This window comes from Halorussus sp. MSC15.2, from assembly GCF_010747475.1.
GTDB lineage: Archaea > Halobacteriota > Halobacteria > Halobacteriales > Haladaptataceae > Halorussus.
The window spans coordinates 219,954-332,873 of sequence record NZ_VSLZ01000001.1; the positions used below are offsets into that span (position 1 = coordinate 219,954).

108 protein-coding genes and 6 pseudogenes (2 of these 114 running past the window's edge) are annotated in these 112,920 nt (G+C 66.2%); 55 read left to right on the top strand and 59 right to left on the bottom strand.

Features of this window, described 5'->3' with window-relative positions; genetic code table 11:
* On the bottom strand, window positions 1-696 hold the 5' portion of the coding sequence (glnA, locus tag FXF75_RS01170; protein ID WP_163519745.1) for a type I glutamate--ammonia ligase. It extends 675 nt beyond the left edge of the window; the window shows 696 of its 1,371 coding nt (coding positions 1-696); the start codon lies at window positions 694-696; its stop codon lies beyond the left edge, outside the window.
* A 125-nt stretch (window positions 697-821) separates the two neighbouring features.
* On the opposite strand from glnA, the gene lrp reads away from it, so the two are divergent.
* Together lrp and FXF75_RS01180 are read left to right on the top strand one after the other, a co-directional pair.
* On the top strand, window positions 822-1,286 hold the full coding sequence (gene lrp / locus FXF75_RS01175; RefSeq protein ID WP_163519746.1) for an HTH-type transcriptional regulator Lrp: 465 nt from the start codon (window positions 822-824) through the stop codon (window positions 1,284-1,286).
* A gap of 69 nt (window positions 1,287-1,355) precedes the next feature.
* Window positions 1,356-2,009: a helix-turn-helix domain-containing protein gene (locus FXF75_RS01180; protein WP_163519747.1), complete on the top strand. Its 654-nt coding sequence runs from the start codon at window positions 1,356-1,358 to the stop codon at window positions 2,007-2,009.
* A 287-nt stretch (window positions 2,010-2,296) separates the two neighbouring features.
* Here the strand turns inward: FXF75_RS01180 and thsA are convergent, their stop codons facing one another.
* The 6 genes and pseudogenes from thsA to eif1A all read right to left on the bottom strand — a co-directional run bounded on the left by thsA (window position 2,297) and on the right by eif1A (window position 8,458).
* Window positions 2,297-3,976, bottom strand: a complete 1,680-nt coding sequence (gene thsA / locus FXF75_RS01185; protein WP_163521038.1) for a thermosome subunit alpha — start codon at window positions 3,974-3,976, stop codon at window positions 2,297-2,299.
* Between the two features lie 334 nt (window positions 3,977-4,310).
* Window positions 4,311-4,859 (bottom strand): pre-rRNA-processing protein PNO1, encoded by a 549-nt coding sequence (locus tag FXF75_RS01190; protein ID WP_163519748.1) that lies wholly within the window; start codon window positions 4,857-4,859, stop codon window positions 4,311-4,313.
* Between the two features lie 83 nt (window positions 4,860-4,942).
* Window positions 4,943-6,114 (bottom strand): annotated as a pseudogene (locus FXF75_RS01195) (tryptophan--tRNA ligase).
* Between the two features lie 243 nt (window positions 6,115-6,357).
* Complete coding sequence (rio1, locus tag FXF75_RS01200) at window positions 6,358-7,221, bottom strand: serine/threonine-protein kinase Rio1 (RefSeq protein ID WP_163519749.1); 864 nt, start codon at window positions 7,219-7,221, stop codon at window positions 6,358-6,360.
* Window positions 7,222-7,281: 60 nt separating this feature from the next.
* On the bottom strand, window positions 7,282-7,947 hold the full coding sequence (locus tag FXF75_RS01205; RefSeq protein ID WP_163519750.1) for a nitroreductase family protein: 666 nt from the start codon (window positions 7,945-7,947) through the stop codon (window positions 7,282-7,284).
* A gap of 220 nt (window positions 7,948-8,167) precedes the next feature.
* Entirely contained in the window at window positions 8,168-8,458 is a 291-nt protein-coding gene (gene eif1A, locus FXF75_RS01210; RefSeq protein WP_128477100.1) for a translation initiation factor eIF-1A, read from the bottom strand.
* A gap of 99 nt (window positions 8,459-8,557) precedes the next feature.
* On the opposite strand from eif1A, the gene FXF75_RS01215 reads away from it, so the two are divergent.
* Entirely contained in the window at window positions 8,558-8,770 is a 213-nt protein-coding gene (locus FXF75_RS01215) for a hypothetical protein (RefSeq protein ID WP_163519751.1), read from the top strand.
* A 131-nt stretch (window positions 8,771-8,901) separates the two neighbouring features.
* Entirely contained in the window at window positions 8,902-9,654 is a 753-nt protein-coding gene (locus tag FXF75_RS01220) for a hypothetical protein (protein ID WP_163519752.1), read from the top strand.
* A 31-nt stretch (window positions 9,655-9,685) separates the two neighbouring features.
* On the opposite strand, the gene FXF75_RS01225 is transcribed toward FXF75_RS01220, so the two are convergent.
* From FXF75_RS01225 to rnz, 5 genes and pseudogenes are all read right to left on the bottom strand, one after another.
* The gene (locus FXF75_RS01225) at window positions 9,686-10,384 is read right to left on the bottom strand and encodes a CPBP family intramembrane glutamic endopeptidase (protein ID WP_163519753.1); all 699 of its coding nucleotides are present in this window, start codon (window positions 10,382-10,384) and stop codon (window positions 9,686-9,688) included.
* Window positions 10,385-10,598: 214 nt separating this feature from the next.
* Window positions 10,599-11,579, bottom strand: coding sequence for a tyrosine--tRNA ligase (locus FXF75_RS01230; RefSeq protein ID WP_163519754.1), 981 nt, complete (start codon window positions 11,577-11,579; stop codon window positions 10,599-10,601).
* Between the two features lie 114 nt (window positions 11,580-11,693).
* A pseudogene (locus FXF75_RS01235) lies at window positions 11,694-13,699 on the bottom strand (DUF460 domain-containing protein).
* Between the two features lie 151 nt (window positions 13,700-13,850).
* Complete coding sequence (locus FXF75_RS01240) at window positions 13,851-15,875, bottom strand: bifunctional UDP-sugar hydrolase/5'-nucleotidase (protein ID WP_163519755.1); 2,025 nt, start codon at window positions 15,873-15,875, stop codon at window positions 13,851-13,853.
* A gap of 102 nt (window positions 15,876-15,977) precedes the next feature.
* Window positions 15,978-16,903 (bottom strand): annotated as a pseudogene (rnz, locus tag FXF75_RS01245) (ribonuclease Z).
* Between the two features lie 307 nt (window positions 16,904-17,210).
* On the opposite strand from rnz, the gene FXF75_RS01250 reads away from it, so the two are divergent.
* The 6 genes from FXF75_RS01250 (at window position 17,211) to FXF75_RS01275 (ending at window position 22,390) form a co-directional block, all read left to right on the top strand.
* Window positions 17,211-18,731 carry a hypothetical protein gene (locus FXF75_RS01250; RefSeq protein ID WP_163519756.1) on the top strand — a complete coding sequence of 507 codons (1,521 nt, stop codon included), beginning with the start codon at window positions 17,211-17,213 and terminating at the stop codon, window positions 18,729-18,731.
* Window positions 18,732-18,882: 151 nt separating this feature from the next.
* A complete protein-coding gene (locus tag FXF75_RS01255; RefSeq protein WP_205427111.1) occupies window positions 18,883-19,815 on the top strand; it encodes a DUF4382 domain-containing protein in 933 nt (310 codons plus the stop codon).
* 209 nt (window positions 19,816-20,024) lie between these two features.
* A complete protein-coding gene (locus tag FXF75_RS01260; protein WP_163519757.1) occupies window positions 20,025-20,294 on the top strand; it encodes a hypothetical protein in 270 nt (89 codons plus the stop codon).
* A 115-nt stretch (window positions 20,295-20,409) separates the two neighbouring features.
* Window positions 20,410-21,483, top strand: a complete 1,074-nt coding sequence (locus FXF75_RS01265; protein WP_163519758.1) for an AAA family ATPase — start codon at window positions 20,410-20,412, stop codon at window positions 21,481-21,483.
* Between the two features lie 46 nt (window positions 21,484-21,529).
* Window positions 21,530-21,838 carry a hypothetical protein gene (locus FXF75_RS01270; RefSeq protein WP_163519759.1) on the top strand — a complete coding sequence of 103 codons (309 nt, stop codon included), beginning with the start codon at window positions 21,530-21,532 and terminating at the stop codon, window positions 21,836-21,838.
* Window positions 21,839-21,952: 114 nt separating this feature from the next.
* Window positions 21,953-22,390, top strand: a complete 438-nt coding sequence (locus FXF75_RS01275) for an acyl-CoA thioesterase (RefSeq protein WP_163519760.1) — start codon at window positions 21,953-21,955, stop codon at window positions 22,388-22,390.
* 46 nt (window positions 22,391-22,436) lie between these two features.
* Here FXF75_RS01275 and FXF75_RS01280 read toward each other — a convergent pair whose 3' ends face one another.
* Window positions 22,437-23,456 (bottom strand): methyltransferase domain-containing protein, encoded by a 1,020-nt coding sequence (locus tag FXF75_RS01280; RefSeq protein WP_163521042.1) that lies wholly within the window; start codon window positions 23,454-23,456, stop codon window positions 22,437-22,439.
* A 176-nt stretch (window positions 23,457-23,632) separates the two neighbouring features.
* Here FXF75_RS01280 and FXF75_RS01285 point away from each other — a divergent pair, with 176 nt between their 5' ends.
* Both FXF75_RS01285 and FXF75_RS01290 read left to right on the top strand, forming a co-directional pair.
* Window positions 23,633-24,193, top strand: a complete 561-nt coding sequence (locus tag FXF75_RS01285; RefSeq protein ID WP_115797963.1) for a TATA-box-binding protein — start codon at window positions 23,633-23,635, stop codon at window positions 24,191-24,193.
* Between the two features lie 112 nt (window positions 24,194-24,305).
* Window positions 24,306-24,650, top strand: a complete 345-nt coding sequence (locus tag FXF75_RS01290; protein WP_163519761.1) for a hypothetical protein — start codon at window positions 24,306-24,308, stop codon at window positions 24,648-24,650.
* 19 nt (window positions 24,651-24,669) lie between these two features.
* Here FXF75_RS01290 and hisG read toward each other — a convergent pair whose 3' ends face one another.
* Window positions 24,670-25,560, bottom strand: coding sequence for an ATP phosphoribosyltransferase (gene hisG, locus FXF75_RS01295; RefSeq protein WP_163519762.1), 891 nt, complete (start codon window positions 25,558-25,560; stop codon window positions 24,670-24,672).
* Between the two features lie 158 nt (window positions 25,561-25,718).
* On the opposite strand from hisG, the gene FXF75_RS01300 reads away from it, so the two are divergent.
* The 11 genes from FXF75_RS01300 (at window position 25,719) to hjc (ending at window position 36,839) form a co-directional block, all read left to right on the top strand.
* On the top strand, window positions 25,719-26,783 hold the full coding sequence (locus FXF75_RS01300) for a phosphotransferase family protein (protein ID WP_163519763.1): 1,065 nt from the start codon (window positions 25,719-25,721) through the stop codon (window positions 26,781-26,783).
* 57 nt (window positions 26,784-26,840) lie between these two features.
* Window positions 26,841-28,112, top strand: coding sequence for a pyridoxal-phosphate dependent enzyme (locus FXF75_RS01305; RefSeq protein WP_163519764.1), 1,272 nt, complete (start codon window positions 26,841-26,843; stop codon window positions 28,110-28,112).
* Window positions 28,113-28,172: 60 nt separating this feature from the next.
* Window positions 28,173-29,315 (top strand): hypothetical protein, encoded by a 1,143-nt coding sequence (locus FXF75_RS01310; RefSeq protein ID WP_163519765.1) that lies wholly within the window; start codon window positions 28,173-28,175, stop codon window positions 29,313-29,315.
* Between the two features lie 60 nt (window positions 29,316-29,375).
* Entirely contained in the window at window positions 29,376-30,674 is a 1,299-nt protein-coding gene (locus FXF75_RS01315) for an amidohydrolase (RefSeq protein WP_163519766.1), read from the top strand.
* A gap of 261 nt (window positions 30,675-30,935) precedes the next feature.
* Entirely contained in the window at window positions 30,936-31,937 is a 1,002-nt protein-coding gene (locus tag FXF75_RS01320) for a collagen-like protein (protein WP_163519767.1), read from the top strand.
* Between the two features lie 245 nt (window positions 31,938-32,182).
* A complete protein-coding gene (locus FXF75_RS01325) occupies window positions 32,183-33,466 on the top strand; it encodes an adenosylhomocysteinase (protein ID WP_163519768.1) in 1,284 nt (427 codons plus the stop codon).
* Window positions 33,467-33,584: 118 nt separating this feature from the next.
* A complete protein-coding gene (locus tag FXF75_RS01330) occupies window positions 33,585-34,241 on the top strand; it encodes a helix-turn-helix domain-containing protein (protein WP_163519769.1) in 657 nt (218 codons plus the stop codon).
* Window positions 34,242-34,314: 73 nt separating this feature from the next.
* A complete protein-coding gene (locus FXF75_RS01335) occupies window positions 34,315-34,626 on the top strand; it encodes a HalOD1 output domain-containing protein (RefSeq protein ID WP_163519770.1) in 312 nt (103 codons plus the stop codon).
* Between the two features lie 204 nt (window positions 34,627-34,830).
* Window positions 34,831-35,772 (top strand): alpha/beta fold hydrolase, encoded by a 942-nt coding sequence (locus tag FXF75_RS01340; protein WP_163519771.1) that lies wholly within the window; start codon window positions 34,831-34,833, stop codon window positions 35,770-35,772.
* A 54-nt stretch (window positions 35,773-35,826) separates the two neighbouring features.
* Entirely contained in the window at window positions 35,827-36,219 is a 393-nt protein-coding gene (locus FXF75_RS01345) for a RidA family protein (RefSeq protein WP_163521043.1), read from the top strand.
* 125 nt (window positions 36,220-36,344) lie between these two features.
* Complete coding sequence (gene hjc / locus FXF75_RS01350; protein ID WP_163519772.1) at window positions 36,345-36,839, top strand: Holliday junction resolvase Hjc; 495 nt, start codon at window positions 36,345-36,347, stop codon at window positions 36,837-36,839.
* 379 nt (window positions 36,840-37,218) lie between these two features.
* On the opposite strand, the gene FXF75_RS01355 is transcribed toward hjc, so the two are convergent.
* The gene (locus FXF75_RS01355) at window positions 37,219-37,845 is read right to left on the bottom strand and encodes an SWIM zinc finger family protein (RefSeq protein WP_309221734.1); all 627 of its coding nucleotides are present in this window, start codon (window positions 37,843-37,845) and stop codon (window positions 37,219-37,221) included.
* Between the two features lie 450 nt (window positions 37,846-38,295).
* Here FXF75_RS01355 and FXF75_RS01360 point away from each other — a divergent pair, with 450 nt between their 5' ends.
* On the top strand, window positions 38,296-38,499 hold the full coding sequence (locus FXF75_RS01360) for a transporter (RefSeq protein WP_163519774.1): 204 nt from the start codon (window positions 38,296-38,298) through the stop codon (window positions 38,497-38,499).
* Between the two features lie 207 nt (window positions 38,500-38,706).
* Here the strand turns inward: FXF75_RS01360 and FXF75_RS01365 are convergent, their stop codons facing one another.
* The gene (locus tag FXF75_RS01365) at window positions 38,707-39,789 is read right to left on the bottom strand and encodes a DNA primase large subunit PriL (protein ID WP_163519775.1); all 1,083 of its coding nucleotides are present in this window, start codon (window positions 39,787-39,789) and stop codon (window positions 38,707-38,709) included.
* 99 nt (window positions 39,790-39,888) lie between these two features.
* On the opposite strand from FXF75_RS01365, the gene FXF75_RS01370 reads away from it, so the two are divergent.
* The 3 genes from FXF75_RS01370 to FXF75_RS01380 all read left to right on the top strand — a co-directional run bounded on the left by FXF75_RS01370 (window position 39,889) and on the right by FXF75_RS01380 (window position 41,023).
* A complete protein-coding gene (locus FXF75_RS01370) occupies window positions 39,889-40,242 on the top strand; it encodes a nuclear transport factor 2 family protein (RefSeq protein WP_163519776.1) in 354 nt (117 codons plus the stop codon).
* Window positions 40,243-40,339: 97 nt separating this feature from the next.
* Window positions 40,340-40,513, top strand: coding sequence for a hypothetical protein (locus FXF75_RS01375; protein WP_163519777.1), 174 nt, complete (start codon window positions 40,340-40,342; stop codon window positions 40,511-40,513).
* Window positions 40,514-40,609: 96 nt separating this feature from the next.
* The gene (locus FXF75_RS01380; RefSeq protein ID WP_163519778.1) at window positions 40,610-41,023 is read left to right on the top strand and encodes an EamA family transporter; all 414 of its coding nucleotides are present in this window, start codon (window positions 40,610-40,612) and stop codon (window positions 41,021-41,023) included.
* Here the strand turns inward: FXF75_RS01380 and serS are convergent.
* Together serS and FXF75_RS01390 are read right to left on the bottom strand one after the other, a co-directional pair.
* On the bottom strand, window positions 41,020-42,375 hold the full coding sequence (serS, locus tag FXF75_RS01385) for a serine--tRNA ligase (protein WP_163519779.1): 1,356 nt from the start codon (window positions 42,373-42,375) through the stop codon (window positions 41,020-41,022). The genes FXF75_RS01380 and serS overlap by 4 nt on opposite strands.
* A 371-nt stretch (window positions 42,376-42,746) precedes the next feature.
* The gene (locus FXF75_RS01390) at window positions 42,747-43,226 is read right to left on the bottom strand and encodes a hypothetical protein (protein ID WP_163519780.1); all 480 of its coding nucleotides are present in this window, start codon (window positions 43,224-43,226) and stop codon (window positions 42,747-42,749) included.
* Between the two features lie 1,895 nt (window positions 43,227-45,121).
* Here FXF75_RS01390 and FXF75_RS01395 point away from each other — a divergent pair.
* Complete coding sequence (locus tag FXF75_RS01395) at window positions 45,122-46,033, top strand: MBL fold metallo-hydrolase (protein WP_163519781.1); 912 nt, start codon at window positions 45,122-45,124, stop codon at window positions 46,031-46,033.
* Between the two features lie 32 nt (window positions 46,034-46,065).
* Here the strand turns inward: FXF75_RS01395 and FXF75_RS01400 are convergent, their stop codons facing one another.
* Window positions 46,066-46,320 (bottom strand): hypothetical protein, encoded by a 255-nt coding sequence (locus FXF75_RS01400; protein WP_163519782.1) that lies wholly within the window; start codon window positions 46,318-46,320, stop codon window positions 46,066-46,068.
* A 134-nt stretch (window positions 46,321-46,454) separates the two neighbouring features.
* Here FXF75_RS01400 and FXF75_RS01405 point away from each other — a divergent pair, with 134 nt between their 5' ends.
* Both FXF75_RS01405 and FXF75_RS01410 read left to right on the top strand, forming a co-directional pair.
* On the top strand, window positions 46,455-47,693 hold the full coding sequence (locus FXF75_RS01405; RefSeq protein ID WP_163519783.1) for a Gfo/Idh/MocA family protein: 1,239 nt from the start codon (window positions 46,455-46,457) through the stop codon (window positions 47,691-47,693).
* Between the two features lie 63 nt (window positions 47,694-47,756).
* Window positions 47,757-49,742 (top strand): long-chain fatty acid--CoA ligase, encoded by a 1,986-nt coding sequence (locus FXF75_RS01410; RefSeq protein WP_163519784.1) that lies wholly within the window; start codon window positions 47,757-47,759, stop codon window positions 49,740-49,742.
* A gap of 11 nt (window positions 49,743-49,753) precedes the next feature.
* Here FXF75_RS01410 and FXF75_RS23240 read toward each other — a convergent pair whose 3' ends face one another.
* Together FXF75_RS23240 and FXF75_RS01420 are read right to left on the bottom strand one after the other, a co-directional pair.
* On the bottom strand, window positions 49,754-50,968 hold the full coding sequence (locus FXF75_RS23240) for a DUF6498-containing protein (RefSeq protein ID WP_309221735.1): 1,215 nt from the start codon (window positions 50,966-50,968) through the stop codon (window positions 49,754-49,756).
* Between the two features lie 94 nt (window positions 50,969-51,062).
* Complete coding sequence (locus FXF75_RS01420) at window positions 51,063-53,288, bottom strand: N-6 DNA methylase (RefSeq protein ID WP_163519786.1); 2,226 nt, start codon at window positions 53,286-53,288, stop codon at window positions 51,063-51,065.
* A gap of 278 nt (window positions 53,289-53,566) precedes the next feature.
* Here FXF75_RS01420 and FXF75_RS01425 point away from each other — a divergent pair.
* A pseudogene (locus FXF75_RS01425) lies at window positions 53,567-55,434 on the top strand (cation:proton antiporter).
* Between the two features lie 54 nt (window positions 55,435-55,488).
* Window positions 55,489-57,180, top strand: coding sequence for an aldehyde ferredoxin oxidoreductase family protein (locus tag FXF75_RS01430; RefSeq protein ID WP_163519787.1), 1,692 nt, complete (start codon window positions 55,489-55,491; stop codon window positions 57,178-57,180).
* A 39-nt stretch (window positions 57,181-57,219) separates the two neighbouring features.
* Here FXF75_RS01430 and FXF75_RS01435 read toward each other — a convergent pair whose 3' ends face one another.
* The 4 genes from FXF75_RS01435 to FXF75_RS01450 form a co-directional block, all read right to left on the bottom strand.
* Window positions 57,220-59,034 carry a sorbosone dehydrogenase family protein gene (locus tag FXF75_RS01435; RefSeq protein WP_240334475.1) on the bottom strand — a complete coding sequence of 605 codons (1,815 nt, stop codon included), beginning with the start codon at window positions 59,032-59,034 and terminating at the stop codon, window positions 57,220-57,222.
* Window positions 59,035-59,287: 253 nt separating this feature from the next.
* The gene (locus FXF75_RS01440) at window positions 59,288-60,205 is read right to left on the bottom strand and encodes a UbiA family prenyltransferase (protein ID WP_163519788.1); all 918 of its coding nucleotides are present in this window, start codon (window positions 60,203-60,205) and stop codon (window positions 59,288-59,290) included.
* 1 nt (window position 60,206) lies between these two features.
* Entirely contained in the window at window positions 60,207-61,037 is an 831-nt protein-coding gene (locus FXF75_RS01445; RefSeq protein WP_163519789.1) for a sugar phosphate isomerase/epimerase, read from the bottom strand.
* Between the two features lies 1 nt (window position 61,038).
* The gene (locus FXF75_RS01450) at window positions 61,039-61,839 is read right to left on the bottom strand and encodes a TatD family hydrolase (protein WP_163519790.1); all 801 of its coding nucleotides are present in this window, start codon (window positions 61,837-61,839) and stop codon (window positions 61,039-61,041) included.
* Window positions 61,840-62,239: 400 nt separating this feature from the next.
* On the opposite strand from FXF75_RS01450, the gene FXF75_RS01455 reads away from it, so the two are divergent.
* Together FXF75_RS01455 and FXF75_RS01460 are read left to right on the top strand one after the other, a co-directional pair.
* The gene (locus FXF75_RS01455; RefSeq protein ID WP_163519791.1) at window positions 62,240-63,454 is read left to right on the top strand and encodes an inositol-3-phosphate synthase; all 1,215 of its coding nucleotides are present in this window, start codon (window positions 62,240-62,242) and stop codon (window positions 63,452-63,454) included.
* Complete coding sequence (locus FXF75_RS01460) at window positions 63,441-64,817, top strand: alkaline phosphatase family protein (RefSeq protein WP_309221736.1); 1,377 nt, start codon at window positions 63,441-63,443, stop codon at window positions 64,815-64,817. Before FXF75_RS01455 ends, FXF75_RS01460 begins: the two co-directional genes overlap by 14 nt.
* A gap of 23 nt (window positions 64,818-64,840) precedes the next feature.
* Here FXF75_RS01460 and FXF75_RS01465 read toward each other — a convergent pair whose 3' ends face one another.
* From FXF75_RS01465 to FXF75_RS01475, 3 genes are all read right to left on the bottom strand, one after another.
* Complete coding sequence (locus FXF75_RS01465; RefSeq protein WP_163519792.1) at window positions 64,841-64,981, bottom strand: TRASH domain-containing protein; 141 nt, start codon at window positions 64,979-64,981, stop codon at window positions 64,841-64,843.
* Window positions 64,982-65,140: 159 nt separating this feature from the next.
* Window positions 65,141-65,989: a sugar phosphate isomerase/epimerase gene (locus FXF75_RS01470; RefSeq protein ID WP_163519793.1), complete on the bottom strand. Its 849-nt coding sequence runs from the start codon at window positions 65,987-65,989 to the stop codon at window positions 65,141-65,143.
* Window positions 65,990-66,151: 162 nt separating this feature from the next.
* Window positions 66,152-67,294 (bottom strand): thiolase family protein, encoded by a 1,143-nt coding sequence (locus tag FXF75_RS01475; protein ID WP_163519794.1) that lies wholly within the window; start codon window positions 67,292-67,294, stop codon window positions 66,152-66,154.
* Window positions 67,295-67,529: 235 nt separating this feature from the next.
* Here FXF75_RS01475 and FXF75_RS01480 point away from each other — a divergent pair, with 235 nt between their 5' ends.
* The 3 genes from FXF75_RS01480 (at window position 67,530) to FXF75_RS01490 (ending at window position 71,633) form a co-directional block, all read left to right on the top strand.
* Complete coding sequence (locus tag FXF75_RS01480) at window positions 67,530-69,314, top strand: flippase activity-associated protein Agl23 (protein WP_163519795.1); 1,785 nt, start codon at window positions 67,530-67,532, stop codon at window positions 69,312-69,314.
* Between the two features lie 117 nt (window positions 69,315-69,431).
* Window positions 69,432-70,826, top strand: coding sequence for an ATP-binding protein (locus tag FXF75_RS01485; protein WP_163519796.1), 1,395 nt, complete (start codon window positions 69,432-69,434; stop codon window positions 70,824-70,826).
* Between the two features lie 174 nt (window positions 70,827-71,000).
* Entirely contained in the window at window positions 71,001-71,633 is a 633-nt protein-coding gene (locus FXF75_RS01490) for a hypothetical protein (protein ID WP_163519797.1), read from the top strand.
* An 89-nt stretch (window positions 71,634-71,722) separates the two neighbouring features.
* On the opposite strand, the gene FXF75_RS01495 is transcribed toward FXF75_RS01490, so the two are convergent.
* On the bottom strand, window positions 71,723-72,802 hold the full coding sequence (locus FXF75_RS01495; protein WP_163519798.1) for a hypothetical protein: 1,080 nt from the start codon (window positions 72,800-72,802) through the stop codon (window positions 71,723-71,725).
* 156 nt (window positions 72,803-72,958) lie between these two features.
* Between FXF75_RS01495 and FXF75_RS01500 the strand changes: the two genes are divergently transcribed.
* A complete protein-coding gene (locus FXF75_RS01500; protein WP_163519799.1) occupies window positions 72,959-73,783 on the top strand; it encodes an MBL fold metallo-hydrolase in 825 nt (274 codons plus the stop codon).
* An 18-nt stretch (window positions 73,784-73,801) separates the two neighbouring features.
* Here the strand turns inward: FXF75_RS01500 and FXF75_RS01505 are convergent, their stop codons facing one another.
* Window positions 73,802-75,187 (bottom strand): arylsulfotransferase family protein, encoded by a 1,386-nt coding sequence (locus FXF75_RS01505; RefSeq protein WP_163519800.1) that lies wholly within the window; start codon window positions 75,185-75,187, stop codon window positions 73,802-73,804.
* A 364-nt stretch (window positions 75,188-75,551) separates the two neighbouring features.
* On the opposite strand from FXF75_RS01505, the gene FXF75_RS01510 reads away from it, so the two are divergent.
* The 3 genes from FXF75_RS01510 to yqeC all read left to right on the top strand — a co-directional run bounded on the left by FXF75_RS01510 (window position 75,552) and on the right by yqeC (window position 77,596).
* Window positions 75,552-76,313, top strand: a complete 762-nt coding sequence (locus tag FXF75_RS01510; RefSeq protein WP_163519801.1) for a hypothetical protein — start codon at window positions 75,552-75,554, stop codon at window positions 76,311-76,313.
* Between the two features lie 75 nt (window positions 76,314-76,388).
* A complete protein-coding gene (locus FXF75_RS01515) occupies window positions 76,389-76,859 on the top strand; it encodes a DUF6653 family protein (RefSeq protein ID WP_163519802.1) in 471 nt (156 codons plus the stop codon).
* Window positions 76,856-77,596 (top strand): selenium cofactor biosynthesis protein YqeC, encoded by a 741-nt coding sequence (yqeC, locus tag FXF75_RS01520; protein WP_163519803.1) that lies wholly within the window; start codon window positions 76,856-76,858, stop codon window positions 77,594-77,596. Before FXF75_RS01515 ends, yqeC begins: the two co-directional genes overlap by 4 nt.
* Window positions 77,597-77,966: 370 nt before the next feature.
* On the opposite strand, the gene FXF75_RS01525 is transcribed toward yqeC, so the two are convergent.
* On the bottom strand, window positions 77,967-78,629 hold the full coding sequence (locus FXF75_RS01525) for a molybdenum cofactor guanylyltransferase (protein ID WP_163519804.1): 663 nt from the start codon (window positions 78,627-78,629) through the stop codon (window positions 77,967-77,969).
* A 226-nt stretch (window positions 78,630-78,855) separates the two neighbouring features.
* On the opposite strand from FXF75_RS01525, the gene FXF75_RS01530 reads away from it, so the two are divergent.
* A complete protein-coding gene (locus tag FXF75_RS01530; RefSeq protein ID WP_163521048.1) occupies window positions 78,856-80,286 on the top strand; it encodes an ABC transporter substrate-binding protein in 1,431 nt (476 codons plus the stop codon).
* Between the two features lie 195 nt (window positions 80,287-80,481).
* Here FXF75_RS01530 and FXF75_RS01535 read toward each other — a convergent pair whose 3' ends face one another.
* The gene (locus FXF75_RS01535) at window positions 80,482-81,126 is read right to left on the bottom strand and encodes a universal stress protein (protein ID WP_163519805.1); all 645 of its coding nucleotides are present in this window, start codon (window positions 81,124-81,126) and stop codon (window positions 80,482-80,484) included.
* Between the two features lie 86 nt (window positions 81,127-81,212).
* On the opposite strand from FXF75_RS01535, the pseudogene FXF75_RS01540 reads away from it, so the two are divergent.
* Window positions 81,213-83,023: pseudogene (locus FXF75_RS01540) on the top strand (aldehyde ferredoxin oxidoreductase family protein).
* Window positions 83,024-83,041: 18 nt separating this feature from the next.
* Here FXF75_RS01540 and FXF75_RS01545 read toward each other — a convergent pair.
* From FXF75_RS01545 to FXF75_RS01555, 3 genes are all read right to left on the bottom strand, one after another.
* The gene (locus FXF75_RS01545) at window positions 83,042-84,004 is read right to left on the bottom strand and encodes a DUF5787 family protein (protein WP_163519806.1); all 963 of its coding nucleotides are present in this window, start codon (window positions 84,002-84,004) and stop codon (window positions 83,042-83,044) included.
* Between the two features lie 136 nt (window positions 84,005-84,140).
* A complete protein-coding gene (locus tag FXF75_RS01550) occupies window positions 84,141-84,470 on the bottom strand; it encodes a hypothetical protein (protein ID WP_163519807.1) in 330 nt (109 codons plus the stop codon).
* 125 nt (window positions 84,471-84,595) lie between these two features.
* Complete coding sequence (locus tag FXF75_RS01555; protein ID WP_163519808.1) at window positions 84,596-84,877, bottom strand: hypothetical protein; 282 nt, start codon at window positions 84,875-84,877, stop codon at window positions 84,596-84,598.
* A gap of 264 nt (window positions 84,878-85,141) precedes the next feature.
* On the opposite strand from FXF75_RS01555, the gene FXF75_RS01560 reads away from it, so the two are divergent.
* Window positions 85,142-85,387 (top strand): hypothetical protein, encoded by a 246-nt coding sequence (locus FXF75_RS01560; protein ID WP_163519809.1) that lies wholly within the window; start codon window positions 85,142-85,144, stop codon window positions 85,385-85,387.
* Here the strand turns inward: FXF75_RS01560 and FXF75_RS01565 are convergent.
* The 7 genes from FXF75_RS01565 to FXF75_RS01590 form a co-directional block, all read right to left on the bottom strand.
* Window positions 85,384-85,863, bottom strand: a complete 480-nt coding sequence (locus tag FXF75_RS01565; protein WP_163519810.1) for a hypothetical protein — start codon at window positions 85,861-85,863, stop codon at window positions 85,384-85,386. The two genes, FXF75_RS01560 and FXF75_RS01565, sit on opposite strands and share 4 nt — an antisense overlap.
* Window positions 85,856-85,984: a hypothetical protein gene (locus tag FXF75_RS22990; RefSeq protein WP_275897372.1), complete on the bottom strand. Its 129-nt coding sequence runs from the start codon at window positions 85,982-85,984 to the stop codon at window positions 85,856-85,858. Before FXF75_RS22990 ends, FXF75_RS01565 begins: the two co-directional genes overlap by 8 nt.
* A gap of 79 nt (window positions 85,985-86,063) precedes the next feature.
* Entirely contained in the window at window positions 86,064-86,504 is a 441-nt protein-coding gene (locus FXF75_RS01570; protein ID WP_163519811.1) for a GNAT family N-acetyltransferase, read from the bottom strand.
* Between the two features lie 86 nt (window positions 86,505-86,590).
* Window positions 86,591-88,393, bottom strand: coding sequence for an LEA type 2 family protein (locus FXF75_RS01575; RefSeq protein WP_163519812.1), 1,803 nt, complete (start codon window positions 88,391-88,393; stop codon window positions 86,591-86,593).
* A 220-nt stretch (window positions 88,394-88,613) separates the two neighbouring features.
* The gene (locus tag FXF75_RS01580; RefSeq protein ID WP_163519813.1) at window positions 88,614-89,594 is read right to left on the bottom strand and encodes an ABC transporter ATP-binding protein; all 981 of its coding nucleotides are present in this window, start codon (window positions 89,592-89,594) and stop codon (window positions 88,614-88,616) included.
* Window positions 89,595-89,679: 85 nt separating this feature from the next.
* Window positions 89,680-90,714 carry an ABC transporter permease gene (locus FXF75_RS01585; RefSeq protein WP_163519814.1) on the bottom strand — a complete coding sequence of 345 codons (1,035 nt, stop codon included), beginning with the start codon at window positions 90,712-90,714 and terminating at the stop codon, window positions 89,680-89,682.
* Window positions 90,715-90,718: 4 nt separating this feature from the next.
* Window positions 90,719-91,816, bottom strand: a complete 1,098-nt coding sequence (locus FXF75_RS01590; protein WP_163519815.1) for an extracellular solute-binding protein — start codon at window positions 91,814-91,816, stop codon at window positions 90,719-90,721.
* Window positions 91,817-91,881: 65 nt separating this feature from the next.
* On the opposite strand from FXF75_RS01590, the gene FXF75_RS01595 reads away from it, so the two are divergent.
* Together FXF75_RS01595 and FXF75_RS01600 are read left to right on the top strand one after the other, a co-directional pair.
* A complete protein-coding gene (locus FXF75_RS01595) occupies window positions 91,882-92,565 on the top strand; it encodes a TOBE domain-containing protein (RefSeq protein ID WP_163519816.1) in 684 nt (227 codons plus the stop codon).
* Between the two features lie 126 nt (window positions 92,566-92,691).
* The gene (locus FXF75_RS01600; protein ID WP_163519817.1) at window positions 92,692-93,891 is read left to right on the top strand and encodes a carboxylate--amine ligase; all 1,200 of its coding nucleotides are present in this window, start codon (window positions 92,692-92,694) and stop codon (window positions 93,889-93,891) included.
* A 53-nt stretch (window positions 93,892-93,944) separates the two neighbouring features.
* On the opposite strand, the gene FXF75_RS01605 is transcribed toward FXF75_RS01600, so the two are convergent.
* The 3 genes from FXF75_RS01605 to FXF75_RS01615 form a co-directional block, all read right to left on the bottom strand.
* A complete protein-coding gene (locus FXF75_RS01605; RefSeq protein ID WP_163519818.1) occupies window positions 93,945-94,811 on the bottom strand; it encodes a dihydrodipicolinate synthase family protein in 867 nt (288 codons plus the stop codon).
* Between the two features lie 758 nt (window positions 94,812-95,569).
* Entirely contained in the window at window positions 95,570-96,244 is a 675-nt protein-coding gene (locus tag FXF75_RS01610) for a TrkA family potassium uptake protein (protein WP_163519819.1), read from the bottom strand.
* Between the two features lie 131 nt (window positions 96,245-96,375).
* Window positions 96,376-96,753 (bottom strand): response regulator transcription factor, encoded by a 378-nt coding sequence (locus FXF75_RS01615; RefSeq protein WP_163519820.1) that lies wholly within the window; start codon window positions 96,751-96,753, stop codon window positions 96,376-96,378.
* Window positions 96,754-96,900: 147 nt separating this feature from the next.
* Here FXF75_RS01615 and FXF75_RS01620 point away from each other — a divergent pair, with 147 nt between their 5' ends.
* Complete coding sequence (locus FXF75_RS01620; RefSeq protein WP_163519821.1) at window positions 96,901-97,278, top strand: helix-turn-helix domain-containing protein; 378 nt, start codon at window positions 96,901-96,903, stop codon at window positions 97,276-97,278.
* 1 nt (window position 97,279) lies between these two features.
* Entirely contained in the window at window positions 97,280-97,555 is a 276-nt protein-coding gene (locus tag FXF75_RS01625) for a hypothetical protein (protein WP_163519822.1), read from the top strand.
* Between the two features lie 24 nt (window positions 97,556-97,579).
* Here FXF75_RS01625 and FXF75_RS01630 read toward each other — a convergent pair whose 3' ends face one another.
* From FXF75_RS01630 to FXF75_RS01640, 3 genes are all read right to left on the bottom strand, one after another.
* The gene (locus tag FXF75_RS01630; protein ID WP_163519823.1) at window positions 97,580-98,359 is read right to left on the bottom strand and encodes a creatininase family protein; all 780 of its coding nucleotides are present in this window, start codon (window positions 98,357-98,359) and stop codon (window positions 97,580-97,582) included.
* A gap of 144 nt (window positions 98,360-98,503) precedes the next feature.
* Entirely contained in the window at window positions 98,504-99,076 is a 573-nt protein-coding gene (locus FXF75_RS01635; protein ID WP_163519824.1) for a DoxX family protein, read from the bottom strand.
* A 109-nt stretch (window positions 99,077-99,185) separates the two neighbouring features.
* Entirely contained in the window at window positions 99,186-99,659 is a 474-nt protein-coding gene (locus FXF75_RS01640) for a universal stress protein (RefSeq protein ID WP_163519825.1), read from the bottom strand.
* A 175-nt stretch (window positions 99,660-99,834) separates the two neighbouring features.
* Here FXF75_RS01640 and FXF75_RS01645 point away from each other — a divergent pair, with 175 nt between their 5' ends.
* Both FXF75_RS01645 and FXF75_RS01650 read left to right on the top strand, forming a co-directional pair.
* Window positions 99,835-100,302, top strand: coding sequence for a universal stress protein (locus FXF75_RS01645; RefSeq protein ID WP_163519826.1), 468 nt, complete (start codon window positions 99,835-99,837; stop codon window positions 100,300-100,302).
* A 57-nt stretch (window positions 100,303-100,359) separates the two neighbouring features.
* Window positions 100,360-100,578, top strand: a complete 219-nt coding sequence (locus tag FXF75_RS01650; RefSeq protein ID WP_163519529.1) for a hypothetical protein — start codon at window positions 100,360-100,362, stop codon at window positions 100,576-100,578.
* A gap of 67 nt (window positions 100,579-100,645) precedes the next feature.
* Here the strand turns inward: FXF75_RS01650 and FXF75_RS01655 are convergent, their stop codons facing one another.
* Window positions 100,646-100,909, bottom strand: a complete 264-nt coding sequence (locus FXF75_RS01655; protein ID WP_163519827.1) for a DUF2249 domain-containing protein — start codon at window positions 100,907-100,909, stop codon at window positions 100,646-100,648.
* A 135-nt stretch (window positions 100,910-101,044) separates the two neighbouring features.
* Here FXF75_RS01655 and FXF75_RS01660 point away from each other — a divergent pair, with 135 nt between their 5' ends.
* Entirely contained in the window at window positions 101,045-101,668 is a 624-nt protein-coding gene (locus FXF75_RS01660; RefSeq protein WP_163519828.1) for a helix-turn-helix domain-containing protein, read from the top strand.
* A gap of 13 nt (window positions 101,669-101,681) precedes the next feature.
* On the opposite strand, the gene FXF75_RS01665 is transcribed toward FXF75_RS01660, so the two are convergent.
* Genes FXF75_RS01665 through FXF75_RS22345 form a run of 3 tightly spaced genes read right to left on the bottom strand, consistent with a single transcriptional unit; the run spans window position 101,682 to window position 103,879 of the window.
* Window positions 101,682-102,206, bottom strand: a complete 525-nt coding sequence (locus FXF75_RS01665) for an HNH endonuclease (protein ID WP_163519829.1) — start codon at window positions 102,204-102,206, stop codon at window positions 101,682-101,684.
* Window positions 102,207-102,241: 35 nt separating this feature from the next.
* Window positions 102,242-103,513, bottom strand: coding sequence for a protoporphyrinogen oxidase (gene hemG / locus FXF75_RS01670; RefSeq protein WP_163519830.1), 1,272 nt, complete (start codon window positions 103,511-103,513; stop codon window positions 102,242-102,244).
* Window positions 103,514-103,564: 51 nt separating this feature from the next.
* Entirely contained in the window at window positions 103,565-103,879 is a 315-nt protein-coding gene (locus FXF75_RS22345; protein ID WP_163519831.1) for a hypothetical protein, read from the bottom strand.
* A gap of 88 nt (window positions 103,880-103,967) precedes the next feature.
* Here FXF75_RS22345 and FXF75_RS01680 point away from each other — a divergent pair, with 88 nt between their 5' ends.
* Both FXF75_RS01680 and FXF75_RS22350 read left to right on the top strand, forming a co-directional pair.
* Entirely contained in the window at window positions 103,968-104,693 is a 726-nt protein-coding gene (locus FXF75_RS01680) for a molybdenum cofactor guanylyltransferase (protein ID WP_163519832.1), read from the top strand.
* A pseudogene (locus tag FXF75_RS22350) lies at window positions 104,690-105,118 on the top strand (adenylyltransferase/cytidyltransferase family protein); the annotation flags it as partial. The gene FXF75_RS01680 and the pseudogene FXF75_RS22350, both read left to right, overlap by 4 nt.
* A gap of 78 nt (window positions 105,119-105,196) precedes the next feature.
* Here the strand turns inward: FXF75_RS22350 and FXF75_RS23420 are convergent.
* The 3 genes from FXF75_RS23420 to FXF75_RS01695 are packed head-to-tail and all read right to left on the bottom strand — an operon-like array spanning window position 105,197 to window position 107,334.
* Window positions 105,197-105,676 (bottom strand): molybdopterin-dependent oxidoreductase, encoded by a 480-nt coding sequence (locus FXF75_RS23420; protein ID WP_375335523.1) that lies wholly within the window; start codon window positions 105,674-105,676, stop codon window positions 105,197-105,199.
* Window positions 105,677-105,683: 7 nt separating this feature from the next.
* A complete protein-coding gene (locus FXF75_RS01690) occupies window positions 105,684-106,814 on the bottom strand; it encodes a radical SAM protein (RefSeq protein WP_163519833.1) in 1,131 nt (376 codons plus the stop codon).
* Window positions 106,815-106,818: 4 nt separating this feature from the next.
* Window positions 106,819-107,334, bottom strand: a complete 516-nt coding sequence (locus tag FXF75_RS01695) for a halocyanin domain-containing protein (protein ID WP_163519834.1) — start codon at window positions 107,332-107,334, stop codon at window positions 106,819-106,821.
* Between the two features lie 119 nt (window positions 107,335-107,453).
* Between FXF75_RS01695 and FXF75_RS01700 the strand changes: the two genes are divergently transcribed.
* Together FXF75_RS01700 and FXF75_RS01705 are read left to right on the top strand one after the other, a co-directional pair.
* Window positions 107,454-108,116 carry a hypothetical protein gene (locus FXF75_RS01700; RefSeq protein WP_240334478.1) on the top strand — a complete coding sequence of 221 codons (663 nt, stop codon included), beginning with the start codon at window positions 107,454-107,456 and terminating at the stop codon, window positions 108,114-108,116.
* Between the two features lies 1 nt (window position 108,117).
* Complete coding sequence (locus FXF75_RS01705) at window positions 108,118-109,320, top strand: hypothetical protein (protein WP_163519835.1); 1,203 nt, start codon at window positions 108,118-108,120, stop codon at window positions 109,318-109,320.
* Between the two features lie 136 nt (window positions 109,321-109,456).
* Here FXF75_RS01705 and FXF75_RS01710 read toward each other — a convergent pair whose 3' ends face one another.
* The 4 genes from FXF75_RS01710 to FXF75_RS01725 all read right to left on the bottom strand — a co-directional run.
* Window positions 109,457-110,767: a P-loop NTPase gene (locus tag FXF75_RS01710; RefSeq protein ID WP_163519836.1), complete on the bottom strand. Its 1,311-nt coding sequence runs from the start codon at window positions 110,765-110,767 to the stop codon at window positions 109,457-109,459.
* A 63-nt stretch (window positions 110,768-110,830) separates the two neighbouring features.
* Window positions 110,831-111,349 carry an aldehyde dehydrogenase gene (locus FXF75_RS01715; protein ID WP_163519837.1) on the bottom strand — a complete coding sequence of 173 codons (519 nt, stop codon included), beginning with the start codon at window positions 111,347-111,349 and terminating at the stop codon, window positions 110,831-110,833.
* A gap of 27 nt (window positions 111,350-111,376) precedes the next feature.
* Complete coding sequence (locus FXF75_RS01720) at window positions 111,377-112,312, bottom strand: HEAT repeat domain-containing protein (RefSeq protein WP_163519838.1); 936 nt, start codon at window positions 112,310-112,312, stop codon at window positions 111,377-111,379.
* Window positions 112,309-112,920, bottom strand: the 3' portion of a protein-coding gene (locus FXF75_RS01725; protein WP_163519839.1) for an ethylbenzene dehydrogenase-related protein. 393 nt of this gene lie beyond the right edge of the window; the window shows 612 of its 1,005 coding nt (coding positions 394-1,005); its start codon lies off the right edge, out of view; the stop codon is at window positions 112,309-112,311. The genes FXF75_RS01720 and FXF75_RS01725 overlap by 4 nt, the downstream gene beginning before the upstream one ends.

A 112,920-nucleotide genomic window follows, 5' to 3' on the forward strand; every position in this document is an offset into this window, starting at 1 on the left:
GGCGCGGACGACCGCGCGGAAGGTCGCGATGTTGTCCGCGGCCGACAGCGCGTCGTCGTACTTGAAGTTAATCTCGTGCTGGCCGTCGGCCACCTCGTGGTGGCTGGCCTCGACCTCGAAGCCCATCTGCTCCAGCGTGAAGATGATTTCGCGGCGCACGTCGCTCGCGAGGTCCTTCGGCGCGAGGTCGAAGTAGCCGCCCGAGTCGTGGGGAACGGTCGTCGCCCGGCCGTCCTCGTCCTTCTGGAACAGGAAGAACTCGGGTTCCGGACCGATGCTGACCGAGTAGCCCATCTCCTCGGCCTCCGCGAGGACGCTCTTGAGTACCTGACGCGGGCCGCCCTCGAAGGGCGTTCCGTCGGTGTTCACCACGTCGCAGATGAGTCGAGCGCTCGCGGTGTCACCGTCCGAACGCCATGGCAGGACGGCGAACGTCTCGGGGTCCGGTTCGAGACGCATGTCGCTCTCCTGAATTCGGACGAACCCCTCGATGGAGGAGCCGTCGAACCAGATTCCCTCCTCGAAGGCCTTCTCGACCTGCGAGGCCGGGACGCTGACGTTCTTGACCGTCCCCGTGATGTCCGTGAACTGGAGGCGAACGAAGTCGACGTTCTCCTCCTCGATTTGTTCGAGTACGTCTTGCTCGGCGTCCGTCAACCCCGCCTCTTTGCTGGCCGCAACTTGTCCATCCGTCATTTTTGTTGGCATTCTACACCACTACGTGTACTATTAAAACCTTACCGATTGGCTCAATTCTGACTTTCCGGCCTAGAATTGGATATTCGTAAAATTCTAAAGGACGGGTCCCGTTTGGAAGCGTAATGACGTACGAAAATCTCGACGCGAAGTTGGTGAACGCGCTATTGGGCGACGGTCGGGCCAGTCTCCGGAGTCTGGCAGAGGACCTCGACGTGTCGGTGACGACCGTCTCGAACCACCTACAGGACCTCGAAGACGAGGGCGTCATCGACGGCTACACGCCCAAAGTGGACTACGACGCCCTCGGGTACGACGTGACCGCCATCCTCCAACTCAAGGTCGAGGGGAACGCGCTGGAAGACGTGACAGAGAGCCTCCAGAATCACGACCAGATGATTAGCGTCTACGAGGTGACGGGCGACTACGACATCATCGCGGTCGGGAAGTTCACCGACACTGACGGGATGAATCGCGGTATCAAGACCCTGCTGAACGACCCCGATATCAAGGAGAGCAACACCAGCGTCGTCCTCAACGCCGCCAGCGAGCACGAGCAGTTCGACCTAGATATCGACGGAAGTGACTAGGCCACGAGACATTATTTGCTTGATTTAGGACCGATAGGCTTTCAAGCAATCGAGAGTAGGTAGTTCCTAATGAGTCTCATCGCGGAGTTCTCCCTCAGGTCTTCGGAACTCGCGTTGGCCGACGCTCTCGACGAAGCCACTAACGTGACCGTCGAACTCGAACACCAGATGGCGACCGAGTTCGACGCGCCCGTGATGATATTCTGGGCGTTCGGTGGCGACCTCGAGCGGTTGGAGGCGGGACTCGAACGCGACGAGACGGTTCTCGAAAGTGCGGTCATCGAGGAACTGGCCGGTCGGAAACTCTATCGCGTGCGACTCGACTACGACCACGTCTGTGCTATCTATCCCGTCTACCACGACCTCGGTGCGTCGCCGATAGCCGCCACGGCGTCGGCCGACGGCTGGCAACGGCGAGTTCGATTCCCCGACCGCGATTCGGTGGTGGAGATGCGCAACACCTGTGCCGACAAGGCCGTGGACTTCCGACTCCACCGGCTCTACACGCCGGGCGAGTCGGAACTCGAAGACGAGTTCGGTCTGAGTTCCGAACAGCGAGACGCGCTGATAACGGCCGAGCGCGTGGGTTACTTCGAGGTTCCCCGCGAGACGGCACTGGAGGAACTGGGCGACGAACTCGACATTAGCGGCCAGTCTGCCTCCGAGCGCCTCCGCCGGGGCATCTCGAAACTCGTCTCGAACACGCTCCTGAGCGACTTCTGAGCGCTACGCTCCGACGTCTCGGGTCACGAGAAACGGCGACCGTGAGCGATACAGCCGTCGTCGTCACGGAAATCGCCGTTGCTACTCGAAGCAGTCACGCCTCTCGACTCGAAGCCGTTGAACGCTCGTCGAACGCAGGACTCACGATTTACGCGCGAAACCGCGAGAAAAACGGAGAATACCGGACGTCGTGGCACAGTGTCGAACGACACCGCGCGATTCGAACGGGAGTGGGCCGATGCGGCCGGGCAGTCGAACGGGCAGTGAAGGTAGGGTCGTGGCCTACGTCACATTGCGCCGCCCATACCGCCCATGCCGCCCATGCCGCCCATGCCGCCGCCCATGCCGCCGGCACCGCCGGGCGCGCCGCCGTCGCCGCCGTCGTCGCCGTCGACCTGACCGCCTTTCAGGTCGCCCGCGGCGATGACGTCGTCGATGCGGAGGAGCATGACGGCCGCCTCGGTGGCGGACTCGATGGCCTGGGTCTTGACGCGGAGCGGCTCGACCACGCCGTCTTCCTCCATGTTCACGATGTCGCCGGTGTAGGCGTCGAGACCGGAGGCGAAGTTACCGGCGTCGTGCTGACTGCGGAGGTCAACGAGGCTGTCGATGGGGTCGAGACCCGCGTTCTCGGCGAGGGTGCGCGGGATGACTTCGAGCGTGTCCGCGAACGCCTCGACCGCGAGCTGCTCGCGGCCGCCGACGGAGTCGGCGTAGTTGCGGAGTTCGAGCGCGAGTTCGGTCTCGGGCGCGCCGCCGCCGGGGACGACCTTGCCGTCCTCCAGGGTGACGCGGACCACGCCGAGGCTGTCCTCGATGGCGCGCTCGACCTCGTCCACGACGTGTTCGGTGCCGCCGCGGAGGATGAGGCTCACGGACTTGGCCTCTTCGACGTCCTCGACGAAGATGCGCTGGTCGCCGCCGACGTCCTTCTGAGCGACGCTACCGGCGAAGCCGAGGTCCGACTCCTCGATGTCGTCGACGTTGCTGACGACGCTCGCGCCGGTCGCGCGGGCGAGCTTGTCCATGTCGTCGGACTTGGCGCGGCGGACCGCGATGATGCCCGCTTCCGCGAGGAAGTGCTGGGCCATGTCGTCGATGCCGCCGTCCACGAAGACGACGTCGGCGCCGACGGCTTCGAGCTTGTCGACCATCTCGCGAAGCTGCTCCTCTTCTTGGTCGAGGAACTGCTGGAGCTGGTCGGGGTCCGTGACGTTGACTTCGGCGTCGATTTCGGTCTCCTGAATCTCGAGGGCGGTGTCGAGCAGGGCGACGTTGGCGTCCTCGACGAAGTAGGGCATGTTCTCGTGGACGCGCTCCTTGTCCACGATGACGCCCTCGACGAGTTCGGACTGGTCGATGGAACCGCCGACGACGGTCTCGACTTTGACGTTGTCGGTGTCGATGCCGTCCTCGTCGGCGACGCTCTGGACGGCGCGCACGACGAGTTCCGAGAGCAGGCCCTTGGCGTTCTCCGCGCCTTTGCCGGTCATCGCGGTGGACGCTATCTTCTCGAGCGTCTCGGTGTCGTCGGCGTCCACGTCGATGGCCTTCTCGGTGAGGAGTTCCTTGGCCTTCTCGGAGGCCTGTCGGTACCCCTGCGCGAGCGTGGTCGCGTGGATGTCCTGTTCGAGGAGGTCCTCGGCCTTCTCGAGAAGTTCACCGGCGACGACGACCGCGCTGGTCGTGCCGTCGCCGACCTCGTTCTCCTGCGTCTCGGAGACTTCCACGACCATGTTGGCCGCGGGGTGCTCGATGTCCATCTCCTTGAGGATGGTGACGCCGTCGTTCGTGACGACGACCTCGCCCGTGGAGTCCACGAGCATCTTGTCCATGCCTTTCGGACCGAGTGTCGTCCGAACGGCCTCGGCGACGGCGGTCCCTGCGGTGATGTTCATCGACTGCGCGTCCTTTCCGGAGGTGCGCTGGCTGTCCTCGGAAAGTACAATCATCGGCTGGTTGCCCATTCGTTGTGCCATGTTCGTTGCAATGATTGATTGCCATTCTACATAAAGCTTTCCCTAGGTGCTGTTAGAACGCCAGCACAGAACCCTGAACTTGATATGTGAATCCTTATCACAGGTAGTTTTATAAGATGGCGTGGGGACCGGCCACGCTGCGGGCACGACGCCAAATTACGATGGCGTTCGGCAACGTCCTAACTGCGACTCCGGTAATATCATCCGCCGGAACTGCTCGGTAACAGGACCGACAGAACGGAAGTAGACGGACCTTTCTAAAACGGGGTACTCCGGAGACGAGGTGTCACGGTAACTACGTCGAGAAAAGCGTGCGTCGATTCTACCCCGGGAACTGGTGGAACTCCATCCCCTCGCGCTTCATCTCGTTGCGCTTGCGCTCGAGGAACGAGTACACCGACCCGTGGGGCGCGCCGTCGAGAATCATCTCGGCCGCGCTCCGGACCACGTCGACCTGTTGGGGACTGCCGATGACACCCATCGTGGTGCCGTAGATGACGACGCTCGCTCCGGTCAACTCCTCCATGAGTTCGCGAGTCCGGCCGTTCTCGCCGATGAGTCGGCCCTTCTGCCGTTCGAGGTCGTTCTGGTTCCGAGCGGCGGCGTCGATGTCGATGATGTCTAACATCATCATGTCGTCCTCCAGTAGGGTGAGGGCTTCGTCGGGGGCGAATCCGCGCCCGATGGCCTTCACTATCTCCGGTCCTTTCAGACCGAGGATGGGGTCGCCGGTCTTCTCGACGTCTACCTTCCCGTTCTCGGAGTCGATGTCGAGTCGCACCTCCGCGCGACTCTCGATTTCGCGCATCGTCTCACCTCCTTCGCCGATGAGAACACCGATTCGGTCCTGCGGAATCTTCACGTGTTGCATGGCGTATGGTAGTCGCTCCGGGTGTTTTAAGGCTTCGTCCGCGTGCGAGTAGTATCGGAATCTGCATCGGCAACCGGTAGCGGTCAGTCGAAGAGACCGACCCCGTCCGGGAGCGCGCGCTCGCGTTCGTCGTCGGTGAGACGGTACCGCTCGAACTCGGCTTCGAGGTCGTCGATGCGCTCGCGGCGCTCCTGATGTGCGTCGAGGAAGTCGGCTATCTTCTCGGCGGCGTGGGCCTTGAGTTCCCCGCTGAGCAGGTCGCCGGCGCGGTACTCCTCGGCGAGGCGTTCGAGGGTCGCGTCGTCTTCCTCGAAGAAGAACGCGAGCAGTTGGTAGGCGACGTCCACCTCCGGGTCACCCCCGTGTTCGCGGTGGGCGTCGAGGCTCGACTCGCCGCCGGAGTAGGCGTGCGTCTGAATCTTCTCCTCGACCGTCTCGCGGTCGTCGGTGAGGTAGATGGCGGGCGCGCTATCCGAACTGCTCATCTTCCCCGGCCCGTCCAGCGTCGGCAGGAACTTGCTCAGGAGCGCTCCGGGCTTGTCCACGTCGAAGGTCTCTTTCGCGGCGACGTCGCGCGCGAGTCGGACGTGCGGGTCTTGGTCCACCGCGATGGGAACCACACTGGCGTGTCGCCCGTGGACCAGTTGGGGCAGCAGCAAGTGAGCTATCTGGACCGCGGGGTAGAACGACATCCCCACGTTGTCCGGTCGCCCGTACGTCGCCTCCATCGTGGACTGGGTGACGTGCTTGGCGAACTGGACCGCGACGGGGTAGATTACGTCGGCGTCGGCGGTGTCCACGACGATGCGCGTTCGCTCGGGGTCGAACCCCACCGCGAGCAGGTCCCGGAGGTTCTCTCTGGCGTACTCCGCTATCTCATCGAGCGAGAGGTCCTTGGTGAAGTGCTTCTCGTCGTCCGAGAGCGGGACGTAGACGTGCGCGCCGGTCTGTTCCTGTAGGTGCTTCGCGAAGTAGAACTGCGGGACGTGTCCGAGGTGCATCGGTCCGGACGGGCCGATGCCGGTCACGAGCGAGACGGTCTGTCCCTCCTCGGCCGCCGCGAGGAACCGGTCCACGTCCGGCCCGCGTAGTACGCCCGCCGCCGGACCATCGGGTGGGACCCGGGGAAGCGAGCTATCTGGTCGTCGGTCAGTTCGTCCGCGCCGAACCGGTCGAGGAGTTCGCGGTAGTCTATCTCTCCTTCGACCGCGTAGGGCGTGACGGTGAAGTCGTCTGAACTATCGTTTGCTGGCATGGTGTCGTGACGTTTCGCTGTCGCTCGGAAGTCGATGCGCGAAGAAAGCGAGTGAGCGCCGTCACCGCCGACGCCCGGTGAAGCCGAGCGCCGCGAGTTACGACACTGTCCGCTCTCCGTGCGTCTGCCAGCGCCAAGTCGGGAGAGCGGACCTCATCGTGTCCGAGTAGTCGGGTTCGACATTTGAACGTTTCGCCGGTTCAGTTCTCGAGGCGTGCGGTCGAGGTCACTTGCTGGGGTTGGTCACTTGCTGGGGTCGGCGTTGTCCCGAATCCACGCCTCCAGTTCGTCGCCGCGAACGTCCATCCCCTGTCGCTGGAAGAACGAGGCGACGTTGGCGCAGTCGCGCGTCAGGAACTCGCCGCTGTTGGGGTGGTGAATCGTCACGGCCTGTCCGAGGTCGATGATGACGAGTTCGCCGTCGTGGACGATGATGTTGTACTCGCTCAGGTCGCCGTGGACCAGTCCGGCGTCGTAGAGTCGCCGCATGTACTCCCGGACCACCTCGAAGGTGGTCTCGGGATTCTCGAGGCGGGCGTCGTCGAGGGTGGGCGCGCGCTCGCCGTCGGACCCCAGAAACTCCATGACGAGGACGTTCCGCTGGACCGCGATGGGTTCGGGGACGCGCACACCGGCCTTGCGGGCGCGCTTGAGGTTGGCGAACTCCTTGCGGGTCCACGCCAGCACGACCCGCTTCTTGTTGCCGCCCAGCTCCTCGAATCGGGGGTCGCCGACGAGGTACTCACGCATGTCGCGGAAGTCCGAGGCGTTGATGCGATAGACCTTGACCGCGACTTCGCCCCGCTCCTCGCTCCCGAGCGCGGAGTAGACGTTCGCCTCCTTCCCCGAGGAGAGCGGCCCGCCGAACGCCTGCACGTAGCCGTCTTGGACCAGTTTGTAGAGCGCCGCCAGCGTCGCGTCGTCGAACACCGACTGCTCGACTTTGAACTGCTCGGTGTTCTTCAGGCGCTCGCGGAACTTGTTGAACTCCCGGTCGCGCTGGCGCTGGACTTTGTCGGCCTCGGTGTCGGATACGTCTATCTCCTCCCACTCGTCCCCGACGCCCTCGACGTTATCGGGTTCGAGCAGGCTGTGCTCCTCCGTCATCTGTGCCGACCTAGCGCGTCCAGCGATAAAAGGGTGGGCTTCGGTACGAGAGAGTAGACCTCAGTAGGTTTCGCGGTGAAGAATCTCCTCGACGTCGCGTCGGGGGAGTCGCTCGGGTTCCTCGCCGCCGGTCGGCCCGACCGCGATTAGCATCACGGGTATCTTGTCTTCGGGGAGGTCGAGGAACTCGGCCATCCCTTCGAAGTCGAAACCGGTCATCGGCGTGGCGGTAAGTCCGCGTGCGTGGGCGGACAGCAGCAGGTTCTGGGCCGCGAGACTGGCGTTGCGGATGCCGTAGTCGCGTCCGGCCTGCTCGCTCTGGTAGCCGGCGACGGTCTGCTCTTTGACCTGCTGGCCGGTCTCCTCGTCGAAGCGACCCGCCTCGACCCACTCGTCGAAGACGCGGTCGGCCGTCTCGGGTTCGGTGTGGCCGACGACCAGAATCGCGGTCCCGGCCTCCTCGACGTGCTCCTGTCCGTACGCGAGTTCGACGACCTCGTCCAGTCGGTCGTCGTCCTGCACGGCGACGAACTCCCACGGCTGGAGGTTGTACGACGAGGGCGCGATAGCGGCGTCTCGAATCAGTTCTTCGAGCGTCTCGTCGTCCAGTTCGGCGTCGGGGTCGAAGTTGTGTCCCGACCGCCGGGTCCGAATCGCCCGAATCGCTTCCGGAATTTCCTCGTCGTGCGCTGCGTCGGTTTCGAACTTGGTGTCGCCAGTGCTCATCGGAGAGATGTAGGAGCGTATCACTTAAGGTCCGGACGCAAGCCCGCGTTCTTGCCGATTGGGGTCTGGTGTCCTGACGCAGGTGTAACCACCCGACATCGGTGTAACTACCGGCATTCGAAACTACAACTACTTCTATCGAGTCGAAGCGGCGAACCTACCGAACGGCGCGGTCGAGCGCCAAACACCAACGGCGAACGAACGCCCCGAGTAACAGGCTCTACTGGATGTGACCTTCGTCGCGGAGTTGGTCGGCTTCCTGCTTGTCGTAGCGCCACTTGATGTCGGCCTTCTCGTCCTGCCAGTCCCACGGTTCGACCAGCACGACGTCGTCCTCCCGAATCCAGATGCGCTTCTGCATCTTGCCGGGGATGCGGGCCGTGCGCTCCGTCCCGTCGGCGCATCGTACTTTCACGCGATTCGCACCGAGCATGTTAGTGACTGTGGCGAATACCTCGTCGTCGTCGGGCATACGGAGGTTCTTTCGCCGTCCGCCGTCGTTGTCACTCATAGTTTCCACTTGGTGGCGAGGAGGTTTAAATATACTGTCGTTCGTCCGTCCCGCCCCGGAGCAAGGGTGTTTAAGTCACACCCGGACACACCCCGACGTATGCTCGGTAAACTCGGAGCGAAAGGCATCGTCGGGGTGTTGCTCCTGATAGGGGGTCTCGGCGTCGTCGCGTGGCAACAGCCGATAGTCGCGGCCGGAATCGGACTCGTCGTCGTCGGGTTCGTGTTGATAGCGTGGGGTCTCATCTCCGGTCTCATGTCCAGTTTCGGTCTCGGCGGGATGATGGGCGGCGGCGGTGGCGGCTTCGAGTAACTCGTCCGTAACGTCGTTTCGAGCACGCAAGGCTCGGAACTACGCGCGGTGTCGGTGTATTCCGACGTACCCGGCTTCGATTCGCTCGACGATACTTGGTTATTAAGGCTTCGTGCGGACACACTCCAGCTATGGATGACAGGATGGCGTCACTTCTCACCAAGACCCAGCGCCGACGGGTTCGGAACGATTTCGCGGACTTGGACGAACAGAAGCGCCGCCGAGACGAACGACAGATTAGGAAGCGACTCGCGGCCGGACTGCTCGACACCCGAGTGCTCGCCGGCTACCCGGACGCGCAACTCGGCCTCGCCGTCGAGGACCTCTCGGAGGACGAACTCCGCGAGGCCCTCGCGGACGCGACGTTGGTCCTCGAACGAGTTCGGGAAATGGAGGGAGTGGACCGGAAGACCGTCCTGTCGCGCGCTCGCTGTCGGGCCGACGAGTTGGCCGAACAGTCTGGGGACCTACGGAGTCTTGACGACCTCGACCTGCAGACCGCGGCCGAGATACGCCGCGAGACGAAGGTCTCCGTCCGCGAGCAGTTCGAGGAGAACCGCTGGGACAGTCGTGCGGACGGCCTGCTGAAACTAACTGCGAGCGCGACCGTCCCGCTGTTCGTGACGTTGCTCGTCGATTCGACGACGTCGAGAGACCTTCTCGGTACGAGTGCCGGTGCCACCGTCCTCGTGTACCTCTGTTCGCTCGTGGTCGTCGTGGCGCTCTCGGGGGTCTTCCTCATCAAGGCCGCACAGACACTCAAACACGACGTTCTCCCGGCTGTCTTGACCTTCCGCCGAGACCCTGCAAGCGCAGTGGCGAGCGCCCTCGACTTGCTCCGCCGTCCCGGAGAGCGTCTGCGGAAAATATGGGACGAACTGTAGTTTTCCGCTCACAGCTTGCACCTCGTGCGGGTCACAGGACAGTGGCAACTATCCGTTCGACGGTGTGGGCGAGTTCGAGCCACGTCAATCCGTGAAAGATGGCGACGGTCGTGAGGTTGTCAGTCACCTCGTAGAGCGCGCCGAACACGATGCCCGCGCCGAGCAACTCGATGAAGGTCGCCGCGAGCGCAGCACCACTCGCGCCACTGAGCGCTGCGAACGACGCGTGGGACAGGGCGAAACAGGCACCGGCCAGAACGACGACGACGGCTGTGGCAGAGAACGCGTCACGTAGACGCGTCTGGACAAGTCCGCGATAGAACAGCTCTTCGGCTGGCGTTGCAAACGCGAACCACGCCAAGAACGCGAGGGGCCACAAGCGCGGCTGTGCGTGAAGCGTAAGACTGTGTTCGCTGGTTCCCGTGGTGACCTCGTGGGGCAAGCCGAATAGCCCGACGAGCGCGTTTACGACGTACCCGACCGCGAGGAGCGCGAGAAACGCGCCGAGAACGGCACCGACGTCTCGTAGACCCGGTCGTCGAAAGCGTGCATACCGGTCCCAACTACCCGTATAGGACAGATAACCGAGCGCGAACACGCCGAACCCGAACTGGACGCCGCGACTGCTCACGATGTAGACCGCGTCGGAAGTCGTCGCCGCCACGAACCCGGCCATTCCGGGGATAGTAGCCGCCAACAGCCCCGCGAGCGAACCGATACCTGTGAACACCAGTGCGGCGAGGACCGTCTCCGATTTCGAACGTATCGAAACACGCTGTCGTTTTGTCGTCATCTCCGGGCGGACAATGAGCTACTGTCGCCATAAGAGAATATGACGATTCACGCTATTTCAGGGCGTGTACGACAGTATACCGGTTTTATCGCATCTTCGAGCGACCGGGTATACGCACGTACAGCGGCTGGGAACGAGCGGGTCGTGTCGATTACCCCTCAATCTCTCGCAACTTCTCGCGGCCCGGCGCAATCAACTCGTCGAGGTAGTTCGCCAACGCGCCCTTCGCGTCGGCGGGGTGGAGTTCGCCGCTCTCCAAGTCGTCGGCCAGCGACTCGTAGTCGTCGTACTCCAGATTACCGCCGTACTCCTCGGGGCGTTCGACCACGACGGTCTCGAACCGCGGGAAGACGTGGTACCGGAAGATTTCGAGGACCGGATTTTCGAGGTCGTCTTCGGGGTCGCGGGTCGGCGGGCAGAACGCCGAGTTGACCTTCTCCTCGATGTCCTCGGTGCTGTCCTCCATCGAGATGGTGACGCCCGAACTGCTCGACATTTTGCCCTCGCCTGTGCCGAGGTCGGCGATGATGGGTGTGTGGAGCACCGGCCGGGAGTCGTAGCCGACTTCGGGCAACTCCTCGCGCATCAGCATGTGGACCTTGCGCTGGTCCATCCCGCCCACCGCCAAGTCGAGGTCGAGATATTCGATGTCGAGCGCCTGCATCAGGGGGTAGACGACGTGGCTGACCTTCGCAGTCTCGCCGCCCTGAATCTCGGCCATCGCGCGCTGGGCGCGGTTGAGGGTGGTGTCCAACTCCAGTTTGTGGAGGTCGAGCGCGTAGTCGTCGTCCAACTGGAACTCCGACCCGTAGACGAACTCGGTCTGCTCCTCGTCGAGACCGTAGGCGAGGAACTGCTTGCGCATCTTCTCGGCGGTCTGCTCTATCTCCTCGAAGGTCCCCTTGTCGTTGAGGTAGGCGTGGACGTCGGCCAGCAGGACGACGACCTCCATGCCCGCCTCCTGCAGGTCGATGAGTTTGTTCGCGGCGAGCATGTGCCCGATGTGGAGTACCCCGGACGGTTCGTACCCGACGTAGACGCGCTTGCCTTCCGGGTCCTCGGCGAGTTCGCGTACCTCCTCCTCTGTCACTGTCTCCTCGACGTTCCGCGTAATCAACTCGTAGGTGTCCATACGCGGTCTGTGTCCCGCGCGGTGCTTTAGCGTTCCGGGACCGTGCCAACGGTTCGGACGTGTACGTCGGCGTCCCTCGCGCTATTTATATGAGAAACAAAGGATGAAATATAGTCAGGGACTCTGGCCGCTAGCCTCGGACCCCGAGTCGTAACTCCGGTCGGCCCGGTGTTCGCTGATGAGACGGTCCAACTGCTCGGCCTTCTGCTCTTTCCGACGTTCCTCCGCGCGGTCCTCCCAGTCCTCGACGACGGCTTCGACCTCTCGCTCGCGGGTCACCGCCAGTTCGTCCACCTCCTGTATCGTCACGTCGTCGGCGGGACCGACCGGAATCTCGTTCTCGAAGAGGACGCGGTCGGCGGCGTCCGAGAGACCGCCGTCGCCGATTAGCACGACCTTCGGGTCCACCTCCGCGAGTCGCTCGGCGGTCGAGCGTCCCGCGCCGGAGGCGTCCCGGAGGTACACCACGTCGTCGGTGGCGAGACCGAAACTCTCGTGAGCAGACTCGATGGCTCCCTTGGTGAACTTCTCGACGGGTTTGACCGGCGTGAGTCCGGCCTTCTTCTCGGAGACGTCGCTGAAGTTCGAGTGGTCGAGTTTCCAGAGTTCCTTGAGACGTGCGAGTTTGCCTTCCAGTTCGTCGATGCGCTCGTCCCGCTGGTCGAGTTCGCGCTCCAGTCGGTCGTTCTCGCGTTCGAGTCGCGTGACCTCCCGGCGCTCGCGCACGTCCTTTCGCTCCTCGCTCTTGGCCGCTTCGAGGTCGCCCTTCAGTTGCCCAATACGGCCCTCCTTCTGTTCGATGGTGTCGTTCAGGTCCTCGACGTGGTCTTCGAGGCGTTCGACCTGCGACTCCAACTGCTTGATGCGCTTCTCGTCCTCGGTCAACTCGCGGGGCGTGTGTTCGGTCTCCTCCTCCTCGGTCTCCTCGTCGTCCGAGAGGGCGACCAGCGCGGTCTCGACCGAGTCCTCGCCCGCGACCACGCGCGCGGTGACCTCGCCGCGGTCCATCCGCGGGGGCACCTTCTCCGCGATGCGCTCGAACTGGTCCTCGTGGTCGTCGTAGGCGTGGAGCGCCGCGGCCATCGCGTCGCGTTCGTGGTCGTTGTCGTAGTCGTGGTCGCGGTCCGGTGTTGCTTCTCGTCCACCGGCAGGTCCGAGTTGGGAATCCACCCCTCGGCGTCGAAACTCCGGCGAATCTTCTCGACGGTCTCGGGCATCGGTTCCACGTCGGCGGCGACCACGACCGGCCGCCCGCGTTCGATTATCCACTCGATGACCTCGGCGGTGTCCGCGGTCCGCGTGCTGAGTACGTCGAGGACGTTCCCGTCGAGGTCGGTGACCGCGACCGCTGTGGTCGTGCCGGGGTCGATGCCGACCAGTACGTGGTCCCGGCGCTTGGCGAGGGGTTCGAACTCGATGCCGTCGCGTCGCTGGCGCTCGACTTCGACGCGGACGTCGCCCGAGCGCTCGTTCGAGACGGGGATGTCCTCGGGCCGACCCTCGACCTCGAAGACCGCGTTCGAGTACCCGCCGTACTTCTCGGTCACGTCGCGCTCGTAGTCGAGTCCCGCGCCGTCGAGTTCGCTCTCGATTTCGCGGCTTCGCTTCCGGACCGCACCGTGAATCCGGCGGGTGTACCGGTCCTCGCTCCACCCGCCCTTTCCGGTCGAGCGACCGCGCGAGACCTTGATTTCGGTGGTGTTCGTGAAAGCGGAGACCTCGTAGCCGACGTTCCCGGCCGCGAGGCGCGCGGCCGCCTCGGCCTCCTTCATGGGCTTCTTGCCGTAGGGGACGCCGTGGCGCGAGGCGACCCGAGAGAGGGGTTCCGGTCGCTCGGCCCCGGTGACCTGCACGAGACGAGTCCCGTCCGGGAGGTCGCGCAGGAAGTGGACGAGCGCGTCCTTGTCGGACGCTAACTCGTACATGTTGTCGGTCGCCACTAACGCCGGTTGCTCGCGCTCGATGAGCCGTCGGAGTTTGCGGTGAGAGACGACGTCGCGGTCGATGTTCTCGCCATCGAACGCGACGAGCGCGTAGGAGGGTGCGTCGCCGCGGACGTCCCCGCTCTGGACGTCCACGCCGAAGACGAGCGTGTCGAGCGCACTCGTGCGGGCGTTCACGCTCCGGGGTAGGGTGTCGGCGGATATAAATCCGACGCGCAACCTCGGTTCCGGAGTGCGTTTCTCCCGTTCCGACACCACGGTATCGAGAGGCTACCGAGTTCGCGCGGTGCGCCGAAAAAGAAGCGGTCGGGAGTCGTTCGGAGTGCGATTACGCGGCGGTAATCGGCGTCGCCGAAGCCTGCGTGATGGGTGCGAGGCTGTCGTGACCGTTCTTCTGGTGACCCTTCTTCTTCCCACCTTTCTTCTTCCCGTCCTTCTGGTGGCCCTTCTTCTGGCCCGAGTCGCTGGCCTCGAAGTCGGCGTTCAGGACCGAGTGCTCGAAGTAGACGCGCTCGTAGGCCGAGGTGTCGTACTCGCCGTAAATCTGGAGTTGACCGCCCTCACCCGCGAGCTTTCGGTACTCGGAGTTCTCGAAGCGGACTTTCACTCGGCCGTCTTCGAGCGAGACCGAATCGGCTTCGAGGTGCTCGCCGGAGTCGCCCCGGACCGCGTAGAAGCTACCGGTGACGACGTCAGTCGTGCCGTTCGGCGCGTCGAGGCTGACCGTGGCGGTGCCCTTCCGGACCGAGACCGACTGCACCTCGGTCACGGCGTCCACGCGCCGGATGCGGTCGGTGTCCTCGGGCGCGACGGGCGAGTTCTGCTGGATGTACTTCAGCAGGGCCGTCCCGTACAGCATGTGGCTCTCGCTGACGCGCGGCGCGTCTTCGAGGACCGACCCGTCCCAACCGGCCATGTAGGAGTTGACCGTCACGTTGTAGGTCTCGTCCTCGTCGAGGGGTTCGCCGTTGACCCACACGTCGCGGACGTAGCTCTCGTTCTCGTGGCCGACCCACTCGTAGGTCACGCCGCTGACCTGCAACTGGGACTCCACGCCGTAGTTCTGGCCGGTCTCGCTCTCGAGCGTGACGACCTGACTGGCGAGCAGTTGCTCCAGTTCCGCGCCGGTCAGTTCCACCGTGACCAGCGTGTTGCTGAACGGCAGGATGTTGTACACGTCGCCGACCGTGACGTTACCGGGGCCGTAGACCTCGTTCGACCGAATACCGCCCGCGTTCGTGACGGCGACCTCCGCGCCGGTCTGGGAACGGAACGAGTCGGTAATCATGTTGCCCAGTGCGGTCTCGTCGTGGTAGTTCGAGGCGAACCGCGAGTCGAGTGCGACTTCGGTGCGCCCGGCTACGTCGTTGAGTCTCTCCTGCCGGGCCTCGGTGATGATGTTCGAGACCGTCTCGTTCTTGGACACGTTCTCGGTCACGTCGAGGAGGCGACCGTTCCACGCCGTCACCTCGCCGTTCTCGACCGTGAGGTTGAGTTCCGCGACGTGTTCGGCGCGGGCCTCCGCCTCCATGATGACCGCACCGCCGGTCTCCTGTGGCGGATACTCGATTTCGTCGTCGCCGACCACGATGGCGTCCACGTTCTCGGTGGTGTTGGCGAGGGTCTTCGCCACGGGGACGCCGAGGTGGGCCGAGACGACCACGACGTCCACGTTCTTCTCCTGCTTGAGCATCGTGGCGTACTCGCTGGCGGTCTCCGAGTAGTTCCGGAGTTCGTAACCCTGCTGGTCGAAGTCCACGGCGGTTTTGGACTGTATCTTCTCGTCGGCGACGCCGACGATACCGACCTTCACGCCCTCGCGCTCGACGACGGTGTAGGGTTTCGTGCCGGGAATCGGCTCACCGGTCTCGGAGTCCACGATATTGGCCATCAGCCACGGGAACTCCGACTGCTGGCTGAAGTTCGCCACGGCGTCGAAGCCGTAGTCGAGGTCGTGATTCCCGATGACCTCGGCGGCCGGGTCGAGGACGTTCAGCGCCTTCACGGGCAGTCGCCACTGACTGAGCGGCGAGAGCGAGTGGGGGCTGACTTGGTCGCCGCCGCCGACCACCACGGTCGGGTTCTCGTGGGCGGCGCGACGCTGGTTTATCAGGTGGACCATCCGCGGGAACGTCCCGTCTTGGGCGGCCGCGGTCTGGATGTCGTTGTACGACAGGAGGGTCAGCGTCGTGCCCTCGCTCGTCGTGTTGTTCGTCGGAGCCTGCGCCGCGCTCGGGGCGGGCGTGGTACTCTCGGTTGCACTGTGCGACTCGGTAGCACCCGCCGCGACAGGTGGTACGGCACCTGCGACGACGAGACAGAGAACCAGTAACAGCGATGCGGACTGACGCATGCAGCAGTAAAACGGTAGATGATGGAGATAAAACTAGCTATTTACCTACCATTAGTCAATAGAGTTCAGGGAAATCATTTGGCCGGAAAATGTAGAATGGAATTACTCGTCGGAGAACGGAACGTCGAGCGTCTCGCCGTCGTCCGGAACGAACGCGTTCCCGTCGAACGCTCGCGGGCCTCCGCGAGGTGGTCGGACACGTCCCCGGCGTAGCGCGAAGAGATGTGAGTCAGCGCGAGGCGTTCGGCGTCGGCCCGCCTCGCGATTTCCGCGGCCTGCCGCGCCGTCGAGTGGCCGGTGGTGGCGGCGCGGTCGGCGCGGTCCTCGGCGAAGGTGGCGTCGTGAATCAGCAGGTCCGCGTCCGCGGCGACTTCGGCGACCGTTGAACTCGGTCTGGTGTCGCCGGTGTAGACGACCGTCCGACCGGGTCGAGCGTCGCCGACCACCTGCTCGGGTTCCACGACGGTGCCGTCGTCGAGTTCGACCGGGTTCCCCTCGTGGAGTTGCGAGAACTTCGGGCCGACCGGAACTCCCAACTCCTCGGCCTTCTCGCGGTCGAACCGACCCTTGCGGTCGTCCTCGACGAGGGCGTAGCCCAGCGAGTTGGTGTCGTGGTCGGTCCGGTACGTCCGGACCTCGTAGTCGTCGCGTCGGACTGCGGCCTCGTCGGGTCCGACGCCGTAGACGTGGACCGGGAACGAGGGCTGGTTGTCGGCGGCGTGGACGAGCGCGTCGATGTCCTCCTCGGTTCCGGCGGGCGCGTAGATGGACAGCGCCTCGTCCCGGTCGTTGAAATCGAGCGTCTGAACCAGACCCGGCAGTCCGAGTACGTGGTCGCCGTGGAGGTGCGTGACGAAGATATCCGAGATGGTGAACCCGGTGCCGAAGCGCATCATCTGGCGCTGGGTCCCCTCGCCCGCGTCGAACAACAGTCGGTCCCCGTCCCGGTTGACCAGCACCGAACTCGGGTTCCGCTCTGTAGTCGGCACTGCCCCGCCGGTTCCGAGAAAGGTAACGCGCATCGACATCCTCGGGAGTACCTCGGAGAGCGCGTGGGAAAGCGCCTTCGAAATCCGAGGGGGTACGCCAAGTTACCTCGGGGGAAACAGCGTGTTTCGACCGACGCCGCGCGACCGAAATCGAAGGATAGTCCCGGCCTAATGCGCCGTATCTGGCTGTTACGCGCGTGAACAGTCGCGTCCGTTTATTCTCGGACTCGTCGTCCGGTACTTTGCGGAATGGGGGTTACACATGACACGTAATAGCAGGACGTTTAGTGCCGTCTTCATGGCGGTGCTGTTGATTTTAGCGAGTGGTACAGCCGTATCGCTCGCAGTGACGAGTAATTCGGCATCGGACGCCGGGACGAACGCGGCGTCGGTGCAGGAGACGACTACGAGGGCGGCGGACGAACCGGCGGAGCAGCAGCAGGCGAACGTCACGATAAACGAGCAACAGACCGAAGGCGAGCAGGTCGTCATCGAGTCGGCGACCCTACCGGAGGGCGGCTTCATCGCCATCCACGATAGCTCGTACCAAGACGCTCCGCTGTCGAGCGTCCTCGGGAACTCGGTCTACCTCGAAGCCGGGACCCACGAGAACGTGACCGTCACGCTCGCGCGGCCCATCAGCGAGACCCAGACGCTCGTCGCCATGCCGCATCTGGACACCAACAACAACCAGGTGTACGACTTCGTCCTCTCGACCGGCGAAATCGATGGCCCGTACACCGTTGACGGGCAGGCAGTGGTCGACGAAGCGAACGTGAGCGTCGCACAGGAGACGACGACCACGACCGAGGAGGCTGACGGTGAGACGACCACGACGACCGAGGTCGAGGACGAAGATGAGGCTACGACCGAAGTCGAGGACGAAGATGAGGCTACGACCGAAGTCGAGGACGAAGACCAGCCAGCCGAGACGGAGCGCTTCGTCTTCCAGATAGAGCGGATGCACATCGACCGGTGGTCGTTCGTCATCGGTGACGAGGAAACGCCCGACCGGACCGAGACCGTCAGCAACATCAGTATCACCGACCGTCGGGTCACCATCAACCTGAGCGAGATTCTGCGTCAGAGCGCGGCCAACCAGCAGGAGGTCGGCCAGATGACGACGCAGAGTCCCGAACAGGTCGAGCAGATGATAGAGGAGAACATCTCCAAGGACATCCCGACCGTCCGGTTCGTCATCACCGACGTCACTATCGAGAACGTCACGTTCGTCGTCACGGCTCCGGAGGACATCGAACTTCCGCAGCCGCCGATGATGACCACGACGACGACTGAGGAGACGACCACGACGACCGAAGAGGAGACGACCACGACCACGACGACCGAAGAGGAGACGACCACGACCACAACGACCGAAACGGAGACGCCGACTGAGGAGACGACCACGACCACAACGACCGAGACAGAGACGCCGACTGAGGAGACCACCACGACTACGACCGAGACAGAGACGACCACGACGACTACGGAGGCCCAAGTCGACTCCTTCAGGGTCTCTGGACTGGACGCGCCCGAGAGCGTGACGGCTGGCGAGACCATCGACGTGACGGCTACCATCTCGAATCCTAACGACCAGCAGGTCACCCAATCCGTCGCGTTCCGACTCGAAGGAACCGTCGTCGGCCGTCAGACGGTCACGCTCGACGCGGGCGAGCAGACGACCGTGACCTTCGAAGTCAGTACGGAGGGCATTCCTCCGGGACAGTACGTCCACGGGGTGTACACCCAGAACTTCGGTGAACTCGGTATCATCGTAATCGAGGAAGCGGCCGCGCAGACGACCACCCCCGCGGAAACCGAGACGCCCGCCGGTAACGAGACGACGACCACGACGACCGAAGCGTAGTTCCGGTCTGACGGGTCGCCCCTCGGAAGCGACACATATTTTACCATTTTCGGAGTTCAATACCGTTAAATCGCACGACGGAAGCGCCATCAGAACGGATACGAACGGCGGTGTGCTTTTATTAACCGCTGCTGAGTGCAGACGAACCGTCATGGAACGATACGCTGCCGTTGGCATCGCAGTCATGTTGCTGCTCGCCGGATGTGTCGGCGGGCAGGGAGGAACGACCGCGTCGCCCACGACGGGTGACGCCGCGACGACAGTCGGCGAAACGACCGCTTCGAGCGACGATACGGCGTCGGGCGACGACGCGGCGTCGAGCGACGGCGGGAGCGCGGTGAACTTCTACGTGAGCGACGAGAAGAACGCGATGAGCGACTTCGCGCACCTGAACGTCACCATCTCGAAGGTCGGTCTCAAGGAGTCCGGCGGAAACTGGACGACCCACGACGTGAACGACCGCACGGTGGACCTGACCGAGTTGACGGGCGCGAACGCGACCCGACTCGGCACCTTCCCGGTCGAGAACCGGACCTACGAGACGGTCTTCGTCCACGTCAGCGAGGTGAACGGGACCCTGACCGGGGGCGAGCAGGTCCGGGTCAAACTGCCGAGCGAGAAACTCCAGATTCACCAGACGTTCTCGGTCGGCCCGAACCAGTCGGTCGATTACGTCTTCGACATCTCCGTGTTCAAGGCGGGCAAGAGCGGTAAGTACATCCTCAAGCCGGTCATCAGCGAGTCGGGGACCGACAAGGAAATCGAAGACGTGGACGAGAAGGAAGACGACGAGAAGGAAGACAACGAGACGGTGACGGACGCCGAGGAACTGAACGCGACCTTCGTCGGTAACGTCACTCGCGGAGAGAACGCCACCGTCTCGGTGACGCGCAACGGAACCGCCGTGGCGAACGCGACGGTCTCGGTGAACGGCGAAATCGCAGGCGAGACCGCCGAAGACGGAACGCTGACCGTCGTAGTTCCCGACCGGAAGGAACTCGAAGTCGAAATCGAGACCGAGGACGAGTCGGTGGAACTGAAGCGGACGTTCGGCGAGCAGAGCGGTCAAGGCAACGGTAACTGAACGCGACAACGCGGAACCGACAGCGGTCGGTGAACGGCACTTCGTTTTCAGCGGTGTAGCGGAGTCAGAGTACAGTAGATATCGCGTGCTGACTTACTGCGATACGCCTCGCTCACTAACTGTCAGTCGTGGGTGGAGTACGGGGTGGCTAATTTCCGCAGAGGCGATAGGTCTTTGTGTGTCAATCTCATGGTGTCGAGTGAATCGACATGCAACCGTGCCAAAACTGTCAGGCGGTCATCGACGAGTACATCTTGGACAAACAACTCGAACCCCTGCGCGACCTCACGGTCGACGACTTCAACCTCTGCGTCGACTGCGCGACCATCGTCGACGATGCGTGCGTGGAGTGCGGCGGCGCGGTCTACGTTCCCGACAGCGTGACTTCCACCCCCGATTACTGCCCGGCGTGCCGGTCCGACCATATCGAACGCACCGGTCGGGACCCCGGTTGGAATCTCGACGCTCCGTCCTCCTGAACGGGCGTCTGCCGTTCAGGCCCGATACTTCGGTTCCCTTTTGCTTGCGGTCGCAGGTCTCGCGCCCCGGACCGGACCGACCGATTCTTACCCGCCGACCCCCTAGCCTGCACTAATGGACGCGCCGCTGTGGACGGAACGGTACGCCCCTGACCTCGCCGACCTCCCGCAACCGGAGGTTCGGGAGTACCTCCAGAAGGCCGTGAACGACCCGATAAACCTCGTTCTCCACGGCCCGCCCGGAGCGGGTAAGACCGCGGCAGTGCGGGCGCTGGCCCGGGAGGCACACGAGGACCCGGAGAACGACCTGACGATACTCAACGTCGCGGACTTCTTCGACCGCACGAAGAAGGAGATTCGCAACGACCCGCGCTTCGAGCAGTTCCTGCAGGGAGAGACGGAGTTCTCCAAGCAGTTCAAGCGCGGGTCCGACCAGCGAAAGCAGTACAAGCGCCAGTGGTCGAAGCGCGACATGATAAACCACATCCTCAAGGAGTACGCGGGGTACGCGCCCTCTTCGGGCGAGTACCGGACGCTCGTCCTCGACAACGCCGAGGACATCCGCGAGGACTTCCAGCAGTCGCTTCGCCGGACGATGGAGCAGTTCCACGAGACGACCCAGTTCGTCATCACGACCCGACAACCGACGAAACTCATCCCGCCCATCAAGTCGCGGTGCTTCCCGGTCGCGGTTCGCGCGCCGACGAACGACGAGATTGTCGAGGTGCTGAAGCGCATCGCGGACGCCGAAGGCGTCGAGTACGACGAGATGGGTCTCCACATCGTGGCCGGATACGCCGAAGGTAACCTCCGCGAGGCCATCCTGAGCGCCCAGACGCTCCACGAGAAGGAGGGCGAAATCACGAGAGAGACGGTCCAGACCGTCCGGGAAATCGGAATTCGGAACCGAATCGAGGAGATGCTCGACGCCGCGGAGGCGGGCGAGTTCAGCGACGCCCGCAAGACGCTGGACGACCTGCTCGTGGACGAGGGGTACAACGGGCAGGAGGTCCTCCAGAAGGTGCTGACGGTCGCGCGCAACTCGAATCGGTACACGGGCCGCGAGGAGGAACTCGCGGAACTGACCCGACTCGCGGGCGAAATCGACGCGGACCTCGCCGAGGGGTCCAGCGACCGGGTCCACCTCGGGCACATGCTCGCGGAACTCGGTGCGAAGGGCGAGGCGTAGCGACTCGGACCGAACGGTTTTCTGTCGGGACTTCGACACCCAGACGATGGCCCTCCCGGACACCCTCGAACGAATCGGCGTCGTCGTCGTCGGAAGCGCGTTTCTGCTATCGCTCCCGACGAGCACACTCAGTTTCCTCGTGTACGGAATTGCCGATGCGCCGCGATTTCCCCTCTCTCTGTGGTTCCTCCCCGGACTCGTCGTCGGCCTCCTCGTGGCCGGCGACCGCCTCGCGGTCACGTACCACCAAATCTGGAAGTTCTCGTTCACGAGTTACTTCCTCGCCTCGCTCTTCTGGCTTGTCGGTACCTCCGAGTCGGCCGGGACGAACCGGACGCTCGCGGTCGGGTTGTGACTGGCCGCGGTCGGCCTCGGCGTCGTCGTGGCCAGACTTCGAATTCGCGACCTGCTCTCGACGGCGACCGATTCGTCCCCCTGACTCTTGACCCTCCCCTGCGAAACACGTTCTATGTCCAGACTCTCCGACACGCACATCCGGAATCGCTACCGCGTCCAACCGAACGACGCCAACAACTACGAGACGCTCCACGGCGGCGAACTGATGAAGTGGATGGACGAAATCGGTGCCATGTCCGCGATGCGCTTCGCCGGCGAGACGTGTGTAACCGCGGGCGTGGACGACCTCTCGTTCCACCGCCCGGTCCCGGTCGGCGACATCGCCCTGATAGAAGCGTACGCCTACAGGGCGGGCAGGACCAGCGTCACGGTCCGCGTCCGGGCGTGGCGCGAAGACCCCAGAAGCGGTGACACCGAGCGCACCACCGAGTCGTCGTTCACCTTCGTCGCCATCGGCGAGGACGGGAAACCGGTCCCCGTCCCGGAACTGACGGTCGAGACCGACGAAGAGCGCGAACTGCGCGAAGAGGCGCTCGAAGCGGAACCGTAGCCGTCCAGAGCGGGCGTCCGCGTCTCCGAACGCGCCCGAACAGGAATCAGTCGAGACCGACCGAATCCGCGTCCGCGTCGTCCAGCACCGTGATGTGGCGGACGAGCGACCGGTGAACTCGGCGCTCGAACTCCGCCTCGACGGTCCAGCCCTCCGCTCGGGCCTCGGCCGCCAGCGAGCGGTCGCCGACGACGACGGCCCTGCCGGCGACGCGCCGGGCCTCCGCGAGCGCGCCCGAGACGAGGTCGTCGAGGTCGAGGTTGGCGATTTTCGACTGCCTGCCGTAGGGCGCGTCGAACACCACGGCGTCGATGGAATCCTCGGAGAAGGGCAAGTGGGTCGCGTCGCCTTGCAGGGTGGCCCAGTCGGCGTCCGCGGGGAGGTAGTGGGCGAGATTCTCGGCCGCGCCGCGGGCCATCTTGCGCTGGGCGTCCGCGCCCAGCGGAGTCGCGCCGACCAGTCCGGCCTCAATGAGAACGCCGCCGGTCCCGCACATCGGGTCGAGCAGGGTCGCGCCGGGCCGAGCGCCCGCGAGGTTCACCAGCGCGCGGGCCAGCAGAGGGTCCATCCCGCCGGGTTGGAAGAACGGCCGGTCGGTCGGCTTTCGGGTGCCGTAGTCGCGGACACTCTCGGTTTCGAGCCATCCGAGCAAGCAGGTGTCCGCCGAGAACAGGGCGCGAAGTTCGCGGTCGGGGTCGTCGAGGTCCACCGCGAAGCCCCGGTCCACGAGCGTCTGCCCGAGGACGCGTTCGGCGCGTTGAGTATCGACTCCGGCGGTCTCTCGTACGTCACGGGCGCGCACCGCCACCGTCTCCTTGCGGTTCGCGTCGGTCGCCTCGCGGTCGTGTTCGCCCGCTTCGAGCAGCACGCGGGCCGACTCGACGCTGGCGTCGGTCTTCCCGACCAACTCGCTCGCGCGGCGAGTGTACGCCAGAGTCCGCACGCGGTCGGTGACGGCGTTCGCGGTGGCGAGTCCGGGCGCGACGACTTCGACGCCGGTCGCGGCGCTCGCCGCCTCCGCGGCCGCGAACTCGTCGTCCTCTCCGGCTAGTTCGAGCGCGTACACGGTGTATCGGACTCGGCGGTGGCTCTTGGGGGTTTCGTCTGCGCCGCGCTCGTCCGACGCACCGCCGTCCGAGAACGCCCTCACGGCGGGCGAATCCGATATTAAAACCCGCGAGACCATCTGTCAGGATGGAGTACCAACCTTTATAAACCTTAAATACGACATTTAAGTCGCACATGACCGACCCAAAGGAGACCATCAACATTGAAAACGTGGTCGCCTCCACCGGAATCGGGCAGGAACTCGACCTGCAGAGCGTGGCCATGGACCTCGAAGGGGCCGACTACGACCCGGAGCAGTTCCCCGGTCTCGTCTACCGCACCCAGAACCCGAAGTCCGCGGCGCTCATCTTCCGGTCCGGCAAAATCGTCTGTACCGGCGCGAAGAGTACGGCCGACGTACACGAGAGTCTCGAAATCGTCTTCGACAAACTCCGTGAACTCCAAATCGACGTGAACGAGGACCCCGAAATCGTCGTTCAGAACATCGTCACCTCCGCGGACCTCGGGCGTAATCTCAACCTCAACGCCATCGCTATCGGTCTCGGACTGGAGAACATCGAGTACGAACCCGAGCAGTTCCCCGGTCTCGTCTACCGACTCGACGAACCCGAAGTCGTGGCGCTGCTGTTCGGTTCCGGCAAACTCGTCATCACCGGCGGGAAGAAGCCCGAAGACGCCGAACAGGCGGTCGACAAAATCGTCTCGCGACTCGAAGAACTCGGTCTGCTGGAGTAACGCGGCCGAACCACAGGGCGGTACTTCGTTTTTCGGTGGAGTGCGACCGGCACTCGGCCTCGCGTCGCGCCGAACCGCTACTTCCTTGGCCCGCGCCTCCCGAGTGGCCCACATGGCGGTCCCCATCGTCGCGCTGGTCGGCACGTTCCTGCTCGCCGTACTGTTCTACGGCGTCACGGCCCACATCGCCGCGCGGTACGTCCTCGGCGACGTGCCGGTACCGCGGGCGCTCGCGGTCGGCGTCGTCCCCGCGATAATCGCGTTCGCGCTGCAGGCCTACCATCCCGGAGTCATCATCCTCGTCAGCGCGACCGCCGACTTCTTCGCTATCCGGGCGGTGTACCGATTGAAGTACAAGACGGCGGGCGTCGTGGCGGCGGCCCACTACACCGTGAGCGTCATCGCCGCGATTACGATATTCAATCTGGTTCGCCTGCTCGGAACCGCGCCGACGTGACTATTCGCCAGTCACGTGACTACTCCACCAGTCGCTCGATTTCGGTCACGAGAATCCCGCTCGCGCCGACCGACTTCAACTCGTTGATGGTCTCGAACACGTCGCGCTCGTCCACGACGGCGTGGACCGCGACCATCGCGTCGTCCTCGCTCGCGGCGTCACCGTCCGCTCCGTCCTCGCGCTCGCTCTCGACGTTCATCACCGTCGGGCCGCCGAGACCCGGAATCACGTCCCGAACCTCCTCCAGTCGCGCCTCGGGCGCGTTCATCATCAGGTAGCGCTTCCCGTCGGCCGAGAGGACCGACTGGAGCGCCATCACGACCTGCTGGACCTTCTCGTCGTCCGCGACGTCGTCGCGGGCGAACAGGTGGACCGAACTCGACAGCACCTCGTCCACGATGGCGAGGCGGTTGACCTTCAGCGTGGTTCCGGTGCTGGTGATGTCGATGATGGCGTCGGCCATCTCGACGTGGGGCGTGAGTTCCGTCGCGCCGCTGACCTCCACCACGTCTACGTCCACGTCTCGCTCCTCGAAGTACTGTCTCGCGATGTTGGGGAACTCGGTGGCCACGGTCTTGCCCGCCACGTCGGCGACGCTCCGGATGTCGCCGTCCTCGGGGGCCGCGAGGACGAGTCGGCACTGGCCGAACCCGAGGTCCAGCAGCGACTCGATGTTGCCGGTGTCGGCCTCTCGCGCTTGGTCGAGTCCGGTGATACCCGCGTCCGCCGCGCCGTCGCTGACGTACTCCGGGATGTCGGCGGCGCGAGCGAACAATAGCGTGACCTCGGGGTCCACCGTGTCGGCGTACAGTTTCCGGTCGGCACCGTCCACGGCGTGAAGGCCGGCGCTTTCGAGTAGTTCCATCGCCGGGTCGTGGAGTCGGCCCTTGTTCGGGACGGCGATTCTCATGTATCGGTCCGCCTGTTCGCGTTCGCGGCGGAACTACCTTTCGTCCTCCCGCAAGGTTCGCCGTTACTCGCCGTCGTCGGTCGGACCTCGACAGTGTAGGACGTTACTCTGTGACACACCACCGAAACGATTCTGACGGGTGAGGCGGTAGCCGGAGCATGGACGAGATTCCGGAGGCGCGCGAGATTCCGGACGCGACGCTCCGAGAGATACTTCGGTCGGCCGAACCGACTCTGGAACTCGAAGAAGCAGTCCCGACCGAGCGCGGATTCTGTTCGGTCTACCGACTCGCGGTGTCCGACGACGAGACCACCCGCGAGCTGTACCTCAAGGCCTCGCCGGACGAGCGAACGTGGGGTATTCCGACCGAGGCCCGACTGCAGGCGGTCCTCAGCGCCCGCACGTCGATTCCCGTTCCGGAGGTGTTGGCCGCCACCGACGACCACGAGGAGCGCCCGACGCCGTACTACCTCATGCGCGCACTCCCCGGCGAGGAGGTGGCCTACGAGCGCGTAGCCCGACTCGGAGACGATGCGCTCCGGCGACTCGCCCGAGAGACCGGCACGTACTTGGCGCAACTCCACTCGGTGCCAGCGGTCGAACGCTTCGGACACGTCCGGCACGACGGCCCGTCCCTGACTGACGAACCGCCAGAGGGCGACCCGGCGGACCTGACCGTCGGCGACCCCGCCGAGGAGTGGCCGACGTCCCTGCGCGACTACGCCACCCGCGAACTCGACCGCCACGCCGACTCCCGGTTCGCGGACCTGACGCCCGAACTGGAACGCTGGGTCGAGGCGGGCATCGACGAGTTGGACGGCCCGTTCGACCCCGTCTTGGGCCGCAACGACCACGGCCTCCACAACCTCCGCCTCGACCCGCAGACTGGCGAGATTACGGCGATGCTCGACTGGGGGTACACGCTCGCCGTTCCGGCCGCCTTCGACTTCGAGTTCGCCGTCTACCTCTACGGCGGGGCCTTCCTCGCGGGTCTCCCCGACGCGTCGGACCGCCGTGACCTCGTCCGCGAGGCGATGCTGTCGGGGTACCGGGCGACGGACCCGGACCACGCCGAGGCGGTCTCGACCCCCGAACCGCTCTACGAGGTACTGGCAATGGTCCGAATCATGAACGACTTCCGTCATCTGGACCTGCCCGACGGCACCGAACCCGCCGTGATGGAGCGAATCGAGACCGACGCGCGGGACCTCATCGACCGCTGACGGCCCGTCAGGCCGGTTCCCGAATCACTAACCGTCTACCGGGCCAACACGACGACCATGACCTACGCCTTCGAGTGCCTGTCGTGCGGCGCGACCACCGACCCCGACGACCGGCCCGCGGGATGCCCCGAGTGCGGCGGCCGCCTCGAAGTCGCTCACGAGGACTTGCCCGACACGCTTCCCGACTCCGACCGGACGGACCTCTGGCGGTACGCCGACTGGCTCCCGACCGAGGGACTCGGACTCGCCGCCGCAGGCGACCCTGCGCCCTCGACGGAGGCACCCCCGTCCTCGATGGGCGAAGGCTGGACCCCGCTCTCAGACGCACCTCTCGCCGCCGAGGCGGCGGCCGCCGACTTCGACGCGGCGGGTCCGGAACTCTACCTGAAGAACGAGACGACCAACCCGACGTGGTCGTGGAAGGACCGCCTCGCGTCGGTCGTCGTCCCGCACGCGGTCGCCGATGGCGCCTCCCGAATCGCCGCCGCCTCGACGGGCAACCACGCGAGCGCGGTGGCGGCCTACGCCTCGCGGGCCGGGGTCGAGCGGACGCTCGCGTTCCTCTCGCCGTCCAGCGAACCGCCCCACCACCGCCAGATTCGGGCCTACGGTGCCGAGTCGATTCGGCTCTCGGACTACGGCGAGCGCAAGCGACTCCTCGGCGAACTGGCCGACAGCGGGTGGTTCGTCGCCTACAATCTCGCCGGGCGCTACACCGGCCAGCCCTACGTCTACGAGGGCTACAAGACCATCGCCTACGAACTGGTCGAGCAGTTAGGCGAAGTCCCCGACGCGGTGGTCGTCCCGGTCGGCGCGGGCGACGGCTTCTACGGTATCTGGAAGGGGTTCCGGGAACTCGCGGCCCGCGGCGTCGTCGCCGACACGCCCCGGATGGTCAGCGCCGAGAGCGCGGAACGCCACCCCCTCGCGGCCGCCTACGAGACCGACGCCGAGTCGGTCGGGCGCGACGACGGACCCGAACCCCTCAGTACGTCCACCATGGGCACCACCTCGGGCGACCACGCGCTGGCGGCGGTTCGCGCCTCCGCCGGTGCGGCCTACGCGGCCGACCGCGAGGCGGTCGAGGGGGCCATCCGAGCGGTGGGTCGCGACGGCGTCTTCCTCGAACCCGCCTCCGCGCTCGCGCCCGCCGTGGTCTCGCAAGCCTTCGCGGACGGCGTGGTCGGCACGGACGACACGGTGGTCGCGGTCGGAACCGGCGCGGGGGTCGCGTGGCCCGAGAAGACCGCGAGCGCGGTCGGGGAGTCTCCGACGGTCGAACCGTCGCTGGACGCGATAGCCGACGCCGTCCCCTTCCCGCTCGATTGACGGTCGCCGCGATTCGGCCGAGTAGAAACGAATTTGTCTCTGGGTTGAACAGTCGGGGATATGGCGCTCTCCGCCCTCACTGCTCCGATTCTCGCGGTCGCGGTCGTCGCGCTCGTCTCGTTCGCGTCGATTCGGCTCTACGCGTGGCGCGCGGCGAAGGACCCGCCCAAGACCGCCATGCGCCGAATCAGAACGGCGCTCGCGGTCGGACTGTCGCTGACCGGACTGGTCGCGCTGTTCGCGCTCGTCCTCGCGGACGCACTCGACCTGACCGAGTCCGCGCTCGGCGCGCTGAGTCCCGCGCTGGCCGACTCCGCGGTCGGGGCCGTGCTGACGTGGGTTCCGACGTTTCTCGGCGTCACGGTCGCGGTCGTCGCGGGCTACCTCGGCGCGTACCCGTACGTCCGCGAGATTCGCGGCTTGGACGTGTCGGCCGCGAGCGCCGCCGGGAGCGTGGCGAAACTCCTCGGCGCCGCGTTCGCGCTGCTCGTCGTCGTCGTGGGGACGCTGAACCTGCTCCCCGCCGGGGCGCTCGATACGGCACTCCCGGTCGTGGGCGTTCTCGCCGCGCTCGGGGTCGTCCTCTCCGCCCTGCAACCGCGCATCCTCGGACTGCTAAACGACGTCCGCGAACCGACCGACGAGGAGCGCGACCGAATCGTGGGACTCTGCGAGACCGCGGGCGTCTCGCCCCATCGCGTGGGCGTTCTCCGACTCGACGCGAACAGCGTGGCCACCGTCGTCTTCGCGGGCCTTCCCGGCCGCCGCCACCTGCTCGTCACCGAGGACCTGCTCGCCGACCTCGACGACGACGCGGCCGCGGCCGTGCTGGCCAGCAAGGCCGGCCGAGCGAAGTACTACTATCGAGAGACCAAGTTCGGGGTCGTGATGGCGGTCTCCGCTCTGATAATCGCAGTACTGACGGGCGAACTCCAGCGCGCGACGCACCTCGGGTCCGGTCCGCTCGCCCTCGCAATCCTCGTCCTCGCCGTCGCGCTCCCGTGGTTCGGCAGGCGTCTCGTCTTCGCGGCCGACGACTACGCGGTCGAGCGCGTCGGGGCCGAGACGTACGTCGAGACCCTCGAAACCCTCGCCGACGAGTATCAGGTCTCCTACGAGTCGGGGCGACTCCGCACCCTCGTCCTGATGCGGCCCTCGCTCGGCCGGCGACTCGACCGACTCTGGGGTCGAACCGACGAGTGAGTCGCGGCGTCGGCGACCGAACCCGATGGATTGACACGCCGTGCCCGAGAACGCTCCTCCATGACGAGACTGCGAATCGCGGGCGGGCGGGTCCTCCGTCCCGACGCGACCGTCGAGCGCGCCGACGTACTGGTCGATTCCGAGTCCGGCGACATCGTCGCGGTCGGCGACCCCGAGGACGTGCCCGAGGGCGACGAGACGTTAGACGCCGAGGACGGACTGGTAATGCCGGGACTGGTCAACGCCCACACCCACGTCGCCATGACGCTCCTGCGGGGGTACGCCGACGACAAGGAACTCGACGCGTGGCTTCGGGAGGACATCTGGCCGGTCGAGGGCGAACTGACTCCCGAGGACGTGCGGGCCGGAACCGAACTCGGCCTGCTGGAGATGATTCGGTCCGGAACCACCGCGTTCGCGGACATGTACTTCCACGAGGAGGAGGTCGTGGATGCCGTCGAGGATGCCGGTCTGCGCGCCCGCCTCGGCTACGGCGTCGTCACCCTCGGCAAGGACGAGGACGGCGCGCGCGAGGACTGCGAACAGAGCCTCGCCACCGCCCGGGAGTTCGACGGCGCTGCCGACGGCCGGGTCAAGACGGCGTTCATGCCCCATAGCTTGACGACCGTCGGCGAAGAGTACCTCCGGGAGTACGTCCCAGAGGCCCGCGAAGAGGACATTCCACTCCACTACCACGCCAACGAGACCACCGACGAGGTCGAACCCATCGTCGAGGAGGAGGGCCAGCGTCCCCTCGAATACGCCCGCGACCTCGACATGACCGACGAGTCGGACTTCGTGGCCCACGGCGTCCACCTCGACGCGGCCGAAATCGACCTGCTCGCGGAGACCGGGGCGAGCGTCGTCCACTGCCCGGCGTCGAACATGAAACTCGCAAGCGGGATGGCCCCGGTGCAGGACCTCCTCGACGCGGGCGTGACGGTCGGTCTCGGCACCGACGGCGCGGCGTCGAACAACGACCTCGACGTGTTCGACGAGATGCGGGACGCCGCCATGGTCGGCAAACTCGCGGCGAACGACGCCAGTGCCGTCCCCGCCGAGAGCGTCGTCCAGATGGCGACGGAAGGGAGCGCGTCCGCGCTCGGCTTCGACAGCGGTCGCATCGAGGCGGGCGCGAACGCCGACATCGCCGTCGTGGACCTCGACGCCGCGCACCTGACTCCCCGACACGACCTCGTGAGCCACCTCGTCTACGCGGCCCGCGGGTCCGACGTGCGCCACACCGTCTGCGACGGCGCGGTGCTGATGCGCGACGGCGAGGTGCTGACCCTAGACGCCGAGGCGGTCCGCCAGCGCGCCGAAGAGCGCGCCGCGGCCGCCGTCGAACGTGCGGAGTGACGCCGTAGCCCGATTCCGACCGGTCGCGTTCCGGTGACCCTCTCTCCGAGTCCCGCTCGATAGTGTCTCCGGTTAGACAGTCCGGTTTCGCCCTCCGATTCGGGCGTCGAAACGCGAGGTTGAAGATTTCAGTTGAACGGTTAAAGCAGCTTTTGAACCGTCTAACGAGATATGGGTCTTTAATTCTGGTAAATTGAACCACGAAAACCAAATGGACGGCAGACGGGGTTTAATCTCTCATTTCCTCTATCACCGAGTGGAATGACCTCGAAAAAACGAACCCTGTCGGTCGTCCTCGCGGGAGTCCTGCTCCTGTCGGGCGTGGCGACCGCGGGTATGGGAAGTGCAGCGGCCGAAGTGACAGCGAACGATTCGCTCTCGGTCACGGTAGACCAGGCCGACGACTATAGCGCGACCGTCACGGTGACGCACAACGGTTCGGCAGTCACGAACGCCTCCGTGAACGTCAGCGTCACTGACGACAACGTCACGTACGCGGGCGCTGGCGAGTACGTGACCGACGAGAACGGGACCGTCGAACTGTCGGCACCCGCAGAGAACGTGACCGTCGAGGTCGCCGCGGAGAAGAACGGCGCGACCGGCGCGACCTCCGCGACGCTGGTCGCCGACGCCACCGAGGAACCGCTCGAAGGTTCGCTCGGCGTCAGCGTCTCGGAGACTGACGACGGCGCGACGGTGTCTGTGACGCACAACGGTTCGGCAGTCGAAGGCGCGTCCGTGACCGTCGGCGTTACCGACGATAACACTACGTACGCGGGCGCTGGCGACTACACCACCGACGCGAGCGGTACCGTCTCGCTCCCGGCACCGTCGGAGAACGTGACCGTGGAGGTCACCGCGACGAAGGACAACGCGACCGGAACGACAACGGCCACGCTCACCGCGAGCGAGGGCGAGCAGTCCTTCGGTAACCTCGTGTCGTCGTTCGTCCACGAGATGCTGAACGCGGGCGACGACGGCGGTCCCATCGGACAGGCCGTCTCGGAGTTCGTGACCGAGAACAACCCGGGCAACGCCTCCGAGAAGAAACCCGACGACGCGGGCAAGCCCGACCACGCCGGTCCGTCTGACAACACCACCGCGGAGAACGAGACTGACGAAGGCAGTTCGCAGGGTCCGCCCGAGAACGCCGGTAACGACGAGGACGGCGACGACCAGAAAGGCAACGGTAGCGGCGATGCCGGAAACGATGGTGGTAGTAACGGCAACGGTAACGGGAAGGCCAAAGGCAACGGTCGATAAGTAGTTCCGTTCTGCCGAAGTCGCCCCTTCGGTTCCCGATTCTGGCTGACTATCCGTTCTTTCTTTGGCACGTCGCTCGGCGAGCAGACGCTCACAGGTTCGTCTACAGGCAGGTCGTCCGCGTGCCCCAGCAACAGCGCCGCGGCCGTCTCCTCGATGCGATGCGCCGAGGAACGACCGACTGTCTCCGACCAGTGGCGTCAGCCTTCGGTAGCGTTTTGGGCGCGGTTCCCCTTTGCTCGGGTATGGCAGACTATCCATCCATTAGCGAGCAGGTGGACGACCTCGAATCTGCTCGCACCGACGGCCATCGCAAGATGGACTGGGCGCGAGAGCACATGCCGATTCTGACCGCGATGCAGGCCGACTTCGAGGCGAACCAGCCCTTCGAGGGCCACCGAATCGGGATGGCGATGCACGTCGAAGCCAAGACCGCCGTGCTGGTCGAGACCCTCGCCGAAGGCGGCGCGGACGTCGCTATCACCGGCTGTAACCCCCTCTCGACCCACGACGACGTGAGCGCCGCGCTCGACGAACACCCCAACATCACCTCCTACGCGAAGCGCGAGGTGGACGACGAGGAGTACTACGAGGCCATCGAGGCGGTCATCTCCCACGAACCGACCATCACCGTGGACGACGGGATGGACCTCGTCGCGGCCATCCACGAGGACTACCCCGAACTCATCGACTCCATCGTCGGCGGGTGCGAGGAGACAACCACGGGCGTCCACCGCCTGCGCGCGATGGACGCCGACGGCGAACTCAAGTACCCCGTCTTCGCCGTGAACGACACGCCGATGAAGCGCCTGTTCGACAACGTCCACGGCACGGGCGAGTCCTCGCTGGCGAACATCGCCATGACCACGAACCTCTCGTGGGCGGGCAAGAACGTCGTCGTCGCGGGCTACGGCGACTGCGGCCGCGGCGTCGCCAAGAAGGCGTCCGGACAGAACGCCAACGTCATCGTGACCGAGGTCGAACCCCGGCGCGCGCTCGAAGCCCACATGGAGGGCTACGACGTGATGCCGATGGCCGAGGCCGCCGAAATCGGCGACGTGTTCCTCACCACCACGGGCAACCGCGACGTGATTACGCGAGACCACTTCGAGAAGATGGACGACGGCGTCCTGCTGGCCAACGCGGGCCACTTCGACGTGGAGGTCAACCTCGACGACCTCTCGGACCTCGCCGTGAACCAGCGCGAGGCCCGCGACGGCGTCCGCGAGTACGAGATGGACGACGGTCGCCGCCTCAACGTCCTCGCGGAGGGTCGCCTCGTCAACCTCGCCAGTCCCATCGCGCTGGGCCACCCGGTCGAGGTCATGGACCAGAGCTTCGGCGTGCAGGCCGCGTCGGTCCGCGAACTGGTCGAGAACGGCGACCAGTACGACGCCGGTGTCCACGAAGTCCCCGACGAACTGGACCGGGAGATTGCGGAAATCAAACTGGACGCCGAGGGCGTCGAGTACGACGACCTGACGCCCGAGCAAGAGGAGTACATGGGTAGCTGGCAGCACGGGACGTAGCGCCTCGGAGCGGGGTCGCCCCGGTTGCTAAAATCGGTCACTTTCCGCGAGGTCACCGCCGGTCGTCGTTTGCAATCCGGTAGCAAGGTCGAAGGTCGCTCGGACCGAACCGTCCGCCATGAGCGTCATCGCCGAATACGAGATTGAGTCTCCCATCTTCCGCGACGCGCTGTCGGCGGTGTCGGACGTGACTCTCTACGTCGAGGACGTATACGTCTCGCCGGACGGGTCGAGTCAGTACCTGTTCTGGACGGACGTGGACTCCGTCGAGGCGTTCGAGACGGCGCTGACCGCCGACCCGACGATAGCCGAGGTGGAGGCGCTCACCGAACAGGGAAGCCGGTGTCTGTACCGGGTGACTCTCTCGGAAACCGGTGAGGAGGCGGCGACGTTCGAGACGGCCAGACGACTCGACTTCGCGGTGTTCGACGTGCGAGTGACCGACGACGGGTTCTCCCTGCGGTCGCGGGTACCGAGTCGGGAGGCGTTGGTCACCTACCGCGACGAGTGTAGCGAACGGGGCGTCGACTTCCGACTGAAGAACCTCTACAGCGAATCGGACCTCGCCGGCGACGGGGGCGTGGACGGCCGCTACGGTCTCACCGACGCCCAGCGGACCGCGCTCCAGAAGTCACTGGAGATGGGGTACTTCGCCGTTCCTCGCGAGACGACTCTGGAAGAGGTCGCGGACGAACTGGGGATATCTGTGCAGGCCCTGTCGACCCGACTCCGGCGGGGTCAAGAGAACCTCCTGCGCAACACCATCGAACGCTGACCACTGATAAAGCATTGAGTGGCTAAAGACGCGGAGATTCAACCCTACGTCACCAACGTTTCGTTGATTATTGATGGCGAAAGTGGACCAGACGTCCGGTTCGGCCGACCCGACAGTGTACAGGAGCCAGATACCACAGACCGAGTCCGTCAGCAGCGCAGTCGTCGACGCCGTCGCCACCGCGTCCGGGCGAAGCGTCGTGCGAGACGCCGCCGCTGACGACCCGCTCGACCCGCTGTACGAAACCCTCGACCCTGAGGCCCTCGACTCGCTTCTCACTCCGTCAGCGGGTGAAAGCGGCGGAATCGAGTCCGTCACGTTCGAGTACTGTGGTTTCCGGGTCACGGTCACGGGTGCTCGTCGCCTGACCGTCACAGAGCACTGACGGGGCGGGTCTGGACACCGTGACCGCATCGGCAGTCTCGGAGACGTCCTCCGACGCCGGCGTCCCTGTCGTGGCAACCCGCCTGTTCGGCGTATCCGCCAATTCACGGCCCCGAAAAAGCGGTGAACTCCCGTAGCGGACGCCGTCTGGGGTCTCTACGGACGCAGGACAAACTCTTTCCGCCGACCTGTCTAATCCCGGAACATGTCTCTCCACCACGCCGCCGACCCGAGCGATGAGGCGAAACCCTACGTCGAAGCGCTCGCGGATGTCTGCGACCACTACGACGTGGACGTCGAATCTCAGTACGCCACGCTTTCCGACCCCGCCAGTAAAGTCCACTACCTGACCGCGGGCGAGGGGCCGCCCCTGCTCCTCCTCCACGGACTCAGCACTAACGGGGCCACGTGGGTTCCGATGTTCGACGCCCTGACGGACCACTTCACCGTCTACGCACCCGACCGACCGGGTCGCGGTCTCTCGACCGCGGTGGACTACCGCGAGACCGGTTTCCGGCAATTCGGCGTCGAGTACCTCGCCGACCTGCTCGACGCGCTCGGAATCGAGGAGACGGCGGTGGTGGGCAACTCGCTCGGCGGGTTCCAGTCGCTCGCGCTGGCCGTAGATTACCCCGAGCGCGTGCGCCGCCTCTGTCTCGTCGGCGCGCCCGCCGGACTCTCGCGGTCGATTCCGCCCCTGTTCCGAGTCCTCGACCTTCCCTTGGTCGGTGACTGGCTGTTCGACTTCATCGAGGCGGAGTCGGTCGCGGACGCTCGGGACGCCTACCGTCGGATAAACGTCGAGGACGATTCCGCGCTCCCCGACGCCTACTTCGAACCCGGACTCGTCGCCGAGGACCTGCCGGGCCAGCGCGAGAGTCTGCGCTCGCTGATGGAGACCCTCGGGACGATGCGGGGGATGCGACCCCAGTTCGACCTGCGCGAAGCGGTCTCGGGAATCGAGACGCCGACGCGGTTCGTCTGGGGGACCGAGGACTACTTCTGGTCGCCGTCGGTCGGTCGCCCGGTTGCCAGCACGATGGCGAACGCCGACTTCGTGACGCTGAACGACCACGGCCACATGCCGTGGCTCGAACCGGACGACGACGCGACCGAAGCGGTGGTCGAGTTCCTCTCCGAGGCGTAGTATCGAAGAGCCGACGACGGGGATTTGAAGGCGTCTCCTGTTCTCACCCCGGACGTGGACCGACAGAACGTCGCAAGCGGAACCGAGTGGGAATCGGCGGTCGGCTACTCTCGGGCGGTTCGCGTCGGGCGGGTCGTCGAGGTGTCCGGAACCACTGCGACCGACGACGACGGGAATATCGTCGGCGAGACAGACCCCTACGCCCAGACGAAGCAGGCACTCTCGAACGTCGAGATGGCGCTGGAAGCGGCCGGAGCGAGCGTCGAAGACGTGGTGAGAACCCGGCTGTTCGTCACCGACATCGACGATTGGGAGGCTATCGGCCGAGCGCACGGTGAGGTGTTCGGCGACGTTCGCCCCGCCACCAGTATGGTACAGGTCGAGCGCCTCATCGACCCCGAGATGGTGGTCGAAGTCGAGGCTGTCGCCCGTCTCGCCGAAGAGTGACCGTCCTCGACGCCACCCGTTTCAGTTCCGCCGCGCTTGCGGGGGACTTAACACGGGGAAGAGACGACTTCCGGATATGACCGACGTACGGGGTCTACCGGAACCGGACTCGTGGGGTGGCCGCGATGTCGAACGCTAAGGGCGACCGCCGCGAGCGCGAACTCGTCAACCGACTCGACGAGGCCGGGTTCGCGGTCATGCGCGCGCCCGCCAGCGGGAGCGCCACCGAACGCGAACTCCCGGACGTGCTCGCGGGCGACGGCGACGTCTTCTACGCCGTCGAAGCCAAGTCGAGTTCGGGCGACCCCATCTATCTCACCGGCGAGGAGGTCGAAGCCCTCGTCTACTTCAGCCAGAACTTCGGCGCGAAACCCAAAATCGGCGTGCGGTTCGACCGCGAGGACTGGTACTTCTTCCACCCGGCGGACGTCTACCAGACAGACGGCGGCAACTACCGCGTGAAGAAGGAGACCGCCCTCGAAGACGGCGACCCGATGGACGCGCTCAGAGCGACCGACGCGGACGACGAAGACGACGACGGTCACGACATCAGGGACGTGCTACACGCAGTGGAACAGGGCGTGCTGTCGCCCGACGAAGCGGCGTCGATGCTCGAATAAAGCTCTCCCGTCTCCTTCCTTCACTCCCTCCTTTCCCTTCGGCCTCTCGACCTGTCTACGACTCGTCCTTTCGACTCTCCCTTCGACTCGTTTCCTACTCCGACTTCTGTCCGTAGCGAGAAAACATATGGAAAAATATATTTGTTGTTGTGACTATTTTGACGATGTCGGTGACAGTGACTCGCGACTGACCGAATCGGTGTCCCGGTTCGTAGCGTCGCGTCGCTCGCGGGCTACGTCACCGGCGCACAGCGACCGGACTACGCGGTCTGACATTCGGCGATTCCGAGCGCCTCGACTCACCGGCGGCGGGCCGCGACGGGACAGGACCGACGGAGGGCCGGACCCGCCGCTCTTTACCATCAAAATACGGGGTCGGTCACTCGTCCGTCTCGAAGTCTGCGAGTTCCGACTGGTCGTCGTCCGTGACTTCCCCTCGGCGGGCGAGTCGGCCTCGCGGGAACGAGTACCGACGCAGGTGGTGGGGTTTCATGTCGTCGGAGCCGAGTCCCGCTGGTACCGGGTACATCGCCTCGACCACCACGTCGTCTGTGCGGTACGCCTCGTTGTTGTGGTAGTCCGCGACCGTGCAGTCGCGGTCGGTAATCCTGACTTGGTCGGCCCGGCGGGCGGTCGTCCGGACCACGACGAGCAGGTCGCCCGTCTCGCGGTCCACCACGGTCTCGCCGGGTTCGAGTTCGCACTCCTCGCAGAAGTGCGGTCCGTCGCTGGTCTCGTCCACGAAGGTCTCATCGCCGCAACTGGCGCACGTCACGGCCTTCTGGCCGGGCGGTGCGACGAGACCCTCGTTGACCTCCATGGCGACTCGCCGGAGGTGCTTGCACCGGACGCCCCGGAAGTTGTGGTCCGGGCAGGTACACCGTCCGCCGGGCAGGTCCACGGAGTACGTGTTCCCGCTCTGGCTCTCGACTTCGTAGACGCCGCCGCCGAGCGGCGTGACTGCCATCCGCTCCATGCGAGCGCGCTGTGACCGGATGTCGGTCACGCGGCTCGCCGGAGGGAGCGATGCGCGCGTTCGTTCGGAAGCTGTTGTGTTTGCCATAGGCTTCCCCTGTGTGTTGCGGTGACCGGCAGTCTACGGTATCGGCGTCTCCACCCCCAATCGTCGTGCCTGCGGTCGATTCCGCGTACGAATAGGTAGGGGCTGGACACCCCTAAGTCTTGCATCTGTCGGAATAGCTAGAAGCGCGTCTCGCGGGCGGTAATGGCCCGATAACAGATACGTTCGATGGATAGGGGCGCGAATAAATGGCGGTGTCGAGTCTCCGCTTCGACCATCGTTGTCGCGGGTCGAAAACCCGGTCTTCGGTGGAAGTCGGAACCCCCGTATCTGACCTCGCGCGACCGCGGTCTGACGCGCCCCGCTCGCGGTGGAACATACCAGACTGGGGGCCGTTCCGAAGCCCTTTTGCCGGTACCCTCGGAAGCCCTCGGCATGGAAATCGACCAAGAGACGCGCCGCGAGATACTCGTCGGCGTGGTGTCCGTCGGCCTGTTCGTCGGGTCGCTGATGTGGGTCGGCACGACGTACGGGGACGGCAGTCTCACGCAAACGGGTGCGTTGGCGGTCGTCGGCGTCATCGTCGTCTTCGTACTGCTGATGACCGGCGTCGGCTACTGGATGGCACAGCAGTACTGACCGCCGTGCTCTCGGGCGCATCTCCCCCGACCGCACGCCGGTCGTCTCGTCTTCGGCGGGTCTCTCTGATACGTTACGAGCGACGCACGCTAACTACTCCGCGGCCGACCCGACCTCTCCAGCATCGCGCCAACGCGTCGCTGTTTCTGGAATCGTTTCGCGGGGAGACGGACCGCTATTCGGGACGAGAGCGGTTCCTGACTCCGATTACTCGCTAACACTCTCTGCGTCGGCCAGCGCGTCCTCGTAGTAGCTCAGCGGGTGAGAAATCGAGTCGCATCGGGCGTCCGCGGTCGGGTCCTCCTCGTCGACGACCGGGCACTCCTCGTAGGCCTGCATCGTCTCGCAGGACGGCGGCGCGTACTGCGCGCCCGACTCGTCGCCGACGCGGTCGGCCCGGTAGCGGACCGCCGTCGCCGCCGTGTCGCTGTCCACGCCGCAGAGCGCCAGCAGTTCGTCGGTGTCGGCGTTGGCGCTCGTCAGGAACGACACCAGCGCGAACTCCGCGTGGTCCGAGAGGTTCTCGCCCGCCTGCGCTCGCTCCATCAGCGACGCGACGCACGGCGGGAAGCACTCGGGGGCGAGAACGTCGATGTCGGGGGAGATATCGACCTCCGAGAAGGTGTCCTCCAGTCGGGCTACCTCGTCGGTCAGTCCCTCCCGAATCTCGTCGGGGACGGCGGTCGGCAGGCCCGCCGCGACCCGTTGGCGGACCGCCTCCCGGAGGAGTTCGTGGAGTTCCGTCTCCGTGATTTTGACCGTCCCGTCGGCCAACTGCCGGGCGGCGAGCGTCCACGACTCACCGTCGAGATTCGACGACAGCGTGAGGTACTTGCCGACCGCGATTCGGTAGCCGTCGCCCTCCGGCGTCTCCGCCACGTCGCCCGAGAGGTCGAACTCCGCGAGGAGCGCGTCGAGCGAAATCGCCTTGTCGGCCGTACTCTTCAGGCCGTCGTCGGGGTTCCGGAAGTCGTCGGTGAACCGCTCGTAGGCCGTGCCGGCCTCGGCGCTGGCGTACTTCTCGACCGCGCCCGGCGCGTCCACGAGCGACACCAGCACGCGCGCCACGGGGTACGAGAGCAGTTCCGCCCGCGGGTTCCATCGCCGCCCGTCCTCGGCGTCGGGTCTGACCGTCCCGTCGATGAGCGCACGGCGCACCCGCTCGACGCCGCGCTCGACCGCGGGGTGGCGCTCGTCGCCGGTCACGATGGCGACGAGACCGATGTCGGCCTCCCGCACGCTCTCGCGGGCCGCCGCGAGAAACGGGTACCGGGCGTGAAGCGGGTCCATACTCCCCCCATTTCGGCCGACCCCGATAAACGCGACGAATCCGATGGAAACGCGCGAAATCCGATGGGATTGATACGTCCGACCGCCGTCGGTGGTCCCATGACCGAGGCGACCGAAACCGCACGGGCCTACTACGACGCCATCGACGCGGGCGACTACGACCGCTTCGCCGACCTCCTCGCGCCCGACGTGGTCCACGAGCGACCCGACCGGACCATCGAGGGTCGCGAGACGCTCGTGGCGTTCATGCGAGAGGGGCGTCCGAACGAGGAGACCGCTCACGAGGTCGAAGCGGTGTACGTCGAGGCGGACGGCGGGGACGTCGCGGTCCGGGGCCGCCTGCGCGACGCCGACGGCGCTCCGATGTTCGCGTTCGTGGACGTCTTCGAGGTCGAAGCCGCAGAGGAGGACCGGACTCCCCGAATCTCCCGCATCCGGACCTACACCCAGTAGTCGCCGGTTCTCCTCCCACTCGGGACGGTCCTCTGCCCCGTTCCCCGTTCGCTCCGCTACCAAGACTTATGCCGCTGTTCTCCCACGTATACACACGATGGGTCTCTTCAGAGACCTCGGCAACAAAGTCGAGGAGTTCAAGCAGGCGTCGGAGGCCGCGGCCGACGAGGAAGCGAGCCACGAGTGTCGAGACTGCGGCGAACGGTTCTTCGCCGACACCGAGACGTGTCCGGAGTGCGGGAGTAGCGACGTCGTATCGCTCGCGGAGTGACGGCGGCCGTCGGTCCGTCGCTGTCGCTTACGCATCGCCGGACGTGAGGCGCTCCGGAATCCCAACCGATACGTGTGGCAGTTCCCAATGGCTGCCATGAACTACGTCGCGTGGGCGGTCGTCGCGCTCGTCGGTTACTCCGTCTTCACACCGCTGGCGAGTCTGGCGACCAACCAGATTCCGAGTACGGTCGTCGCGCTGGTGGCCAACAGCATGCTCGCGGTGTCGGCGGCCGTCGTCATCGCCTACCGGAACGAGTCGGTCGTCCCGTACCTCGCGGGCGAGAACGCGATTTACATGTACGCGGCAGGGATATTCCTGAGCGTCGGCATCATCGCGTACTATCAGGCCCTGGGAGCAGGACCGGTCAGCACCGTCGTCCCCATCTTCGGGATGTTCCTCGTCGGCAGTTCGCTACTCGGCGTCGTGTTTCTGAACGACCCGCTGACCGCGAGGAAGGCCGCCGGAATCGTGCTGGCGGCCGTCGGCGTGTACCTGACGACGAGTTAGTCCTTCTCGCCCGCACCGAGCGCGCTCTCGCCGACCGGTTCGTGGCCCTCGATGACCTCTTTGTCGCCCATGTACGGCCGGAGGGCCTCGGGAACCGTCACGGTGCCGTCGTCGTTCTGGTAGTATTCGAGGACGGCGACCATCACGCGCGGCAGGGCGAGACCCGAGGCGTTGAGCGTGTGGAGGTACTCGGTCGATTCGTGGCGCTCGGGCCGGTAGCGCAGACCGGCGCGTCGGGCCTGAAAGGCCTCGAAGTTCGATGCCGTCGAGACCTCCAGCCAGCGGCCGCCCCGTTCGGGACCGTCCTCCATGTCGTCGCCGGGTGCCCAGACTTCGAGGTCTATCTGCTTGGCGGCCTTGAAGCCGAGGTCGCCCGTGCAGAGTTCGAGGACCCGGTACGGCAGGCCGAGGCGTCGGAGGACCTCCTCGGCCTCGTCCAGCAGCTCGTGGAGTCGGTCGTAGCTCTCGTCGGGTTCCACGAAGTTGACCATCTCGACCTTGTTGAACTGGTGGACGCGGACGATACCGCGGGTCTCGGTGCCGTGTTCGCCCGCCTCGCGCCGGAAGTTGGGCGTGTAGGCCTGATGCTTCAGCGGGAGGTCGTCCTTCAGGAGGATGTCGTCGGCGTACATGTTCGTGACCGGAACCTCCGCGGTCGGGCAGAGCCAGAGGTCCTCGTCCTCGATTTTGTAGGCGTCCTCGTCGAACTTCGGGAGCTGGCCCGTCCCGGTCATCGACTCGCTGTTCACCGGGATGGGCGGGAAGACGTCTTGATACCCCTGCTCGCGGTGGACGTCCATCATGAACTGCATCAGGGCGTGTTCGAGTTGGCTCCCCTCTCCTTTGAGGAAGTAGTAGCCGCTGCCGGTCGTCTTGGCGGCCCGCGCCTCGTCGATGATGTCCAACTCCTCGCCGAGGTCGTAGTGGGGCGTCACCTCGTCGGGCAGGTCCCGGAGGTCGTCGAAGCCCTCGCGGCGCGTCTCGACGTTGTCGTCCTCGTCGTCGCCCTCGGGGACGCTCTCGTGGGGGACCTGCGGGACGCGCAGGAGCGCCTCCTCTAGCTCTTCCTCCAGTTCGGCGGCGCGCTCTTCGACTTCCTCGATTTCGGCCTTGAGTTCTTGGCTCCGCTCTATGGCCTCGTCGGCCTCGTCGTGCTTCCCGGCCTGTTTCAACTCGCCGATTTCGTCGCTGACCTGATTGCGCTCGTGGCGCAGGTCGTCGCCGCGGGCCTTCAGGTCGCGCCACTCCTCGTCTTTCTCCAGTATCGCGTCGAGGTCCTCGTCGGCCCCGCGAACGCGGAGTCCCTCGCGGACCTCCTCGGGGTTGTCCCGAATGTAGTTCCGGTCTAGCATTCCTACTCTCCAAATCCCGCTCCCGGCAAAAAACCGTATCGTTCGTGGGGCAGTGGTTGGCAGGGCGTGGACGGGGTCAGGCAACGCCTGTCCTCGGTCAAGCAAGATAAAGTGATACGCGACCGAGAAAATATTGGGATAACTAGAAGAACCTTACAACTCGTATTTCGGAAGATTGCTACGAAACGGTAGCGGCATCAGGGGATACAGTCTGACCGCTTGACTGCCTACAGTACATCGCGGAGTCACCCCACTTTCCGCGCAGGAGTGTTTGACGACTGGCTATCCCCGAAACCGTGCTGGCACTCTCTCGGAGGATGCGAGCGACGCGTATCTTTACAAAAGAGAACGGCTGGAAGCAGTGGGGTTTCCTACGTCCGCTGTCTCGTGATTCTTAGTGAACCCCAGACCAGACGAATGTTGAGCCTCTCGTTTTCTCTCATTCTCCCGGTTGGGTTAGTGAACTCGTACGACTCCGTGCGTCCGTCGTCGGTCTCCACGTTGACCTCGAAGATACCCGGTGTGGACATCTTAATCGGCGTGTCGTCCACGAGTATGTTCGAAGCAGAATCCTTGTTCACCTTCCCGTTTTGGCCGTCGATTACGTACTTGAACTCATCGACCACCGGATTCTGCTTACCCGGAGTGACCCGATTTATCGTAACCGTGACCTCTCGGGTGTTCTGGCTGTTATTCACTAGATGGATGTTGCCCGGCAACGTATGCTGTCCTGGCGTCTTCCTGAAGTCGTCGCTTGTGGTCTTTGCGGAGGTCGATTGCGCCAGTAGAGACGGAGCGACGATGCTCGAACCGGTATACTTCAGGATGTCGCGTCGCGATTTTTCGGTCATGAATTTCACCTATCACTACAACTTTCTATATGGTTTGCTGTGCAGTCCGAGTACGTTGGCTGCCAGTAGATTTCAGTCCCAGTTCCGTACGGGTTCTCTACCAAGTCGGCACAACACTCGTTAACTGAGCCGTTATCGTTGTCCCACGACACCATCGGTGTACATCGGGCAGGGCCACTACTCGTTTCATACCAGCTGCGTGCCATCTGCTCTTCGGCTAAGGGGGACGAACCGCAGCTAGCGGACAAATGTTCGTTGATGGCAGCGTGACCAAGCTCGTGGATGACGCTCGCGTACATCTGTGCGTAACGGGTTTCGCTTCCTTCCGCGGTCGTAGATTCGTCTGCTAGGTCACCGCACCGATGGGCTTCGGCAACACATAGGTGACTTCTCGAATCTGAACAGTTGCCTGTCGTCACCCCGTAATCGCTGTCGTAGTTCGTTACGAGGAGATTCGCGTCATTGTGGGTGTAATCGGCCTTACAGTAGTGCCAATCGTTCCACCACTCGTCGAGGGAACTGTACGTCACCGTTGCATAATGCCCGTCGCACTTCATCGTATCATCGGCAGGCCACCCGTCACCGACGATGTTCTCGTTTGGCGGACTCGGGTTGGCTGTGTGGATGTCTAGATTGACAGAGTGTCCTGCATCATTGAACGCATTCGTGATGAACTTGTCTAGCGCGCTACTCGGATTTCCTGGACCAAAGTTGTACAGGTCCGCTGTTAACCAAACGCCAATGTCGAATGTACTCATATTACGACAGTAATTAATAACTACGATAGAAGAATAAAATTTTCTCAATCCAGATTATATGATTATATATTTGTTAGTGGAATATGTGATTATCCTATTGTTGGATTTAGTCGCTCGTCAGATTAGAACGGTCAGTCAACCGTTGCCGAGTACAAACCCATCGAAAAAGGGTTCCTCAAAATCTGCATCAACTACGTTCACGACTTTTGACGTTCAGTCCGGCAAGCGTCCGCGAGTGAGGTAGAAGGAAATTACCAACAGTGGAGTACACCCTTAAGGTCCCCGATTCCGTCCACGCGGGCGATTAAATCGGGAGTAACGCGATATTCAGCTACTCGAATGGGGGCGTCGTGGTGAACCACCGTCGATTTCTGCGTCGTCCGCTCGGTTCTGTTTTCACTACTTGTCGTTACGCGTTCGCCATTCCGCTTGCTGACGGTGTACCGTGCTACTCCGACGAATTTCACTCGAAACGTTCTGGGAGAGGTCTCCTTGATGTTCGCACGTCGAAGAGAGTACTGTTTTAGTTCTGCCTCTCGGGGGACGTTCGGAAGTAATTCTGGCGTAATCGTGAGCGTATCTTCGTACGCCTTCTCGATACGAGCAACGGGAGTCTCGACTGTCTCAGTAGTAAGTTCTGCTGGCTTCGATGGAGCAGGCACCGCAAAGTCGGCATCTACGGGAGTACACGAAGTAGTAACATGCGTCGTGGTCGTCTCGGAAGGCTTTCGTCTTTCCGAGACCTTTCTCTCACTACATCCTGCAACAAAAGAACTGACTATGGCTATAGACTGTCCAAGGACAAGTCGCCGAGATACTTTCATGAGTCTGGATGTATATTATAAAGGTAAATATCTTGTTCCCCCCTTCTCCGATTAGCGTGCTGATTATCTGGCCATAATGCGCTTGTCCCCGAGTAGAGCGGCTATATCGCCAGATGTTCGTTTCACTGCAACACGGGATTTCGACATTATTCGTAATCATCTTTGTGTGGCTGTCGAAAGTTCTGACCTCTCTCACGTTGATTAACCCAGATTCCCGTGAGTCAGTATCAGGGACCGTGCGACTGGCGAAGACCGTCCCGACTAACTTTCCGAGGGCGAACACCTTTTACCGCGCCGCGACCACCCAACGACCATGACGCAGGGCGACCTCCGGGAAGTCACGGTCGGCGACTGCTCGGACCTCTACTACCTCGACACCGGGATGTACGATACCGACGAGTACGGCGCGGTCTACGTTTACGACGCCGCCCGGCCCGCCATCGTGGACACGGGCATCGGCACCCACCACGAACTGATTCTGGACGCGCTGGACGAGTTGGACATCGCCCGCGAGGACGTGGCGGTCATCGCGCCGACGCACGTTCACCTCGACCACGCGGGCGGCGCGGGGTTCCTCGCGGAGGCGTGCCCGAACGCCGAGGTGATGGTCCACGAAATCGGCGCGCCCCACCTCGTGGACCCCGCCCGCCTCGTGAAGGGCACGAAGGCGGCGGTCGGCGACCAGTGGGAGTTCTACGTCGAACCGGAACCCGTGCCCGAGGACCGCATCGTCGAACTCAACGGCGGCGACACCATCAATCTCGGCGACCACCACCTCGACGTCTACCACGCGCCGGGCCACGCGCCCCATCAGGTCGTCTTCCACGACCGGGACGACGACTCGGTGTTCACCGCCGACGCGGCGGGCATCTGGGTCCCCGCCACCGAGGAGATTCGCGAGACCTCGCCGCCCTCGAACTTCGACCTCGAACAGTGCATCGCTGACCTCGAAACTATCCGGGACCTCGACCCTGAGACGCTGCTCTACCCGCACTTCGGCCCGCGCGAGTACGATGGCGGCGTCACGGACGAGTACGCCGAGGTCCTCCGCGAGTGGGTCGAGACTGTCGAGGCGAAGTACGAGGAACTGGGCGACCCCGAAGCGGTCGAGGACTACTTCGCCGAACACGCGGAGATGACCGACGTGTGGGGCGAGCGCAAGGCCAGCGAGGAGGCGCGACTCAACACCCGCGGCGTCGTGGGGTATCTGGATAGTCGCGAGTAGTAGTCGGGCGTGACGCTACCGACGAGTTCTGTCTACTCCTCGCCGTCTGCCACGTCGATGCTCGACAATTCGAACGAGTCGGTGAAGTCCGCGACGTAAATCTCGCCCACCGGAATTTTGTCGTAGTTCCTCCAGATTTGTCCGGCGATAGCCGCGGCGGCGGTTGGCGAGTCGGCGTCGACGAACCCGTACTCCTTCGTCACGTCACCCGCGGAGCTCTCACACTTCGCGGCGACCAGATACTGGTGCTCCTCCGGTTCGGTTTCGAGTTCGATTGGAGCGTCCATGTCTCCTCCTAGCCGACGGCGATAGAAGACCGTTCCGTCGGTCGAAAGCGGCCAGCGAGCGGCCGAACGCGGCGTCTCGGCCGGGACAGCCATCAGCGGTTTACGTCCCCATGTCGTCCGACTTGCTGATTCTGATGGGAGTGCAACTCACCGAACCAATCCGAATCGGTATCGTCGGGGCGGGCAACCGCGGCCGGAACCACGCGGCGCGCTACGACTCGATTCCGGGCGCGGAAGTCGTCGCCGTCGCCGACGTGGACGAAGCGAAGGCGCGGGCGCTCGCCGAGCAGTGCGGTGCCGAAAGCTACCCCGACCACGAGTCGATGCTCGATGCGGCCGACCTCGACGCCGCGAACGTCTGTGTTCACACCACGCTCCACGCGGACATCGCGGTGGACGCTCTCGAAGCGGGCGCGCACGTCTTCTGCGAGAAGCCGATGGCGGGAAGCTACGCCGACGCTCACCGGATGAGCGAGGCGGCCGACCGGACCGGACAGCGTCTCGCGGTCCAGAACCAGTTACTCTACACCGCCGAGACGCGGGCCGCGAAGGCGTTGGCCGACGCGGGCGAACTCGGTCGAATCTACCACGGCATCGCGGCCCGGTCGCCGGGGTTCGCGTTCGGCGGCGACGGCGACCCCGAGGAAGTCCCGCTGGGCGCGCGCCGCCGCGGGACGCCCTACGTCGACGGGTACGGCTCCCCGCCCTTCGTCCGGGAAGAGACGGCGGGCGGCGGCGTCGTCCTCGACCTCGGGAGCTACACCGTCGGCCAACTCCTCTACCTGATGGGGTCGCCCGACGGGGACCCGCCCGCCGTCGAGCGCGTACGCGGCGAGACGTTCCAGACCGTGCCCGAGCGATTCGACGCCGAGGGCGGAACTGGGGAGTCGTCCGAGTACGCCCGGCGCATCGAGGAGAGCGGCTACGACGTGGAAGACGTGAGCGCGGCGTTCGTCACCTTCGAGGACGGGTCGGTCCTCTCGGTCCGGGCCAGTTGGTCGCGTTACATGGAGGACGAATCGAGCGCCGTGGTCGGCACCGAGGGCGGCGTTCGCCTCGACTCCTTCGAGTACTTCTCGACGGTCGCCGACGTGGAGATGCGCGCCAGCGCCGACCTCGAAGAGTACCTGTTTCGCAAGCAGTTCCTCGACGGCGAGCGCGGCCGAGCGGCCTACGAGTCGGGTATCTGGGCCGACCCGCTCTACCACTGGGTCGAGTCGCTCCGCGGCCGGGCCGACCCCCTGCCGACCGACGACCTCGCGCTGGAGTCGATGGTCGTCACCGACGGCATCTATCGCTCGGCGGAACTGGGCCGGGAGGTCACCCGCGAGGAGGTCGTCGAGGGCGCTGACGGGAACAGTGGGGCCGAGTAAACGCGATTGAACCCCCCGGAAGTTCGGGAGTACCTTAATGTCGCGCGCTTCTGACTGAATGGTATGGAGTGGCGTGACGCCGAACGGGAGTACGACGACGAAGTAGTCGGCCAGTCCACGATGGCGCGACTGTTCGAGGAGAGCGCGGCCCGGCACGAGAACCGCCCGGCCCAGCAGTACAAGGGGGCCGTCTACGACCGGTCGCTCGCCGGTACCGCCTTCCCCGCGGCGGCCGCCGGGGAGTTCCGGTCGCTCTCGTACGCCGAGATGCGCGACGTGGTCCGGTCGCTCGCGGCCGGGTTCCGCGACTTGGGCGTCAAAGCCGACGACCGCGTGGGCATCTTCGCCGACACCCGGATGGAGTGGGCGCAGGCCGACTTCGGCCTGCTCGCGGCGGGCGCGGTTGTAACGACCGTCTACCGCGGGTCTTCGCCCAATCAGGTCCAGTACCTGCTCGGCGACCCCGACGCCGACGGCGTCGTCGTGGAGAACGCCGAACTGCTCGACCGCGTGGTCTCGGTGCAGGACTCGCTCGACCTCGAATTCGCGGTCGTGATGGACGAACTGGGCGACCGCGGGGCGTCGGTGGCCGACGAGGCGGCCTTCGAGGTACTGACGCTCGGCGACCTGTACGAGCGCGGGAGCGAGGCCTTCGACCGCGAGAGCTACGAGTCGTGGGTGGACGCCCGCGACCCCGAGGACCTCGCCACGCTCATCTACACCTCCGGAACGACGGGCAAGCCGAAGGGCGTGAAACTGACCCACCGCAACTTCCGGTCGAACGTCAACCAGTGCTACAAGCGGTTCGGTCCCCGGCCGGACAAGACCGACGTCCCCGCCATCGACGAGAACGCCCGGACCGTCTCGTTCCTCCCGCTGGCGCACGTCCTCGAACGACTCGCGGGCCACTTCCTGATGTTCGCCGCCGGTGCGACCGTGGCCTACGCCGAGAGTCCCGAGACCATACAGGAGGACTTTCAGGCGGTCGAACCCACGACCGGAACCAGCGTCCCGCGGGTGTACGAGCGCATGTACGACGCCGTCCGTGCGAAGGCCGAGTCCTCGGCGGTCGGCGAGCGCCTGTTCGAGTGGGCCTCCGAGGTGGGCCGGGAGTACTTCGAGACCGAGAACCCGGGAGCGGTCCTCCGGGCCAAGCGCGCCGTCGCCGACGCCCTCGTCTTCCGGAAGGTCCGGAACGCGCTCGGGGGCAACATCGACTTCCTCATCAGCGGCGGCGGGAGTCTCTCGGCCGACCTCTGCGCGCTCTATCACGGGATGGGTCTGCCGATTCTCGAAGGCTACGGCCTGACCGAGACCTCGCCCGTCGTGGCGGTCAACCCGCCCGAGGCGCCGAAAGTCGGCACCATCGGGCCGCCGGTGGTGGACGCCGAAGTTCGAGTCGATAGCTCGGTGGTGTCCGAGGAGACCTTCGGCGGCACCGACGGCGAGGTCGGCGAACTCCTCGTGAAGGGACCGAACGTCACCGAGGGCTACTGGGAGATGCCGGACGCGACGGAGCGGGCGTTCACGGAGGACGACTCGGGCGAGCGGTGGTTCCGTACCGGCGACATCGTGGAACTCCGCCACGACGACTACGTCGAGTTCCGCGAACGAGCCAAGGAACTGCTGGTCCTCTCGACCGGCAAGAACGTCGCGCCGGGACCCATCGAGGACGCCTTCGCGGCCAGCGACGTGGTCGAACAGGCGGTCGTCATCGGCGACGGCCACAAGTTCGTCTCCGCGCTCGTGGTCCCGAACTTCGAGGGCGTCCGCAAGCGCGCCGAGAGCGAGGGCATCGACCTGCCTGACGACGACCGAGACCTCACCCGTCACGACCGCGTCCGGGCGTGGATGGACGAGGAGGTCGAGCGCGTCAACCGGCAGTTCGAGTCCCACGAGCAGATAAAGCAGTTCCGCGTGGTCGGCGAGGAGTTCACCGAGGAGAACGGCCTGCTGACCCCGACGATGAAGAAGAAGCGCCGGAACATCCTGAAGCGGTTCGCCGACGAGATAGACGAGATTTACGAGCGCGAGTACGAGGAAGCCTGAGGGCGACTATCTCATCGGACTCTCGTATCGACTCTCTCCGAGACCCGTTTCGCGTCCGGGAGGTGGGCCAGCGTAATCACTCGACCGTCGGAGGTTCGAATCCGAACCGTACCGGTCCCCGATAATCGCCCGGACAGGCCTCTCGTGACGGTAACCGTCTCGATTTCGTCGTACGCCACTCGCCATTGCGGTGTCGCCAGACAGCGGTCGTATCCCGCGACGCTCCGCTCGGAAAGCCCGTACTCCATAGACCCGTACTGGACGTACTGCTCGATTCCCTTTCCGGCGGTAATAGCCGCGACTATCCCCACGACGATACTCGTCGCAACGGGTACGCCGGTCGCTCCCTGAAGCAGGAACCACAGCGGAAACAGGACAAAAATCCCGTGTACGGACAGTGCGTATCCAAGTCCGATTAGGAGTCCGCCGAGACGGACCGCTCGCCCGTTGGGGAAGAAACGAGCGGTCGGTTCTTCGTCCGGCGTCTCGATAGTCGTCCGTGCCGACTCCTCGTCGGTGCCGAGACGGTTGGCGACGATGTCGGAGACGCGACTCGCGGTCGGTCCCGTCCGGTACCGATACAGGTCGTATCCGAGTTTGACACCGACGACCCCGACGAACGCGACCACGTCGCTGGTCTCGGTGCTGACGAGGGCTTCGACGACCGACGCGAACGCCCACATCGTGAGCAAGTAGGTAGCCGGGCCCGCCGCTACTGCTTGCGCCGACACCTCTCGGTACTCCTCGTCGCCGAGATACTCGGACCGGAACGTGACGCCGCGAGCGACGAACGCGCCGACGGCACCCACTAGTACCGTTCCTACGACCAGTTCGCTGGGGGTCCACGCCAGTAATTCCTGCCCCTGTAAGACGAACAGTGAGTATCCGGAGAACGCCCAGACCCCGCCGAGGATAGCGAGCAGGCCGACCGTGTGGGGGACGTTTCTGGGGTACACCCGCGGACCACCTCTCCAGAGGCGGACACCGCCGCGTTTCTCGAACAGGCCGTCGAGGGGGACTCGCGTGCTGTGGATAGTAGAGCGTCGTTCGGCGAACAGGGCTTCGACGCCGGACCAACAGAGTACGATTCCTATCTCGACCCAGTACAGCAGTAGTAGCGCGACGACGTCCCAACCGAGAGCGAGTACGCCGACTAATGGAAACAAGTTCGTTCCGACTATCCCGACGACCGGGAGTCGTTCGTCGCGTGTTCGGCCGGGTCGCACTTCTTATCGTCTCCGTAGCATCCATAAATATGATTCCGTTGCGTCGTTCCATCCAACAACATCCGCTGAAGGAAACGATGCTCGAATCCCCGTCTCAGAAGGTCGAGAGCGTACTCTGACCGGAGTCCGAGAACAGCGTCCCGTCGGTCAGCATCTCCTCGACGGTGCGGTCGATTTCGGCCTGCACGGCCGCCAGTTCCGGTATCGTCCGCTCGTTGTAGGCGCGCTTGGAGGTGTCGGTGTGTTCGGGGACGATTTCGTGGGCGCGCATCGAGAGGTCGGCCAGTCGCCGACTCGCCTCGGTCTCGCGATACTCCGGCAGTTCGAGCTTCGAGACGACCGTCTTCGAGAGGCTGGCTTTGCCTTCGGAGGCGACGTTCTTCAGCGACCGCTGGTATATCGCCGAGTTGAGCAGGGCACAGAGGAAGTGGGCCTCGCGCTCGCTCCCGGCCGCGACGAACATGTAGTGGTCGCCCGGGACGACCAGTTTCTCGCCGAGGTCGTCGTCCTCGACGGTCGAGACGACCGCGAAGTGGGGTTTGAACCCGAGCCTGCACCACACCACCTTGTACTCGCTCCACGTGTAGTCGCCCAGTCCGAAGACGTTGTAGAACGGTCCCTTCTGGAGCCACGAGGAGGCCCGGTCTTCCAGCGCCTCGCGGTGGCTCCGCAGGTAGTCGTAGGTCTTCGGATACCGGTTCTTCAGTTCTCCCTCGTTGTCCTCGTTGGCCTTCCGCATCGGGACCAGTCGGAGTTCGTGACCGAACAGGCCGTACTTGACGACGTGCTTCGATTTGATGTACGGGTAGACGAACGCCGACTCCATCTCGGCCAGTTCCTCGCGGTTTATGGAGAACACGTCCTGCGCGTCGTCCTTGACGCCGTGACGGATGTCGTGTGCGCACTCGCCGAGCGCGCCGCGTTCGGCGTCCTCGCGTATCCACGCCGAGGTGGTGTCCTCGTCGTCCACCGGAACGACGCCGGTCCGGGCGGCGGCAAGCGTCTCCCGAATCGCCTCGGCCGTGGCGAAGTCGGGCCGCGCGTCGCCCGCCGTCCACGAGGTGGCGTCGACGGGGAACGAGTGGTCGGCGTCGGCCCGGAACGCGTATATCGCCGCGTTCGCGCCGACCTGCTCGCCGAACGGTCGGAGTCGGTTGAAGTCGTGGATTCGGTCGAGCGCGAGCGGTCGGTCGCCCACGGTGAGCGTCCGGAGGAGTTTGCCCGCCGGTCCCGTCATGATGTCGCGCTTCATGACGAAGCTCGCACCGCCGCCCTCGGTCAGGTACCGATGGATGCAGACCCAGACGTAGGGAATCGACACGTCGTCGTTGGCGTAGCCCAACCGCGAGGCGGCCCCGTCGTGGGGGAGGAGGTCGAGGTCGGCGTCGGTCGCGCGCCAGCGGTCCTTCACGTCCTCGGAGAGTCGGCCCCACGGAATCCACGGCGGGTTGCCGACGAGGTAGTCGGCGGTCGGGTCGATGGTCTCGCCCGCGAACGAGAGGTCGCCGTCGTGGCTCAGTCCGAGCGCGTCGGTCAGGAACACCGGGAGTTCGACCGCGTCCACGTCGGCGTCTTCGAGGACGGGCAGCAACGAGAGCAGATAGTTCAGTTTCGTACTCTTGACCGCGACCGGGTTCAGGTCGATGCCGACGACCGAATCGGTGACGTTCTCGACGATTTCTGTCGGAGTGCGGTCCCCGCGCATCGCCGCAATCTTCCGGTCGATGCAGACGGCGGGGAACACGCCAGACCCGCACCCGGGGTCGAGGAACGTCGCGGTCTCGAAGTCGTCCGCGTCGAGGGCGTCCACCGCGAGTTCGGCGACGCCGCGCGGGGTGTAGTACTCGCCCAGCGCGAGCCGGATTTCCCGGGAGACGACGCCCTCGTAGAGCGTGCGCAGGAAGTCGGTATCGGCGCTCCGGAGGTCCTCTTTCGTGAGCGCGTCGCTCGGCGCGGCGGTCGTCCCGTCGGCCTCAGCGACGCGGCGGTGCAACTCCCGAAAGCCGAACGACAGCGCGTCGGTGTTCGCGCTGGGTTCCGGATTGACGAGGGTGAACCCGAACTCGCGTTCGGCGAACTCGACGAACTGGTCCACGACGAAGTCGTAGTAGAGCGCGTCCACGAACAGTTCGTCTCTCGGATTCGCCGCGTCCACGTCCCCGAACACGTCGCCGTGGCTCGTCGTGACGAACTCCTCCCACTCCGCTCGGGCCGCCCGAACCCGCTCGTCGGTCTCCAACAGGTCGAGGGCCACGCTCGTGAACGCGTCGTAGGGCGTGCTCTCGCGCCCCCACCGCTCCAAGATTCCTCGGTCACTCATCGTTTCCGTGGTTACTACGGGAGGAGGTCTCGTTAACTAACTACTGTTTCGCCTCGCCAGTTCGGGACCAGCCAACGTCCCTCGACCGATGAACTCCCTCCTCGGCGCGCTGTGTCGGCGCACTCATCTCCGACGAAAATCGCCAGACGGAAGAACTATCTACGAGGCGTCCGGTCGGTTCCTCGTACATAAACGCACGCAATCACCGGCTCCTGACCTCTTCCGACCGTTTTAAACCTCATTACCCCATTTCACTCCCACACGGAGGTTCTACAAAAGTGGCAGCCGGAAGTGGCGCAAATCTCGTCCCTATCGTGGCCGCGATAATCGGTCTCGGCGTCGGAGCGCAGGTGTTAGCCGACCGATTTCAGGTGCCCAGCGTGCTGTTTCTCATCCTCGCGGGCATCGTCATCGGACCCGAGGGACTGCGAATAGTTACGCCGGAGGCGTTCGGTGGCGCGCTGTCCGCCATCGTGGGTCTCTCGGTTGCCATCATCGTCTTCGAGGGGGCGTTCCACCTCACCACCGACAAACTTCGCGAGGCACCCTCGGCGACCCTCAAACTCGTGACCATCGGTGCCGTCATCGCGCTCGTCGGGACCGCCGTGGTGGTCCGGTTCGCGCTCAACGTCGGATGGGACGTGGCGATGCTCGTCGGGTCGCTGCTGGTCGCCACCGGTCCGACCGTCATCACGCCCATCCTCGAAGTGGTTCCCGCCCGCGACCGCGTCGAAATCGCGCTCGAAACCGAGGGCGTCGTCAACGACGTGACCGCCGCGATTCTGGCGGTCGTGACGTTCGAGGTGGTCGTTCTCGAGGACCCGACCGCCAACGAGGTCATCGTCGACTTCGCCCAGCGACTCGGCATCGGCGTCCTCGCGGGTCTCGTCGTGGCCGGAATCGTCATCTACTTCCTGCGCCACGTGGACCTCTCTCCGGCCAACGCCCCGCAGAACGCTCGGCTCATCACCCTCGCGGGCGCGCTGGTCGCCTTCGGGAGCGCGAACACCTTGGCCGCGGAGGCCGGCATCGCGGCGGTCGCGACAGCGGGTATCGTCCTCGGCAACGCCGACCTCCCCTACGAGGAGGACATCGCGGCGTTCAAGGGTGACATCACGCTGTTGGTCCTCTCGTTCGTGTTCATCGCGCTGGCGGCGTTGCTCAAATTCGAGAACCTGCTGGCGCTCGGGTGGGAGGGATTCGTGGTCGTTCTGGCCGTGGCGCTGGTGGTCCGACCGCTCGGCGTCTTCCTCTCGACGACCGGCGACCGATACACCCTCAACGAGCGGGTGTTCATGAGCGTCGTCGACCGCGGGGAATCATCCCGGCGTCGGTCGCCACCCTGTTCGCGGTCCAACTGCAGAATCAGGGACTCGACCAGACTGCGAACGTCCTCGTCGGGACCGTCTTCCTCGTCATCTTGGCGACGGTCGTGTTCGAGGGCGGATTCGCTCGACACATCGCGGAATACTTGGACGTGATACCTATGCGTGTAATAATCGTCGGAGGCGGGAAGGTGGGCCGTTCGCTCGCCGAACGCCTCGAAGACCGTGGCGAGAACGTGGTCATCATCGAGAAAGACCAAGAGATGGTAGAGCTAGCCCGCGGCGAGGACTTCACCGTCCATCACGGAGACGGGACGGACACGGAAGTCCTCCGGAGCGCGGGCGGAGACAACGCGAAAATCGTCGTGGCGGCGACCGGCGACGACGACGCGAACCTGCTCGTCGCCCAGTTGTCGAACTCGAAGTTCGACGCCGAAACCGTCATCGCGCGGGTCAACAACCCCGACAACGTGGACGCCTTCGAGGACCTCGGCGTGCGGACAATCGACGCCTCGTCGGCCACCGCGTGGGCCATCGACAACGTCATCGAGCGTCCGGCGCTCTCGAACTGGATGACCGAACTCGGCCGGTCGGGCGACGTGCAGGAGATAGAGGTCACCGCCGACGACCTCGTGGGCAAGACCATCGCGGAACTCGACGACGAACTCCCGAACGGCGTCCTCATCGCGCTCGTGGGACGGGGCGGCAACAGCGAGGTTCCCGAGGAGGACTTCACCCTCCAGCACGGCGACCACATCACCTTCCTCGGCCGTAAGGACGCGGTCTGGGAAGCCATCGACCGCTGTCACCCGCCCGCGTAACGCGCACCCGCGGAACCTCCCCGTTTTATTATTCACATTCCCCAACTAGCGGCTATGAAACACGCCGAAGGTCCGCTCCTCACCATCGACGTGAGCGACCGCACGACTCGGACCGAGGACGTGGACGACGTTCTCGAATCGTTCGTCGGCGGCCGGGGCGCCGCCACGAAACTGGCCCACGACCGGATTCCGTTCGACGCCGACCCGTTCGGCCCGGAGAACAGTCTGTTCTTCTCGACCGGTCCGCTTCAGATGTCTCGGATGAGTTTCACCGGCCGGATGAACTGCACCGGTCTCTCGCCGCTGACCGACGGCCTGCTCTCCTCGAACGCGGGCGGGTTCCTCTCGCGGAACTTCACCGGCGCGGGCAACGCCGTGGTCGAGATTACAGGCCGGAGCGACGAGTTGCTCGCGATTCACGTCACGGACGACGGCGTGACGTTCGAGGCGGTCCCCGAACTCGAAGGCGCGACGGTCTCGGAGACCGGCGACGTCATGGCCGAGCGCCACGGTCTGGGCGACGACCAACTCGCGGTTGCCGGTCCGGCGGGCGAGAACGAGGTCCGGTTCGCGGCCATCATGACCACCGAACACCGGGCGTTCGGCCGCGGGGGTCTGGGCGCGGTCCTCGGGTCGAAGGGCGTCAAGTGCGTCTCGTTCGACGGCGACGCCGCGCCCGAGGTCGACATCGACCCGGTCTCGATGGACGTCCACCGGGAGGCCGCGACCGACGACGACAACCCGATGAAGGCGGCCGGGACGACCAGCGTCACCGAGTACGCCAACCACGTCGGCGCGCTCCCGACGCGCTACTTCTCGGAACTGGAGTTCGAGGGCGCGGCCGACATCGGCGGCGACGCCGTCGGCGACAAGAAGTACGAGAAGGGAACCTGCTCGCAGTGCGCGTTCGCGTGCAAACTCCCGACCAGAGACGAGGAGACGGGACTCGAAACCGAGGGGCCGGAGTACGAGACGGTGATGTCGTTCGGGTCGAACGCGGGCGTGGACGACGTGGTGTCAGTGATGAAGTCCAACGACCTCTGCGACGAACTGGGGATGGACACCATCTCCTGCGGCGACGCGGTGTCGGCGTACCTCGCGGCCGAAGACGAGTTCGGGAACTCCGACCTGATTCACGAACTGGTCGAGAAGATAGCCTACCGCGAGGAGGAGGGCGACCTACTCGCGGAGGGCGTCGCCCGCGCCCACGACGAACTGGGCGTCGAGGACTGGACCGTGAAGGGGTTGGAGTTCGCGGCCCACGACGGCCGCCACCTCAACGGGCAGGGTCTCGCGTTCGCCACCTCGAACCGCGGCGCGGACCACATGTACGCCGAGTTCTACTCGAAGGAGTACCCCCTCGTCGGCAAGGACGAGGCCGTGGACCCCGAGGGACTCGACGGCAAACCGCCGCTCGTGGCCGAGAAGGAGAACCACAACGCGATTCTCGACTCCGGCGTCGTCTGCAAGTTCTCGCGGGACTTCCTGACCGAGGAACGCCTCGAGAAACTGTTGGACGCCGACTACGACGACCTGCAGGCAATCGGTGCCCGCGTCGTGGAACTCGAACGCCACTTCAACAACCGGCGCGGGTTCGACCGGGCCGACGACGAACTGCCCTACGACCTGCCGAACTTCGAGTCGGCGCTCGACGAGTACTACGAGGTCCGGGACTGGAACGACGACGGGACTGTCCCTGAGAGCCGGATTTCAGGCGGTTCGGGCGCGGCGAGCGCGGACGACTGATTCGGACCGTCCGCTCTCGACGCGTCGCGCCGAGCGACGCTACCTGTCCTGTGCGGCGGTCGTGGTCTCGTCGGTGTCCGCGGTGGTCTGCTGGCCGCCCTCGGTGGTCTGCTGGCCGTCGCCCTGTCCGGACGGCACGAGTCGCAGCACCGCGCCGGTGTCGCCCTCCGGAACGCCGCGCTTGTTGACGAGAACGAGAATCTCGCCGTCCGCGTCCCGGCCGAACTGGCGGACGAACCAGTTGAACTCGCCGTCGAAGACGAGTTCGCGCATCGTCCAGAGTTGGTCGCGCGGGACGACGCCCGGTCCTTGGGGCGGGATGTCCTCCTCGCCGGTGGGTGTCGTCGTCACGTCGCCCGGCGTCCCCTCTTCGGCGGGTGCCTTCTCGACGTTCTCGGTCTCGGCCGGTTCTACCGTCGTCTGGTTGGTAGTCGTCGTCTCGTCTTGTAGCGCGCCTTCCTGAGTGGTCGTCTGGTTACCCGCCGCCTCGGTCTGGTTGGCCGTCGTCTGCGTCTGGCCGCCCTGACCGAAATTCTGAGGCGGTTCCGCGGTCAATACCCGTCCGTCCGGGGCCTCCCGGGTCGGGTCCGCGGTCCACGCGCCGTAGACGTACTTGCCTTGGAGTTGCGGGATGGTGGACTGCTCGTAACGGTGGCCGCCGATAACCGTGATACCGACCCAATCGCCGTTGTACTCGTGCGGGAACTCGACGATGGGGTCCTGAAGCGGTGCCCCGCCGTAGGGCTGGTCGGGCGCGTTCGACGGACAGTCCGTGATGGCGCTCGGGTCGCTGGGTCGCTCCGTGCTGAAGCAGTGGGTCCCCTCCTTGACGTTCCACCCGTAGTTCCCGCCTTTCTCGACGAGGTCTACCTCCTCCCAGAGGTTCTGCCCGGCGTCGGCCACGAACATGTTGCCGTCGCTGTCGAACGAGATGCCGAACGGGTTGCGGAACCCGTAGGCGTATATCTCGTCACGTCCCGGTGCCTCGCCCGCGAACGGGTTGTCGTCCGGGATGCCGTAGGGGAGTTCTTCGCCCTGCGTGTCCACATCGATGCGGAGGACGTCGCCCATTAGATTGTGGACGATGTCCTGTCCGTTACCGCCGATGTTGTTCTCGTACCAGTCGGGGACGTGGCCGTACATGTAGTCGTTCGCGCCGCCGCCGTCGCCCATCGGGACGTAGAGGTAGCCGTCTGGACCGAACGCCATCGGTCCGGAGTCGTGGTTGTACTGGGGCGACGGAATCCGCAGCAGCTGGCGTTCGGAGTCCGGATTGCCGGACCCGAAGTCCTCGGTCGCTTGGAACTCCGAGACGACCTCGATGTGGTCCCAGTTGATAGTTCGCAGTTCGTCCGTCGGCGGCGCGCTGTAGTGGAGGTAGAACTTCCGGTTCTCCGCGAAGTTCGGGTGGAAGTCGATGCCGAGCAGGCCGCGCTCGTCGTAGTTCTGCTGGGCGTCGGCGTAGAGGCCGTAGAACGTACCCAGTTCGACCATCCGGTCGGTGATGTCCATGAACGGTTCGTCGCTGAGACCGTTCTCCGTGATGGCGTAGACCTGCCCGGTCTGGTCGGTGACGAACTCGCGGTTGTTCGGGCCTTCAGCGACCGCGTAGTCGGTCGGCGCGGTCAGTTGACCGTTCGCTACCATCTCGGTGCCGACCTGCGTCCCCTCTTGGAAGAAGCCCTGTCGCTGTCCGTCCTGTTGGGTCGTCGTCTGCTGTGCCCCCGCTAACCCTACGAATCCGGCCGCAGTCCCCGCGGCGACGCCTTGGAGGACGTTGCGTCGCGAGGGAGTCATTCCGTCCGTCTGTTCGTCTGTCTGTTCGTCGGTGGTGTCACTTTTCTCGTCACTCATCGCAACGTGGCTCTCGGCGACTCGCCAGATAAGCCCGCAACTTCGTTTTGGAGCCTCCGGTATCGTTTCGATATCGAAGGGCGGGTTTCGACGCCGACACCTCCATTACGACCGCGTCGGAGCGCGGGAATTGCGGCTGTCAGGCCGATAGGTTGCACCTATTGTCGGACAACGGTCTGATTCGGGCTCCCCGTGTGCCCCGTTCTCTCGGTCCACTACACGTCCGCTCTCGACGCGCTATCCGTACGCCGCGTTACGTTACGCTGAACCACCGTTCGAGTCCGACCGCGGGGACGAGAAACAGGAGTATCACGAGCGACCACGCCGCGTCCACCGTGGCCGCGAACGCCGCGTCGAGGACCACCAGCGCCAGCACGCACGTTCCGACCGCCGGGCCGATAGTCTCCGGAACCGGGTTCCGGTAAGCCCGGCCTAGCGCCCGGCCGGTCCAAGCGAGGAATCCGACGCCGAGGACGAGCGACGCCGCGCCGTCGAGCGGACGCGGACGCGCGACCGCCAACCGGACGAGGAGGACCGCTCCGGCGGCGACGGCCCCCGAACCGGCGACGAGGACGCTCCGCCGACCGCCGGACTCGGTCTCTCCCGACGCCATGAACGTCACGGCGGCGATGTACGCGGCGACCGCGAGAGCGACGCCCGCGGCGGCCAGCGACGGCGTCGGCGACTCGCCCGCCGTCGTCCCCAGCAGGACGTTCAGCCCTCGAACCGCGCCCATCGCGGCGAACCCGGCGACCCCGCCCTTGAGAACGCCGTCGTACAGCACGATTCCCCCAGCGACCGAGACGGCGACGATTCCGCCGACGACTCCGGCGGCGACGCCCGCCACGGCGACGCCGGCGACCAGCAACGCCGCGCCCAGCGCGTACCCCGTCCGGCGGGACACTCGCCCGGAGGGTATCGGTCGTTCCGGACGCTCTACGGCGTCCACGTCGGCGTCGAACGCGTCGTTCAGCGTCGTCCCGGCGGCGTACAACAACATCGACGCGAACGCGAGTCCGGCGACGCCGCCGAGGGTGACGCCGGTTCCGGTCGCGGCGGCGAGCGCGGCCCCCAACAGCACGTCCGGGGGCGCGGTGAAGAGGTTCGGAACCCGGACGAGTTCGGCGTACACCCCGACTGAGCGGGCGAACCGCGACCGCGCGTCGCCCACCTCACGTCCACCCGTGTTCCGCCAAGAACGACATCGCGTCGCGGGCCGTCTCCTCGGCGGTCTCCTGATACGGGTAGAGTTCCACGGTGACGAACCCGTCGTAGCCCGACGCCTCCACGGCTTCGAGGAACGCGTCGATGTCCATCGCGCCCGCCCCGAGTTGGGTGTGTTCGTGCGAGCGGTCGGCCGGGATGTCCTCGACGTGGTAGTGGTCGGCGTACTCGCCCAGCGTCTCGACCGCCGCCGCGGGGTCCTCGCCGACGCAGAACAGGTGACCCGCGTCGAAGTTGCACCCGACGGCGGACGAATCGACCATATCGACGAACTCGAGGAACTGGTCGGTCGTCTCTATCAGCAGGTCGGGTTCGGGTTCGACCAGCAGGTCCACCCCGAGTTCCTCGGCGGTCGGAATCACCTCGTTCAGGCTCTGGACGAACGTCTCCATCGCCCACTCGCGGGACTTCCCGTCGGGAATCGGACCGCCGGGTTCGATGGAGATGTACTCGGCGTCGAACGCGTCCGCGAGGTGGAGCGCCTCGCGGGTGTAGTCGATGCGCTTCTGGCGGTACTCGGCGTCGGGTTCGACGTACGAGGGGTGGTGGAACCCCTCGATGGCAGTCAGCATGAAGGCGTTGCAGTTGCTGATTGCGAGGTCGTCATCGTCGAGCGCGCGCCGCAGTTCGGCCACGTCCTCCTCGTCCGTCTCGGGCGGGTAGAGGTGGGGTTGGTCGAACAGCAACTCGACGCCGTCGTACCCCGCGTCCGCGAGTATCTCGACCGTCTCGACCGGCCCGTAGTCGCGGAACGCGTTGGCTGAGAATCCGAAGTCCATGTTACCGCTCGTGGTCGAAGTTCGGCGACTGGTCGAAGAACTCGTAGGGGTTGTCGAAGACGACCTTCCGGACCTCCTCGCGGTCCCACCCTCGGTCGAGCATCTTGTCGCGGGCCTTGGGCACCGCCAGCGGGTCCGAGGGGTCCCAGTCGGCGGCGCTGTTGAGTATCATCTTGTCGGTGCCGTACTCCTCCAGCAGGTCGATGGCCTTCTCGTCCGCTATCTTCCCGGGATAGAGCGTGAATCCGACGTAGCAGTCGGTCTCCAGACTGGTGTCGATGGTGTTCTCGGTGTTGTGGTCGATGATGATGCGCTCCTCGGTCACGTCCTCGTCCTGAATCATGTCCACGATGGTCCGGGTCCCCTCGGGCTTGTCGGTGTGAGGCGTGTGGACGATGACCGGGAGTTCGCGCTCCTCGGCCATCCGAATCTGTCGGCGGAACGCCTCGCGCTCGTCCTCGGTGTCTTGGTCGAGTCCGATTTCGCCGACGCCGACGACGGGGTCGCGGTCGAGGTACTCGGGGATGCGCTCCAGCACCTCCTCGGCCATCTCGGGGTAGTTCGCCTCCTTGGGTTCGAGACCGATGGTCACGTAGTGGTCGATGCCCGCGACTCGCTCGGCGCGGTCGGTCTCGTGTTCGATTATCTGCTCGAAGTAGTCGAAGAACGACCCGGCGTGTCGCTTGTCCTGCCCGCTCCAGAACGCCGGTTCGATACAGCACTCGATTCCCGCCTGCCGCGCCCGCTGGTAGTCGTCGGTCGAGCGCGACACCATGTGCATGTGCGGGTCGATAATGCGCATACCCCCGAGAAGGACGGGTAGACCCTTTGTTATTCGTCAGTTTCCCGCAGGCGCGGCCGAGCGACGGCCCGAACCGGTCGCTCGGTCCCGTCATCGCTCTCGAACGGCCGAAATAGCTGATTGTCCGACCCAAAATAACGGGCTTAACGCGAGTATGTGGCCGTTTTAGGGCGGTGCTTCGACTGCCGGTCGTCGTCAGGCGGTGGGAATCGCATCGTCTTCGGGGAAACTACTGGATAACTAACCGACTCCACGTCGTAGTCCCGCCGGTAATGGACGGAACTGCGATTCGCTGGCTCCGACGTGGAGTACCTACGGTGAGACGCCTCGCCGAGTCCACGAGAGCGCACTCGGAGCGTCGTTCACCGCGACCGAGGCGCGCCGGACCGCGAGGGTCACGATGACGGGGACGGGAATCTGGGTAATCGGCGCGCGGGGCAACGTCGCTACTACGGCGGCGGTCGGTGCGCGCGCTATCGCTCGCGGCGCGACCGACGAGACCGGACTGGTCACGGCCCGGCGGCCGACGGCGGACCTCGACCTACCCGATGTCGCCGACCTGACGTTCGCAGGCCACGAGGTCCGGGAGGGGAGTCTCGTCGAATCCGCGAGAGCGCTGTCCGAGGACGGAACGCCCGCGCCCGAGACCGTCGAGACGGTCGCCGACGACCTCCGCGCCATCGACGACCGCATCAGGACGGGCACCGCGGTCAACGCGGGCGAGGCCATCGCGGACATCGCCGACGACACCGCCGACGCCGAGCGGTCGCTCGCCGAGACCGTCTCGCGCATCCGCGACGACTACGAGTCGTTCCGGGCGAGCGAGGACCTCGACCGGGTCGTCGTCGTCAACCTCGCATCGACGGAGCCGCCGACTGCCGACCCGGAGCAGTACGACACGCTGTCGGCGTTCGAGGACGCCGTGGCCGACGACGACCCGGACCTGCCCGCGAGTTCGCTGTACGCCTACGCCGCGCTGAAGGGCGGCCACCCCTACGTCAACTTCACGCCGAGCACCGGGAGCGCGCTCGGCGGACTGCGCGAACTCGCGGCCGAGAACGACGTGCCCCACATGGGACGCGACGCCAAGACGGGCGAGACGCTGGTCAAGTCGGCGCTCGCGCCGATGTTCGCGGGGCGCAACCTCCGGGTCATGTCGTGGGAGGGCCACAACATCCTCGGGAACACCGACGGCGCGGTCCTCGAAGACGAGCGCAACGAGGCGGGCAAGTTGGAGAGCAAGGGCGACATCCTCGACGCCATCTTGCCGGACGTGGGGCACAATCGGGTCCGAATCGACTACACGCCGTCGCTGGGCGACTGGAAGACCGCGTGGGACTACATTCACTTCGAGGGCTTTCTCGACACCGAGATGACGATGCAGTTCACGTGGGAGGGGTCGGACTCGGCGCTGGCCGCGCCCCTCGTCCTCGACCTCGTCCGACTCGTGGCGTACGCCGACCGGCGGGGCGAGGGCGGACTCCAGCGCCACCTCGCGTCGTTCTTCAAGGCCCCGCTCGGCGTGGAGGAACACGACCTCTCCCGGCAGTTCGAGATGCTCGACGAGTACGCCCGCGAGCGACGCTCGGAGGTGAGCGCCGGTGGCGAGCGGTGAGGACGCCGACGCCGGGCGAGTGATAGTCCTCGACGTGGTCGGTCTCCGCCCGGACCACGTCGAGACGGGTCTCGCCGAGCGAATCGGCGACGCGCTGGACGGCGGTTCGACCGCCGCGCTCCGCCCGCCGTTCCCCGCGGTCACGGTGCCGGTCCAGACGACGCTCGGCGAGGGTCGGTCGCCCGCGAGTCACGGCGACGTCTCCAGCGGCGAGTACGACCGCGACCGCGAGACCGTGGCCTTCTGGGAGCGCGACCGGGACGACCGGGACCGCATCTGGGAGACCGCGAGCGACGCCGGTCTCACCACCGGCGCGCTGTTCTTCCAGCACCTCATCGGGACCGACGCCGACGTGGCGGTGACGCCCTCGCCCATCGAGGACGAGAACAACGACCTCGTCGAGATGAACTGCTGGACCAACCCCGACGGCTTCTACGACGACCTCGAAGCCGAGTACGGCCACTTCCCGCTCCACCGGTACTGGGGTCCCGGCGCGAGTCGCGAGAGCAGCGAGTGGATTCTGAACGCGGCCCGCGAGGCGGTCGAACGCTACGACCCGGACCTGCTGTGGGTGTACGTTCCCCACCTCGACTACGACGCCCAGCGCCACGGTCCCGACGCCCCCGAGGTCGAGTCGGCGGTCGAGACGGTGGACGACCTCGTCGGCGAGTTCGTCGCCGACCTCCGGGACGACGCGCGATGGGACGAGACCGTCGTGAACGTCCTCAGCGAGTACGGATTCCACGAGGTCGAGACCCCCGTCTTCCCGAACCGCGCGCTCCGAGAGGCCGGACTGCTGTCGGTCCGGAACGACGGCGAGGGCGGCGAGGAAGTGGATATCCCGGCGTCGGACGCGTTCGCCATGGTAGACCATCAAGTCGCGCACGTTTACACGGACTCTCCGTCGGACGCCCGCGACGCGCTCGCCGACCTCGACGGCGTGGCCGAGGTGCTGGACGACCGGGGGAAGGCCGAGCGAGACGTGGACCACCCGAACGCGGGCGACCTCGTTCTCGTCGCCGACCCGGACGCGTGGTTCCAGTACTACTGGTGGGACGACGACGAGGACGCCCCCGCCTACGCGACGGAGATGGACATCCACGCGAAACCGGGGTTCGACCCGTGCGAACTGTTCTTCGGCGATTCGGGGCCGGTCTCGCTCGACGCGACGAAGGTGAGCGGGTCCCACGGCCGGGTGGACGAGGGGACGCTGGCGTTCTACGGTCTCAGCGGCCCGGCGGCCCCGGACCTCGGACTCGACGGGCCGGTGGACGCGCGCGCCGTCGCGCCGACCGTCGCGGACCTCCTCGGTATCGAGGACGAACTCGACGCGGCGTTCGAGGCGTCGTCGCTGTTGGAGTAGTTCGAAAGTTTCCTCGCTTCGGACTAACTCAGGAACGCTCCCGGCGTGCGCTCGAACTCCTCTCTGTGTTCGTCACAGCAGAAGTAGTACGACTCACCCGACCGAGTGGTCGTTATCTCCTCGTACTCGTGGACCCGTCCCCCGCAGACGAAACACTCCGCCATGTCCGATTCGTGGGCTGGCGAGCGCAAAAGGACTCTGGCCGCAGGTCGCTCATAGGGTCGGTTGTAACTATTTTCGGTAGTGGTCCGTGACCGCCGGTATCTCGGGCGTGAAACAACCTGACGACGAATACGGGCTGGAACGAATTACAACCGACCCTATCAGACGTACTGGGCCAACGCCTCGAACGCCTCCGCGGCCGCCCGGTCGGGTTCGGCCGGGTACGTGTACAGTTCCAGCGTGGCGAACCCGTCGTAGCCGACATCGTCGAGGGCGTCGAAGACGGTCCCGAAGTCGAGGTCCCCTTCGCCCGGAATCCGGTGGTAATGTTTCCCCCGGCGTCCGCCGACGATGTCCTCCAGATGGACACCGGTGATGTGACCCGCCGACCGACGTATCGTCTCCCCGAGGTCCTCGCCGTAGACCGCAGCGTGGCCCACGTCGAGGTTGATGCCCAGCGAGTCGCGGCCGGTCGCCTCGACGAGTTCGAGTACCTCGTCGGTACACTCGACGAGCAGTTCCGGTTCGAACTCGATGCCGACCTCGACCCCCTTCGACTCGGCGTGGTCGAGTATCGCGTCGAGCGACTGGTCGAGGTACTCGCGGGCCTGCTCGGGCGGGTTCCCCGGCAACGGACGGCCGGTCGCCACGCAGACCGCCGGAGCGCCGACCGCCTCGGCGAGGTCGATGGCGCGCTTCGTGTACTCGACCCGCCACTCGCGCAGTTCGTCGTCGGCGTTGACGATGCTCGGTTCGAAGAACGCGGATGGCGGCGCGTCGTCGTAGTACCCCATCGCGGTGTTGGCGTTCACGTTCGACACGTCGAGACCGGTCTCGTCCAGCGCCTCGCGGAGCGACCGGGTCTCCTCGTCGCCGAACGAGGGGAAGTAGGCGTGGGGGTCGTCGCCGAGTATCTCGACGCCGGCGTAGTCGTGGTCCGCGATTCGACGTACCGCTTCCGGGAGCGAGTGGCGGGTGTAGGCGTTCGTGGAGAAGGCCAGTTCGACCATGGCGTCGGTACGACAGCATCGCTCAAACCGCTTGTTGCAGGGCGAACGAATCGCTCGCGCTCACGTCATACTCGGATTTCCGAGATGCTTCCCGCCGCTCGGTCGCTCACGACGTTCGCTCCCTCACTCGCAAAACGTTGATGAAAAGAACCGCAGTCCGCGTTATTTCCGCTCGAACGTGATGGCCGCGCCCTGTCCGAACCCGACGCAGAGCGTCGCGAGTCCCTTGTCGGCGTCGCGCTTCTCCATCTCGTGGACCAGCGTCACGGGCAGGCGCGCGCCGGAGGCCCCGAGCGGGTGGCCGAGCGCGATTGCGCCGCCGTTGACGTTGAACTTCTCGTTGTCCACGCCGAGTTCGTCGCGGGAGTAGACCGACTGGCTGGCGAACGCCTCGTTGAGTTCCACGAGGTCGAACTCCTCGATGGACTCGCCGGTGCGCTCCAGCAGGCCGCGGGTCGCCGGGACCGGGCCGATGCCCATCACGGTGGGGTCCACGCCCGCCACGTTGTTGTCGCCGACGTGGGCCATGATTTCGAGACCGTGTTCCTCGGCGAACGCCTCGCTCGTGACGAGCGTCGCGGACGCGCCGTCCGAAATCTGGGAGGCGTTACCCGGCGTGACCGTCCCGTCGGACTTGAACACCGTCGGGAGTTGCGAGAGGGTCTCCAAGTCGGTGTCGGGGCGGATGCCCTCGTCGGTCTCCACCAGACCGTCCTCGGTCTCGATGGGGACGATTTCGTCGTCGAACCGGCCCGACTCGGAGGCCTCGGCGGCCCGCTGCTGGCTCTGGAGCGCGTACTCGTCCTGCATCTCGCGGGTGATGCCGTACTCCTCGGCGACCTTCTCGGCGGTCATCCCCATCGAGAGTTCGCCGACGTTGTACATCTCGCCGAGTCGGGGGTGGACGTTCCCGTAGCTCTGGCTCATCGGTACGCGACTCATGTTCTCGACGCCGCCCGCGATGATGGCCCGTCGCTGGCCCGCGCGGATGGCGTCGCTCGCGCTGATGATGGCCTGCATCGAGGAGGCGCACCAGCGGTTGATGGTCGTGGCGGGCACGCCCTCGCCCAACTCCGAGAGGAGCGCGATGACCCGCGCCACGTTGTTGTCCTGTTCCTCGCGCTGCTGGGCACAGCCCCACATCAGGTCGTCGATGTGTTCGCCTTCGAGTCCCGTCTCGTCGAGGATAGTGTCCACGAGCGGCACCGAGAGGTCTTCGCTCCGGGTGTCCGCGTAGACGCCGTCTTCCTTACCCTGCGGCGTTCGGACTGCCTTGGCGATGACTGGAGTGGTGTCGTCTCCCATACTACCGTATGCGGTCTCGATTGTCTTAAAAGACAGCAGAACTCGGCCCCCGTGGTGCGGAGTTTCCCGACGGTTCGCGTCCGTCGGGTCTCGACACCGCCCGGTGGCGCTCCCGCAGTCCGCGCGGACGCGTCGGTCCAGAAACTATTTGTCCGAACCCGCAGCTATAACTGTTCAATGACCCGCTCGGCCCGCGTCGTCCGCAGACCGACCTGCTCCCCTCCCTCGCCGACACATGGCATCGAAAACTGAAACCTCCGCCTCGGCCGCGAGCGCCCGCGAAACGCTCACCGGGTACGCCTCCCGGACCCAACTCGTCGTGGTCGGGATTACGGCGGCCGCCCTGCTCGCGCGCTTCGTGAGCCTCGGCACCCGAGTCGCCCATCAGGACGAGGCTCGGGTCGCGTACTGGGCGTATCGCTTCATGGAGACCGGCGTCTACGAGTACCGACCTATCGTTCACGGCCCGTTCCTGACCATCGTGGACGGCCACCTGTTCGGTCTGTTCGGCGCGTCGGACTTCACGATGCGACTCGTAGTCGCGCTGATAGGCGGCCTGCTCCCGCTGTCGGCGCTGCTGTTCCGCGAGCGCCTCCGCGACTCCGAGACGGTAGCGATGGCGCTCCTGCTCGCGTTCAACCCAATCCTGCTCTACTACTCGCGGTTCTACCGCAACGACGTGCTGCTGGCGGGACTCATGCTGGTCGCGTTCGGCTTCTTCGTCCGGGCGTACGACCACCGGCGACCGGCATACCTCTACGCCGGGGTCGCCGCCTTCGCGCTGGCGTTCACCACCAAGGAGAACGCGCTGGTCTACCCCGTCACGTGGGCGGGCGCGGCGGTCCTGCTCTGGGACCACCGTCTGTTCGTCGAGCGGGCGGGCGACCGCGGCCTGCTCACGGCCGTCTGGGCGCGCGTCCGCCAGACCGCGGTCGGCGTGCTGAACTGGTGGCCCCACTTCACGCTGGTCGTCTTCGAGTTCTTCGCCATCGTCGTGTTCTTCTACGCGCCGCGCGGGACCGACCGACTCTCGGGGACCGACGTGCCCGGACTCTACGAGGCGCTCGCGAATCCGACCTTGCTCCCGGCGGTCGTCGAACACGCCACGCTCGGGTCGTGGAACGACTTCGTCGGCCAGTGGGGCGGCGGCAACGAGGGGTCGTACCTCTCTGCGCTCAAACCCCTGCTGTCGGTCCTCGAAGCGGGCGCAATCGTGCTGCTCGCGCTCGCCGTCCTCGGCTTCGTCGTGGACCGGTACGTCGGCGAACGACCCAGCGACGCGGTGTCGTTCACGGCCTACTGGGGCTTCGCCAGCGTGCTCGGCTACCCGGTCATCGTGGACAACCCGTTCCCGTGGGAGACGATTCACATGATAGTGCCGCTGGTCGTCCCGGCCGCGGTCGGTCTCGCGCTGATAGCCCGCCTCGGGTTCGAGAGCGTGGCCGACGGCGACGCGCTCTCCGCGACGGCGGCCGCACTGATTCTACTGCTGGTCGTCGGACAGGTCGGTGCGACCGCGGTCAGCACGTCCTACCTCGACTCCCAGAGTCCCGACAACGAACTCGTCCAGTACGCCCAGTCGTCCAGCGAGATGAAACCGGTACTTCAGGAGGTGCGCGACGTCGCCCGGTCGAACGACGGCATCGACGTGATGTACTACGGCGACGACCCGAACTTCGACGGCGACAACTTCTACGCGCCCGACCCGTCCTCCCACGCGGTGCCGCCGGCGGGCGACGGCTGGTTCGCCCGCCTGCCGTTCGCGTGGTACATGGAACTGTACGGCGCGGAGACCGACAGCGTGAGAGAACCCGAACTACTGCAGGGCGACGACAAGCCGCCGGTCGTCATCGCGCTCGGCGACGCGAACTCCTGCTCGAAGACGTACGACAACGCGGAGGACATCGACGAGTACATGGACGGCTACCGCCGCTACGAGGTCCAGCGCTACCTCCACGACAGCGGATGCGTCATCAGCAGCACGGTCATCTACGTGGACGAGAACGCGACGCGGGAGTGACCGGCCTCGTCTCGAATTCGGAGTTTTTGGCGGCAGTATCTGCAATCCATCGCGAACCGTCCCGTCGTCACGGGGCTTCGACGCGCTTAAGCACCTTTAGCGTCAAACCTCCGGGGAATGAGCGACGCGGCACTGGACGTCGTCGAATTCCTGCTCACCGCGAGCCTCTACAACGACAACCGAGAGCTAGACGAGAACGACCTTCCCCCGCGCTACCGGCAGGTCTTCTGGCCCGACGGCGCGCCAGAATCGACCGACCGTGACAGACCCGGAAGTGACAACTCCCCGCTCGGCATCGAGCGCCCGATTCGGCCCACCATCGAGACCGCACGTCGGGCGACCGGGGTCGAGAACCCGTGGAGCGCGATTTCGGGCCTGATGTTCAGCGACCGCGACGAGTTCTCCGGGTCGCTCGAACTCACGCAACCCGACATGGCCGAGGAGTGGTTCCTCGACCGGGGCGAAGAACGCATCCTCCACAATCCGGTACTGGCCTACGCCTTCGAGGGCGAGGTAGACGGGGCGGACTACGAGGCGGCCCGCGACGCCAACCGGCCGGTGCAGGCCGACCGCGCGTGGATAGACGGTCTCCTCTCGCAGTACTTCGCCGACGAGGAGGAAGAGGAGATGCTGGACCTCGTGGACATCCGAGCGCCCGAGGAGATAGAGACCACGCTGGACGACCTCGTGCTGACCGAGGACCAAGAGTCCGAGATTCACAAGATAGTGAAGGCCATCGAACACCGCGAGTACCTCGCGCAGATTGGCCTACGCGAAATCGGGAAACTCCTGTTCGTCGGGCCGCCCGGAACCGGGAAGACCTCGACCGCGCGGGCGCTGGCCTACGACCTCGACCTCCCGTTCGTGGAGGTCAAACTGTCGATGATAACGAGCCAGTACCTCGGTGAGACCGCCAAGAACGTCGAGAAGGTGTTCGAGGTGGCCAAGCGCCTCTCGCCCTGTATCCTCTTCATGGACGAGTTCGACTTCGTGGCCAAGACCCGCGCGAGCGACGAGCACGCCGCCATCAAGCGCGCGGTCAACACCCTGCTGAAGTCCATCGACAACATCAGTCTGATTCAGGACGACGTGCTGCTCATCGGCGCGACCAACCACCCCGACCAACTCGACGCCGCGGCGTGGCGTCGCTTCGACGAGATTGTCAACTTCCCCAAACCCGACGCGGGGATGCGCTCGGACATCCTCCGACTCATCACTCGGCCGATGGACATCGTGGACTTCGACCCCGACGAACTCGCCGAGGAGACCGAGGGCCTGACCGGCAGCGACCTCCGGATGGTGCTCCGCGAGGCGGTGCTGGACGCCCTGACCGAGGAGCGGACCGCGCTCACGCAGGAGGACTTCGTGGACGCCATCAAGGACTTCGAGGAGCGGGACAACCTCAAGGACCTCGACATGATAGAGGGCGACCACGACGCGCTGGTGGCCGGTGGCGACATCTCCGGGTCCGGCGGCGCGAGCGCGGACGGCGGGCACAGCCACGACCACTAAGTCGATAACTTTCACTTAGCTCCACGACCGGCGTCGAGTTAGAGTCCCTACTCTCACGGAGTCTTCTACGTCGGAACTGTCGAAACCGAAGATTCCGACAGCATCCGTCTCGCTTCGACCCAACACCTATATTGCGTCACAAAAGATATGTGGATAGAAGGCCAACAAACCAGCATGAACCGCCGTCAGTTACTTGGAGCAGTTGGTGGGGGTGCTTCCATCTCGGTATGCGGATTTCTCAAAACTATGTCCTCAAACGACGAAGAAGTAGCGTATCCCAAGGTTTCCGTTCACGGAGATACCACAGACCCTGAGCGTAACGTAGCACTATCGGTAGAGGTGATTCAGCAATTCAGTCGAGAGAGTCCTGCCGAGATTCAGGTGGCGTTTACGAACACCGCCGAGTCAGCGCGCGAGTTCTACTTCGGGAGCACTCCTCCGTTTTCGGAGTATCTCTCTACGGAACGGAACGATGGGACTCAACTCGTCGCTATCCCGAGGAACCGCTCTCACATTTCCTTAGGTGACGTGAACGACGCGACAGGTGAATCAAGCGAAAATCAGGAAATCGTACCAGAACGTCCATTAGACGGCTGTTGGCGGCTCCATGGAGACTTGGCAGTTTGGGGATTCGCAAATCAAAAAACAGTCAAACCGGGTGAGACCTTACAGGAAAAGTTCACCGTTCTAGATTATTCAGATAACACGACCTGTCTCCCCGGCGGTGAGTACCGATTCGTCTCTCCAAACTACTTTGGACAAAACAATCCGTGGGGATTCACCGTCGAACTGACGTACAGCGAATAGAGCCTCGTCTGGGTTGATTTCAAGACGATACGGTTGACGATTCGTATTCGAGAAATTTCGATGGCCGGATACTGTCCCGGCAGTCCTGTCTATTGGTTTCCGAAACTGTATCCTTGGTACTCGTGAATGGCGTATGCGGCCGCGCCACTGCTGTGATTATCGACCAAGTCACCGGAGTGGAGATTAACCACGTACGCCTTGCCTTTGTCACTGACGAAGTAGATGATTCCTCCTGAGTCGCCACCCTCCGTGTAATCTCCATCCAACTCGACGAGTTCGGTCAGGAGAGCGTTGTTAGAACAAGAGTACGTGTTGTCGTACGAGTCAATCTGGGCAGTTGCCGTACAAGACGCTGCAAACCGGCCTTTAACGGTCGTTCCATCGGACGAGAACGAATCCAATCCAGACTGAGTGACCCATCCTTCGATGGACGCACTCTCGTTCACGATGTCGTCGGAAACGCCTTCGTCGGACGCGGGTGTGACGAACACGGAGTCGTGTTCTAGGTACTCGTCGCTGACGTCGCCGAAGTAATCCTCGACTTGGTACATCGGTTCGCCATTCGTGTCTGTGTTGTCACAGCCGTTACCAGAACTGAGGAACACGTGGCGTGCACTCATCATGTATCGGTTGCCGTTTTTGTACGCGGCACAACAAGCACTACCGCCACCGTAATCCGAGTTGATTGCAACTCCGCCCTTTGCAGGGTCGTAGTTGTTGAGGTAACATGCCTCCCAGTCCATCGAAACGTCGTTTTCGACAACGATGGAGACTCCGTCAACCTCTTCAGGAATGTTAACGTCCGTACTCGGTCCTCGCGTCCCCACTCGAACTTGTTTCATTAGCTTGCCACCGATTGAACGTTCACCGACTGTCAACCCAACTAGAACGACGTCGTTCTCGTCCTCGTAACGCTTTTCGAGACCGTCCCGGACTTTGCGTGCTGTCTGGACCTGTTCCCACCACTTCGTTGAAACCTTCTCTGTTTCGACGGGTCCATCGCTATCACGGAGAGTGACGATTTCGGTCGTGTCCTTGGAGGAAGCGCTACCTTGGGCGGCGTAGCCAGCCATCCCAACACCAGTGATACCTATTCCTTTCAGATACTTCCGGCGACTGCTTTTGATTCCTTTTTCCGAGTCGGAGCGGGGATTCGTTTTCTCTGTCATATTTGCGGCGATTAAATATACAAAAAGAAAACGCTTTTAATTTTCTAAGATTATAATATATAACAATCTTTGAGGGTGAGTATTTTTCGAACGTAGAACCCGTTCAGGCCGATACGTCCCCGAAACCTTTGTACCCCAAGCGACTACCTCCGGCAAATGCAGGTCACCCTCCTCGGCACCGGCGACACGACCGGCACGCCCACGCCGGACTGCGACTGCGACACCTGCGAGGAAGCACGCAGTCGCGGCGTCGAGCGCTCGCGGTTCTCGGTGCACGTCCGCAACGAACGCACCGGCGAGGCCCTGCTGATAGACCTCAGCCCCGACTTTCGCCACCAGTTCCTGACTCACGACGTGGGCCTGCCCGACGAAGCCGTCGTCACCCACATTCACTTCGACCACCTCGACGGACTCGGCAACGCCTACCGACTGCTGGACGCCCTGCCGGTCTACGCCGCGGACGAGGTGGACCCCGTCACCGACGAGAGCGTCGCCGACACGATTCGGCGCAAGTACGACTACCTCGACAGGGTGACGGTCCGGGACCGGACGCCGCTCGAACCCTTCGAGACCTGCGGGTTCGAGGTGACGTTGGTCCCGGTCGAACACCCGCCGATGCTCTGCTACGGCGTCGTCGTCGTTGACCCCGAGACCGGCGCGAAACTCGCGTTGACCGGCGACACCAACTACGCGGTTCCAGACGAGAGTCGCGCGGTGCTGGCCGACGCCGACCTCCTGCTGGCCGACGCAATCGTCCCCGCGCACCTCTGCGAACACCATCCGATGGGCGGCGACCACCACGGCCCGGACGGCGTCCCCCGGACGTTCGGCACCAAGCACATGACCCGAGAGGGGGCGCTGGCGCTGGCCGAGGAACTCGACGCCGCGGAGACGCGGTTAGTCCACCTCGCTCACTACTATCCCGCCGAGGAGGCCTTCGAGGAACCGCTGGCTATCGACGGCGAACAGTACCACCTCTGAGACGGTTCGGCGGTCGGCCTACCGACGCCGCGCGACGCCGAGTCCGACCAACAGCGTCCCGAGCGCCCCGACCGCCGCGAGGGGGCCGAAGCCGGGAACGCCGGTCTTGGCACTCGCCGGTTCGCGGTCTTCGGTTTCGCCGCCGCTGGCGGTCGTCTCCCCGTCGTCCATCGCGCCCTCGGAAGTCCGGCCCTCAGTCGCTTGCCCGTCCGTCGTTTCTCCCGTCGGACCCTGACCGTTGGCCAGACCGCTGATGTTCTGGAGCACGTCGTGGCACCGACTCAGCGCCGTCGCGTTCGCGTGGCGTCCGGAGTCGCCGTGGAGTCGGGCGGTCCCGGTGGCGTTCAGGTCGGTCGCGGTCGGACCGCCGTGTTCTCCGGCGGGGAGTCGGACGGCGTCGTACACCAGCCACGGGGCGTAGAACTCCCAGACGACCTCGCCTTCGGGCGTCACCTCGACCACCCGGTGGTTCGCCGAATCGGTGACGAGGGTGTTGCCGCTCGGCAGGCGGTCGGCGTCTCGGGGCCACGAGAGATTCCCGGTGAGCGTCCACGTCCGGTTCCAGCCCTCACCGTTCGTCAGATTGCCGTCCGGATTCGCGTACTCCACGATGCGGTCGTTCTCGCTGTCGCCGACCAGCAGCGTCGGCGTCCCGTTCTCGCTCTCGAGATAGTCGGGATTGTGCTGTTCTGACAGAATGTTCTTCTTCCCGTCCTCGCCGAGTTTCATCACGATTTCGTTCGTGGAGCGGTTCACCACGATGGCTTGGTCGAAGTTCCGCGGCGAGGCGAGGTAGAGACCCTCGCCGACCTTGTCCACGTCGTTGACGTGGGTCCAGTCGTCGGTGTAGTTCTCTTCGAGGGTCTCGGGGTCGTAGTGGTCGTCGAAGCGCCACTCCCACGTTATCTCCTCGGTCGTGCGGTTGTAGACGAAGATGCGGTCGTCGTTCCGCTGGGCCGACGCGTTGTAGTTGCGCATGTTCGCCAGCAGAATCTCGCTACCGTTGTTGATGAGGTCGGCGTCGTGGGTGTCGGCGATGTCGAAGGTCTTCGACCAGACGCGCTCCTGCGTCCGGGGGTCGAACTCGTAGACGAGCGTCCGGTGGCCCTTCACCGTGGCGGTGACGAAGAGGTTCCCGTTGTCCATCCGGTCCACGTCGTATCCCCACGCCACGTCGTACTTCTCGGCGCTCTGGTGGACCCACTCGATTTCGCCGTTCGGCCCGACTCCGACGAGTTTCGCCGGGCGCTTGCCGCCGTTCTTCCCGAACCGGAACCCCTGAACGCTGATGACCGTGGTCCCGTTCGTGGGGGCGTCGATGGTTCCCGCGCAGGGATTGGGGGACGCCTGCGACGCGACCGAGCGCGCGTCGGTGTTCGGGGTAGCGACGACCGGTGCTACCATCGAGAGACAACACAACAGGGTTAACGCGACGGCGAGCGACCGCCGAGAGGTCGTTGGCATGAATCTCCGTATCGACGTTGGTCGGTTTTTAGCTACTGGTTAGGGTGCGATTACTCGCCCGGAACTGTCTGCGCTCCGACGTGAATACTTTGTGTTTTCCCGGAGTACTCCGGGCCACGTTCAGCGTTCTCCGCCGACGCCGACTTCGGGGTCGCCACACGACCCCGAGAGCGGGGAGTCCGATAGCGCGACCGAGGAGCGTCGTACTGCGATTCACACTGTAAAAGTCAGCCTCCTCTCATGTCTTTCTTCCGGGGGAATTGGTATCAACGGGTTTAAAAATACTGTCTCCTCATGTGAGTTTATGGATAGGAATACTCCGTCCAGACGACAGTTCCTCACCGCCAGCGCATCTGCACTCTCGCTCGCACTCGCCGGTTGTTCCGGCGGCGAGACGTCCGAGGGAAGCGACACGACGACCGGCGACGGTGGCGGGGACACGGAGACGACCTCCGACGACGCCAGCGAGACGACGACCTCGACTGCACAGTCGAGCGGTTCGAGTTCCTTCGCGGTCAAGGTCGTCTACGACGGCGAGTGGCAAGGCTCGATTTCGGCAGGCGGCAGCGCGAAGTCGATTCAGGGGAGCGGGACCAAGACCGTCGATATCTCGGGCGAACCGAACATCGTCTCCGCGAACGCCCAGAAGAAGGACGGCGGCGGCGATGCGAAGCTGACGATTCAGATTCTGAAGGACGGCGAAGTGGTCAAAAAGAGCAGTACGACCGCCGAGTACGGGATGGCCCAGACGACGTACTCGCCGTTCGGTTCGGCGACCACGTCCGGCAGTTCGTCGGGCGGGTCGAAGCTCTCGGTCAAAGTCGTCTACGAGGGCAAGTGGCAGGGTTCGATTTCGGCAGGCGGTAGCGCGCGCTCGGTCCAAGGGTCGGGGACGAAGACCCTCGACGTGAAGGGGAGTCCGTCGATTCTCTCCGCGAACGCCCAGAAGAAGGACGGGGGCGCGGGGAAGAAGTTGACCATCAAAATTCTGCAGGACGGCGAAGTGTTGAAGAAGAGTTCCACGACAGCCGAGTACGGCATGGCGCAGGTCACGGCCACGCTGTAGCGCATCCGACACACCGTCTCTGGCGTCTCGTTTTCGAGGTTAGGATTCATGAGTCCGACCGTCGTATCCTCGGACATGAACATCTCACTCAGGGAACGCCTCGCGGACGCCGACTTCTGGGACCGCCACGCCAACCCCGCCAGCGGGTGGTCCCGCGTGCCGACCGGTCCGCTGCTGGTCTACGCCATCTACGCCCGGAACTGGAGGCTCCTCGCCGCGACGGTGGCGTTCGTCGCCGTCAACCCCGTCCTCTTCCCGGAACCCGACCCCGACGCCGACGAGGGCTGGATGACGAAGGGCGTCCGGGGCGAGCGGTTGTGGATGCGGGGCGCGGACGCGGGCCGAGCGAACTTGCTGAACGTCGCCAACGCGCCGGTGTTCCTCTACGCGCTCCACTCGGCGGTCCGGCGACGCCCCGGCCGGACCGCGCTGTTCACGGCGCTGACGATGGCGCTGAAACTGGCGTTCGTGGACCGGATGGCGAAACTCTACGAGCGCGAGAACGGGCGAGACGAAGGCCGAGAGTCCGCCGGGGAGGGAGCGTGACCCTTCCAGAGGCGCTCGACGCCGAGACCGGACTGACCTGCGTGGTCGGCGCGGGCGGGAAGAAGACGACGCTCTACGCGCTGGCCGACCGCCTCGACCGCGCCGTCGTGACCGCGACGGTCCGCATCCCCATCTTCGACGCGGCGGTGGCCGAGATGGTCGTGACCGACGACCCCGTGGCCGCGCTCGACGCGACCGACGCCCCTGTCCGCTTCCCGCTGGGACTCGTGCCAGAGCGCGAGCGCGAGGACCGCTACCGCGGCTACGACCCCGAGACCGTGAGCGCCCTCGCCGGCGCCCACGACGGACCGGTCCTCGCGAAGGCCGACGGCGCGCGGACGCGCTGGCTGAAGGCCCCTAACCAGCGCGAACCCCGGATTCCCGCGGCGGCCGACACGGTGGTTCCAATCGCCAGCGCCCGCGTCGTCGGCGAGACGCTCTCGGACGACCGTGTCCACCGGCCCGGGCGCGTGGCCGCCGTCGCGGACCGCGAGGTCGGCGACGAAATTCGCCCCGAGGACGTGGCGGCGGTCCTCGCCAGCGACGAGGGCGGCCTGAAGGGCGTCCCGAAGGGCGCGACCGCGGTTCCCGTCGTCAACATGGTCGATTCGCCGGAACTGGAGCGAACCGGCCGCGAAATCGCCGAGGGGGTCCTCGACCGCACGCCCGACGGGGTTTCCCGCGTCGTCCTGACCCGGATGGTCGCCGACGACCCCGTGGTCGCCGTGGTGGAGTGAGTGAGGCGGTACTGGTGGAGTGAGTGAATCGTTTGGTGGAATAAGTGAGGCGGTACTGATAGCGTAAAGCGGTACTGGTAGAATTAGTGAGGCGGAGCTAGCTTCAGGCTTGAACGACGGAGTCACCGCAACCGCACGGCACCGCGTCGGCCTCACACCTCCCCAACCTCCTCACTCTCTCGCTACGCTCGGTCGTTCGTCCCTCGCGCATCGGCGCAACACGAGGTTGCGCCAGCGCGCCGAGAGGAAGGTTGAACGGTCGAGAGACGCGTCCTTCACTCCACCAGTACCGCTTCACCGACCGGTAACGTCGCGTCCGTCGAGCGACGACTTCGGTTCTCTACTCGCCCACTCCTCCGACCCCGACCACTCACTCCCGCAGACGTTCCTCGGCGGCCTCGAACTCCTCGTGGGTGTTGACGTTCTCGAAACTGTCGGCGTCGAACTCCGACAGTTCCTCGCCCTCCACCACCGCGTAGTCCAACTCGAACAGCGGTTCGATTATCCTGCTCTCGCCCGCCACCAGCGCGGCGTCGCAGGCGTCGGCCATCGGTCTCGCCCGGTAGACGGCGTGGGTGGTCTCGAACCAGTCGGTGGGACGCGGGACGGCGGCGTCGCGGGACTGCCTCGGGTCGCTCGGGGACTCTCGCTCGTCGGCGTCCCGTCCGCGAGCGCGCTCGAAGAGATACGCCACGAGGTCCGGGTCCAGAAACGGCATGTCGCAGGCCGCGACGAAGGCGTATCGCGAGTCGGTCTCCTCGACCTCCCGGAGACCCGTCCGAATCCCGGCCATCGGTCCCTCGTCGGGGTCGGGGTCGATGGCGAACCGGACCGGGCGGTCGTAGCCGTCCAGCGCCGCGGCGATGGTCTCGCGCTGGTCGGCCCTGCAGTTGACGACGAGCACGTCCACGACGGGCACGAGGCGGTCGGCGACTCGGCGAATCATGGGGACGCCGGCGAGGTCGCCGACCGCCTTGTCCCCCTCGCCGAACCGGGTCGAGCGACCCCCCGCGAGGACGACTCCGGCGGGCATACCCCGCGGTTCGTCCGCCAGCGTGAAATAGGCCGCGGCGTCGCCCGGGTCGCGCAGGTCGAGACACGCCCACCGACAGCGGGCGGTACTCCCCCGATTCGAGGCCGGAACCCCCGTACGGAGCGCGATACGCCGACGCTTTACTAAGAAGATTTCAGCTCCGTCGGGGAATAAACCGCAAGTGCCGTAACGGTTGACCCCCAAGGACGTTGGGGGTAGATACCAAATGACAAGGAGGGCGGACGGCACCGACAGTAGACCAGTCAATCGGAGGGACTTCCTGAAAGCCGCCGGGGCGGGTACTGCGGCAACCAGTTTATCCGGGTACGTCGGGTTCCAAGGCAAACCGACGCTCGAGATATGGCTGTCGTACTACACCGAGGGCGAGACGAAACGGGCGTACACCGACAAGATAGTCAACCAGTTCGAGAGCCAGACCGGCATCGGAATCAACATCACGGGGGTTCCGTACACGGACATCGTCACCAAGTTCCGGTCGGCGCGGGCCGCCGGTAACGTTCCGCACCTCGTCGAGGTGATGACTCGGCCCGGCATCCTCGCTGGCGACGCGGGGCTTATCGTCAACGACCTCTGGCAGAGTTCCGAACTCGCCGACAAGACCGCCGAGAAGATTATGAAGGGTCACAAGGTGTGGGGTGCCCAATCGACGGGAAAGAAGGGTAACTTGGTGACCTTCCCGCTCGGGTTCAGGCCGTTCTTCAGCGCGTGGCGGAAGGACTGGCTCGACCAGGCGGACATCGACCCGAGCGAGGTCAACTACAAGGCCGGAAGCCTCCACTGGCAGGACGACATCAAACCGATTTACGAGCGCCTCAACCAGACGCAGTTGGGTCAGCAGCAGGGATTCTTCCCGGATACGACCGGGATGAAACAGAGCGACGAGGAGTACATGTCGTTGTACATCCCCCAGCACGGCGGGTCGCTCTCCGGCGTCGTCAACGTGAAAGGCACCGAAGCCACCATCGACAGTCAGGCGGCCCGGAACGCCATCAAGATGCAGTTCGAGTTCATCGACGAGGGGCTGTTCCACGAGAACTCCATCAACCACGGCGACGAGGAGTCCACGACGCTTCACTGGTCGGGGAAAATCGCCGTCAACCACATTCAGGACTCGACCGACCTGTGGGGCGACTACCTCGAAGAACAACCCAAGGCCATGAAGGAGGGCGATTACACGTGGGGGCTGCCGATGAACGCCGGTACCAAGGCGGCGCTGGCGTGGCTGCCGTCGCTCGGATTCATCGCGGACGGGTTCAGCAACCAGCAGGAGAAAGACGCCGCGGTCAGGTTCCTCGAGTGGTGGATTGGTGACGACCAACGGGCGGTCCAGAACTCGAAGAAGTTGGGGTTCGTCCCGGTCACACCCCAGACGATTCAGGAGGAGGACTTCTTCGGGCAGACCCAGACCCACACGGAGTTCTGGCGCGGTGCGTGTCTCGGGACGCTCAAGGAGTTCCGGCCCGCGGTGATTCCGGCGGTACCGGGCGCGAGTGCGGTCACCTACGACATTCCGCGCAAGATGCACCAGCGCATCTCGCAGATGCTGCGACGCGGCACGGGACTGGACGAGGCCGTCAACGAAGCGACGACGCAGGCCGCGAAGGAAATCAACCAAGTCCTACAGGAGAACCGGTAGAAAAACCGCAGTCCGCTAACTGTCGCCATCCGACACCGACATATTTCGGCCTTCCATCGTTCGTTGGGACCACTGCCGGAGCCACTGGCTTTGGACCGAGCCGAACGTTCCAGAACGTCGCGTAGACCCCCGGCAGACCGACGAGAACGCACGGCGGAACGTATCGCCGACCTGCTCGGGGCGCTCTCCACCCGCTCACTCGCTCCGAATTTGCGCGACCCGCGACTCGCCGGAGGCGGCGTCGATGTGGACGTTGAACGTGTCGCCGTCCGCGGTGACGGCACGGACGAGCCACGTGTTGCTCTCGCGGTAGGGTTGCTCGGGTACCTCGAGGACCTCGTGTCCCTCGTCGGCGAGGACGTCCTTCGCGCGCTCGGTCGCGGTCTCGGCGTCCCGGACCGCTCGGTCTTGGCGCGTGAGGTTAACCGTCAGCACCGGCACCTCGCTGGTCCGGACGACCTGTTCGGTGACGCTCCCGAGGACGTACCGGTCCACGCCCGAACGCCCGTGCGTGCCCATCACGACCATCTCGGCGTCCTGCTCGTCGGCGTACTCCACGATGGTCTGGGCCGGGGTTCCCTCTTCGATGGCGGTGACGACTTCGACGCCGCGGTCCTCGGCGGCCGCCTCGATGCTGGCGAGGGCCGCCTCGCCCTCGGACTCGCGGGCCGCCCGCGTCTCCTCGCGGCCCGCCTCCGAGGGCTGGTAGTCCAGCGCCTTCTCGTCCACGACGTAGAGCGCGTGGACGGTCGCGTCGCAGAGTTCGGCCACGTTCAGCGCGTGCGTGGCGACCGGCGACTGCTCGCTCCCGTCGGTCGGGACCAGAATGCGGTCGTACATACGCGACGCTACGGCGGTGTGACTGAAAAACGCTCACGGTCTCTGACCCGAACTGTTACCACGGAGCAGGGCGTACCCCTGTCGAGATGGGTGGGGGTTACGAATTGCGGGGTCGCCTCCTTCGGGCGGACCTGACCGCCGGTAGCGTCGAGAGCGAACCGGTCCCCGAGTCGTGGCTGCGGCGGTACCTCGGCGGCAAGGGACTGGCGGCCCGGTTCCTGTACGACGAACTCGACCCCGGTACCGACCCGCTCGGACCGGAGAACGTCCTGCTGTTCGCGCTCGGCCCGCTCTCGGGACTGACGCCCGGGGAGCAGCGATACGCCGCGGTCACCAAGTCACCGCTGACGGGCGGCTTCCTCGACTCCTACGCGGGCGGGGCGTTCCCCGCGGCGCTGGCGGGAGGCTTGGGCGACTGCATCGCACTCCTCGTGGAGGGCGCGGCCGACGAACCGACCGTCCTCCGAATCCGTGACGGCGGGGGAACGCTCGAACCGGCGGGCGACCTGTGGGGCGAGGACGCCGCCGCGACCTGCGACGCCTTCGACGCCCCGGTCGCCTGCGTCGGTCCGGCGGGCGAACGCGGGGTCCGGTACGCCACCGTCGCCTCCGACGGCGGCGACCATCAGGCGGGCCGGGGCGGTGCCGGGGCCGTGATGGGTTCGAAGAACCTGAAGGCGGTCGTCGCCGACAGCGACCCGCTCGACCCGCCGGACGCGCTCGCGGCCCTCCGGGCCGACTACGAGTCCCGGTTCGCGGCCGACGAGACCGGCCGCTGGCAGGCCGCGAGCGAGACGGTCGAGACCGTGGACTTCGCCGACGAGGTCGGCGTCCTCCCCACCAGAGGCTGGCAGGACGGCGCGTTCGAGGGCGCGGACGCGGTCGGCATCGAGGCGGTCCGCCGGGCCGCGGTCGCCCGGGAGCGCGAGGGGGCGATTCCCGGCGGCTTCCGCGTGGAGACCGAGACCGACACGGGGCCGGAGGTGAGTGTGAGCGACGACGGCGAGACCCGCGGGTCCGTCCCCCGCGGCGCGACTGCCATCTCGCTCGGGTCGGGACTCGCCATCGACGACTTCGACGCGGTGGCCGCGCTCGGCGGAACCTGCGACCGCCTCGGTATCGACGTCATCAGTGCGGGCAACGCCGTCGCGTGGGCCATCCGGGCGAGCGAGGAGGGCATCGTCGACCGGGACCCCTCGTTCGGCGACGAGGCGGCGGCCCGCGACCTCCTCGGGGAAATCGCCCACCGCGATACGGAACTTGGCGACCTGCTGGCGCGGGGCGTGGACGCCGCGGCCGAGCGCTACGGCGGCGGTGACCTCGTGCCGACGGTGAAGGCGATGGAACTGCCGACCTACGACCCCCGCGGGTCCGCGTCGATGGCGCTGGCCTACGCCACCAGCGACCGGGGTGCCTGCCACCGCCGCGCCCGGCCGGTGGTCGAGGAGGTGTTCGCCACCGAGTCGTGGAGTCGCGAGCGTCGGGCCGAGACGGTCGCGGCCGAGCAGGACGCCCGGTCGTCCTCTGGAGTCTCGTCGTGGACGACTTCGCGGGCGAGACCTTCGAGGACCTCGGCGCGGAGTGGCTCTCGGCGGTCGGACTCGACTACTCGACTGACGAACTCCGCACCGCTGGCGAGCGAATCTGGACGCTGACGCGACTGTTCAACGTCCGGGAGGGGTTCGACCGGGCCGACGACGAACTGCCCGAGAAGCTGACCGAACCGTTGGCGGGCGGGCCGCGGGCGGGCGAGGCCCTCGACAGGGAGGCGTTCGAGGACCTGCTGTCGGCCTACTACGACCGACGGCAGTGGGACGAGCGCGGCCGACCGACCCGCGACCTGCTGGCGCGACTCGACCTGCTGGACGCGGTGGACGACGAGACGCCGGTCGGGTGAGCCGTCAGCCGAGACCGACTACCCGAACCTGTCGAGTCCCGACTGCCGCCGGGCCTTCCGCTCCGGTTCCGCGACCCACGGCGTCCGGTCGTCGCGCGCCGCCGCCGCGTCCACCTCGGGCGGGTCCGCGGGGTCGTGGCCCGGACAGTCGGGACCGCACGTCGCGGGGTTGACGACCCGCTCCTTCCAGCGACAGTAGGGCAGGCCGGGGCTTCCCTCGCGCTCGGCGACTTCGACCTCGGCGCAGGCCGGGAACTCGTCCGGACGCCACCCCTTGCCGTAGGCGCGCTCGGCCGTCCGCCTGCGCCGCCGGGCCTTCTCGTCGGGCGATATCATCGCCACGTCGGTCCGGAGCGGGCGTTCGTCGAGGAGTTCGACGCCCCAGTCGTCGGCGGGGAGCGGGTCGGTCTTCCGGACCACCTCCCGGTCGCCCGTCTCGGGGTCGAACCGCCAGACGCCGACCGAATCGGGAATCCGATTGAGGTGCGCGCCGGTGACGTAGCTCTCGGTGGCGAGGACGACCTCGTCCACGAGCGCGAGGGCGGCGTCCTTCCGGAGCTGGAGTCGCAGGTCGCCGGGGTCGCCGAGGTCCGGCTTGTTCTCGACGGCGACCAGCCGCCCGAACCAGTCGTCGGGGTAGCGCGCGACCTGTCGGACGCCCCCGTCGACGGCGCGCTCGAAGAAGCCGATTTCGACCGCCCGCTCCGCGATGCGGCGGGCGCGCTCGGGCGGCGCGTCGATGGCGTCCACGGGGTCGCGTGCCCGCCCGACGCCCACGTCGCTCTCGATGGCCGCGCGGGGGACGGTCTCCGGCGTCAGATTCGCCCGGTCCTCGAACCCCGGACCGGGTTCGACGCAGACCACGTCGAGGACGCGGTTGCCGGGTTCGCGGACGCCGCCGCCGAGTTGGCGGGCGACGACGGCCTCCTCGCGGGCTTCGAGGTGGGCACACAGCGCCAACTCGAAGGGGTACTCTCGCACGACTCCCACTCGGTCCGCCGGAACGAAAAGCCTCCCTATCGTGACCCAGTGTGACCTCTGAGACTCGTCTCCGACGCTCCCGAATTCCCTTCCGAGATATCCGCAAAACCGACCTCGAACTCGAAAAAAGCCGTCGCTAGTCGTCCGCGGGAATCGGCTCTTCCTCGCGCTCGCTCTCCTCGGCCTCCGATTCCTCGCTGTCAGAAACGCCGCTCTCGGGCGCTTCCGTGGTCGGCGCCTCCGGTTCGGTGTCTGCGGCCGGGCGTTCGGTTTCGACCGCTGGACGTTCGGTTTCGACCGCTGGACGCTCCGGTCGGTCGGCGGCGTCGCCCTCGTCGGTCGCGAGGAACGCGGCGAGTCGTTCCTTGGCGCGCACGGTCCACGCGGTCCTCTCGCGTTCGCGCTCCTCCTCGGATTCGCTGACTCTACTGGACGTTCGTGACCAGTCGCCGCGCCTATGACACATGGTACTACCCCGCACGGAAAAGCGGTCGCGAACGAGTTAACGATTTTCGACGCGCGGCGATACGTCGGCGGCGAAAGAAGACGCGGTACGGTGGTTCTACCGCTCGGTGCCGTGGTCTCTCGTCCCTACTGGAACCGTTCGAGCAGGGCGACCACCCCGCGGACGACGACCAGCGGGAGCGCGAACGTCAGGCCGATGGCGGCGACCCAACCGCCGAGCAGCAGCGGGACCGGCATCGGCAGGAGGGCCGCGACGGTGGCGAACGTCACCCCGGTCAGCAGCGCCGACGCGACCAGCGCCAGCAGGGTGGCGACGGGGAGCGCGAAGCGAGTGACTCCCGAGGCGATGCGCCCGCGTCGAGTCCGGGACGCGGGTCCGGTCCGTCGGATTCGAGTGTTTAGTTTCATCGGTCTTTCCTCACGTGTAGATAGGCGCCCCGACCCCAAAAGTGTAATCTGAATAATATTTCTGTAGTCGGCGTTACTGGAATGCGGTTCTGTAGGGATATTGTCACTTCTATGGTCCGATTCCTCGATTCCGGAGTAACTGAGAGTCGGAGAAAGCGTTCGAGAGCCTGCCTCGGGTCGGTAGGTGGACACCACTCTCGGAGACACCTCTGAGAGTGTCACGAGAGCGAAAGAACGACAATCGTCGCTCGGGCACGATTCGGCATGGACGACACGGTGTCTTCGAACCGGGGACTCGACCCGCTCCTCGGTTCGTTCGCGTTCGCTATCGGAACCCTCCTCGCGCTCTACGGCGGTACCGCGTTCGCGGCCCACGTCTACCGCCACGCCGTCGCATTCGACCGTCTCGCGTTCGCCGACGCGTTCGTTCCCGCACTCGTGTTCGTCGTGGGCGTCTCCGTCGCGTTCGGTGCGTTCGTCGGGGTTCTCCTGCACGTACTGCAGACTTAGGCCCGCGGGTCCCGGTCCGGTCCCGGATACTCGCCGCCCTCCACCGCTTCGTACAGCGACTCGGCGTCGAACAGCGCCGCGAACCCCTCGGGCGTCTTGACGCTCACGTTCAGGCGCGACCCGAAGGTCGCGCTGGCCTCCGCGCCGCGGAGTTGCTCGTCGTAACTCAGCAGGTGCGCGGCGCGCCCGCGGTACGCGCTCGCCAGCGCCGGGTGGTCGCCCTCCGGGTGTTCGACCCCGACTCGCAGGTCCTCGATTCGCTCGCGCCACGCCGCGGCGAGGTCCTCGTCCGCGAGGTCCCGAATCACGGACTCGGCGTCGTCGAGCAGGGCGTCACTGGCGACCAGTTCGACCCACGTGTGGCCCCGAATCTCGTCCATCGCCTCGCGCGCCGCGCCGGCCGCGAGCAGGTCGGCGACCAGCACGTCGGCGTCCGCGACGATTCGGGCCGGGTTCGTCTCGGGCGTCTCAGCCATCTACGCCCTCCCGGTTCGCGCCGTCGCTCGCTCGTTCCCGATGCGCGGCGAGACGCTCCCGTATCGTCTCCGCGTCGGTTTCGTACGTCTCGGCGCGCTCGAAGAGGTCGGCCCAGTTCATGCCCGGCAGTCGGGGGCGGGCGGTGAAAAGTCCTCCTTACGCGGGTCGTGACGCGATGGAGTCAGCGGCGCGCCTCCCGCTACGAGTCGTCGTGGGCGTAGGTCATCCGCACGAGTTCCTCGGTGCCGCCCTCGGGGACCTCCATCTCGCGGTCGTACACCTCGAAGCCGACCGACTCGTAGAACGGGACCAGTCCGTCCCGGCAGAGCAGCGAGAGACCCGGAACCGACTGGAGGTCGGGGTAGTCCACGAGCGCGTCCATCAGGGTCTCGCCCAAGCCCTCGCCGCGGCGGTCGGCGGCCACGACGACGTCGAAGACCGTCGCGTAATAGGTGTAGTCGGTCAGCACCCGCCCCGCGGCCGCGAGGTGGCCGTCGTCGAAGACCCCGAGGGCGACCTCCGTCTCGGCCAGTGCATCGCGGACGTCTCCGACCTCGCGGTCTTCCCACCACTCGTACTCCCCGTAGAGTACGGTCAGTTCCGGTGCGTCCTCCGGCGCGAGTTCACGGACTTCCGTCATCTGCCGAATCGTGTGATTCCCGACAAAAAAAGTGGTATCGGTAGTGTGTCACCGAGTAGCAGGAAAAATCGTCGTCCGGCGTACGCCTATTCGCCGAACGCGTTCGTCTCGATGGTATCGGTGTAGCTCATCGAGTCGAGTTCGACCGTGAACTGCTGGCCGCCGTACTCGACTACGGCGTAGTACGACACCGACAGTTCGGACCGCTCGCCGCCTTCGAGGTGGCCGACCCACCACTTCGGTATCTGGTCGTTGTCGAGGTACGCCTTCGTGTCGATGCTACGGGTCGTCTGGCCCGGCACCGTCGTGCCGACGTGGCTCTCGTTGTCCGCCAGCACCACGTCGTTCGCTTTCACCTCGTAGCCGAACTTCACGACGGTCAGCGGTCGGGAGCGCTCGTTGGTGATTTCGCCGGAGACCACCATGGGCGTTCGGTCCATCGTCGGGTCGCCCCACTGCGAACTCATGTCGTGGAGCGTGGCGACTTTGCGACCCTGGACGGTGACCTCCTCGTCGCCGCCCGAGAACCCGCCGAGCATGTCCGTCTCGAAGGTCCGGTTCTGCGCGGGGAGTCCGACCGGTAGTTCGGCGAAGCCGAGGTCCGCGAGCGCGCGGCCCTCCGTCCGCAGGGCGGTGCGCTCGCCGTTCTCGACGTGACTGACCCACCACTGCTGGATGGTCCGGTCGCTCACGTCACCACCGAATTCGAGTTCGTTGCGGCCCGGCGCGAGCGTCGATTGCGTGCGGTCCTCGAACAGCGTCACGTCGTTGAGCGACACCCGGTACTTCGCGTCGAGCGCCACGTCGGCCAGCGTCGAGTTCGCGTCGTTGGGGTTGTTCACGACGACGGTGTTGGAGAACCGGGTCCCCGAGTCGGTCGCCGACCAGTCGCGCTCGACCGACTCCACGACCGGCGGTTCGAAGCCGAACCCGTTCGCGCTCTCGACCGTCCGCGTGTTCGTCTCCCCGCCAGCGAGGATGTCCGTCTCGAAGATGACGCGCTGGCTGAGGAACGGAAGCGGGACGCGCCGGGTCCCGTCGTCGGTCTGCTCTATTGCGAACACCGACACGTCGAGGGTCGTCGTCTCGTCGTTTCTGATGTGGCTGACCCACCACTCGTCCAACTTCCGGTTGTCGAGCGACGAGTTGATGTCGATGGTGCCCGTCGAGTTCGCGGCGATTTCGACGCTCCCGTTCGTGGTCCCCTCCGCGACCGTCACGTCGTTCATCGACACCTCGTAGCCGAGTTTCGAGAACGTGACCGGTGCGCCGTTGGGGTTGCGGACCGTCCCGGAGAACCGGAGCGGCGTCCGGTTCGCGGTGGCCTGACCCCACGAGGCGTCGGTCCCCACGACGGTCAGCAGCGTCCGGTCGCCGACCGTCACCGACTGGTTCGCGTCGCTGTCGAACGACGAGAGCATGTCGGTCTCGAACGTCCGGTCGCGCGACGGCAGACTCTTCGAGAGGAAGGCGGCCTCTACCGACGGTCGGACCGAGACGGTCGTCTTCTCGCCGTTGTTGATGTGGCTGGCCCACCACGCCGGTATCTTCTCGTTGTCGATGTGAGTCCGGAGCGTCACCTCGTTGCGGCCGGGCGACAGCGAGAGACCGCCGCTCGACCCCGACGCCACCGTCACGTCGTTCATCGCCACGTCGTAGGAGACGCCCGCCACGCCGGGGACGCCGACTCCGTTGGGATTGTTGACGACGATGTCGGTCCGGATGCCGGTTCGCTCCTGTGAGACCTCGCCCCACTCGTTCTCGACCGATTCGACGGTCGGCGGTTCGGGACTCACAACGCCGGTCGAGACGGCCGCGCCGACTCCGGCGGCGGAGACGACCAGTCCGACCGCGAAGACAGCCGCTATCTTCCCGAGCGTACCACCCACGATACTCACAGTACCACCCCGCGTCGCTGTTCGCGTGCCATGGGATGGGGTTTCGAACCAACACCTAAGTAATTTTCTTGCAGAGAGGACGGCAGAACTGCCAACATTCGAAGGTATTCCTCCGGTAACGTGGCCACTTCGAAGCGGTCGTTCGCTCAGCGTGACACAGAGAGTACTCGCACGACGCGTCGACGCGTTCACCGGAAAACAGACACGGAGGTTACTCCGACAGCACGGCGACTCGGTCGCGGGGGAGCGCGACCCCGACCTCGCCGGTCTCTGGCGGGGCCGCGGCGTAGGCGTCGAGTCGCTGACCCGCGACGTCGAGCGCGAGGCGACACCGGCCGTCCTCCCGCAGGACCCGTTCGACCGGCGCGGAGAAGTCCGGATTCCCGGGGTTTAGTTCGACGTGTTCCGGACGGACCGCGAGGTGGGTCGCTCCGTCGGCGTCGCCGAACCGCAGGCCGCCGCCGTCCCCGGGGACTGCCAGCGTCCCGGCGTCGAGTTCGAGGCAGTTCGCGCCCGTGAACCGCGCGACGAACGACAACTCGGGTCGCTCGAAGACGGCCTCGGGCGTGCCGGTCTGGACGATTCGCCCGTCGCGGATGACCGCCACGCGGTCGGCGATGGCCCGCGCCGTGGTCCGGTTGTGCGTGACGTACATCGCGGTCTCGTCGGCCAGCACGTCGGCCAGCACCTCCCGGAGCGTCTGGCGGGTCGGCACGTCGAGCGCCGAGAGCGGTTCGTCCAGCAGGAAGGCGTCGGGGCGGACCGCCAAGGCCCGCGCCAGCGCGACGCGTTGGGCCTCCCCGCCAGAGAGCGTCGGCGGGTAGCGGTCGGCGAGGTCCGCCACGCCGAACTCCGCGAGCAGGTCGTCGGGGTCGCGGGTCTCGTGGTACCTCTCGCCGAAAGCGACGTTCTCCCGGACCGTCATGTGGGGGAACAGCGCGTAGTCCTGAAAGACGAACCCGAGACCGCGGTCCTCCGGCGGCGCGTCGGTGAGGTCCCGGCCCGCGAGGGCGACCCGGCCCTCGTGGTCGTGGAACCCCGCGACGGTTTCGAGCAGGAGGCTCTTGCCCGACCCGCTCGGCCCGAGGACGACCAGCGTCTCGCCGTCGGCGACCGAGAGGTCGGCGGTCACCTCGAAGCGGGCCGCGCCCTCCGCGGTGAAGGCCGCGGACACATCGACGTCGAGGCTCACGCTCGACCACCTCCGGCGCTCGCTCGTCTTCCGGTCGCTCCGGCGGCCGCCCGTCTCGCGCTCGCTCGTCGTTCGGTCGTTCCGCTCACGGCCACCCTCCGTCGTCGTAGGCGACTGTTCGCACGAGCAGGAAGACGACCGCCGAGAGCGCCAGCAGGAGGGTGGCGACCGCGCCCGACCGGTCGAGTCCGGCCGAGAGGTAGGTGTTGTAGATGAAGACGGGGGCGTGCTGGGCGCTGAGGCTCCGGCCCTCGGGGAGGTAGAAGAACTCGACGCTGTAGGCGACGATGGCCACCGCGCCGAACTCCGAGACGGCCCGCGCCCACGCCAGCACCCCGCCGGTCAGGACGCCCCGCCACGCCAACGGGGCGGACACGCGCCGGAACGTCTCGAAGCGGTTCGCGCCGAGGGTCCGGGCCGCCCACTCGACGCGGGTGGGGACCGACTCGAACGCCTCGCGCGCCGCGTTCACCGCGAAGGGTGCCGAGACGAACGTCATGGCGAGCACCATCCCGAGCATCGTCTGGAGGACGGTGAACTCGAAGGTGAACTCGACGACCGGAATCGTGAATTTCACGCCGCCGAACGCGCCGCCCTTTCCGAACCCGAAGAGGATGGCGAGACCGGCGACGCTGTGGGGGACGACCAGCGGGAGGTCCACCAGACTCTCGACCAACTGCTGTCCGGGGAACCCCCGCGCGAGGACCAGCGCGAGCGGTACCCCGAGCGCGACGCTGGCTATCGCGGCGAGCAGCGGTGCGTACACCGAGAGGTAGAGCGCCCGCTGGACCGCGGGGTCGGCGGCCATCTCGGCGACCAGCGCGGGGTCCTGCCGGGCGACCAGCATCAGCAGGGGCAGGCCGAGCGCGACCAGCAGGGTGGTCCCGAGCGTGGCCGCGAGGACGCCGAACGCGCCCCGGTTCCGGTAGGCCGCGATGGCTCCGGCCGAGAGGACCGCGAACCCGGCGTACGCCCCGGGGTAGCCGACCGCCAGCGCGGCCGCGAACGCGACGAGTTGGACCGACACGACCGCGAGGACTGCGGTCCCGGTGCCGACTCGCGGCGCTGGCGTCCCCGCGGCGGTCCTCGCGGAACTCCGATTCTCGGCGTCTGTGCTCACGGTTTCACAGTTGGAGCGGTCCCACTGAAGCTTTTGCTTCCGCGTGCCGGGCCACGCGGTCGGGCACGTCGCCGTCCTTCGTGACGACCGCGGGTTGCTTCGGGATGAGACCGTTGTCCTTCAGAATCTTCCGGCCCGGTTCGGTTATCATGTACTCGACCCACTGCGCGCCCCGGGCGGGCGCCTCGGCCACGCTCGGCACGGTGATGCCGTACGCGATTGGCGCGCCGACGTACTCGGTGCCGCCCGCGTTCACCGTCGCCTTCGCGTAGTGCTTCGCGTACTTCTGGCTCAGTTTCGAGAGGTCCACGTGGGGCTGGAGGTCCACGTACGGCATCCCCGACTGAGTGGCGATGGACCGGTAGTAGAGGGCGTAGTCGAGTTTGCCGGACTTCAACTGGCCCTCCAGTTTGGTCTCGGTCCCGGTCGGGACGGTCATGTTGTCCCGTATCTTCTGGAAGGTCTGGTCGTCGTAGAGGCGATTTCCGTCCAACTGCTCCTTTCCCAACTGCATCGCCATGACCGCGCGGTAGCCGCCGGGGTCGATGGCCGGGTCGCTGTGGCCCACCGTCACGTCGTCGCGCGAGAGGATTTCCCACCAGTTGTCCGGGCCGATTTCGTCGGCACCGGGCGAGTCCTCGCGGTACTGGAGCGACATCGCGTTGGTGGCGAAGACGGCGTACCAACTGCCGTAGTCGGGCACCACGCGGTCCCGGATGAGCCGGAAGTCCGAGACGCCCAGTACGTCGGCTTTCCGGCCCTGTGCGGTGATTTTCTTCGTGGACGCGACCGACCCCTTCGCCTCTCGATTCACCGTCACGCCGTACTCATCCTCGAACTTCGGTTCGGCCGCACTGAACGGCGGCGCGAGACTTCCGGCGTGGAAGACGGTCATCGAGTCGGCGAGCGGCGTCGCGGTGTCGTCGGCCTCCTCGGTGGTCACCGCTTCGTCGGTCTCGGTCCCGGCGTCGGTGGTCGTCTCGTCCGTCGCTGTCCCGTCGGACGACTGGCCGCCGATACACCCGGCGAGTCCCCCGAGTCCGACCGCGCCGAGCGCGCCGGTCGCCTTCAGCAGGGCGCGCCGAGAGCGTTGTTCCCTCATAGACACAACCCCGTTCTATCGCCCGAGACATAACGGTTTTGCTCCCCCGCACCGTCGGTCGCGGTATGGACGCCGGATTCGAGGCCCACCTCCGGGCCGACGGGGTGGAGTTCGACGCCGCGGACGCCGAACTCCTCAGGGCGGTGGACGACGAGGGGTCACTCAACCGGGCGGCCGACGCCCTCGGGCGGTCGTACTCCCGCGCCCACCAGCGACTCACCGCGCTGGAAGACGCGCTGGGTCCGCTCGTCGCGCGCCAGCGCGGCGGGTCGGGCGGCGGCGGGAGCGAACTCACCGACGAGGCCCGGGACCTGCTGGCCCGGTTCGAGCGCCTCCGCGCGGAGTTCACCGGCACGGCGGAGGTAGAGGAGACGGTGCTGTCGGGACGGGTGGTCTCGCGGGAGGGCGAACTCGCCACGGTCGAGACCGACGCCGGGCGGGTCCGGGCGCTGGCCCCGTCGGCCGACGAGGTGCAGGTCGCCGTCCGGGCCGACGCGGTGACGCTCAACGCGCCCGACGACGCGCCGCCCGAGGAGGCCACGAGCGCCCGGAACCGCTTCGCCGGGACCGTCGCGGCTATCGACGCCGGGGAGCAGGTCGCGCGCGTCCTCGTGGACGTGGGCGCGGACGCTCCGCTCGCGGCGCTGGTCACGATGTCGAGCGTCGAAAAACTCGACCTGCGCGAGGGGTCGGCGGTCGTGGCGTCGTTCAAGGCGACCGCGACCAGAGCGAGTCCGCGCGAGGTGTAGTCGCTTGCCGAGTCGAGTTTCCCTCGCCCGTACACTGCCCCTACGCCGCGGAAGGGACGTCCTACGACCGCGGCCGGGCATATTTGTCGGCCAATACTAAAGCTAACCGCGACGGAACTCGACGACATGTCTCCGGCTAACGACGACGGCCCGTCGGTCCTCGTTCCGACGGGCGTCGCGCCGTACAGTTACCCGTGTCTGCGGTCGCTCGGTCGGCGCGGCGTCCACACCGTCGCGGCGTCGGAACACGACCACGTCCCCGTGTTCGCCTCGCGGTTCTGCGACGAGACGGCCGCGCTCCCGTCGCCCGACGACGACCTGCTAGCGTACAAGGACGCGCTGGTGGGTCTCGCGGCGCGCGAGGACGTGGAGACCGTGATTCCCGTCAGGGAGTACGACGCCTACCTGCTCTCGAAGTACCGCGACGAGTTCACCGACTACGTCTCGCTCGAAGTGCCCGACATCGACACGCTAGCGCGGGTTCACGACCGGGTAGAACTCGCCGCCGCCGCGGAGGCCGCGGACGTGCCGGTGCCCGAGACCCGGGCGTTCGACGACGTCGAGGACTGGAGCGGCGAGCGCATCCTCAAGTCCCGGTACAACCTGCTGGCCGACCAGTACGTCGAGACGCACGCGCCGAGCGAGGCCGAGGAGGTGAACGACGTCACGCACGTCCGGCCCGGCGAGAGCCCCGACCGCGAGCAACTGCTGGCCGAGATGAACCACGCGCCAATCGTGCAGGAGTTCGTCCCGTCGAGCGACGAGTACATGTTCGCGGCGCTGTACGACCGCGGCGAACCGGTCGCCACGTTCCAGCACCGCCAGATTCGGGGGAACTCCTACACCGGCGGCGGCGGGGTCTACCGGGAATCGACGTACGACCCGGAACTCGAACGGGTGGCCCGCGACCTCCTCGGCGAACTCGACTGGCACGGACTGGCCTGCATCGAGTACATGGAACACGCCGAGACCGGCGAGTACTACCTGACCGAAATCAACCCCCGGATGTGGCAGTCGCTCCCCTCGACGGTGCAGGCGGGCGCGGACTTCCCCTACTACTACTGGCTCCAGTCGCAGGGGCGGGAGGACGAAATCGACCCCGACTTCGAACTCGGCGTGGGGAGCCACCTGCTGTACGGCGAACTGGGTTACGTCGCCAGCGTCCTCCGCGACGACTCGCCATTGGTGGAGCGCCCGACGCTCCGCGAGACGGCGTGGGAGATAGGCGAGTCGGTGGTCCGCCAGCCAAAGTTCGACTTCCTCCGTTTCGACGACCCGCGGCCGTTCGTCAGCGGCGTCGTCCAGACGCTCTCGAAGGGCGACTGAACCGGAGGACGTTCTGCGGCGAGTACGCTTCCGAGAAGAAATCTACCGCCGGATTACGGCGTGACGTCGTCTATCAGGTCCGCGATTTCGGTTCGCACGTCCTCGTCGACCGGCCGATGGGGTTTGCGGGGATACCCCGCGGACACGCCGCGCTCGGCCATCGCGGCCTTCGCGCCGGGCACGCCGTACTTCGACGTGACCGCCCGGTTGAGTTCGACCAGTTCGGCGTTGAGTTGGCGGGCCGCCTCGTCCTCGCCCGCGATGTGGAGTTGGTAGATTTCGCTGGCGCGCTCGGGCGCGACGTTCGCCAGTCCCAGAATTCCGCCGTCAGCACCCGCGTCGAGGGCGTGAGCGTAGACGCTCCCGCTCCCGACCAGCAGGTCGAACGACGCGTCCTCGGTCAGTCGGCGCTCGCGCTGGAGGGTCTCGACGTCGCCGCTGGAATCCTTCATCCCGGCCACGTTGTCGTGGTCGGCGAGTCGGCCCACCACCTCCGGCGAGAGTTTCACGTCGGTGTAGGCCGGGACGCTGTAGAGGTAGACCGGAATTTGACTCTCGTCGGCCACCTCGCGGTAGTACGCCTCCATCGCCTCGTCGTCGTGACTGTAGTAGAACGGTGTCACCACGAGCGCGGCGTCCGCGCCCACCTCGGCCGCGAGGTCGGTCTGGCGGAGCGTCTCGGCCAGTCCGGGGTGGCCCGTCCCTGCCATCACCGGAACGTCGGCCTCGTCGGCCACTATCTCGACCACGCGGGCGCGCTCCTCGACGCCCATCAGTTCGGCCTCGCTGTTCGACCCGCAGGGCACGATGAAGTCCACGCCGCCGTCCTGCACCCACCTGACGAGTTCGCGGAGTCGCTCGGCGTCGAGTTCCCCGTCCTCGTCGAAGGGCGTAATCAGCGGCACGCCGGTTCCGTCCATACGTCCCGTCTCGGTCCGGCCGACCTTGAAGGTAGGCGACCCGGCAAGTGAACCGACGCGGTCATCGGCCGACCGGCGCGATGCGGTTTCCGCCCGGGGTCGCGACTCCCCGAGCGGGCGTCGCAGTTCTGGCGGGATTCGGCCGACGTCCGTCTGACGCACTTTTAAGTTAGTCCCGTTCACACCGCCGACTGGGCGCGCGTCGAAGGCCTCTCTCCCCCATCCTCCCACACCGCGCGCCCGGCACACCACCACACCCTCTCCCACTCCCCCTTCGGCGTTCCCCCGACGAGCCTCGGGTTCTCCTCCGCCCTCGCTCGTCGCGTTCGGACCTGCGAACGACCACCCCATTCGCTAGTAACCACTACTTACGTCATCCTTAGGCGGTGGCTGTCGGCCGCCGGTCACGCGAAGACCGCACGTACAGTCGGCCCAGACTGCACATAACAAAGTCCCAGTCCGCCAAAGAAGGAACTGCGCCCGACGGCTCGGGCGCGAAGCGTGCAGCAGTCTCCCGGTCGGCATCCCGACGACGCCGGAGGCTCTGGCGGCGAGTTGGCTTCTCGCCACAGTGTCACCAATCCTCCCACGAAAGTTCTCGTTTCGGGGTGCCAACCACTGACCCCGCGCTACCCACTGCCCTCCCGGTCCGCTTTTTACCGGACCTTCCTCTCGTTCCGCGCGTTCCTCGTTCGCTTCGAGTCCCGACTCTCGCTCCCTCGGTTACCGATTCTACGAACCAAACTCCGGACCCCCGATTACTCGGCGGGTTCGGCTGCTTCGCCTTGGAGGAGTCGGCGCACCTCCGAGAGCGCGGTCTGGTCGGCGATGACGGCGAGTTGGTCGCCGACTTCGATGGTCGCGTTCGGCAGCGGAATCGTCATCTGCTCGTGTTCCCTGCCGTGAGCGTAGATGCGTGCGTTCTCGGGGAGTTCCACCGTACTGACCTGCTGGCTGACGACCGGCGACTCGTCGGGGACGACGACGGTAGTCAACTGGAGTTGCTCGGTCAGGTCCGCGATGACGTTGAAGTTACCGCCGAGCAGCGCCGTCTTCGCACCCGCCGCGCCGAGTCGCTCGGGGTAGACCACCTCGTCCACATCGTCGGCGAACTTGTGGTAGATGTCCTCGCGGTAGTCCTCGTCGATGCGCAGGACGGTCCGACACCCGTGGTGCTTGCCTATCATGCACGCCGCGAAGTTGACGTTGAGGTCGCCGGTCAACCCGCCGATGGCGTCGGCGGTCTCGGGGTCGGTCTGCTCGATTATCTCCTCGCTGGTCCCGTCTCCTTCGACGACCATGAACCCCTCGTCCCGGGCGCGGTCGGCCTTCTCCGTGTCGTTCTCGACGACCGTCACCTCGTGGCCCTCCTCCTGTAGGATGCGGGCGGTTCGCAGGCCGACTCTTCCTGCACCCACGATAACAAGCCTCATGGATAGACGTACTCCGAGCGGAAACAAAAGGTTTCGCGTCGAGATGGTCGGGCGAAGCGGTCGCTCGGGAGGCGGTCGTTCGTCAGTTCCGCGAACCGCGGCGGCCGGTTCGACTCCCCGGAAATCGGCGGTCAGTACGAGACGTTACCGTCGAGCAGGTCCGAAACCGTCTGGCGCACGACCTCCGTCCCGGCGAGCGGTTTGGTGAGGTACGTGTCGCAGTCGAGGTCCCCGGACCGTTCGTCCGCGGAGACGATTGCGACCCGGCAGTCGTAGCCGTCCTCCCGAATCTCTTCGAGGAGTTCGTCACCGGAGACGTCGGGGAGGCGGCGGTCGAGTAGCACCACGTCGATTCCCTCGTGGAGCGACTCCCGGGCCTCCGCTCCGGTGTACGCGGTCAGAACCTCGTACCGTTCGGGGAGCGCGCGAGCGAACCCGTCCGCGAGCGGTCGATTGTCGTCTACGATCAGTACGGTCGGCGATTCGGTTCGAGGGATATCTATAGACACCAACGTCTCCCTACTGTCCCCGTGGTGGTCCAACTATAACGATGGTGCAGTTCGTTGCAGACAGTTGCAGTTCGTTTCACGCCGCTGAACCGTCCCGCGCCGTGGAAGTCGAACGGCTTATGTTCGTATCCGGACGAATCCCACTCGATGGTCCGCGACCCGCTCGCGACCGAGGACTCCCCGGAACTTCAACCCGTCCTCGACGCCTTGGACGACCCCGAATGCCGACGCATCGTCCGCCAACTCGACGAACCCATGACAGCAAGCGAAATTTCCACTCAGTGTGACATCCCGACCTCGACCACGTACCGGAAGCTAGAGCGACTCACCGACGCGTCGATTCTCTCGGAGAAGACCGCTATCAGGACCGACGGTCACCACACCTCCGAGTACTCGCTGGCGTTCGAGGAGGTCTCGGTGTACCTCGACGAGGGCCGCCAGTTCGAGGTGTCCATCTCCCGCCCGACGCAGTCGGCCGAAGAGCAACTCGCGGGCCTCTGGGCCGAGGTCCGCAAGGAGACCTGAGATGGTTCACGTCACCTCCACCGTCGTCGCGCTCAAGACGATAACGCTCGTGCTGGGCGGTCTCATCACCTACTTCGCGTTCAAGGCGTACCGCCGGACCGGGGCCGCCGCGCTCAGGGCGCTGGCGCTCGGATTCGGTACCGTCACGCTCGGGTCGCTGCTCGCGGGCGTCGTGGACCGCCTGCTCGTCACCACCGGGTCGGTGGCGCTCGTGGTCGAGAGCGCGCTGACCGCGGTCGGGTTCGCGATAATCCTCTACTCGCTGTACGCCGAATGAGGGTCGTCGGGCCGCTTCGGCGCTCTATCTGACTGCCTCGCGCTCGGCCTCGACTTTCTCGGCGTAGGCGCTCGCTATCCGGTCGAGAATCGCCTCTCCGGCCTCCGAAGTCGCCTCCCGCGGGTCGCCGAGGACCCCGTTCTCGGTGATGGCCTCGAACCCCTCGCTCAGTAGCCGAGACGTCGAGACGTCTCCCTCGTGGCCCACCTCCAGTTCGTCGGTTCGGACCAGACCCTCCTCGACCGCCAGCACGACGGCGGTCTCGACGGCCCCCGCGTGAACGACTGGTTCCTCGTACTCGACGCCCGCCGCTCGAAGCCCCTCGTTCTGTAACGCCATGAGTTCGTCCAAGTCGGCGAGCGCGACCACGTTCGCGTCGATTTCCCGCGCGATTTCGGGTGCGACCGTCTCGACCGGCGCGAAGTTCCCGCCGTGAGTCGGGACGAGGACGACATGTTCGAAGCCGTGTTCGTCGAGCGACCGGCAGTACGACCGAATCAGGTCCATCAGGGTCTCGGGCGGAATCGTGATGGTGCCGGGGAACTCCATGTGGTGGCCCGAACACCCCGGCCGAATCGTCGGCGCGGCCAGCGCGTCGCCGAGTTCCTCGGCGATTCGCCGGGCGAGTTCGTCGCCTGCGAGCGCGTCCATAACCAGCGGGAGGTGCGGCCCGTGTTGCTCGACCGCCCCGACCGCCACCACCGCAGTTCTGGTCCCGTCTTCGAGCGCCGCCTCGATTTCGGGCCACGTGCAGTCGGCCAACGCTACCGGACGGTGCTCGGTATCGGACTCTCTTCCTGTCATACTATCGTCGTGTGTCCCGGGGGAGAAAAATCCTCGCTCCGCCTCGACGACGTTCAGAAAGTCTCGACCGGGACCGCGGACCGACTCCGACCGCGAACCGAACGAGACCGCAGAGAGGAGAGAATCGTCGGTCGAACGAGCGGTTCACCCGAGGACGTATCGCAGTCGAGGGTAGCGCTCGACCAGCGTCTCGCCGCCCGTCTCGTAGGTCTCTATCAACGCGTCGAGACCGAGGATGCGGCCCGCGCCGAACGCCGCGACGGCGAGGAACACCAGCATGTACGCGAAGTCCCCGTTGACGAGACCGTGCTGGACCTCCCAGTTGCCGAAGTAGAACAGCAACATCATGAACGCGCCGAAGAACGCCGCGAGGCGGGTCAGCGCGCCCACGAGCAGGCCCAGTCCGACGAGGAACTCGCCCCACGGGACCGCGAGGTTGACGAACTCCACGAACCACGGGGTCTGGCCCATCCAGTGGAACAGTCCGGCCAGCGGACTGGCGGCGGTGACGTTGGTCAGGTACCCCGCGGCGTCGAAGGGTTCGGGGGCGGTGAGTTTGCTCCACCCCGAGTGGAGGAACGCGTAGCCCATCATGAGTCGGAGCGCCAGCACGAACCACGCGCTCAGACTGTGGGCCTTCGCCCGGACGGTGATGCCCGCGAGGTCGGTCTCGAAGACGTTCGCCTCGGTTCGGAAGTTGGACGCGTCGGTGGCCATAGCGAATCACTCCTACACGTGACGGTAGGGCGGCCGACCGGGTATAACGGGTCACCGATTCTCAAACCCTGAAAATCGGCGACCGGAGTCACCGCCTCTCCGAGCCGTCTCACCAACCCGAAGTCTCCTCCGGGGCCGCGTCGGTCGGAATCGAACGACGTACGATGAGAACGTCGAACGCCTCGTCGGACGCGACCGTACTGCCGACGCTGTGTATCGACGAGACCATGTGTCCGGCGTTGTCGCTCCCGATGACGACCAGCGAGGCCTCCGCGTCCTTCGCCGCACGGCGAAGTTTCGTGGCGATAGTACCTGTCGAAGCGTACCGTCCGACTGTCTCGTCTCGGAACTCGGCGCGAGGAGCGAGTTCGACGACGTGTTCGCGGAGTCGCCCTACGACCGTCTGTCGGTCGAACTTCTCGCCCTGTCCGAGCCAATCCCGTTCGCGGGCGTACTCCGCGTCGTTATCCGGAACGATAGTGAGTGCCAAGACGCGCTCGTCGAACGCCTCACCGAGCATGGTGGCGCGCACGAGGGCGGTTTGGGAGAGTTCGCAACCGTCGAACGGGACCACGATGGTCATATCCGAATAGTGAGAGACCGCACGTATATCCGTGTATCCGTTTCTTGGAGACTGAGAACGAGAACGGTCGGCCCCTCGGCGAAACGGTCGTAGTGGTGCTCGGTTCGCGCCGGTTTTCATCGCGTGGGAACGACTCTCCATTTATATGTCCCTCCGGCACCGAGTACGAGATGTAATGTACGACACGGTGTTGCTCCCGACCGACGGGAGCGAAGCGATGGAGACGGTGGTCGAACACGCCCGCGACGTGGCCGAACGACGCGGGGCCGACGTCCACGTCCTCTACGTCGTGGACGACCGAGCGTTCCTGACGCTCGACGACGACCGGATTCCCGAAGTGACCGACCGACTCCGCGAGGAGGGCGAGCGCGCGACCGACGAGACCGCGGCGGCCTTCGACGGCGTGACGGTGACGACCGAGATTCGGCGGGGCAACCCCGCCGACGAGATTCTCGCCGCCGCCGACGAGCGCGACGCCGACCTCGTGGTCATGGGCACCCACGGGTCCGACCCGACCCGGAACATGCTCGGCAGCGTCTCCCAGAAGGTCGTCACCCTCTCGTCGGTGCCCGTGCTGACCGTCGACATCGCCGAGACGGCCGACGACTCGCGCGGTATCGACGCCGCGCTCTCCGACGACTGACACCGGAACTGATTCGACCGACCGTCCGACGACCGACCCCGACGCTACGATTCGACCATGACCAACACCACTCCGACCAACGCGGCCGACGCGACACCGCCCACCGACGACGAGACGCCCGCCCACCGAGACGACCTGACCGCGGTCGTCGTGGAAGGCGACTCCCGGTCCGACGAGTGTACGCTCTACCCGAGAGGGGCGTCCGACGAGGCGCTCGTGACCGAGTGGATAACCGCCGAGGAAGGGTCATACGTTCGCCTCGACGAGATGCGGTGAGGTCCCGTGGCGGCGGAACCGTCCGCTGACCGACCTTCCATCCGACGTTTTGACCCCCTTCGGGTCGCTACCAGATAGTCGTCAGCGTGACGCCGCCGTCGGTGACGGTCTCGAACTCGTAGCCCCTGTCCTCGAGTTTGGGGTAGAGGTGCTGTGGTGCCCGGTCGTTGACCTGCACGAGGACGGTCCCGTCGGGGAGGTCCGCCAGCGTTTCGAGGGTCTCGGTCAGCGGTTCGGGCGGTCCGAGTTCCCGAACGTCGAGGACCTCGCGCGGTCGGTCCGCCGGTGCGTCGGTGCGCTCGCTCGCTCGTTCGGCGAAGTCGGTCTGCATGGGCGAACGTACGCGGCGTGTTCCCACGGCGTTTGCCCCGAACACGTTCGTCGGTAGACCGGTCTGTGCCGACCGAATAACCGAACATGTTCGGGAAGACTTATGGGTTCGTAGCCTTCGACGTTCTACATAGAGATGCCAACAGCGAAGTTACACATCACGCTTCCCGAGGACGTGTGGGTCTCCGAAGTTTCGACGGCCCATCCGGACGCCGAGTTCCGAGTGCTGGCGGCGTTTCCGGCCGAGGAGACCGGCGTCGGACTGCTGGAGATAACGTCGTCGGACCTGCGCGCGGTCGTCGGCGACATGGACGACCGCGAGGACGTCGTCCGCCTCGACATCCAGCAGGCGTCCGAGGAGTCCGCGCTCGTCGAGTTCGAGACCACCGCGCCGCTCCTGCTGTTCTCAGTGCAGGAGTCCGGACTCCCGCTCGAACTCCCGTTCGTCATCGAGGACGGCGAGGCCGAGGTCGAAATTACGGCCTCGCGCGACCGCCTCTCGGCGTTCACGGCGCAACTGGACGCGTTCGGGATGTCGTTCGACGTGGAGTACGTCCGCGAACTGGTCAACTCCGAGAGCCTGTTGACCGACCGCCAGCGCGAGTTGCTGAACGCCGCGGTCGAGGAGGGGTACTACGACACCCCGCGGGAGTGTTCGCTGACCGAACTCGCCGAGGAGGCCGGCGTGGCGAAATCGACCGCGAGCGAGACGCTCCACCGCGTCGAGGAGAAAATCGTCAAGGAGTACGTGGAGGGGTAGACCGCACCGACGTTCACGTCTGCAGAAAGTTTCGGAAGGCGAGAGCAGTCAGTCCGAACCAGATGGGGAGCCAAATCGGATAGAGGTCGCTCGTCCCCGGTGACCCGCCGAGAAACAGGAGGACGACTGCCGCCGGTATCGAAGACGCGAGTCCGATGACCGGAACCGCTATCGCGACGGCACCGCCGAGAAGCGTCGCGACGGTCATCTTCTCGTACCACGCGCCACCGTTCCAAGACTCCTTCAGGTCAGTCCACGTCACCTCCGGGGTTCCCTCTCGGCCGTTCCCCGCGCCGTCTCCGGTGGGAGCCGTCTTGTCGCTCCCGTGGATGGCCTCGTGACAGCGTTTGCAGTACGTCGTCAGATTGCTCATCCGGTTCGACCCGCCCTTGCTCAACGGGACGCCGTGATGCGCGTGTAGCTCTGCGCTTCCGTGGGGGCCGCCTCTCGCACCGCAGTTCTGACACGTGTAATTGTCGCGTTCGTACACTCGCTTTCGCCGCCTCCCCCAGTCAGACGGATAGTCCGAAGCGGGCATCGTCTCGACGATGAGACAGTATCCGCAAAAACGTTTCAGTTCGCCCGGGTCTCCGCCAACTCCTCGGCGGTCGCCTTCGCCTCCCGAATCCGGCCGGGAATCCCGGCCCGCGCGGTGTAGTTCGTGCAGAGATGCACGCCCTCCGGCGTCGAAATCCGGTCCAGTGCTTCCCAACTCCGGTCGTAGGCTGGCATCCCGCGACGGAGTCGGTGGACCGACAGCGCCCGCGCCGACGCGCCGGTAATCTCCTCGAACTCCTCGGTCGCGACCGACGCCAGTTCGTCGTCGCTCCACTCGACAATCTCGGGGTCGCGCGACCCGCCGAGGTAGCAGGTGTAGACGCCGTCGCGGTCGAGCATGCTCGCGTTCCACGTCGCGCCCAGCGTCCGGAACGCCTCGTCGTACTGGACCTGATACCCCGCGCCGGTCAGGTCGGTCTCGGAGTGGAGGTGGACGACGGCCTGCGGATTGTAGTTCAACTCCCGGAGCGCGTCCGCGGAGTCGGGCGCGAGGTCCCCGAGCAGGTCGGCGGTCACGTCCGCGGGCGTGGTGACGACGAGTTCGTCCACCGTAGTTTCCCCCGCCGACGTTTCGAGGACGAAGTCCGAACCCTCTCGTCGAATCTCCCGCACGGGCGTCCCGAGTCCGACGTTCTCGTCGTGCGCCTCGGCGAGCGCCTCCGGGAGTCGCTGGAGTCCGGCGTCGAACGAGACGATGGGCGGGGCCTCTCGACCGGCCAGCACCTTCCGAGCGACCGACGTCAGGACGCTCCCCTCGATTCCCGCCCCGTCGAGGGCCTTCGCCAGCGAGTACTCCATCGGCATCTCGCCGGGATGGGAGCCGTAGATGCCGCCGTAGAGCGGGCCGAAGTAGTAGCGCGCGACCTCCGAACCGAACGTCCGGGTCAGGAACTCTTCGACGGTCTCGCCGTCTCGCGCCGGGCCGGTGAGCGGTTCAAGAAGCACCCGGAACTTCCCCGGCCACGAGAGCAGGTCGGTCGTCACGGCCTCCCGCGGCGTCTGGGGAACCCGCCGGAGTTTGCCGTGGTGGTAGACGTACAGCGGCGGGTCCGCGGCCTCCCTGAGTTCGTCGTCCAACTCCAGCGACTCGACCAGTCCTCGGATGCTCGGGGTCAGTCGGGTGCGCTGGGGTCCGAAGTCGAGAATCCGACCTTCGACCTCTCGGCTCCGGACGACGCCGCCGGGTTCGTCGTCGGCCTCGAAGACGACGCTCTCGACGCCCGACTCCCGGAGGTAGTGGTGTGTCGCCAGTCCAGTGATGCCGCCACCGACGATGCCGACGCTCATACTCGTAACTGGACGTTCCGTCGCGTTACTCCCACCGCCGAACGTGTTCGGTCACTCTCGCTCGGCGAACAGGGCGAGCGCGGCGTCGGCGTCCGCCTCGTCGAGGTTCGACGCCCATCGTTCGACCAGCGCGTCGGTGATGCTCGCAGAGAGGGACGCGACCGCCCGACGCTCGGCGGGCGTCACCTCGCCGCAGGTCTCCAGACGCCCGAGCGCGGTTTCGAGTTCCCGGCGGCGGACGCGCTCGGCCCGGTCACGGATTCGCTCGGCGACCTCTCGCTCCTCCGCCTCCCCGCTGGGCGTCCGGCCGCCGCCCGCGTCGGTAGTCTCGCCGCGGTCCGCGTTCGGTTCTGCGAGTCGAGTCACGGTGCGGAGTTGTGTCGCCCGTCCCGAGTCGCCTGCGCCGAACGTGTTCGGGCCAACCACTACCGGCCGCGGGTCCGAATCGCCGGACGTGAGCGAGACGAGTCACGACACCGGCGGTCCGACGGGCGTCGTCCTCGCTGGCGGGTACTCCCGGCGATTCGGCGACCGCGACAAGGCGTTGGCCCGCCTCGACGGTCGGCCGCTGCTCGCGCGGGTCGTCGCCCGACTCGGACGGGTCGCGGACCGAGTGACGGTCAACTGCCGGGCCGACCAGCGCCAAGCCTTCGCCGACGCGCTCGACTCGTCGGCCGGGTTCGACTCGGCCGCGACGCCGGTGCGGTTCGTCGCGGACCCCGTGGCCGACCGCGGCCCCCTGTTCGGGTTCCGGACCGCGCTCCGGGAGGTCGAGACCGAGACCTGCGCGCTGGCGGCCTGCGACTGCCCCTTCCTCGACCCGCGACTGCTCTCGGACCTCGCCGAGCGACTGGACGACGACCCGGACGCCGAAGTCGCCGCTGTCCGGACCGGAGACCGACTCCGACCGACGCAGGCGGTCTATCGAACCGCCGCCGCGCGGCGGGCCTGCGACGCCCTGCTCGACGCCGGGGAGGGTCGGCTCTCGGCGCTGTTCGACCGCCTCGACGCTCGCGTCGTCCCGGCCGAGGCGGTCTGCGCGGACGCCGCCCGGAGCCTGTTCGACGTGGACACTCCGGCGGACCGCGAGCGGGCGGTCGAGATGCTCGACCCGGAGTCCTCGGCGGAGCGCGACGAGACCCCGACAGAGCGCGAACCCGGGGTGACCGCGCGGCGATGACCCGCGTCGTCGCGCTGGGAACCTTCGACCTGCTCCATCCCGGTCACGTCCACTACCTCCGAGAGGCCGCCGCGATGGGCGACGAACTCCACGTCGTCGTCGCCAACGGCGAGCGCGTGAGTCACAAGGACCCGGTACTGCCCGGCGACCAGCGCGTTCGGACGGTCGAAGCGCTCGACCCGGTCACTGCGGCCCACCTCGGTCACCCGGAGGACCGCTCCGCGCCGATTCGCCGCATCGACCCGGACGTGTTGGTCCTCGGCGGCGACCAGCACCACGACGAGGCCGCGGTCCGGTCGATGCTCGACGAGTGGGGCGTCGAGTGCGAGGTCAGGCGGGCGTCGATGGCCGAAGCGGACGGGGCGCGACTCTACTCCACGAGCGCCATCGTCGAGCGGATTCTGGCCGAGCGCTCGCGCCGTCCGCGAACGTCTGACTCGGTCGCTGACGGGAGTATCGAGAACAGGGGGTGGATGACAGATTTCGGCCGATTCGGAGCTATCTCAGCCGATTCGCGGTTCCTCGTCGGGGTCGAGCGAGACGGCCGACAGACGCTCGACGCGCTTGACCAGTCGCTCGCCCTCGACGCCGTCGGCGACGAACCGGGGCAGGCCGAGTTCCCCGTCGTCGCGACTGTTCCGCCGGTCGAACGCCAGAATCCCGCCGAGCGCCGGTCGAATCGGGATATCGGCCGTGAAGTCGTCCGCCTCCGCGCGGAGGTGGGTCGTCTCGCCGGGGAAGTCGGCGGCGTCCGCGAGCGCCACGACGGAGACGCCGGTCCACTCGTCGGTCGCGCGCTCGCCAGACGCGCACTCGACCGTGCAGACGAGGGACGCGCGAGGGAACGAGTCTCCTTCTCCGGCCGAGACGACGACTCGCTCCCGGCCCTCGACCGCGACCGCGGGGGTCTCGGTCGGCGATTCCGCACCCTGCGCCCGTAGCTCGCTCCCTTCCTCGGCCGGTTCGGGGTTCGCGGCGGTCACGGTCGAATCACCGGGAGTTTGCGGGGTCGGGAGTCGGTTCGACGTGCGGACTCGCGTCGTCCCACGGGAGCGGGCCGTCGTAGCCCTCGGGCACGAACGAGCAGAGCGGGTCGCTTTCGAGGGGGTCGCCGGTGGTGGCGTAGGCCCGCGAGCGACTGCCGCCGCAGACGTTCCGGTAGGGGCAGGCCCCGCACTTCCCGCGGAGCGCGTCCTCGTCGCGCAGGTCCTCGAACAGGGCCGAGTCCCGGTAGATGTCCACGACGCTCCGGTCGCGGACGTTGCCCGCCGACTCGGGCAGGAACCCCGAGGGGTACACCTCGCCGACGTGGCTCACGAAGGCGAACCCGTCGCCCGCGGTGATACCCATCTGGCGCTTCGGGGGCGCGTCGGTCTGCTGAACCGAGACCCGTCGGTAGTGGGGCGCTTCGGTCGTCTTGAGACCGAAGGGCCAGTCGTCGCTGCGCTCGACCAGCCACTCCATCACGCGCTCGGCGCGGTCGGGCGAGACGGGGTCGAGCGCCGCGCCGCGGCCCACCGGCACGAGGAAGAAGACGCTCCAGAGGACCGCGCCGAGGTCGGCCACGAGGTCGGCGATGTCGGGCAGGTCCGAGACGGTCTGGCGACAGACCGTCGTGTTGACCTGTAGGGGTAGCCCCTCGTTGGTGGCCGACTGGGCGGCCGACACCGTCTCCTCGAAACTCCCCGACTCGCCCCGGAACGCGTCGTGGCGCTCGGCGTTCGCGCCGTCGATGCTGACCGCCATCCGGCGCAGGCCCGCGTCCGCGAGGTCGGCCACGGCGTCGGGCGACAGCGAGGCGGTCCCGCTCGGGGTCATCGTCACGCTCAGCCCGATGTCCGTGCCGTACTCCACGAGGTCCACGGCGTCGTCGCGCTTCAGGGGGTCGCCGCCCGAGAACACGACCAGTTGGTCCTCGCCGAACTCCCGGGTCTGGTCGAGCAGGGTCTTCGCCTCCTCGGTGGTGAGTTCGTCGGGGTGGCGGTCGGGTTGAGCGTCGGCCCGGCAGTGTTCGCAGGTCAGGTCGCAGGCCTGCGTCAACTCCCAGATGAGGACGAAGGGTCGCTCGTCGGTGTCCACCCGACGGGGCGGCCCGCCCGAACGATGCTCGGGTCTCGACATGGAATCACTCCACGACGATTGCGCCTTTCATCCCCATCGCCTTGTGGGGCGTGCAGTAGTACTTGTGGGTGCCCGAACTGGAGAACGTGTGCGAGAACGTGTGGCCCTCCTCTTGGGTCTGCTCGCTCTCGAAGTCGCCGCTGTCGGCGACGACGTTGTGGAGGCTCCCCTTACCGGTCCACTCCCAGACGACCTTGGTGTCCTTCGACACCTTGACCGCGGCGGGACCGAACGCGAAGTTACCGCCGTTGCCCTTCGCACCGACCTTCACGGTCACCTCGGACTTGCCGGTCTCGTCCACGACCCCGTCGAAGTTCGAGGTGTTGTCGAACCAGCCGCCGAAGTCGGTCGAACCGGAACCGCTCCCGCCGGAGCTATCGCCGGAACCGCCGTCGCCGCTCGTTTCGCCGCCGTCGCCGGAGCCACCACCGCCGCTCGAACAGCCAGCGATAGTTGCGCTCGCCGCGCCGACAGCCATCGTCTTCAACATCGTCCGTCGGTCGAGGGTATCTCGGTTCATCTTCACTCGCACCTTCGAGGGCTACATAAATGGGGGTAGCCCTGATTCCCACTCGGTGAAAACGGTCCGCGAACGTGTTCGGGGTCACGGCTACCCGGCGCTCGCCGGTAGTTACAGCCATGCCCGGCTTCCCTCGACCCTTCGCCACCGAGGACGCGGACGACGAGACGTTCGACGAGTACGACGAGTTCCGTCCGGACCACCTGCCCGAACCGGGACCGTTCCTCGACGGGGCCGACGTGCTGACCGGCGACGAACACTGCTCGTTCCACCGACTCACCCGCGAGATATTCGAGGAACGGGGCGTCTACGACGCCACCTTCGGCTACAACCTCGCCCGACTCAACCTCGACTCCCGGCATCCCGACGCGGGGTGGCGGTACGCCCGCCTCCCCGACGAGTCGGGAGACGGCGCGTCGGGCGACGCCGTCGAGAGCGACGTTTCCGACGAAACCGACGCCGGCGACAGCGACGACGCCGAGGTTCTGCTCGCGGAGTTCACCCCCACGACCGAGTTCTGCCCGCAGAGCGACAGCCTCACGGTCGGGGCGTTTCGGGCGTGGAACGGTCTGAGCGACCGCCACGGCTACGACCGGGTGTCGGTGTCGGTCGCGCCGATGCACCACCAGAGCACCGAAATCAACGACAAGTTGCGGCGCTTGGAGGCGCGGCTTCGGGACGACGAGGAAGACCGAGAGGAGTACGACCGGATGGAAGAAGCGGACCAGCGGAGCGCGGACATCCACCGCAGCGGCGACGACGGTCCCGCCGCCCCGTTCTGAGATGGCGAACCCGGCCGTGGGTCGGTGGTCGAGGCGGTTCGCGGCGGCCAGCGCGTGGTTCCTCGTGGCGGTGGCTGGTGCGCGTCTCGCGGGCGCGGGGCAGCGCGCAGTCGTGACCCTCGCGCTGTTCGGCGTCGCGTTCCACATGGTGTTCGGCAAGGCGTACCTGCTGGTCCCCTCCTACTTCGAGCGCGTGCTCGCCGCCGAGCGGACCCCCGCCGCACACTTCGCGCTCTCGGTGACCGGCACTCTCGCGCTCGCCGTCGCCGCCGCAGAACCGAGCGACCGGGCGACGCTGGCCGCGCTCGGCGGCGTCGCGTGGGTCTCCGGGGTCGCACTGTTTCTCGGGTCGCTGGCGTGGACGCTTCGGGACAACCCGACCGGAAGCGCGACCGGCACGGGGTCGGCCCGCGCCACCGACCGCCTCGACCGCTTCGCCAACGCTTTCGTCCCGGTCTCGCTGGCCTACCTCGCGGTCGGGTCCTACGCGGTCCTCGCTCGGGTGACGACCCTGCCGACCCTGCTCGACGGCTACCCGCCGCGGGCCACCCACCTGCTGGCCGCGGGGTCGGCGGGTCTCCTGCTGTTCGCGCTCGGGTCGAGGCTCGTCCCGCGCTTCCTCGGCGGCGACGCCCCGCTCGCCTTCGCCGCGGCGCTCCCGGCCGGGGCGGTCGGCCCGGCGCTAATCGCGCTCTCGCTCGGGTCGGGGTGGCCGTTCCGCCTCGGTGCCGCGCTCGAAGCCGCAGCGCTGGTCGCGTTCGCAGTGGGGTACCTCCGCCTCTTTCGGGACTCGCCGACCGCCCGCATCGAGGGCGAGTCGCCGTCCCGGCGGGTCGGCGAGTACGGCATCCTCGCGGGCGTCGTCAGCGGCGCACTCGCGGCGCTCGTCGGGGTTCGGTTCGCCGTCGTCGGCCTCTCACCCGCCCTGCTGGCGGTCCACCGCCGCCTCGCGCTCGTCGGGTTCCTCGGCCTGAGCATCGTCGGCTTCGCCTACCAGTTCTACCCGCCGCGGATGGGCGACTTCCGGGGCGGGAGCGACCGGGGTGCCTTCGTCACCATCGGCCTGCTCGCGGGCGGTTTGGCCGCGGAGTGCGCGGGCCTGTTAGTGGGGGACGAGATGGTCCGGTCCGCGGGCGTCTCGCTGTTCCTCGCGGGCGCGCTCGGCTACGCCTACGTCCTGACGCGCGTGCTGGTCGAGAAGTAGGCGGGTCGGTCCGGCGCTCGGGATTTAAGTGATTCTGGCGACAACGGATAGATACGAAGGACTTCTCCCAGCTAGATACCGACCGCAGAGCGGTGCATCTCGGCTGAAAGCCGTACGAAAACGTCGCGACTGCCGGTCAGGCCGCCCGCCGAACTTCCAGCACCCACTCGTCGGGCGCGCGGCGATGCACCTCGCAGGCGTCGAACGCCTCGTCGGGCGACTCCTCGGCGACCTCGCCCGCGAGCATCTGGGCCAGCGGCGAGGGGTCGTGGTCGTTCACGACGTAGAACTCCTCGCCGGGGTCCAGCGCCCGGAACTCCTCGCCGACCTGCTCGTGGCGGATGCGCGGGGGCAGACCGCGGATGTCCAGCGCCGAGTCGGGGACCGACACCGGCCCGGCGTCGTCGCGTTCGAGGAACTCGCCCACCGCGCTGGCGAGGTCGGCCACGGGCGCGGGCAGGTCCGTTTCGTCGGCGTCGGGACGCTGTAACCCGCGGTCGAACGGGAGTTCGGCCAGCACCTCGACGCCCAACTCCTCCTCGGGGTCGGTGTCGCCGTAGAGGTCGTGGTCGTGGCCGCAGTTCTCGCAGGTGAACCCGCGCATGTTCACGGCCGCGCCCACGACCGGGACGCCGTTCTCCTCCAGCAACGCGGCGCTCCGCCCGGTGTCCGAGAGGCTGGTCGGGAACGGCGTGGTCACGAGGACCGACCCGGAGACCGGCACCTCCTGAAGCATCGTCAGTACGATATCGCCGGTCCCCGGCGGCAGGTCCACGACCAGCACGTCGCGGTCCGACCACGCGGTGTCCTCCAGCAGTTCGGTCAGCGCGTCGTGGGCCATCGCGCCCCGCCACGCCAGCGGCGCGTCGTTGGCGATTAGACCGACGCTCATCACCTCCATCCCGCCGACGTTTGCGGGTTCGGCCTGCCCGTCGTCGGTGGCCTCGACAGGTCCCTCGACGCCGACCATCTCGGGCACGTTCGGGCCGTGGATGTCGGCGTCGAACAAGCCCACGTCGAAGTCGTCGGCCAGCGCGCGGGCGAGGTGGGTCGCCACGGTGGTCTTGCCGACCCCGCCCTTGGCGCTCCCGACCGCGATTACGTGTTCGACCTCGGGCAGCGAGAGACCGGTCCTGTGGTCGTGGCTCCCCGACGGGCCGCCGTGGCCGCCGCCTCCCGCGTCGGGCGTCTCGCCCTCCACGCGGACCTGCTCGACGCCCGCCACCTCGAAGGCGCCGCGCCGAATCGCCTCCGAGACCTCCTCGGCCTCCTCGGGGTCCGCGCCCGCGAGGTCCACCCTAATCGTGGCGGTCCCGTCGGCGACCGACACGTCGGTCACGAGTCCGGCCTCGACGACGCTCGCGCCGAAGTCGGGGTCCTCGACGCTCGCGACGGCCTCCTCGACGCGCGTTTCGACGCTGTCACCCCCGTTTTCGCGTTCCGTCATGTTACCACGCCTCAAAGTCGTCCATGGGGTCGTCTTCGTCGTCCTCGCCGTCCTCGTCGTGCATCAGGGTCCCGCCGTAGGGCCGGAACTCGAAGTCGTAGGCGTTGGCCACGCGTTCGAGTTCGTCCTCGCGCTCGGCGATGAGGTCGGTGTCGAAGTCGCCGTCCTCCACCGCTGCGACCAGTTCGTCGTCGCCGACGATACCCTCCGCGTACGCGCGGCCACGCCGTCTCGGAACGTGTCGGCGTTACCGCGACACCGCATCGCCTCGTCGAACTCCTCGCGTATCTCGGGTGTCGGCTTGCCGCGGTCGGTGGGGATTCCGGCGAGTCGGTCGGTCGCGCGCTCGTCGTAGTCGGTCGCGGTGGAGAGGACCGCCGCGACCTGTTCGCTCGGCGTGAGCGCCTCCCACTCGTCGCGGGCGTCCTCGGCCACGAGCGACGAGACTATCTGGTTCCACGTCGTCTTGCGCTCGACGTCCTCGAACACCTCCGCGACGAACGCGCCGACGTGTTCGTCGGGGATGGACACTCCGAGCGATTCGTTCGATGCCTGTCCGCTTTCGGGGTCGGTCTTTGCCATAAGTCGTCCCTCCTGTCGAGTCGTCGGTCAGTTCGGCGGCTCTCCGGGGGCGGGCGGTCCGTCGCCCTTCGGACCCCGGCCGCCGCTCGGTCGCCGTCCGTCGGGTGCGGGTCCCGGTCGGTCGGCCGACGGGCCGGGGCCGTTCGGGGTCTCGGCCCGCGACTGGGGACCGCCGCCGGGCGGCCCGTCGTCTATCTCCACGTCCAACTGGTCGGGGTCCACGCCGCGGGCGGACGCCAGCGCGCGCTTGGCGGTCCGCTTCACGTCGTCGCTTCGGTCGGTGATGCCGTGGGTCTCCAGCGCCTGCTCGGCCCGGTCGGTGGCGAACTCCCCGAGCGATTCGGCGGCCTTCGCCCGGACGAACGCCTCGGGGTCGCGGGCCAACACCGCCGCCAGTAGGCGGACTGCCTCTTCGACGTCCTCGGCGCGTTCGCCGAGGTAGAGCGCGGCGTACTCCCGGACCGCGGGATGGGGGTCGTTCTTGATGCGGTCGGTCAGGTCCTCGGGCGTCGCTCGGCCGGTCTTGCCCAGCGCGATGACGGCGTTGCGCCGGACCCACCCGCTGTCGTCGCCGAGCGCGTCCGCCAGCGCGTCGGCGTCGGGCGCGATGCGCGAGAGCGCGACCACGGACTCGGCCCGGACCCACTCGTCGTCGTCCGCGTCGAGCGCGGCCCGGACGGCGGTCTCCACGTCTTCGGTTCCACCGCCTCCGGCCACGCCCAGCGCTTCGACCGCGAACTGCCGCACGTCCTCGCTGTCGTCCTCGGCGAGGCGGTCAGCCAGCGCGCTCGCGGTCGCGGCGTCGAGTCCGTCCGACTCCGCCTCGTCCACCAGCGCGAGCGCGGCGTCCCGGCGCTCGTACTCCCGTGGCGAGTCCAGCAGACTTCGGAGGTCAGACTCGTCGCCGCCGTCGCGGGTCGGCGAGCGAGCGCGGGCGCTCCGGTTGGCGTACTTGTCGCTCATTCTCTGGCCCTCCAGTAGACGACCGTCCACGTGAGCAGCGTGGTCACCACGAGTCCGATTACCCAGTTACTGACCGAGTGTGTCATCCACACGCCCTCGGACTGGCCGCCGGACCCGCCCGACTCGGCCGACTGTCCGGACCCGCTCGAACTGCTCGACCCGCTGCTCGCGTCGCTCATCGCCCACTTTCCGGTGTCGAGTTTGGTGAACTGGAGCGTGAGCGACTTCTGGCCGTTCACCTCGTCGGCGCTCCCGTTCCACACCGCGAACGCGAGGTAGACGTTCTTGCCTTTCGTGAGGTCGGCGTCGAACTTCCCCTCGGTGCCGTGTTCGCGGACGAACACCACCGACCATCCGTCGTCGGTGCGCTCGGCGCTCGCCCGGACGTTCTGTCGGGGCGCGTGGGTCAGCGACCCGTACCCCTTGGCGTAGTAGTTCTGGGCGAGTCGCTCGGTCGGCGGCGTCGAGAGCGGGTTCCCCGCGGCCTGCCCCGGTTGGGTCTCCTCCTCGGGGTGCGGGTACGCGTACATGTCGCCGCTCTTCGACGCGTCGGGCGACTGCCAACTCGCGCGCCAGTACCAGATGTCCACGGGCTTTCCGGCCGCGCC

Coding starts and splice junctions, on each gene's coding strand:
- rio1 (WP_163519749.1), bottom strand. CDS start 7,221: ATGACGGAGGAGCACAGCCTGCTCGAACCCGATAACGTCGAGGGCGTC.
- FXF75_RS01560 (WP_163519809.1), top strand. CDS start 85,142: ATGGACGACACGGTGTCTTCGAACCGGGGACTCGACCCGCTCCTCGGT.
- FXF75_RS01315 (WP_163519766.1), top strand. CDS start 29,376: ATGACGAGACTGCGAATCGCGGGCGGGCGGGTCCTCCGTCCCGACGCG.
- FXF75_RS01715 (WP_163519837.1), bottom strand. CDS start 111,349: ATGGCAAAGACCGACCCCGAAAGCGGACAGGCATCGAACGAATCGCTC.
- FXF75_RS22990 (WP_275897372.1), bottom strand. CDS start 85,984: ATGAACTGGGCCGACCTCTTCGAGCGCGCCGAGACGTACGAAACCGAC.
- hisG (WP_163519762.1), bottom strand. CDS start 25,560: ATGAGAATCGCCGTCCCGAACAAGGGCCGACTCCACGACCCGGCGATG.
- FXF75_RS01655 (WP_163519827.1), bottom strand. CDS start 100,909: ATGCAGACCGACTTCGCCGAACGAGCGAGCGAGCGCACCGACGCACCG.
- FXF75_RS01720 (WP_163519838.1), bottom strand. CDS start 112,312: ATGAGCGACAAGTACGCCAACCGGAGCGCCCGCGCTCGCTCGCCGACC.
- FXF75_RS01535 (WP_163519805.1), bottom strand. CDS start 81,126: ATGTACGACCGCATTCTGGTCCCGACCGACGGGAGCGAGCAGTCGCCG.
- FXF75_RS01395 (WP_163519781.1), top strand. CDS start 45,122: ATGACGCAGGGCGACCTCCGGGAAGTCACGGTCGGCGACTGCTCGGAC.
- FXF75_RS01405 (WP_163519783.1), top strand. CDS start 46,455: ATGGGAGTGCAACTCACCGAACCAATCCGAATCGGTATCGTCGGGGCG.
- hjc (WP_163519772.1), top strand. CDS start 36,345: ATGTCGAACGCTAAGGGCGACCGCCGCGAGCGCGAACTCGTCAACCGA.
- FXF75_RS01590 (WP_163519815.1), bottom strand. CDS start 91,816: ATGAGGGAACAACGCTCTCGGCGCGCCCTGCTGAAGGCGACCGGCGCG.
- FXF75_RS01320 (WP_163519767.1), top strand. CDS start 30,936: ATGACCTCGAAAAAACGAACCCTGTCGGTCGTCCTCGCGGGAGTCCTG.
- FXF75_RS01360 (WP_163519774.1), top strand. CDS start 38,296: ATGGAAATCGACCAAGAGACGCGCCGCGAGATACTCGTCGGCGTGGTG.
- FXF75_RS01700 (WP_240334478.1), top strand. CDS start 107,454: ATGCCCGGCTTCCCTCGACCCTTCGCCACCGAGGACGCGGACGACGAG.
- FXF75_RS01380 (WP_163519778.1), top strand. CDS start 40,610: ATGAACTACGTCGCGTGGGCGGTCGTCGCGCTCGTCGGTTACTCCGTC.
- serS (WP_163519779.1), bottom strand. CDS start 42,375: ATGCTAGACCGGAACTACATTCGGGACAACCCCGAGGAGGTCCGCGAG.
- FXF75_RS01500 (WP_163519799.1), top strand. CDS start 72,959: ATGCAGGTCACCCTCCTCGGCACCGGCGACACGACCGGCACGCCCACG.
- FXF75_RS01365 (WP_163519775.1), bottom strand. CDS start 39,789: ATGGACCCGCTTCACGCCCGGTACCCGTTTCTCGCGGCGGCCCGCGAG.
- FXF75_RS01490 (WP_163519797.1), top strand. CDS start 71,001: ATGAACCGCCGTCAGTTACTTGGAGCAGTTGGTGGGGGTGCTTCCATC.
- FXF75_RS01485 (WP_163519796.1), top strand. CDS start 69,432: ATGAGCGACGCGGCACTGGACGTCGTCGAATTCCTGCTCACCGCGAGC.
- thsA (WP_163521038.1), bottom strand. CDS start 3,976: ATGGGCAACCAGCCGATGATTGTACTTTCCGAGGACAGCCAGCGCACC.
- FXF75_RS01400 (WP_163519782.1), bottom strand. CDS start 46,320: ATGGACGCTCCAATCGAACTCGAAACCGAACCGGAGGAGCACCAGTAT.
- FXF75_RS01635 (WP_163519824.1), bottom strand. CDS start 99,076: ATGGCCACCGACGCGTCCAACTTCCGAACCGAGGCGAACGTCTTCGAG.
- FXF75_RS01305 (WP_163519764.1), top strand. CDS start 26,841: ATGACCTACGCCTTCGAGTGCCTGTCGTGCGGCGCGACCACCGACCCC.
- FXF75_RS01285 (WP_115797963.1), top strand. CDS start 23,633: ATGACCGACCCAAAGGAGACCATCAACATTGAAAACGTGGTCGCCTCC.
- FXF75_RS01645 (WP_163519826.1), top strand. CDS start 99,835: ATGTACGACACGGTGTTGCTCCCGACCGACGGGAGCGAAGCGATGGAG.
- FXF75_RS01690 (WP_163519833.1), bottom strand. CDS start 106,814: ATGTCGAGACCCGAGCATCGTTCGGGCGGGCCGCCCCGTCGGGTGGAC.
- FXF75_RS01390 (WP_163519780.1), bottom strand. CDS start 43,226: ATGACCGAAAAATCGCGACGCGACATCCTGAAGTATACCGGTTCGAGC.
- FXF75_RS01510 (WP_163519801.1), top strand. CDS start 75,552: ATGGATAGGAATACTCCGTCCAGACGACAGTTCCTCACCGCCAGCGCA.
- FXF75_RS01450 (WP_163519790.1), bottom strand. CDS start 61,839: ATGCGCATTATCGACCCGCACATGCACATGGTGTCGCGCTCGACCGAC.
- FXF75_RS01565 (WP_163519810.1), bottom strand. CDS start 85,863: ATGGCTGAGACGCCCGAGACGAACCCGGCCCGAATCGTCGCGGACGCC.
- FXF75_RS01340 (WP_163519771.1), top strand. CDS start 34,831: ATGTCTCTCCACCACGCCGCCGACCCGAGCGATGAGGCGAAACCCTAC.
- FXF75_RS01660 (WP_163519828.1), top strand. CDS start 101,045: ATGCCAACAGCGAAGTTACACATCACGCTTCCCGAGGACGTGTGGGTC.
- FXF75_RS01255 (WP_205427111.1), top strand. CDS start 18,883: ATGGAACGATACGCTGCCGTTGGCATCGCAGTCATGTTGCTGCTCGCC.
- FXF75_RS01205 (WP_163519750.1), bottom strand. CDS start 7,947: ATGAGCACTGGCGACACCAAGTTCGAAACCGACGCAGCGCACGACGAG.
- FXF75_RS01640 (WP_163519825.1), bottom strand. CDS start 99,659: ATGACCATCGTGGTCCCGTTCGACGGTTGCGAACTCTCCCAAACCGCC.
- lrp (WP_163519746.1), top strand. CDS start 822: ATGACGTACGAAAATCTCGACGCGAAGTTGGTGAACGCGCTATTGGGC.
- FXF75_RS01555 (WP_163519808.1), bottom strand. CDS start 84,877: ATGAAACTAAACACTCGAATCCGACGGACCGGACCCGCGTCCCGGACT.
- FXF75_RS01420 (WP_163519786.1), bottom strand. CDS start 53,288: ATGAGTGACCGAGGAATCTTGGAGCGGTGGGGGCGCGAGAGCACGCCC.
- FXF75_RS01600 (WP_163519817.1), top strand. CDS start 92,692: ATGTCTCCGGCTAACGACGACGGCCCGTCGGTCCTCGTTCCGACGGGC.
- hemG (WP_163519830.1), bottom strand. CDS start 103,513: ATGAGCGTCGGCATCGTCGGTGGCGGCATCACTGGACTGGCGACACAC.
- FXF75_RS01325 (WP_163519768.1), top strand. CDS start 32,183: ATGGCAGACTATCCATCCATTAGCGAGCAGGTGGACGACCTCGAATCT.
- FXF75_RS01710 (WP_163519836.1), bottom strand. CDS start 110,767: ATGACGGAACGCGAAAACGGGGGTGACAGCGTCGAAACGCGCGTCGAG.
- FXF75_RS01475 (WP_163519794.1), bottom strand. CDS start 67,294: ATGGGAGACGACACCACTCCAGTCATCGCCAAGGCAGTCCGAACGCCG.
- FXF75_RS01270 (WP_163519759.1), top strand. CDS start 21,530: ATGGCCCTCCCGGACACCCTCGAACGAATCGGCGTCGTCGTCGTCGGA.
- FXF75_RS01330 (WP_163519769.1), top strand. CDS start 33,585: ATGAGCGTCATCGCCGAATACGAGATTGAGTCTCCCATCTTCCGCGAC.
- FXF75_RS01220 (WP_163519752.1), top strand. CDS start 8,902: ATGGATGACAGGATGGCGTCACTTCTCACCAAGACCCAGCGCCGACGG.
- FXF75_RS01180 (WP_163519747.1), top strand. CDS start 1,356: ATGAGTCTCATCGCGGAGTTCTCCCTCAGGTCTTCGGAACTCGCGTTG.
- FXF75_RS01215 (WP_163519751.1), top strand. CDS start 8,558: ATGCTCGGTAAACTCGGAGCGAAAGGCATCGTCGGGGTGTTGCTCCTG.
- FXF75_RS01505 (WP_163519800.1), bottom strand. CDS start 75,187: ATGGTAGCACCGGTCGTCGCTACCCCGAACACCGACGCGCGCTCGGTC.
- FXF75_RS01410 (WP_163519784.1), top strand. CDS start 47,757: ATGGAGTGGCGTGACGCCGAACGGGAGTACGACGACGAAGTAGTCGGC.
- FXF75_RS01480 (WP_163519795.1), top strand. CDS start 67,530: ATGGCATCGAAAACTGAAACCTCCGCCTCGGCCGCGAGCGCCCGCGAA.
- FXF75_RS01260 (WP_163519757.1), top strand. CDS start 20,025: ATGCAACCGTGCCAAAACTGTCAGGCGGTCATCGACGAGTACATCTTG.
- FXF75_RS01595 (WP_163519816.1), top strand. CDS start 91,882: ATGGACGCCGGATTCGAGGCCCACCTCCGGGCCGACGGGGTGGAGTTC.
- FXF75_RS01705 (WP_163519835.1), top strand. CDS start 108,118: ATGGCGAACCCGGCCGTGGGTCGGTGGTCGAGGCGGTTCGCGGCGGCC.
- FXF75_RS01310 (WP_163519765.1), top strand. CDS start 28,173: ATGGCGCTCTCCGCCCTCACTGCTCCGATTCTCGCGGTCGCGGTCGTC.
- FXF75_RS01570 (WP_163519811.1), bottom strand. CDS start 86,504: ATGACGGAAGTCCGTGAACTCGCGCCGGAGGACGCACCGGAACTGACC.
- FXF75_RS01610 (WP_163519819.1), bottom strand. CDS start 96,244: ATGAGGCTTGTTATCGTGGGTGCAGGAAGAGTCGGCCTGCGAACCGCC.
- FXF75_RS01665 (WP_163519829.1), bottom strand. CDS start 102,206: ATGCCCGCTTCGGACTATCCGTCTGACTGGGGGAGGCGGCGAAAGCGA.
- FXF75_RS01495 (WP_163519798.1), bottom strand. CDS start 72,802: ATGACAGAGAAAACGAATCCCCGCTCCGACTCGGAAAAAGGAATCAAA.
- FXF75_RS01625 (WP_163519822.1), top strand. CDS start 97,280: ATGGTTCACGTCACCTCCACCGTCGTCGCGCTCAAGACGATAACGCTC.
- FXF75_RS01525 (WP_163519804.1), bottom strand. CDS start 78,629: ATGCCCGCCGGAGTCGTCCTCGCGGGGGGTCGCTCGACCCGGTTCGGC.
- FXF75_RS01190 (WP_163519748.1), bottom strand. CDS start 4,859: ATGCAACACGTGAAGATTCCGCAGGACCGAATCGGTGTTCTCATCGGC.
- FXF75_RS01470 (WP_163519793.1), bottom strand. CDS start 65,989: ATGGTCGAACTGGCCTTCTCCACGAACGCCTACACCCGCCACTCGCTC.
- FXF75_RS01230 (WP_163519754.1), bottom strand. CDS start 11,579: ATGGACACCTACGAGTTGATTACGCGGAACGTCGAGGAGACAGTGACA.
- FXF75_RS01650 (WP_163519529.1), top strand. CDS start 100,360: ATGACCAACACCACTCCGACCAACGCGGCCGACGCGACACCGCCCACC.
- FXF75_RS01530 (WP_163521048.1), top strand. CDS start 78,856: ATGACAAGGAGGGCGGACGGCACCGACAGTAGACCAGTCAATCGGAGG.
- FXF75_RS01335 (WP_163519770.1), top strand. CDS start 34,315: ATGGCGAAAGTGGACCAGACGTCCGGTTCGGCCGACCCGACAGTGTAC.
- FXF75_RS01550 (WP_163519807.1), bottom strand. CDS start 84,470: ATGTGTCATAGGCGCGGCGACTGGTCACGAACGTCCAGTAGAGTCAGC.
- FXF75_RS01515 (WP_163519802.1), top strand. CDS start 76,389: ATGAACATCTCACTCAGGGAACGCCTCGCGGACGCCGACTTCTGGGAC.
- FXF75_RS01375 (WP_163519777.1), top strand. CDS start 40,340: ATGGGTCTCTTCAGAGACCTCGGCAACAAAGTCGAGGAGTTCAAGCAG.
- eif1A (WP_128477100.1), bottom strand. CDS start 8,458: ATGAGTGACAACGACGGCGGACGGCGAAAGAACCTCCGTATGCCCGAC.
- FXF75_RS01695 (WP_163519834.1), bottom strand. CDS start 107,334: ATGAACCGAGATACCCTCGACCGACGGACGATGTTGAAGACGATGGCT.
- FXF75_RS01265 (WP_163519758.1), top strand. CDS start 20,410: ATGGACGCGCCGCTGTGGACGGAACGGTACGCCCCTGACCTCGCCGAC.
- FXF75_RS01240 (WP_163519755.1), bottom strand. CDS start 15,875: ATGCGTCAGTCCGCATCGCTGTTACTGGTTCTCTGTCTCGTCGTCGCA.
- FXF75_RS01290 (WP_163519761.1), top strand. CDS start 24,306: ATGGCGGTCCCCATCGTCGCGCTGGTCGGCACGTTCCTGCTCGCCGTA.
- FXF75_RS01605 (WP_163519818.1), bottom strand. CDS start 94,811: ATGGACGGAACCGGCGTGCCGCTGATTACGCCCTTCGACGAGGACGGG.
- FXF75_RS01445 (WP_163519789.1), bottom strand. CDS start 61,037: ATGGACTTCGGATTCTCAGCCAACGCGTTCCGCGACTACGGGCCGGTC.
- FXF75_RS01465 (WP_163519792.1), bottom strand. CDS start 64,981: ATGGCGGAGTGTTTCGTCTGCGGGGGACGGGTCCACGAGTACGAGGAG.
- FXF75_RS01630 (WP_163519823.1), bottom strand. CDS start 98,359: ATGACAGGAAGAGAGTCCGATACCGAGCACCGTCCGGTAGCGTTGGCC.
- FXF75_RS01300 (WP_163519763.1), top strand. CDS start 25,719: ATGGACGAGATTCCGGAGGCGCGCGAGATTCCGGACGCGACGCTCCGA.
- FXF75_RS01620 (WP_163519821.1), top strand. CDS start 96,901: ATGGTCCGCGACCCGCTCGCGACCGAGGACTCCCCGGAACTTCAACCC.
- FXF75_RS01275 (WP_163519760.1), top strand. CDS start 21,953: ATGTCCAGACTCTCCGACACGCACATCCGGAATCGCTACCGCGTCCAA.
- FXF75_RS01430 (WP_163519787.1), top strand. CDS start 55,489: ATGAAACACGCCGAAGGTCCGCTCCTCACCATCGACGTGAGCGACCGC.
- FXF75_RS01435 (WP_240334475.1), bottom strand. CDS start 59,034: ATGAGTGACGAGAAAAGTGACACCACCGACGAACAGACAGACGAACAG.
- FXF75_RS01455 (WP_163519791.1), top strand. CDS start 62,240: ATGACGGGGACGGGAATCTGGGTAATCGGCGCGCGGGGCAACGTCGCT.
- FXF75_RS01370 (WP_163519776.1), top strand. CDS start 39,889: ATGACCGAGGCGACCGAAACCGCACGGGCCTACTACGACGCCATCGAC.